At 43.2% G+C, this 115,343-nt stretch carries 102 protein-coding genes and 5 pseudogenes; 57 read left to right on the top strand and 50 right to left on the bottom strand.

The annotated features are described in order from the left end of the window. The first annotated feature begins 169 nt into the window (after positions 1-169). The gene (locus OCV36_RS09655; RefSeq protein WP_135455028.1) at positions 170-1,660 is read left to right on the top strand and encodes a SulP family inorganic anion transporter; all 1,491 of its coding nucleotides are present in this window, start codon (positions 170-172) and stop codon (positions 1,658-1,660) included. A 138-nt stretch (positions 1,661-1,798) separates the two neighbouring features. Here OCV36_RS09655 and OCV36_RS09650 read toward each other — a convergent pair whose 3' ends face one another. Further along, entirely contained in the window at positions 1,799-3,433 is a 1,635-nt protein-coding gene (locus OCV36_RS09650; protein ID WP_135455026.1) for a methyl-accepting chemotaxis protein, read from the bottom strand. A gap of 353 nt (positions 3,434-3,786) precedes the next feature. Between OCV36_RS09650 and queD the strand changes: the two genes are divergently transcribed. The 3 genes from queD to OCV36_RS09635 all read left to right on the top strand — a co-directional run bounded on the left by queD (position 3,787) and on the right by OCV36_RS09635 (position 6,064). After that, entirely contained in the window at positions 3,787-4,149 is a 363-nt protein-coding gene (gene queD / locus OCV36_RS09645; RefSeq protein WP_017074600.1) for a 6-carboxytetrahydropterin synthase QueD, read from the top strand. 493 nt (positions 4,150-4,642) lie between these two features. Continuing rightward, a complete protein-coding gene (locus OCV36_RS09640) occupies positions 4,643-4,840 on the top strand; it encodes a hypothetical protein (protein WP_133151727.1) in 198 nt (65 codons plus the stop codon). A gap of 81 nt (positions 4,841-4,921) precedes the next feature. Next, a complete protein-coding gene (locus tag OCV36_RS09635; RefSeq protein ID WP_029224994.1) occupies positions 4,922-6,064 on the top strand; it encodes an amino acid permease in 1,143 nt (380 codons plus the stop codon). Positions 6,065-6,251: 187 nt separating this feature from the next. On the opposite strand, the gene OCV36_RS09630 is transcribed toward OCV36_RS09635, so the two are convergent. From OCV36_RS09630 to OCV36_RS09620, 3 genes are all read right to left on the bottom strand, one after another. Continuing rightward, entirely contained in the window at positions 6,252-7,613 is a 1,362-nt protein-coding gene (locus OCV36_RS09630) for an L-serine ammonia-lyase (protein WP_004734717.1), read from the bottom strand. 120 nt (positions 7,614-7,733) lie between these two features. After that, positions 7,734-8,987: an aromatic amino acid transport family protein gene (locus tag OCV36_RS09625; protein WP_017074598.1), complete on the bottom strand. Its 1,254-nt coding sequence runs from the start codon at positions 8,985-8,987 to the stop codon at positions 7,734-7,736. A 309-nt stretch (positions 8,988-9,296) separates the two neighbouring features. Beyond that, positions 9,297-9,896, bottom strand: coding sequence for a CoA pyrophosphatase (locus tag OCV36_RS09620; RefSeq protein WP_135455024.1), 600 nt, complete (start codon positions 9,894-9,896; stop codon positions 9,297-9,299). A gap of 464 nt (positions 9,897-10,360) precedes the next feature. Between OCV36_RS09620 and OCV36_RS09615 the strand changes: the two genes are divergently transcribed. Both OCV36_RS09615 and OCV36_RS09610 read left to right on the top strand, forming a co-directional pair. Further along, positions 10,361-10,903: a heme NO-binding domain-containing protein gene (locus OCV36_RS09615; RefSeq protein ID WP_102553157.1), complete on the top strand. Its 543-nt coding sequence runs from the start codon at positions 10,361-10,363 to the stop codon at positions 10,901-10,903. Position 10,904: 1 nt separating this feature from the next. Continuing rightward, positions 10,905-12,623, top strand: a complete 1,719-nt coding sequence (locus OCV36_RS09610) for an ATP-binding protein (RefSeq protein ID WP_135455023.1) — start codon at positions 10,905-10,907, stop codon at positions 12,621-12,623. 217 nt (positions 12,624-12,840) lie between these two features. Here OCV36_RS09610 and pabB read toward each other — a convergent pair whose 3' ends face one another. Continuing rightward, positions 12,841-14,220: an aminodeoxychorismate synthase component I gene (gene pabB, locus OCV36_RS09605; protein ID WP_135455091.1), complete on the bottom strand. Its 1,380-nt coding sequence runs from the start codon at positions 14,218-14,220 to the stop codon at positions 12,841-12,843. 254 nt (positions 14,221-14,474) lie between these two features. Here pabB and OCV36_RS09600 point away from each other — a divergent pair, with 254 nt between their 5' ends. The 8 genes from OCV36_RS09600 (at position 14,475) to OCV36_RS09565 (ending at position 22,522) form a co-directional block, all read left to right on the top strand. Beyond that, entirely contained in the window at positions 14,475-15,992 is a 1,518-nt protein-coding gene (locus tag OCV36_RS09600; protein ID WP_135455021.1) for a fumarate hydratase, read from the top strand. A gap of 163 nt (positions 15,993-16,155) precedes the next feature. Beyond that, positions 16,156-16,341, top strand: a complete 186-nt coding sequence (locus OCV36_RS09595) for a hypothetical protein (protein ID WP_004734731.1) — start codon at positions 16,156-16,158, stop codon at positions 16,339-16,341. A 210-nt stretch (positions 16,342-16,551) separates the two neighbouring features. Continuing rightward, positions 16,552-17,925: a YcjX family GTP-binding protein gene (locus OCV36_RS09590; protein ID WP_135455019.1), complete on the top strand. Its 1,374-nt coding sequence runs from the start codon at positions 16,552-16,554 to the stop codon at positions 17,923-17,925. A gap of 14 nt (positions 17,926-17,939) precedes the next feature. Beyond that, positions 17,940-19,034 carry a YcjF family protein gene (locus OCV36_RS09585; RefSeq protein WP_135455017.1) on the top strand — a complete coding sequence of 365 codons (1,095 nt, stop codon included), beginning with the start codon at positions 17,940-17,942 and terminating at the stop codon, positions 19,032-19,034. A gap of 206 nt (positions 19,035-19,240) precedes the next feature. Further along, complete coding sequence (tyrR, locus tag OCV36_RS09580; protein ID WP_102553162.1) at positions 19,241-20,785, top strand: transcriptional regulator TyrR; 1,545 nt, start codon at positions 19,241-19,243, stop codon at positions 20,783-20,785. A gap of 26 nt (positions 20,786-20,811) precedes the next feature. Further along, positions 20,812-21,399: a ribosomal protein S5-alanine N-acetyltransferase gene (gene rimJ, locus OCV36_RS09575; RefSeq protein WP_135455015.1), complete on the top strand. Its 588-nt coding sequence runs from the start codon at positions 20,812-20,814 to the stop codon at positions 21,397-21,399. A 166-nt stretch (positions 21,400-21,565) separates the two neighbouring features. Beyond that, on the top strand, positions 21,566-22,039 hold the full coding sequence (locus tag OCV36_RS09570) for a DUF2947 domain-containing protein (RefSeq protein WP_004734736.1): 474 nt from the start codon (positions 21,566-21,568) through the stop codon (positions 22,037-22,039). Between the two features lie 267 nt (positions 22,040-22,306). Next, a complete protein-coding gene (locus tag OCV36_RS09565; protein ID WP_017074587.1) occupies positions 22,307-22,522 on the top strand; it encodes a hypothetical protein in 216 nt (71 codons plus the stop codon). Positions 22,523-22,727: 205 nt separating this feature from the next. On the opposite strand, the gene OCV36_RS09560 is transcribed toward OCV36_RS09565, so the two are convergent. The 3 genes from OCV36_RS09560 to OCV36_RS09550 all read right to left on the bottom strand — a co-directional run bounded on the left by OCV36_RS09560 (position 22,728) and on the right by OCV36_RS09550 (position 28,416). Beyond that, positions 22,728-25,580, bottom strand: coding sequence for an Hsp70 family protein (locus tag OCV36_RS09560; protein ID WP_135455013.1), 2,853 nt, complete (start codon positions 25,578-25,580; stop codon positions 22,728-22,730). 230 nt (positions 25,581-25,810) lie between these two features. Next, the gene (locus tag OCV36_RS09555) at positions 25,811-27,784 is read right to left on the bottom strand and encodes an Hsp70 family protein (protein WP_135455011.1); all 1,974 of its coding nucleotides are present in this window, start codon (positions 27,782-27,784) and stop codon (positions 25,811-25,813) included. Beyond that, positions 27,784-28,416, bottom strand: coding sequence for a DUF2760 domain-containing protein (locus OCV36_RS09550; RefSeq protein ID WP_017074584.1), 633 nt, complete (start codon positions 28,414-28,416; stop codon positions 27,784-27,786). The genes OCV36_RS09555 and OCV36_RS09550 overlap by 1 nt, the downstream gene beginning before the upstream one ends. 350 nt (positions 28,417-28,766) lie before the next feature. On the opposite strand from OCV36_RS09550, the gene OCV36_RS09545 reads away from it, so the two are divergent. Continuing rightward, positions 28,767-30,305 carry a sensor domain-containing diguanylate cyclase gene (locus OCV36_RS09545; protein ID WP_135455009.1) on the top strand — a complete coding sequence of 513 codons (1,539 nt, stop codon included), beginning with the start codon at positions 28,767-28,769 and terminating at the stop codon, positions 30,303-30,305. An 87-nt stretch (positions 30,306-30,392) separates the two neighbouring features. Beyond that, positions 30,393-30,923: a 3'-5' exonuclease gene (locus OCV36_RS09540; protein ID WP_017074582.1), complete on the top strand. Its 531-nt coding sequence runs from the start codon at positions 30,393-30,395 to the stop codon at positions 30,921-30,923. Between the two features lie 231 nt (positions 30,924-31,154). Here the strand turns inward: OCV36_RS09540 and OCV36_RS09535 are convergent, their stop codons facing one another. After that, positions 31,155-31,496, bottom strand: coding sequence for a cytochrome b/b6 domain-containing protein (locus OCV36_RS09535; RefSeq protein WP_245300903.1), 342 nt, complete (start codon positions 31,494-31,496; stop codon positions 31,155-31,157). Positions 31,497-31,880: 384 nt separating this feature from the next. On the opposite strand from OCV36_RS09535, the gene OCV36_RS09530 reads away from it, so the two are divergent. The 4 genes from OCV36_RS09530 to OCV36_RS09515 all read left to right on the top strand — a co-directional run bounded on the left by OCV36_RS09530 (position 31,881) and on the right by OCV36_RS09515 (position 34,299). Beyond that, on the top strand, positions 31,881-32,237 hold the full coding sequence (locus OCV36_RS09530) for an antibiotic biosynthesis monooxygenase family protein (RefSeq protein ID WP_029224991.1): 357 nt from the start codon (positions 31,881-31,883) through the stop codon (positions 32,235-32,237). 16 nt (positions 32,238-32,253) lie between these two features. Beyond that, positions 32,254-32,934 (top strand): hypothetical protein, encoded by a 681-nt coding sequence (locus OCV36_RS09525; RefSeq protein ID WP_135455008.1) that lies wholly within the window; start codon positions 32,254-32,256, stop codon positions 32,932-32,934. 65 nt (positions 32,935-32,999) lie between these two features. Further along, positions 33,000-33,872, top strand: coding sequence for a winged helix-turn-helix domain-containing protein (locus tag OCV36_RS09520; protein WP_135455006.1), 873 nt, complete (start codon positions 33,000-33,002; stop codon positions 33,870-33,872). Next, positions 33,862-34,299 (top strand): hypothetical protein, encoded by a 438-nt coding sequence (locus tag OCV36_RS09515; protein WP_017074577.1) that lies wholly within the window; start codon positions 33,862-33,864, stop codon positions 34,297-34,299. Before OCV36_RS09520 ends, OCV36_RS09515 begins: the two co-directional genes overlap by 11 nt. 143 nt (positions 34,300-34,442) lie before the next feature. Here the strand turns inward: OCV36_RS09515 and OCV36_RS09510 are convergent, their stop codons facing one another. The 3 genes from OCV36_RS09510 to OCV36_RS09500 form a co-directional block, all read right to left on the bottom strand. Beyond that, on the bottom strand, positions 34,443-34,892 hold the full coding sequence (locus tag OCV36_RS09510; RefSeq protein ID WP_017074576.1) for a tellurite resistance TerB family protein: 450 nt from the start codon (positions 34,890-34,892) through the stop codon (positions 34,443-34,445). A gap of 113 nt (positions 34,893-35,005) precedes the next feature. Continuing rightward, positions 35,006-36,994, bottom strand: a complete 1,989-nt coding sequence (locus OCV36_RS09505; RefSeq protein ID WP_135455004.1) for an alkaline phosphatase D family protein — start codon at positions 36,992-36,994, stop codon at positions 35,006-35,008. A 22-nt stretch (positions 36,995-37,016) separates the two neighbouring features. Next, positions 37,017-37,520, bottom strand: coding sequence for a VC1380 family protein (locus OCV36_RS09500; protein ID WP_135455001.1), 504 nt, complete (start codon positions 37,518-37,520; stop codon positions 37,017-37,019). Positions 37,521-37,655: 135 nt separating this feature from the next. Here OCV36_RS09500 and OCV36_RS09495 point away from each other — a divergent pair, with 135 nt between their 5' ends. From OCV36_RS09495 to OCV36_RS09485, 3 genes are all read left to right on the top strand, one after another. Further along, a complete protein-coding gene (locus OCV36_RS09495) occupies positions 37,656-38,972 on the top strand; it encodes a MipA/OmpV family protein (RefSeq protein ID WP_135454999.1) in 1,317 nt (438 codons plus the stop codon). 198 nt (positions 38,973-39,170) lie between these two features. Then, positions 39,171-43,283, top strand: a complete 4,113-nt coding sequence (gene hrpA, locus OCV36_RS09490) for an ATP-dependent RNA helicase HrpA (RefSeq protein ID WP_135454997.1) — start codon at positions 39,171-39,173, stop codon at positions 43,281-43,283. Positions 43,284-43,425: 142 nt separating this feature from the next. Further along, positions 43,426-43,920 (top strand): outer membrane beta-barrel protein, encoded by a 495-nt coding sequence (locus OCV36_RS09485; RefSeq protein ID WP_017088180.1) that lies wholly within the window; start codon positions 43,426-43,428, stop codon positions 43,918-43,920. Positions 43,921-44,071: 151 nt separating this feature from the next. On the opposite strand, the gene OCV36_RS09480 is transcribed toward OCV36_RS09485, so the two are convergent. Together OCV36_RS09480 and OCV36_RS09475 are read right to left on the bottom strand one after the other, a co-directional pair. After that, a complete protein-coding gene (locus OCV36_RS09480) occupies positions 44,072-44,857 on the bottom strand; it encodes a hypothetical protein (RefSeq protein ID WP_135454995.1) in 786 nt (261 codons plus the stop codon). Continuing rightward, positions 44,778-45,557 (bottom strand): hypothetical protein, encoded by a 780-nt coding sequence (locus OCV36_RS09475; RefSeq protein ID WP_135454993.1) that lies wholly within the window; start codon positions 45,555-45,557, stop codon positions 44,778-44,780. Before OCV36_RS09475 ends, OCV36_RS09480 begins: the two co-directional genes overlap by 80 nt. A 551-nt stretch (positions 45,558-46,108) precedes the next feature. On the opposite strand from OCV36_RS09475, the gene OCV36_RS09470 reads away from it, so the two are divergent. The 7 genes from OCV36_RS09470 to pheT all read left to right on the top strand — a co-directional run bounded on the left by OCV36_RS09470 (position 46,109) and on the right by pheT (position 56,645). Beyond that, positions 46,109-46,894, top strand: coding sequence for a TetR/AcrR family transcriptional regulator (locus tag OCV36_RS09470; RefSeq protein WP_017074568.1), 786 nt, complete (start codon positions 46,109-46,111; stop codon positions 46,892-46,894). Positions 46,895-47,014: 120 nt separating this feature from the next. Then, on the top strand, positions 47,015-49,513 hold the full coding sequence (locus OCV36_RS09465) for an efflux RND transporter permease subunit (RefSeq protein WP_135454992.1): 2,499 nt from the start codon (positions 47,015-47,017) through the stop codon (positions 49,511-49,513). A gap of 44 nt (positions 49,514-49,557) precedes the next feature. Then, on the top strand, positions 49,558-50,379 hold the full coding sequence (locus OCV36_RS09460; RefSeq protein WP_135454989.1) for an outer membrane lipoprotein-sorting protein: 822 nt from the start codon (positions 49,558-49,560) through the stop codon (positions 50,377-50,379). Positions 50,380-50,388: 9 nt separating this feature from the next. After that, entirely contained in the window at positions 50,389-51,621 is a 1,233-nt protein-coding gene (locus OCV36_RS09455; protein ID WP_135454988.1) for a hypothetical protein, read from the top strand. Between the two features lie 237 nt (positions 51,622-51,858). Next, on the top strand, positions 51,859-52,968 hold the full coding sequence (locus tag OCV36_RS09450) for a GGDEF domain-containing protein (RefSeq protein WP_135454986.1): 1,110 nt from the start codon (positions 51,859-51,861) through the stop codon (positions 52,966-52,968). Between the two features lie 287 nt (positions 52,969-53,255). Beyond that, entirely contained in the window at positions 53,256-54,239 is a 984-nt protein-coding gene (pheS, locus tag OCV36_RS09445) for a phenylalanine--tRNA ligase subunit alpha (protein WP_004734764.1), read from the top strand. An 18-nt stretch (positions 54,240-54,257) separates the two neighbouring features. Then, positions 54,258-56,645, top strand: coding sequence for a phenylalanine--tRNA ligase subunit beta (pheT, locus tag OCV36_RS09440; protein ID WP_135454984.1), 2,388 nt, complete (start codon positions 54,258-54,260; stop codon positions 56,643-56,645). A 157-nt stretch (positions 56,646-56,802) separates the two neighbouring features. On the opposite strand, the gene OCV36_RS09435 is transcribed toward pheT, so the two are convergent. The 3 genes from OCV36_RS09435 to OCV36_RS09425 all read right to left on the bottom strand — a co-directional run bounded on the left by OCV36_RS09435 (position 56,803) and on the right by OCV36_RS09425 (position 59,100). Next, positions 56,803-57,093 carry a hypothetical protein gene (locus OCV36_RS09435; RefSeq protein ID WP_135454982.1) on the bottom strand — a complete coding sequence of 97 codons (291 nt, stop codon included), beginning with the start codon at positions 57,091-57,093 and terminating at the stop codon, positions 56,803-56,805. A gap of 104 nt (positions 57,094-57,197) precedes the next feature. After that, positions 57,198-57,563 carry a hypothetical protein gene (locus OCV36_RS09430; RefSeq protein WP_135454981.1) on the bottom strand — a complete coding sequence of 122 codons (366 nt, stop codon included), beginning with the start codon at positions 57,561-57,563 and terminating at the stop codon, positions 57,198-57,200. Between the two features lie 124 nt (positions 57,564-57,687). Continuing rightward, positions 57,688-59,100 carry a PHP domain-containing protein gene (locus OCV36_RS09425; protein WP_210114706.1) on the bottom strand — a complete coding sequence of 471 codons (1,413 nt, stop codon included), beginning with the start codon at positions 59,098-59,100 and terminating at the stop codon, positions 57,688-57,690. 364 nt (positions 59,101-59,464) lie between these two features. On the opposite strand from OCV36_RS09425, the gene OCV36_RS09420 reads away from it, so the two are divergent. The 5 genes from OCV36_RS09420 (at position 59,465) to leuA (ending at position 65,737) form a co-directional block, all read left to right on the top strand. After that, the gene (locus OCV36_RS09420; protein WP_245300902.1) at positions 59,465-59,707 is read left to right on the top strand and encodes a hypothetical protein; all 243 of its coding nucleotides are present in this window, start codon (positions 59,465-59,467) and stop codon (positions 59,705-59,707) included. 409 nt (positions 59,708-60,116) lie between these two features. Beyond that, a complete protein-coding gene (locus OCV36_RS09415) occupies positions 60,117-60,926 on the top strand; it encodes a DUF2167 domain-containing protein (RefSeq protein ID WP_102257508.1) in 810 nt (269 codons plus the stop codon). 430 nt (positions 60,927-61,356) lie between these two features. Beyond that, on the top strand, positions 61,357-61,845 hold the full coding sequence (locus tag OCV36_RS09410; RefSeq protein WP_135454979.1) for a DUF1993 family protein: 489 nt from the start codon (positions 61,357-61,359) through the stop codon (positions 61,843-61,845). Between the two features lie 445 nt (positions 61,846-62,290). Continuing rightward, a complete protein-coding gene (locus OCV36_RS09405; protein ID WP_081324381.1) occupies positions 62,291-63,808 on the top strand; it encodes an ISNCY family transposase in 1,518 nt (505 codons plus the stop codon). Between the two features lie 246 nt (positions 63,809-64,054). Continuing rightward, complete coding sequence (gene leuA, locus OCV36_RS09400) at positions 64,055-65,737, top strand: 2-isopropylmalate synthase (RefSeq protein ID WP_135454977.1); 1,683 nt, start codon at positions 64,055-64,057, stop codon at positions 65,735-65,737. Here leuA and OCV36_RS09395 read toward each other — a convergent pair. Then, positions 65,734-66,510: an AraC family transcriptional regulator gene (locus OCV36_RS09395; protein WP_135454974.1), complete on the bottom strand. Its 777-nt coding sequence runs from the start codon at positions 66,508-66,510 to the stop codon at positions 65,734-65,736. The two genes, leuA and OCV36_RS09395, sit on opposite strands and share 4 nt — an antisense overlap. Before the next feature lie 356 nt (positions 66,511-66,866). Then, positions 66,867-67,679 carry an AraC family transcriptional regulator gene (locus OCV36_RS09390; RefSeq protein WP_135454972.1) on the bottom strand — a complete coding sequence of 271 codons (813 nt, stop codon included), beginning with the start codon at positions 67,677-67,679 and terminating at the stop codon, positions 66,867-66,869. Between the two features lie 104 nt (positions 67,680-67,783). On the opposite strand from OCV36_RS09390, the gene OCV36_RS09385 reads away from it, so the two are divergent. Both OCV36_RS09385 and OCV36_RS09380 read left to right on the top strand, forming a co-directional pair. Further along, a complete protein-coding gene (locus tag OCV36_RS09385) occupies positions 67,784-68,590 on the top strand; it encodes a sulfite exporter TauE/SafE family protein (protein WP_135454970.1) in 807 nt (268 codons plus the stop codon). A 253-nt stretch (positions 68,591-68,843) separates the two neighbouring features. Then, positions 68,844-69,716 (top strand): alpha/beta fold hydrolase, encoded by an 873-nt coding sequence (locus OCV36_RS09380; RefSeq protein ID WP_135454968.1) that lies wholly within the window; start codon positions 68,844-68,846, stop codon positions 69,714-69,716. Positions 69,717-69,836: 120 nt separating this feature from the next. On the opposite strand, the gene OCV36_RS09375 is transcribed toward OCV36_RS09380, so the two are convergent. Continuing rightward, positions 69,837-69,959, bottom strand: coding sequence for a hypothetical protein (locus tag OCV36_RS09375; RefSeq protein ID WP_258183960.1), 123 nt, complete (start codon positions 69,957-69,959; stop codon positions 69,837-69,839). A gap of 59 nt (positions 69,960-70,018) precedes the next feature. Next, positions 70,019-70,276 (bottom strand): hypothetical protein, encoded by a 258-nt coding sequence (locus OCV36_RS09370; protein ID WP_017085640.1) that lies wholly within the window; start codon positions 70,274-70,276, stop codon positions 70,019-70,021. A 70-nt stretch (positions 70,277-70,346) separates the two neighbouring features. On the opposite strand from OCV36_RS09370, the pseudogene OCV36_RS09365 reads away from it, so the two are divergent. The 5 genes and pseudogenes from OCV36_RS09365 to OCV36_RS09345 form a co-directional block, all read left to right on the top strand. Further along, positions 70,347-70,484, top strand: a pseudogene (locus OCV36_RS09365) (alpha/beta fold hydrolase); the annotation flags it as partial. Between the two features lie 521 nt (positions 70,485-71,005). Then, positions 71,006-71,149, top strand: coding sequence for a hypothetical protein (locus OCV36_RS09360; protein ID WP_157938716.1), 144 nt, complete (start codon positions 71,006-71,008; stop codon positions 71,147-71,149). A 75-nt stretch (positions 71,150-71,224) separates the two neighbouring features. Continuing rightward, on the top strand, positions 71,225-71,956 hold the full coding sequence (locus OCV36_RS09355) for a GTPase (RefSeq protein ID WP_102456809.1): 732 nt from the start codon (positions 71,225-71,227) through the stop codon (positions 71,954-71,956). A 45-nt stretch (positions 71,957-72,001) separates the two neighbouring features. Continuing rightward, the gene (locus tag OCV36_RS09350; RefSeq protein ID WP_135454966.1) at positions 72,002-73,144 is read left to right on the top strand and encodes an MFS transporter; all 1,143 of its coding nucleotides are present in this window, start codon (positions 72,002-72,004) and stop codon (positions 73,142-73,144) included. Positions 73,145-73,154: 10 nt separating this feature from the next. Next, a pseudogene (locus OCV36_RS09345) lies at positions 73,155-73,262 on the top strand (alpha/beta fold hydrolase); the annotation flags it as partial. 195 nt (positions 73,263-73,457) lie between these two features. On the opposite strand, the gene OCV36_RS09340 reads toward OCV36_RS09345, so the two are convergent. Both OCV36_RS09340 and OCV36_RS09335 read right to left on the bottom strand, forming a co-directional pair. Continuing rightward, positions 73,458-74,549: an MBL fold metallo-hydrolase gene (locus OCV36_RS09340; RefSeq protein ID WP_135454964.1), complete on the bottom strand. Its 1,092-nt coding sequence runs from the start codon at positions 74,547-74,549 to the stop codon at positions 73,458-73,460. Between the two features lie 699 nt (positions 74,550-75,248). Beyond that, positions 75,249-76,757 carry a DUF3360 domain-containing protein gene (locus OCV36_RS09335; RefSeq protein WP_004734780.1) on the bottom strand — a complete coding sequence of 503 codons (1,509 nt, stop codon included), beginning with the start codon at positions 76,755-76,757 and terminating at the stop codon, positions 75,249-75,251. 508 nt (positions 76,758-77,265) lie between these two features. Between OCV36_RS09335 and OCV36_RS09330 the strand changes: the two genes are divergently transcribed. The 3 genes from OCV36_RS09330 to OCV36_RS09320 all read left to right on the top strand — a co-directional run bounded on the left by OCV36_RS09330 (position 77,266) and on the right by OCV36_RS09320 (position 79,007). Next, complete coding sequence (locus OCV36_RS09330) at positions 77,266-77,604, top strand: hypothetical protein (RefSeq protein ID WP_004734781.1); 339 nt, start codon at positions 77,266-77,268, stop codon at positions 77,602-77,604. A gap of 83 nt (positions 77,605-77,687) precedes the next feature. After that, positions 77,688-78,560: a patatin-like phospholipase family protein gene (locus tag OCV36_RS09325; RefSeq protein ID WP_135454962.1), complete on the top strand. Its 873-nt coding sequence runs from the start codon at positions 77,688-77,690 to the stop codon at positions 78,558-78,560. Positions 78,561-78,635: 75 nt separating this feature from the next. Further along, entirely contained in the window at positions 78,636-79,007 is a 372-nt protein-coding gene (locus OCV36_RS09320; protein ID WP_135454961.1) for a hypothetical protein, read from the top strand. A gap of 116 nt (positions 79,008-79,123) precedes the next feature. On the opposite strand, the gene folM is transcribed toward OCV36_RS09320, so the two are convergent. The 11 genes and pseudogenes from folM to OCV36_RS09265 form a co-directional block, all read right to left on the bottom strand. Next, on the bottom strand, positions 79,124-79,840 hold the full coding sequence (gene folM, locus OCV36_RS09315) for a dihydromonapterin reductase (protein WP_135454959.1): 717 nt from the start codon (positions 79,838-79,840) through the stop codon (positions 79,124-79,126). Next, the gene (folE, locus tag OCV36_RS09310) at positions 79,837-80,475 is read right to left on the bottom strand and encodes a GTP cyclohydrolase I FolE (RefSeq protein ID WP_004734785.1); all 639 of its coding nucleotides are present in this window, start codon (positions 80,473-80,475) and stop codon (positions 79,837-79,839) included. The genes folM and folE overlap by 4 nt, the downstream gene beginning before the upstream one ends. A 17-nt stretch (positions 80,476-80,492) precedes the next feature. Continuing rightward, entirely contained in the window at positions 80,493-80,864 is a 372-nt protein-coding gene (gene folX, locus OCV36_RS09305) for a dihydroneopterin triphosphate 2'-epimerase (RefSeq protein ID WP_004734786.1), read from the bottom strand. A gap of 157 nt (positions 80,865-81,021) precedes the next feature. Further along, positions 81,022-81,519, bottom strand: a complete 498-nt coding sequence (gene folK / locus OCV36_RS09300) for a 2-amino-4-hydroxy-6-hydroxymethyldihydropteridine diphosphokinase (protein WP_135454957.1) — start codon at positions 81,517-81,519, stop codon at positions 81,022-81,024. Between the two features lie 438 nt (positions 81,520-81,957). After that, on the bottom strand, positions 81,958-83,577 hold the full coding sequence (locus OCV36_RS09295) for an endonuclease (protein WP_135454955.1): 1,620 nt from the start codon (positions 83,575-83,577) through the stop codon (positions 81,958-81,960). Positions 83,578-84,009: 432 nt separating this feature from the next. Then, positions 84,010-84,102 (bottom strand): annotated as a pseudogene (locus tag OCV36_RS09290) (Lrp/AsnC family transcriptional regulator); the annotation flags it as partial. Between the two features lie 77 nt (positions 84,103-84,179). Beyond that, positions 84,180-84,860 carry a haloacid dehalogenase type II gene (locus tag OCV36_RS09285; RefSeq protein WP_135454953.1) on the bottom strand — a complete coding sequence of 227 codons (681 nt, stop codon included), beginning with the start codon at positions 84,858-84,860 and terminating at the stop codon, positions 84,180-84,182. Positions 84,861-85,057: 197 nt separating this feature from the next. Next, entirely contained in the window at positions 85,058-85,861 is an 804-nt protein-coding gene (locus tag OCV36_RS09280; protein WP_135454952.1) for a MetQ/NlpA family ABC transporter substrate-binding protein, read from the bottom strand. 307 nt (positions 85,862-86,168) lie between these two features. Beyond that, the gene (locus tag OCV36_RS09275; RefSeq protein ID WP_135454950.1) at positions 86,169-87,077 is read right to left on the bottom strand and encodes a dienelactone hydrolase family protein; all 909 of its coding nucleotides are present in this window, start codon (positions 87,075-87,077) and stop codon (positions 86,169-86,171) included. Between the two features lie 321 nt (positions 87,078-87,398). After that, complete coding sequence (locus OCV36_RS09270; protein WP_108149955.1) at positions 87,399-88,541, bottom strand: GGDEF domain-containing protein; 1,143 nt, start codon at positions 88,539-88,541, stop codon at positions 87,399-87,401. A 212-nt stretch (positions 88,542-88,753) separates the two neighbouring features. Beyond that, complete coding sequence (locus tag OCV36_RS09265) at positions 88,754-89,209, bottom strand: Lrp/AsnC family transcriptional regulator (protein ID WP_017091230.1); 456 nt, start codon at positions 89,207-89,209, stop codon at positions 88,754-88,756. A 142-nt stretch (positions 89,210-89,351) separates the two neighbouring features. Here OCV36_RS09265 and OCV36_RS09260 point away from each other — a divergent pair, with 142 nt between their 5' ends. Further along, complete coding sequence (locus tag OCV36_RS09260; protein ID WP_135454948.1) at positions 89,352-91,163, top strand: PLP-dependent transferase; 1,812 nt, start codon at positions 89,352-89,354, stop codon at positions 91,161-91,163. 470 nt (positions 91,164-91,633) lie between these two features. Continuing rightward, a complete protein-coding gene (locus OCV36_RS09255) occupies positions 91,634-91,996 on the top strand; it encodes a NirD/YgiW/YdeI family stress tolerance protein (RefSeq protein WP_017075181.1) in 363 nt (120 codons plus the stop codon). A 429-nt stretch (positions 91,997-92,425) separates the two neighbouring features. Here the strand turns inward: OCV36_RS09255 and OCV36_RS09250 are convergent, their stop codons facing one another. From OCV36_RS09250 to accD, 3 genes are all read right to left on the bottom strand, one after another. After that, positions 92,426-92,668 carry a hypothetical protein gene (locus OCV36_RS09250; protein ID WP_017075180.1) on the bottom strand — a complete coding sequence of 81 codons (243 nt, stop codon included), beginning with the start codon at positions 92,666-92,668 and terminating at the stop codon, positions 92,426-92,428. Between the two features lie 237 nt (positions 92,669-92,905). Then, positions 92,906-94,000 (bottom strand): methyl-accepting chemotaxis protein, encoded by a 1,095-nt coding sequence (locus tag OCV36_RS09245; RefSeq protein WP_135454946.1) that lies wholly within the window; start codon positions 93,998-94,000, stop codon positions 92,906-92,908. Positions 94,001-94,611: 611 nt separating this feature from the next. Then, a complete protein-coding gene (gene accD, locus OCV36_RS09240; RefSeq protein ID WP_135454944.1) occupies positions 94,612-95,484 on the bottom strand; it encodes an acetyl-CoA carboxylase, carboxyltransferase subunit beta in 873 nt (290 codons plus the stop codon). Positions 95,485-95,606: 122 nt separating this feature from the next. Between accD and OCV36_RS09235 the strand changes: the two genes are divergently transcribed. From OCV36_RS09235 to OCV36_RS09225, 3 genes are all read left to right on the top strand, one after another. Next, on the top strand, positions 95,607-96,503 hold the full coding sequence (locus OCV36_RS09235) for a LysR family transcriptional regulator (RefSeq protein WP_210114707.1): 897 nt from the start codon (positions 95,607-95,609) through the stop codon (positions 96,501-96,503). A 273-nt stretch (positions 96,504-96,776) separates the two neighbouring features. Continuing rightward, on the top strand, positions 96,777-97,826 hold the full coding sequence (locus tag OCV36_RS09230; RefSeq protein ID WP_135454940.1) for an HlyD family secretion protein: 1,050 nt from the start codon (positions 96,777-96,779) through the stop codon (positions 97,824-97,826). A gap of 12 nt (positions 97,827-97,838) precedes the next feature. Beyond that, a complete protein-coding gene (locus tag OCV36_RS09225) occupies positions 97,839-98,861 on the top strand; it encodes a DUF2955 domain-containing protein (RefSeq protein ID WP_135454937.1) in 1,023 nt (340 codons plus the stop codon). A gap of 134 nt (positions 98,862-98,995) precedes the next feature. On the opposite strand, the gene OCV36_RS09220 is transcribed toward OCV36_RS09225, so the two are convergent. The 6 genes from OCV36_RS09220 to OCV36_RS09195 all read right to left on the bottom strand — a co-directional run bounded on the left by OCV36_RS09220 (position 98,996) and on the right by OCV36_RS09195 (position 105,338). Beyond that, positions 98,996-101,056, bottom strand: a complete 2,061-nt coding sequence (locus OCV36_RS09220) for an FUSC family protein (RefSeq protein WP_135454935.1) — start codon at positions 101,054-101,056, stop codon at positions 98,996-98,998. Between the two features lie 102 nt (positions 101,057-101,158). Further along, positions 101,159-101,788, bottom strand: a complete 630-nt coding sequence (locus OCV36_RS09215) for a glutathione S-transferase family protein (RefSeq protein ID WP_135454933.1) — start codon at positions 101,786-101,788, stop codon at positions 101,159-101,161. Positions 101,789-101,802: 14 nt separating this feature from the next. Beyond that, positions 101,803-103,005: a YbfB/YjiJ family MFS transporter gene (locus tag OCV36_RS09210; protein ID WP_135454931.1), complete on the bottom strand. Its 1,203-nt coding sequence runs from the start codon at positions 103,003-103,005 to the stop codon at positions 101,803-101,805. Positions 103,006-103,171: 166 nt separating this feature from the next. Beyond that, positions 103,172-103,897 carry a metallophosphoesterase family protein gene (locus tag OCV36_RS09205; RefSeq protein WP_135454930.1) on the bottom strand — a complete coding sequence of 242 codons (726 nt, stop codon included), beginning with the start codon at positions 103,895-103,897 and terminating at the stop codon, positions 103,172-103,174. Positions 103,898-103,976: 79 nt separating this feature from the next. Beyond that, the gene (locus OCV36_RS09200; protein WP_065605588.1) at positions 103,977-104,480 is read right to left on the bottom strand and encodes a YcxB family protein; all 504 of its coding nucleotides are present in this window, start codon (positions 104,478-104,480) and stop codon (positions 103,977-103,979) included. A 210-nt stretch (positions 104,481-104,690) separates the two neighbouring features. Beyond that, positions 104,691-105,338 carry a class I SAM-dependent methyltransferase gene (locus tag OCV36_RS09195; protein ID WP_135454928.1) on the bottom strand — a complete coding sequence of 216 codons (648 nt, stop codon included), beginning with the start codon at positions 105,336-105,338 and terminating at the stop codon, positions 104,691-104,693. A gap of 140 nt (positions 105,339-105,478) precedes the next feature. On the opposite strand from OCV36_RS09195, the gene OCV36_RS09190 reads away from it, so the two are divergent. Then, positions 105,479-106,372 carry a LysR family transcriptional regulator gene (locus tag OCV36_RS09190; RefSeq protein ID WP_135454926.1) on the top strand — a complete coding sequence of 298 codons (894 nt, stop codon included), beginning with the start codon at positions 105,479-105,481 and terminating at the stop codon, positions 106,370-106,372. A gap of 768 nt (positions 106,373-107,140) precedes the next feature. On the opposite strand, the gene OCV36_RS09185 is transcribed toward OCV36_RS09190, so the two are convergent. Both OCV36_RS09185 and OCV36_RS09180 read right to left on the bottom strand, forming a co-directional pair. Further along, a complete protein-coding gene (locus OCV36_RS09185; RefSeq protein WP_135454924.1) occupies positions 107,141-108,376 on the bottom strand; it encodes a membrane dipeptidase in 1,236 nt (411 codons plus the stop codon). Positions 108,377-108,540: 164 nt separating this feature from the next. Beyond that, a complete protein-coding gene (locus OCV36_RS09180) occupies positions 108,541-109,338 on the bottom strand; it encodes a DMT family transporter (RefSeq protein WP_245300900.1) in 798 nt (265 codons plus the stop codon). Between the two features lie 269 nt (positions 109,339-109,607). Between OCV36_RS09180 and OCV36_RS09175 the strand changes: the two genes are divergently transcribed. After that, positions 109,608-110,084: a NifB/NifX family molybdenum-iron cluster-binding protein gene (locus tag OCV36_RS09175; protein WP_135454920.1), complete on the top strand. Its 477-nt coding sequence runs from the start codon at positions 109,608-109,610 to the stop codon at positions 110,082-110,084. Further along, a complete protein-coding gene (gene nqrM / locus OCV36_RS09170) occupies positions 110,081-110,278 on the top strand; it encodes a (Na+)-NQR maturation NqrM (protein WP_102552949.1) in 198 nt (65 codons plus the stop codon). The genes OCV36_RS09175 and nqrM overlap by 4 nt, the downstream gene beginning before the upstream one ends. Positions 110,279-110,321: 43 nt before the next feature. Here the strand turns inward: nqrM and OCV36_RS09165 are convergent, their stop codons facing one another. After that, positions 110,322-110,600, bottom strand: a complete 279-nt coding sequence (locus OCV36_RS09165; protein ID WP_017096978.1) for a DUF134 domain-containing protein — start codon at positions 110,598-110,600, stop codon at positions 110,322-110,324. 36 nt (positions 110,601-110,636) lie between these two features. Between OCV36_RS09165 and OCV36_RS09160 the strand changes: the two genes are divergently transcribed. Together OCV36_RS09160 and OCV36_RS09155 are read left to right on the top strand one after the other, a co-directional pair. Further along, the gene (locus OCV36_RS09160; protein WP_135454918.1) at positions 110,637-111,056 is read left to right on the top strand and encodes a PaaI family thioesterase; all 420 of its coding nucleotides are present in this window, start codon (positions 110,637-110,639) and stop codon (positions 111,054-111,056) included. Between the two features lie 211 nt (positions 111,057-111,267). Beyond that, positions 111,268-112,335, top strand: coding sequence for a substrate-binding periplasmic protein (locus OCV36_RS09155; protein WP_135454916.1), 1,068 nt, complete (start codon positions 111,268-111,270; stop codon positions 112,333-112,335). A 43-nt stretch (positions 112,336-112,378) separates the two neighbouring features. Here the strand turns inward: OCV36_RS09155 and OCV36_RS09150 are convergent, their stop codons facing one another. Continuing rightward, complete coding sequence (locus OCV36_RS09150) at positions 112,379-112,579, bottom strand: hypothetical protein (RefSeq protein ID WP_017075162.1); 201 nt, start codon at positions 112,577-112,579, stop codon at positions 112,379-112,381. A gap of 371 nt (positions 112,580-112,950) precedes the next feature. Between OCV36_RS09150 and OCV36_RS09145 the strand changes: the two are divergent. Beyond that, positions 112,951-113,103: pseudogene (locus OCV36_RS09145) on the top strand (nicotinamide riboside transporter PnuC); the annotation flags it as partial. Next, positions 113,096-113,332 (top strand): annotated as a pseudogene (locus OCV36_RS09140) (Crp/Fnr family transcriptional regulator); the annotation flags it as partial. The pseudogenes OCV36_RS09145 and OCV36_RS09140, both read left to right, overlap by 8 nt. Before the next feature lie 125 nt (positions 113,333-113,457). On the opposite strand, the gene OCV36_RS09135 reads toward OCV36_RS09140, so the two are convergent. The 3 genes from OCV36_RS09135 to OCV36_RS09125 all read right to left on the bottom strand — a co-directional run bounded on the left by OCV36_RS09135 (position 113,458) and on the right by OCV36_RS09125 (position 115,184). After that, entirely contained in the window at positions 113,458-114,372 is a 915-nt protein-coding gene (locus tag OCV36_RS09135) for a VirK/YbjX family protein (protein ID WP_135454914.1), read from the bottom strand. Between the two features lie 349 nt (positions 114,373-114,721). After that, the gene (locus OCV36_RS09130; protein WP_017075157.1) at positions 114,722-114,868 is read right to left on the bottom strand and encodes a hypothetical protein; all 147 of its coding nucleotides are present in this window, start codon (positions 114,866-114,868) and stop codon (positions 114,722-114,724) included. 40 nt (positions 114,869-114,908) lie between these two features. Further along, positions 114,909-115,184 (bottom strand): HU family DNA-binding protein, encoded by a 276-nt coding sequence (locus OCV36_RS09125; protein ID WP_004734824.1) that lies wholly within the window; start codon positions 115,182-115,184, stop codon positions 114,909-114,911. Positions 115,185-115,343 lie beyond the last annotated feature (159 nt).

Here is a 115,343-nt window from a genome sequence, read left to right as displayed (position 1 = left end):
ACCAATCACAAACCAGAGGAGTTTAATATTCACGTGTTAATTACGCCGCCTTAGCCCCTGCATTCTCTCTACACCCGCACTTTTCGAGCGCTCGCTCATTCAAGAAAAACAGTCGATCAAATTATGTCTCAACAAGGCAGGGATGACTGTATAAGTAAAAGAGAATTACATGCTTAATTATTTAAAAAAACACTGGTTATCAAATGTTAAAGGAGATTCATTATCTGGGATTGTCGTTGCACTTGCATTGATCCCTGAAGCTATCGCATTTTCAATTATCGCAGGCGTAGATCCTAAAGTAGGGTTATACGCATCTTTCTGTATTTGTGTCGTCACTGCTTTGGTTGGAAGTCGTCCGGGAATGATCTCCGGAGCAACGGGCGCAATGGCGCTGTTAATGGTTACTTTAGTTAAAGACCACGGGCTAGAATATCTACTCGCCGCTTCATTCCTTGCTGGCGTGATTCAAATTGCCGCGGGTTATCTCAAGCTGGGTAACTTAATGAACTTTGTTTCAAAATCAGTCATAACGGGTTTTGTTAACGCACTCGCGATTCTTATCTTCATGGCGCAACTCCCCGAACTCATCAATGTGCCATCAAGCGTTTACCTGTTAGTCGCTCTTGGTTTAGCCATTATTTATCTGCTTCCTTATTTCCCTAAATTAGGCAGTGCGATACCGTCTCCATTGATTGCCATCGTAGTACTTACTATCGTCAGTCTGCTCTTTGGTTTGGATGTCAGAACAATTGGCGATATGGGTAAGCTTCCTGATTCACTGCCTGTGTTCTTAATTCCTAATATTCCATTCACGTTTGATACGTTGGCGACCATACTTCCTTATTCTATTGCTCTGTCCCTCGTAGGCTTATTAGAGTCCTTAATGACAGCGACGATCGTCGATGATCTGACTGATACAGAAAGTAATAAGAACAATGAATGTAAAGGGCAGGGCGTAGCGAACATCGTGGCCTCTTTATTTGGTGGCATGGCGGGATGTGCGATGATCGGCCAGTCTATAATCAATATAAAATCTGGCGGTTTGACGAGGTTATCAAGCTTAATTGCAGGTGTTGTCTTGTTGTTGATGGTGGTGTTTGTTTCTGATTGGTTGAAGCTGATACCGATGGCCGCTTTAGTGTCTGTGATGATCATGGTTTCAATCGGCACGTTTTCATGGCGTTCTGTTGTTGAGCTTAAAGACCACACACTCCCAACTAACGTAACCATGCTAGCAACCGTGGCGGTGGTGGTGTTTACTCACAATCTCGCAATAGGTGTTGCGGTTGGCGTGGTGCTATCGGCTCTGTTTTATGCGCATGCTAGCAAGTCGATGGTCTTTATATCCGATGAGGTCGTGACCAACGAACTGCACACCACTCATCGAGTAAAAGGCCATGTCTTTTTTGCTTCTTCGGATGCCTTTGTCGATCTATTTGATTATGACAACGCCACGTCTTTAGTGACCATCGATATATCGGATGCGTCGTTCCTAGATAACACGTCGGTTGAGGCGCTTGATAAGGTCGTATTTAAGTTCCGTAAAAAAGGCGCTTATGTAGAGGTCGCAGGAATGGATACCGTGAGTGCGAATCTGATATTCAAACACGCGATGTACCACAAGCATAAAGATTTAACCGCGGTTTCCATTACGCATTAATCATGGTTTAAGGTACTTTGAAAGCCTGAAAGCCTGAAAGCCTGAAAGCCTGAAAGCCGGAACTAGACATTGTTATGAAGATAAAGCGCTCATCTTTGAGCGCTTTTTTATTGATGTCGGTAGGAGAGTTTTACCGACTTATGACTGACCTTTATCGTTGGTATTAGAGCTCGATAAGGTGAATTGGTTGATAAGAGATTCAAGGTGATCAGACAGCTCTTCTAAATCATTACTGATTCCACGAGTCTCAGCCGCAGACTGCGATGTGTTGTCTGCGTGATAAGTGATGGTTTCAACCTTTTGTTGAACATCCTGAGTCGCGTGTGTGGTGGATTGTGTTTGCTGCTGAATATTCTGTGCGTGAGCCAAGACTTGTTTCATCTCTTCGACCACACCATTCATTTCAATTGAAAGTGCGTCGATATCAGTTGAGCTTTGATGGGCTTGTTCGCAAACGCGATCGGCAGAAGTCAGCGACTCTTCGCTGCCTTGTTGAAATTGATGAATGATTGACTCAATGCTGCCTGTTGCTTCTGCGGTTCGCGATGCAAGATGGCGAACTTCATCTGCAACTACCGCAAAGCCCCGACCTTGTTCTCCCGCACGAGCCGCTTCAATCGCCGCATTTAAGGCTAGAAGATTGGTTTGGTCGGCAATGCCACGAATCACACTCAATATTGAAGAGACCTCTCCGGTTTGCTCATTGAGTGTCAGTATCTTGTGTTTCACTTCTTCTATGCTACTGACTAGGTTCTTTATCTCACTACTTGCATCATGTGCTTGGTTGGCACTTTTACAGGCCACATCAGCGGTATGATTGATGAGCTCTGAAGCGGTTAAAGTGGCTTGTTCTACATTGACTTGCTGCGCCTGTATCCCTTCGATATTGTTTTGTACTTCAGCTGTTTCGTTTTGTTGATCGCTGGCGGCTTGCTCGGTAATTTGTGCAACACTGGTCAGTTGGTTGGCTGAAGCATTCAGTTTGTGCGAGGTGTCTTGTACCCTCTCTAAGCTGTTGGAAACAGTGCCCATGAACGAGTTGATGGAGTTAGCAAGCGTACCAATTTCATCTTTGCTTTGCTCTGGAAGCCGAGTGGATAGGTTTTTATCACTGCTGACTTGGGTCATAAAGCGAGAGGTTTGTTGAAGCGGGCGAACGATTATCTTACGAATCAATCCCATAGTAAGAACGAATCCGGCAAAGGAGATCACCGCCATGATACCGATCGCAGCCATGGTTTGAGTGTTAATCAATGAATTTACATGGTTTAGGTTGTATTCAAGACGTATTGCGCCCAGTACTTCACCCTCAGGTGCCATGTGGCAAGCGACGCAATTCGTACCACGATAGTTCTCGCTCGATTTCATTGGCAGAGCAATAACCAAGCCTTTTCCCCAATCAGCAGAAAAGGGTTCGATAACGGTTTCACCCGCTAGCGCTCGTTTATCAATATCATCAACAGGCGTTTGGTTGTCATTACCAGGCCCGTATAACTTACTCACCGCATCAGCGCGCAATACACGAACATTTTCAATACCTTCTTGAGCTAACGCTTTCTGACGAAGTGTCTCTTTTTGTGCCATGGTGCCCGTAAGCATCATCATATTAAGGCTATCGAAATAGTTACTCGCTTTATCGTGCAATTGTTCACTGAGTACAGAGTTAACTAACTCTTTCTGTTGCGAATATTGAAAATACGTCGATATGGCAAGCAAGAATGTAAACACGATGGCTAAAGCCACCAGGATTTTGAACGTGATTGTTGAGCGCATAGGGGGTTATTTTTTTTATTTATAATGACGCGCATACTTTACGTGTCAGAAATCCTACTACCTATGGGGTATAACAAATAGTGTGACCATGCTCCGGTTGTGGTTATGTTTCTGTGATGTAGCAAGTTTGTGTTGTTTTTTTGGCGCGTAAGTGTCAGTAATTTATCATTAAATAGCGATAAGTATGATCTTGTTTCCGTGTTTGCAATCTTTAAATGTTAATTTTATTAATACCTGTAGCTGGTGAGGTTTGGTCTTATAAAATCAGTTTGAAGGCTTACTATTGATAGAACTTGTGAAGTGACAGGGTTTTACGTAAAATTGCGTGTCATTTTTTTAGCCTGAGAAACACAATGAGATCTGAGTTATACAAAGAGTTTATGTTTGAAGCAGCCCACCATCTTCCACACGTGCCAGAAGGGCATAAGTGCGGTCGTTTGCATGGACACTCTTTTCTTGTTCGTTTGTACGTAGAAGGCGAAGTTGATCCACATACAGGCTGGGTAATCGACTTTTCTGAAATTAAAGAAGTCTTCAAGCCAATCTACGACCGTCTTGATCACTACTACTTGAACGACATTGAAGGTTTAGAAAACCCAACGAGTGAAGTATTAGCTAAATGGATCTGGAACGAGCTAAAACCAAACTTGCCGCTTCTAAGCAAAGTTGAAATTAAAGAAACATGCACTGCCGGTTGTATCTACCGCGGTGAATAAGGTTTCGAGACTGTAATTTCAAAGCTATATTTTTAAAGTAATTGCCTTCAATACGATAGTATTCAATATCGCTTTTGAGGTTATAGTCTTCAAAGTTTCAAAGTTTCAAAGTTTCAAAGTTTCAAAGTTTCAAAGTTTCAAAGTTTCAAAGTTTCAAAGTTTCAAAGTTTCAAAGTTACGAAAGGCGCTCACAAGAGCGCCTTTTTTGTGCCTGTCTTATTATTTGGGTTATTCTGCGTACAAGCATTGTTGTTAATGGGTTTGGTGTATTTCTGAGGCTAACTTATTACTAATAATGATTGTTGCTTTATACGGTTTAGTGGTTTATTTATGCTCAAATGGCTATTTTGTTCAATTTAATAGCAAAAATTGTGGTTATAGCGTTGTGTTTCGAGACCCATTCTATAAGATGAAAAGACCTCTATGAGAGAGGTAGGGCAGCAACGGATACGCTGCTTTAAATACTATGGAATGTGACTTACTGGACACATACATGAAATTCAAGATTACATCACCGATCATCGAACCTACGGAAGGTTCTCCACATCAGTTAACGCAAACTCATGATTCTCGTTTTACCTCTTTTAAGACAAGCTCCCCTTTGAACGCCCTGTTCGACAACGTCTCTGCACGCTTCTTTATCGCTTATCGCTCCTATTGTTATTCGTTTTATAACTTTATTTCTATCTGAACTCCTTTGTCATCCCATCGATGAACGAAGACTCACATCTATAAAAACTAAACAAATAAGTTAAAGACAATGAATATTAAAATGATAGGGAGCTCCCTAATTATCGCTGGTACCGCTCTCGGTGCTGGTATGCTTGCGATCCCAATGGTATTGGCTCAATTCGGATTGCTTTACGGCACGCTGCTGATGGTATTGATCTGTTTCGGTACCACTTACGCAGCATTATTACTTCTAGAAGCGACCATCAAAGCTGGTGGCGGTTTAGGATTGAACTCTATTGCTCGAAAAACGCTGGGTAAACAAGGTCAACTGCTTACCAATGGGTTGCTTTATGCGCTACTGATTTGCTTGCTAATGGCATACATCTTGGGTGCTGGCGACTTGTTAAGTAAGTTGCTGTCTAACTTTGGTGTTGAGATAAGTGCGACAACGGGTCAAATTGCATTTACGCTTATTGCCGGAGCCGTGGTGGCGAGTGGAACTGGTGTGATTGATAAGCTGAACCGTGCATTGTTCTTTGTGATGTTAGTCAGTCTGTTTGTCACCATGACGTTCTTGGCGCCAAGTATGACTCATGAGAACTTGATGCAGGTGACAAGCCATGATCATGTTGACCTCATCAAAACCAGCGCGATTCTCTTTACCAGTTTTGGCTTTATGGTTGTGATTCCAACCTTGGTTTCTTACAACCACGAAGCGACAGACAAGCAACTGCGCAATATGGTGATCGTAGGCTCTCTGATTCCATTAGTGTGTTACCTGTGTTGGTTGTTTGCGGTAGTGGGTAACCTGAGTGAAGAGCAATTCAGAAGCTTTAACAATGTGTCTGACTTGATGGCTGCGTTTGAAGCTCAATCTCCTTGGGTGGGTAACGTTCTTTCTACTTTCACAGGTTTGGCGTTGTTGACCTCTTTCTTTGGTGTGGCAATGGCGTTGTTCAACCAGAACAAAGACATGTTCAACCAAAACACCGCGGTAACGTATTGTATTAGCTTCATCTTACCGTTGGCGGGTTCATTACTTGCAGCAGACAAGTTCTTACAAGTATTGAACTACGCGGGCATCATCTTGGTGTTCTTGGCCGTGTTTGTTCCTTTAGTTATGGTTCACAAGCAGCGTTTCATGAAAGTTGCTGATGATAGATACCGCGCAGAAGGTGGCAACGTAATGATGGTTTTCTCATTGCTATTTGGTTGCTTCTTGCTTATCTCACAAGTGATCTAACAAAACAATTTGGTCGGTTGAATAAATCAGTTACCAAATTTCAGCTACAAAAGCTTTAGATACAAAAAAAGGAACGCATTGGCGTTCCTTTTTATTATCTGCTCGTTATCAAGCAGACTGAGTTAAGCGTTGGCTTGTTAACTAATGTTGACCAACAAGTTAATGCTGACTAGCAAACTAATGCTAACTAACAAACAACCTTAACAGCCAAACCACCTTGAGAAGTCTCACGGTATTTAGCGTTCATGTCTTTGCCTGTTTCTAGCATAGTTTCGATAACTTTATCTAGAGATACAGTAGGAGCAGAAGAACGACGAAGTGCCATACGAGTCGAGTTGATTGCTTTAACTGCAGCAATACCGTTACGCTCGATACATGGTACTTGTACTTGGCCAGCAACAGGGTCACATGTAAGACCTAGGTTGTGTTCCATGCCGATTTCTGCAGCCATACATACTTGCTCTGGACTACCACCCATAAGCTCAGCAAGACCAGCAGCAGCCATAGAGCATGCCACGCCAACTTCGCCCTGACAGCCAACTTCAGCACCAGAGATAGAAGCGTTACGCTTGTAAAGACCACCGATCGCACCAGAAGCTGCGAAGTAACGGATGTAATCTTTCTCTGTCACCGTTTGGATGAACTTGTCGTAGTACGCCAATACAGCAGGGATGATGCCACATGCGCCGTTAGTTGGTGCAGTAACAACACGGCCACCGGCAGCATTTTCTTCGTTTACTGCGAATGCAAACATGTTCACCCAATCAACAACCGTCATTGGATCATTGGTTGTTTTTTCTGAAGTAATCAGAAGTTGGCGAAGTGAAGCTGCACGGCGAGGTACACGCAATGGACCCGGCAGGATACCTTCAGTATTCATACCGCGATCCATACACTCACGCATCGTTTTCCAGATGTTTGCGAAGTAAGTACGAGACTCTTCGTCTGAGTGGAAAGCCGCTTGGTTTTTCATAACCAGTGTACTGATAGAAAGACCACTTTCTTTACATTGATTAACCAGCTCTTCAGCTGTTGTGAATTCGTAAGGTGCTTTAATCGGGTTTTCTTCTTCTTTGCCGAAGCTCTCTTCGTCAACGATGAAACCGCCACCAATAGAGTAGTACGTTTTTGAGTAAGCTACTTCGTCATCAACCCAAGCATGAATGCTCATGCCGTTCTCGTGTAGAGAAAGGTTGGTTTTATGGAAATTCATTCCGCCATCTTTAGGGAACGAAACAGTATGACAGTGCATACCAACAGGTAGACGTTCAGTTTCTTCTACTCGTGCAATAAAGCCCGCGATAGAGTCAATATCTACTTTCTCAGGGGTGTTGCCAGCAAGACCCATGATGATAGCGATATCGGTGTGGTGACCTTTCCCTGTCAGTGATAGTGATCCATATACGTCCACGGTGATTTTAGTGATGTCGCGCAATTTTCCCATTGAACGTAGGTCATCAATAAATTCTTTACCCGCTTTCATTGGTCCAACTGTGTGTGAGCTCGATGGACCAACACCGATTTTATAGATATCAAATACACTAATCATAGCGATTACCTCAAAAAGAGAGCCTCCCAAGGGGAGTAGGGAGGCTCATTTATTATCATTATATTTTTTGTCTAATCTCGCGATATAAGATGGATGCCATCTTATAAAAAAGGCTTGAGATTAAAGAGCGCCGTAGATTACAGAACTAATAGCCGCTAGACCACATAAAGCTGTAAAGATTTGCACAGGTGCTGAAGTTTTGTACTTAGCCATTGCTGGTACTTTCTGCATCGCGAATACAGGCATTAGGAACAGGATAGCTGCAATCATTGGAGCACCCATTGTTTCAATCATACCTAGGATGCTTGGGTTAACTACCGCAACAATCCAAGTTGTAACAACGATGAACGCTAGAGATGCTTTCTCAATCGTGCTGATTGAAGAACCAGAGCGAGATTTGATTAGACCAACAAGACCTTCATGAGCACCTAGGAAGTGACCGAAGTAGCTAGAAGTGATTGCTGCGAACGCGACTAGAGGACCCATGTAAGAGATAAGTGGAGACTCATGAACGTTAGCTAGGTAAGAAAGAACCGAGATGTTTTGTGATTGTGCTGTTGCTAGTTGCTCTGGAGATAGAGAAAGCACTACAGAGAATACGAAGAACATTACAAAACCCATCAGCATCATTGCTGCGCCGCCAGTGATCGCGTCAGTTTTCTTAACTGCGTCGTCACCGTATACACGACGTTGCTCTTTAGAGAACTGTGAAATGATTGGGCTGTGGTTGAAAGAGAACACGATGATTGGAATCGCAAGCCAGATAATAGAAGGCATTGCTGACCATTCTGGGCTTGTTTCCATCATTGAAGTGTTCCAATCAGGAACTAGGTAGAAAGATAACGCTAGTAGTACTAATACTAGTGGGTAAACCATTGCTGAAGTTGCTTTAAGCATCAGCTCTTTACCGAATACAACACCTGCTGTCATAGCAAGGATAAGTGCACCAGAAAGAAGAGGACGTGGAATAGATTCCATACCCATTTGGTTTACTAGGAAAGAATCAACCGTGTTGGTGATACCAACGCCGTAGATAAGAACGATTGGGTAGATAGCGAAAAAGTATGCAAAAGTAATAAGGTTTGCGCCAGTCTTACCGAAGTGTTCTTCAACTGTATCCGTAATATCAGCTTCTGGGTTCTTAGAAGATAAAACGAAACGAGCTAGAGATTTGTGTGCGAACCAAGTCATTGGTGCCGCGATTAGAGCAAGGATAACTAGTGGCCAAAAACCACCCGCACCTGCTTTGATTGGAAGGAATAGTACGCCAGCACCAACTGCTGTACCGAATAGTGATAAACACCAGGTAAAATCTTTGTAGTTAAACTTGCTTGAATCTTTAACGGCATTTGCCGAAGAAGTTGTTGTGTTCATGTTAAATTACTCATTTTTTGGGAACAGGAAATAAGTTGGGGCTAATTCTGCATAATTTTAGTCTGCAAAAAATAGATCTAAATCATGTATTGAAACGGCGTGTCACATGATATGCGAAAAACGGATTTTTGATCACGAAAATGGTGTGCTACAGGTGATTTATGTTCATGCTTGGCATTAGTTTTTTTAATGTCAGAGGTGGGGTTGTTTGGATTTATACCAGGGAAACGTTTGCGTAAAATTGCACTAATAAATCTGTTCCATAGAAAGGCTGGATTTTGTTAACAGAGTTTAAACAAAACGTAGTTTCTATGTGATTTGTTGCACTACATGCTGCTGCAATGATTGGATGATTTGTGCTGTGACGCCCCAAATTAGGTGCTCTTCGAAGGGCATGGCGAAAACACGATGTTTGATTTGCTTAAAATTCACCATGTGGCTGTGTAACTTAGCTTGGTCTAAAACATAGGTGGCAGGAACCTCAAAAATAGAGGCAACTTCGTTCTCATCAATAACAGCTTTGTAATCAGGATCGACCATTGCAACAATCGGTGTAACCGAAAATTTACTAATGGTACTCAATACTGGTAATTGCCCAACAATTTTAACCTGATCCGATCGAATTCCTACCTCTTCATGAAGTTCTCTCAGTGCCGTAAATTGCATAGATGGGTCGGAGAGTTCGTGTTTTCCTCCAGGGAAGCTGATCTGGCCCGGGTGGTGCTTAAGATGTGCTGCTCTTTTAGTAAAAATGACATGTAAACCGTCTTCTCTTTCAACTAAACCAACTACGACTGCCGCTTTCCGAAGTTGATCCCCAGTTATATGAGAAACACGTTCAACGGACTCTGGGTGGTAGCCAACGGTTGGGTTAAGTTGGAACTGTTGAAGGAAGCGATCTTTATTCATGTCATGCCAATATATTGATTATTATCATTTTAAGTATAGGCACAACATTGAGTCGAAAGCCAATCTCACTGTTTTGCTCGCTGTGCGGTTCGTTTGGCTTATGTCCATTTGTTATTTAGCAGCTCCTTGCTCCCCTCTTTGTTGGCTAAATACCCGGTAGCATAGTGATAGGGTCACTTTAAGTAGGAAGGTCTAAACCAAGCGGAGAAATTGTATGAAAGAAAACAAGCAAGGTAAAAACAGGGAAGTGATATATAAGACAGACAAGTGATACATAAGATAGACAAGCTATATAAGCTTTATCTTAAATTCTCAGGTTTTTGCTATATTCAATAAGTGCATACGAGTCAGTAAGCGTTACTCATGTCATAAAATTGAGTGACGGGTGGTTATTTTGTTCTTAAGAATTTGATAACACTCACTTAGTGGCTCATTCTAAAAAGAAATAGAACAAAAGGTATGAGATGAAAGGAATCATATTCACCGAATTTTTAGAGCTTGTTGAAGATAAGTTTGGTTTAGAGCTTTTGGAAGAAGTTTTAGAAATGTCAGAAGACGAAGGGATCTACACATCAGTCGGAAGTTACGACCATAAAGATCTCGTGAAGCTCATTATTAACCTGAGTAAGAAAACCGATATCGATGCAGGGAGTTTGCAACGCGTATTTGGGCAGTCAGTGTTTAAGAACCTGTTAGCCTCTTTACCGAACAAAGCGAGCCTTGCCCATAGCAACACCACTTTTCAATTTATTCAACACGTAGAGCGCTATATTCACGTAGAAGTGAAGAAGCTCTACCCTGATGCTGAGCCACCTGAGTTTAGCTTTATTACCACGACTGAAGCGCAACTCATCTTTGATTACAAGAGTGCGAGATGCATGTCACATGTTTGCTTAGGGCTAATAGAAGGGTGCGCTGACTACCATAACGAAACCATAATGGTAGAAATGACACCTCAGAATGATGACCAAAGTGTGGTTAGGTTTAATTTAAAAGTCGAAAAGTAATATGGATCTGGCATCTGCCCTAGAGAAAAAGCTTAAACGTCAAATAGCGGCACGCAAAGCGGCTGAAGCATTGTTGGAACAAAAGAGCCTCGAATTGTTTGAGGCCAACCAACAGCTTGAGCTTGCGCTGCGTCAGTTAGAAAAGCGTTCGAACGCGAATATCCGCCGCATTGAGTTTCAAGAACAAATCGACAACCTGTTGATCAATTTTGGGCGCGCGTTTCTTAGGAATGATCTCGATGACATCATGTTGTCTGAACTAACGGCTAACGTGACCAACAGTTATTTGATTGAAGCCAGTCGCCTGATACTGCCGCCTAAACTCATCCCTCAGCTTCTAGCATACGACTACGGCGACGAAACGGTCGGCGAGTTAGATCAAGATATTCAAGAACCTCAATGGCAAGGTGAATTACTGACAGTGCCGCTCGAAGTCGAGAAGGTGATTGTTGGTGCGCTGATCGTTAAGGTTAGGTTACTGGACCAAGACTATGAGTTTATCGAGAGCCAACTCTTGCTGGTAACAGATCTGATATGCAGTGCGTTAACTCATCAGCTCGCCATCAATCGAAATATTGAATCACGCAAACGAGCAGAAGAGTCCGAAAGAGCAACACGCGATTTCGTTGCGATGATTAACCACGAATTAAGAACCCCACTCAACGGCTTGTTGGGTAGTGCTGAATTGATCAGTGATACCGAATTAACCGGCTCTCAACGTGAAATAGTCAATAACCTAAGCCAATCTGGTGAGTTTCTAAGAACCATCATTAATGACTTACTGGACTACAGTAAGATTAATGCGGGTATGTTGGAGCTTATTCCGAAGAAGTTTGCGCTGAATGATTTGAGAAACACGATTCAGAGTATCTTTACCAACCGTGCGATTGAGAAGCAGCTTGAATTTAATATCACTGTTGCCTCAAACGTACCGACTCATTTCAATGGGGATTTAGAGCGTATCACTCAGCTATTTGTGAACCTAATTGGCAATGCGATTAAATTCACAGAAGACGGGCATGTAAATGTTGATATTGAATGGGGCAACAACCAATTCGCTTTCTCTGTTGAAGATACAGGGGTTGGCATAGCCGAGTCGGCACATAAAACCTTGTTTGAACCTTTTACTCAGGCTGATAGTTCGAGCAGCCGAAATTATGAGGGTACCGGGTTAGGTTTAGCGATTTGTCGCAAGCTAGTTGCTCTGATGAATGGTGAGATTAGTGTGTCGAGTGTGGTCGGAGTCGGAACAACTTTTACTATTTCTGTACCTCTACAAGTTATCGAAGTATCGCTTGAAGACGAACGAGTGGCCAAAAATGTCGAATCAAATGTTGAGTTGTCTTTATTAAAAGTGCTGGTGGTCGATGACATCAAGATGAATCAGATCATCATCCAACAAATGTTACGCAAATACGAAATTGACCCTGCCATAGCCAGCAATGGCGTAGAAGGTTTCGAGTTAGCGAGCAATAACGAATACGATATTGTGTTCATGGATTGCAGAATGCCGGTCATGGACGGCTTTGAAGCGACGCAGAAGCTACGAGAGAAAGGCTATAGCAAGTCGATTGTGGCACTAACAGCGGGTACAACGTTAGAAGAGCGTGAGCGCTGTATCCAATGTGGTATGGATGACATTCTTAGTAAGCCATACACAGCGAATGATCTGAAAGAAATGCTCCATAAATGGGGTATTGTGCCGGCGAATGTTGCTTAGTGCTTAGTGCTTAGTGCTTAGTGCTTATTTGTTATCAGCTATCAGCTATCAGCTATTAGTTCCTGTTGGCTATTAGGTCTCATTCGTTCGGTAGTCGTGTTTGGCGTTTATTTGAATCAAATATTAAAAAGCCGAAGTTATCATATCGATGACTTCGGCTTTTTTTTGCTTTTCGCTAGCTGATTAGCTGATTAACTGACGAATAAATGACGTATGTTTAGCAGTCTTCAAGCACAGGCAGAATGCGACTCAGCTTATCGAGCGTCTCTTGGTATTCAGAGGCACAGTCACTATCGAACACCACACCACCGCCAGCCCACGCATAGAGCGTGTTGTTTTCAGCAACTAACGTACGAATGGTAATGCTGGTATCCATTCTGCCATTTCGACTGATGTAGCCAATGCTGCCGCAATAAGCGGAGCGTCGATGGGGTTCTAACTCTTCAATGATCTGCATTGCTCGCACTTTTGGTGCGCCAGTAATCGAACCGCCGGGGAAACAAGCTCTCAATAAGTCAGTTGCTGAATATTGAGAATCTAGATCGGCTCTGATTGTACTTACTAAGTGATGCACAGCAGGGAAGCTTTCGATATCAAACAGTTTAGGGACGTGAACCGTACCAGGTTTCGCCACGCGACCAATATCATTACGCAGTAGGTCAACGATCATTAGGTTTTCGGCCTGATCCTTCTCTGCATTCATCAAGTCTTGAGCATGGGCATCATCAATTTCACGATCATCAGAACGAGGACGCGTGCCTTTGATTGGCTTGGTTTCTATGGTGCCACTATTGAGCTCTAAGAATCGTTCTGGCGAGACACTTAAGATTGCTGAGTGTTCAAGACGAATAAAGCCGGAAAACGGTGCCGAATTGTATTGCTCTAACTTTTCATAAGCGAGCCATTCGCTGCCTTGGTAATCGGCACGAAAACGCTGAGCAAGGTTTATCTGATAACAATCACCCGATAATAAGTACTCTTGAACACTATCGAACTTGTTCGCATAGCTATCTTGACTCATGTTGGATTGCCATGGCGTCGTTAATCCAAAGGCAGGTTGGATTACTGCATTGTGCTTTGACTGCGAGGTTAACCAATCGAGATGTGAATCAATATTTTGGCCGACAATACATGCCGTCTTCACTTTGTGATCAACGACAATGGCCCATTCATATAAGCCAACCGCCATGTCAGGAGCTTCAATATCACGCTGCGCTAGAGAAGGTAATGTCTCAACACGTCGACCTAAATCGTAGCTGAAATAACCCAACGCACCGCCGACGAATGGTAATTCGCTGTGTTCCGTTGTCGTTGGTAATAATTGCTGTTGATATTGGTCGAGTAGTTCGAAAGGATCCGACGTTGAAACCTCGCACTCTTCATTAACATTAACGGTCGTTTCTGCGCCGATAGTTTCGAAGGTGGCGATGGGTTGAGCAACTAAAATGTCGTATCGACTATCAACGTGGCTTTCTGAAGCAGAGCGTAATAGCATTGCCCACGGCATACTTTCAATATGAGAAAACAGCTGTTTAGCTAAAGTTGATTGATATTGAAGCGGCTTGATTTGGATAGAGCGAAATTCGTTGTTATTCATTTGTTTAATTTGTGACAAAGAGTTCGTTCACTGCATGGCGTGTGAGAGGAAGCAAGAGTATCATAAATTGAAAATAAAATGGGTTCTTGATTAGAACGGTGCAAACCAAATGGTTTAGTTTAAAGCTATGCAAGCGATTGCTAAAGCAACTAAATACAGCTCAACATAATAAAAAGCTAAACCAACTAATCCGGTTAGACAAAAACAGTCACACCAAGAACCCACATGGAACCAGAACAATAAAGAGGCATGCAATGACGGTTATTCGTAAGCAAGATGTGATCAGCAGTGTCGCTGACGCACTTCAGTACATTTCTTATTATCACCCTTTAGACTTTGTCCAAGCCCTAGAAAAAGCGTACGAAAAAGAAGAGAGCCAAGCAGCAAAAGATGCGATTGCTCAAATTCTTATCAACTCGCGTATGTCTGCGGAAGGTCATCGTCCAATTTGTCAGGATACGGGTATTGTTACTTGTTTCGTGAACATCGGTATGGATGTTAGGTGGGAAACGGATCAGACAGTACAACAGATGGTTGATGAAGGCGTTCGTCAAGCTTACAACAATCCAGATAACCCATTGCGTGCATCTGTCCTAATGGACCCTGCAGGTAAGCGTATTAATACAAAAGACAACACACCAGCGGTTGTTCACATTAATATGGTTCCAGGCAATAAAGTTGAAATTCAAATCGCGGCTAAAGGCGGCGGTTCTGAGAACAAAACCAAGATGGTCATGCTAAACCCTTCTGATGACATTGCAGAGTGGGTAGAGAAAACGCTGCCGACGATGGGTGCTGGTTGGTGTCCACCGGGCATGCTAGGTATAGGCATTGGCGGTACGGCTGAAAAAGCAGCGGTACTAGCGAAAGAATCTCTGATGGAACACATCGACATCCAAGACCTTATCGACAAAGGTCCAGAGAATGCTGAAGAAGAGCTTCGTCTTGATATCTTCAACCGTGTAAACAAGCTTGGTATTGGTGCACAAGGTCTTGGCGGTTTAACCACTGTGGTTGACGTTAAAATCAAAACAGCGCCAACGCATGCTGCGTCTAAGCCAGTATGTTTGATCCCGAATTGTGCGGCAACACGTCACGTACACTTCACATTAGACGGCAGCGGCCCAGCAGAGCTAACACCACCTAAGTTAGAAGAGTGGCCAGACATCACTTGGGAAGCGGGCGCAAATACACGCCGTGTTAACCTTGATGAAATAACCAAAGAAGACGTACAAGAGTGGAGGACAGGCGAAACAGTTCTTCTATCAGGCAAGATCTTAACCGGTCGTGATGCAGCGCATAAGCGTATTCAAGGCATGCTTGAAAGTGGTGAAGGCCTACCAGAAGGCGTTGACCTGAAAGGTAAGTTCATTTACTACGTAGGCCCTGTTGATGCGGTACGCGATGAAGCGGTAGGTCCTGCTGGCCCGACAACGTCGACTCGTATGGATAAGTTCACCGACATGATGCTAGAAGAAACCGGCATTATGGGCATGATTGGTAAAGCAGAGCGTGGCCCTGCAACGGTTGAATCAATCAAACAACATAAATCGGTTTATCTGATGGCGGTTGGCGGTGCAGCTTATTTAGTCGCTAAAGCAATTAAAAAAGCACGCGTGGTTGCGTTTGAAGATCTAGGTATGGAAGCGATTTACGAATTTGAAGTTGAAGACATGCCTGTAACGGTCGCGGTTGATTCAAATGGCGTGAACGCGCACCAGATCGGCCCTGACACGTGGAAAGTGAAAATTGCTGAAGCTGAAAAAGCATAATTTACCGAAGTCAAAAGTCGTAACAGGCGCTAGCTTCAGCGTTTGAATTGCAATTCTTGACAGAAAGTTGAAGACAAAAGTGCAGCATTATTTGCACTTTTGTCTTATTATCAATGATATAGTGATAAACACATCGTTTGATATAAGAACATAGGAGAGAGGAATGCCTCGTTTTATTCAGATCCTACAGATTATCTTGGCAGTGGTGATTGGTGCTTTTGTTGGTTACGACCTGATCTTGAAAGGGATCAGTATCTTTGATAATAAATACGTGACAATTACTTGTGCGCTTTGGCTAATTGCAGAGATTGCACTGTTTGTTATCTACAAGTTGATTGAAGACGATTAAACGTCGGATATCGCAGAAAAATTCTAAAGCCCCTGATTATGAATGTAGTCAGGGGCTTTTATTCATCTAGCATTAAGAATGTGTATTGCATACTCACTACTATTAGAAAAAGAAAAAGAAAAAGCATACATACTATCCCAACAGCGAAAGTACATAGGCTGCCTCTCTATTATCATAATCAGCTAGCCTAACTATCACGGAGTCGTTCAAATGAAACACCTAACTCAAGAAATGAGTGACTTTATAAGCAGAGGAACGGATTCTCATATTCGAGTAGCGGTCACGGGGCTTTCTCGTGCGGGTAAGACAGCATTCATTACTTCGTTGGTTAATCAGCTTCTTCATACGTCTACCCACAAAAATCTGCCTCTACTTGCATCAGCGAGAGACGGAAGAATTATTGGCGCTAAGCGCATTCCTCAACACAACATGATGATCCCACGTTTTTCTTATGATGAAGCGATGGAGTCACTCAATACGGAGCCACCAGAATGGCCAGTGCCGACACGAGATGTCAGTGAGATTCGCCTTGCCATCAAATATAAGCCTGCCAAAGGCGCGAAGAAACTGCTGAGTAAAAACAGTACGCTCTTCCTCGATATTGTCGATTACCCGGGAGAGTGGCTACTTGATTTACCCTTGTTGGATATGGACTTCGATACGTGGAGTCAGTCTCAATTCGCAGCGTTGAAAGGCGACAGGGAAACCTATTCACAAGACTGGAACGCAATCCGCGGTGACATCGATTTATTAGCAGATGCTGACGAAAAGAAACTGGTCGCGATTGCTGATAGCTACACTCAGTATCTTCATACTTGTAAGAATAACGGACTGCATTGGGTACAACCCGGTAGGTTCGTGTTACCTGGAGAACTTGAAGGTGCGCCTGTACTGCAATTCTTCCCGTGCAAAGCACCTGAAGATAAGTTTTCAAAAACCAGTAACTACGCAGTATTGAAAGCGCGTTATGAAGAGTACCAACAGAAAGTAGTCAAAGCGTTCTATAAGAATCACTTTGCTACGTTTGATAGACAAATTGTTCTGGTTGATTGCTTACAACCGCTCAATGCTGGTTATGACTCTTTCATGGACATGCGCGGTGCGCTAGAGCAGTTATTGAAGAGTTTTAAGTACGGGCGAAGTAATATGCTAAGACGCTTGTTTGCTCCAAAGATAGACAAGATATTGTTTGCAGCCACCAAGGCTGACCACGTGACACCGGATCAACATCCGAACTTGGTATCGCTATTGCAACAGATGGTGCATCCGGCTTGGCAACAGGCGGCGTTTGAACATATCGACATGAGTTGCATGAGTATCGCGTCGATTCAAGCGACAAGTGCCGGTTATATTTCTTCAGGTTCATCCCAAGTGCCTGCATTGCAAGGAACGACATTAGATAACGTTCCTCAAACTATGTATCCGGGTGAGGTACCACGTAAGTTACCGAACAAACAGTATTGGGAAACAAACCAGTTTGATTTCACCAGTTTTCGACCAATGGAGCAACACTCCGACGAGCCTTGTCAGCATCTGAGAGTCGACAAGGTTTTAGAGTATCTCATTGGCGACAAGTTGAAGTAATTGAGGCAATCAAAATGAGTGAATTAAAAACAAAACAGGTCTTTGATGAACCATTGAAGACCTCATTCGATGAACATGACCGTGGTTTTCATGGACAAGATAAGGTTTTTGGGAAACAAGGCATCGATGAAGCGAACCCAGACTTAGGCGCTCAACAACTGTTCACGGAACAAGAGAAATTTGTACCCGTCGCGCCACAAGTGGAAGCCGACCTTGATGGTGACGCTGAACAGCAACTGGAACAAGTGATTCGACCGAGCAAAAAGAAGAAGTGGTTTGGAACTGGCTTGTTAGTCGCTTTCTCTGGTTTAGTTGGTTGGCAAGCAATTGACTCTGTCATTACCGCGATTCAAACAGCAGACTGGCTCGCGTTAGGTTGGGCGGGCTTTATCGCAGCTATTGCTTCATTGGGTTTAGGCGCAATAGGTAAAGAGCTATGGAAGCTGCGTTCACTGAAAGACCATTTCAGTGTGCAAGAGCAGAGTGAAGAGCTGTTACAAAGCCAGAGTGTCGGTAAAGGCAAAGTGTTCTGTGAAAACATTGCCAAGCAGGGCGGTATAGTTGCTGAGTCTCCTTCGTACGATAAGTGGCGGAACAGTATTAACCCGGCGCACAGCGATGCTGAAGTGTTGGATATGTATGATGCGTTGGTCGTGAGTCAGCAAGATAAAGTCGCCACTCAAATCGTTACCAAGTTCTCTACGGAATCAGCAGCACTGGTTGCTGTGAGCCCACTCGCGGCGGCGGATATGTTGCTGGTGGCGTGGCGTAATTTCACCATGATAGACAAGCTTGCTGACGTTTATGGCATTGAGCTAGGTTACTGGTCGCGCATTAAGTTATTCAAGTTGGTGTTAATCAACATGGCTGCTGCGGGTGCCAGCGAACTGGCGATAGACGCGAGTATGGACCTAGTATCGATGGACTTAGCGGGTAAAGTCTCTGCAAGAGCAGGGCAAGGTTTAGGTGTTGGTATTTTAACCGCTCGACTGGGTTTAAAAGCCATGACTTTGCTTCGTCCTATGCCTTGGCACAGTGAGCGAAAAATAAAATTATCTGACCTTCGTAAAGCCGTCCTTTCTGAAATAAAGCGCATTACTTTGAAATAAGAGCGCACTGGTTTGAAGTAAAAGCGTATCGCTATGAAATACAGAGTCCGAAATTTGTTCATCTGTAATGGTCAACAAATTCCAGACACTGGCTTAAGTCGTTTGGTGAAGAAGAGTAAACATATGTTTACTCTTCTTCTTGACTGAACTCAGAGCTTAATTCAAACTACTGTCAACTTATCCTGACACCTATAATAGGACTATTTGTGCGTCTTGAAGTATTGTGTGAAGACAGACTCGGCTTAACGCGTGAGTTGCTCGATATCTTGGCCTCAAAAAGCATTGATTTAAGAGGAATCGAAATTGATGTTAAAGGAATTATTTACCTAAATTGCCCTGATATTAATTTTGATGCTTTTAGTGAACTTATGGCTGAAATTCGCCGAATTTCAGGTGTGAAGGATGTACGTAAAATCCAATTTATGCCAAGTGAAAGGCATAACACTGAGCTGATTGCACTGCTCGCGAACCTGCCTGATCCAATGATTGCGATTGACCTTAAAGGCTCAGTCGACATGGCTAACCACGCTGCACTGAACCTATTCGGCAAGCAAGAAGACGAAGTCATCGGTGAGCCGCTGTCGACATTTGTTCCTAGTTTCAATTTTGCTCGCTGGATCGAGGGCGATGTAACGCGCCATCGTGAAGTTGTGGTGTTGGAAGGTCTAGACTTCTCTATCGAGATATTGCCTATTTATCTTGGTGGTGAAGTTAACGAAGCGGTACTGGCTAGCGCCGTAATGACGATTCGTTCTTGTAACCAAGAGATGAATCCACCAGACGCGATTCCTGAACAGAACAACCTAGGCTTTGAGCATTTTGTGGGTGTTTCTAACCGCCACAAAGCCTTGATCAGCCAAGCTAAGAAGTTGGCTATGTTGGATCAGCCTTTGCTGATTGAAGGGGATACGGGTACGGGTAAAGAGATGCTGGCAAAATCGTGTCATAACCGTTCAAATCGCTCTTCTTGCCCATTCTTGATTTTAAGCTGTGCATCAATGCCTGACGACGTGGCAGAAACCGAATTGTTTGGTCATGCTCCGGGTTCATTTAATCATGAACAAGGTCATAAAGGCATCTTCGAGCAAGCGAATGGCGGTACGGTATTTCTAGATGAAATTGGCGAAATGAGCCCGCATCTACAAATCAAATTATTACGTTTCCTACAAGATGGTTCATTCCGCCGTGTTGGTGAAGAAGAAGAGATGCATGCAGATGTTCGAATTATCGCGTCTACACGTCATCGCCTGTCTGAATTAGCGGATTCGGGTTCATTCCGTGAAGATCTGTTCTATCGCTTGAATGTATTAACTTTGTCTATTCCTGCTTTGCGTGAACGTTCGAATGATGTAGCTCCGTTATTGGAACTGTTTGTTGCTAAGTACGCACAGCAGCTAGGTATGTTAAAGCCAAAGTTAACTCAAGAGTTGATTGACCAATTAGGTAATTACCAATGGCCGGGTAATATTCGCCAATTGGACAACATGGTTCTACGTGCACTAACAGAGTTAGACTCTGACACGCTAACGGTTGAGCAATTCCACTTGCCTCAGCTTGAAACCATGACGGCTGGAATGGCGAACCTGAGCTTAGACGGTTCATTGGATGAGATCATGAAAGACTATGAATCTCAGATCCTTGAAAAGCTCTATCAGTCATTCCCATCGAGCCGTAAGTTAGCAAAACGTTTGAATGTCTCTCATACCTCAATTGCGAATAAGCTTCGTGATTATGGGATCAGAAAAAACTGAACAAGTTAATGGAATAAGAAAAGCGAATGGAAGACTTAAGTACACCAGAACGTGTTTATAAACGCGATGGAAATCTTATTCTACGCACAGCGAAAATCGACGACGCGAGCATGATCAGTGAGTACTTTCAGACGAACAAAGAATACCTAAAGCCTTGGGAACCGGTTCGTGAAGCGGTTTTCTTTGAAAGGGCTGGATGGGCGCAACGATTGATTAAGTTGAATGAGCTTCATAAAATGGGACTAGGCTATTATTGCTTGCTTGTTAATGATGACACCAACGAAATGTTGGGCACCATTTCATTCAGTAATCTATCTCGATTCCCTTTCTATGCGTGTAACGTCGGCTATTCGCTTGCTGAAAAAGCCCAAGGCCACGGCTACATGCGTAGAGGCTTGAGTATGGCAAAAGACTACATGTTCGATGTACAAAACATGCATCGTTTAATGGCAGGCTATATGCCTCGCAATGAACGAAGTGCTGGCGTGCTCGAACATCTCGGTTTTGTACGAGAAGGTTTTGCTAAAGAATACTTACAGATTAACGGTAAATGGGAAGATCATATACTGACGGCTTTAGTGAACCCGAACTGGGAAGACAAGCGCGCTCTTTAGACGCCAATCTTTGCTACGGGGAAAAGTATTGAAACGCCAGTAGCTTTTAAACGTAAACAGCATTTTAGACACAGTGAATACCAAGCGATCTCTAATCGCCGCGGTGTCAAGAAGAACATATAGGCATGGTAATCCAGTAGCCTGAGAAGATATTTGAGGAATTTTGATGTCGTATACAACTTTGGACGAATACCAAAGAAAATGGATTTTCACTCACCAGTCGATGCCGCTACCAGCTGAGGACTTGGAAAAGATTAAGCCAATGACACAGGCAAGAGCGTCTCAGTTTTGGAAAGAGAACGTGAGCCCTCAAAGCCCAGATGCAGAAAGGCTAAGTTCGCAAGACTGGCCAAGCAAAGCATCGAACTGGAATGAAGAGATCAGCTGGATGGCAAATTGGGAAGCGGATGAGCCTGAAATGCCAGAAGAGATTCTAAACTTCATTGATTGGCAAGATGACGTAACTGTTTATTTTTGTTATGAAAAATACAATGTTTTAGAAACAAAATGGTCAGTTTTCAAGAAACACTGGAAGAACTTTTTGTTCTACGATGATGGCCCTATTCTACTAGGTCGCCGCCGTTCAGAAGCACTTTGGTTTGCTACAAATGGTACCGTTAAAATTGGTAACCGTGCTTAGGTTCGGTGTGATTTAATCGAGCGAGTGTTGGCGATCCGATCAACAGATAGACAAACAAAAAGCGAGCATTGAGCTCGCTTTTTTATGCCCGATGATCTTCGATGATCAATGGTGAATTTTGGCTATTTTAGCCTTAACGTTTAAGTGATATGCATTGGGTTGTAGCAGAGTGTTTTATGAAATTGAGATCGCTATCTCATTGGCTTAGTTGAAGTTTTAATGTAATGAGCTATCTTTATAGTACTGCCTTAGTGGAGGTGAAGTATTATGATTTGGGATACTCTCGAACGTGTAAATAAACTTCGCAAGGAAGCAATGGAGGATCCAGAGTTTTTGGATTCGGCAAAAATGCATGAGGAATGGCTTTTAAGCGAAACTCATAACCATTCAACGAAAGGAATCAAAGAGAAGAAACCGAAAAAGTTAGCAGATATTTATGAAAACACGGATTTTCCTATTAACCCAACTGGAACGAAACATTAATAATGATTAACAGCAATACGGCTAAGGCTCTTAACCAGCAAGCCTCTAATCGACTAGATGTTGGTCAACGAAACACTAACCAACCAGACACTTGCAAACAGGCCTTTAGCCACCAATAAAAAAGCCACTTTCAACGAATCGAAAGTGGCTTTTCTTTTTTAATTGATCGCAGAAGCTAATCGGCTTCCAAAGGTTATGTTAAAGATCAACTATTGATCAGGCTCAATCCGCTTGGTAATGCATCACCAAACACGCGCTTGGACTCACTCTCTGAAAGCTCGGTCACTTCGCTTACTAGCATCAACCAAGAATCAGGTACCTTGCTTTGTTTTAGCTTCTCAATCACCTGATTGCGATAGTCGTCAGAGATATCGAACTGACGGTCGCCCGTTTTACGGCAAATCATCACAGCGGCAAAGGCAATCATCTGTTCTTTCTGCCAGTTCTGCTCAAGCAGTTTCGGTAGCCACTGTTCAGCTTGCTCTCTAGGAATTACGCTGTGTTGGCTGCCATACAAAGGCGTTCTTGAAGCTAATCGACCTAGAGCCCACCAGTGTGCTTGCTCAAACTGATTATGGTTAATCGCCTTGCTCAAGAACCAACTAGCCAGCAGTACCTTGTCTTCCACTTCAAGTTGCTCAAGTGATGCTGCCAATCTCACCATGGCTTCATAACCATTGTCTTGTGCATCTTTAGCTGTCTTAGGGTTCTTCATTGCGCCTGGGTGAAGGTACTTAGCAATGTCTGCTAAGATAGTTTCTTGCTGATCTTGCTTTAACCCGCCAGCGACACGACGCCAAAATACCCACCAATCGGTCCAACCTTGATGGTTTTCGAATTGGATGCTTTGTTGGTAAAGTCCCCAAATTTGTTCTATACGCCATGAGTCAGTTGGATCACCAAAGCCTGGACGTAGCGAGTAACCAGCTAAACGAAGCCAGTTCTTCTCATGTGCTTCAGAGCGGCGGCGGCGTTTACGACCTAATGAGAAGGTATCAAACAAGTGACGAAGAGTCGTAAAGTCCCACTCGTCGCGTTTACCGAGTCGTTTTTCAAGATCTTTAGACAGAGTGTTGATCTCTTTAGATTCAGCACTTTTCTTGTTGCCGCTGTATAGGCGAGAAATTAATTCCTTACACTCGTCCAATCTTGGATGCAGCTTAGAGGTATCAGATTCATCACCTTGTTTGTTTCTTACTTCGAACTCAAGTAACCAACGTTTTGAGTCATCTTCGGTACTCACGCATTCCATTTTCAGCGTGCCGACTTCGGTTAACTGACAAGCGAGCAATACTTCAACGCGCTCTTTTTGGTTGGCTTGAAGTTCGGCGTTGCCAGACCCTTCCAACGTAGAAATATAAGGTGGAAGAGGGGAGAACAAGTCTGCATCGACATTGACCATCACACCATTTTGAATAGCGGTGTCATGAGCGATTTGATCGTGCGTTGAAGTCAATAGATTGAAACGTACCGGTTCACCCAAAGTTAGTGAGAAACGACGGCTGTTCAAGCGTATCTCTTGACCTTCTTCGGTCCCCTTAGCAAGCAAGCAAAGTGCCTTACCCATCTTGTTCTTTTCTTGTAGATGTAAGAAGTAAGAACGAGCAGCACCGCCACCGATTTTTAGTTGTGCACCACGGCGTGCTTTACCAAAGGCAACCGCGCCAAGGGCAACAGACCAATCTGGATGAGGGTTATCAAGCACTGTGATTGGAGAACCATTCCAGTTGCCCAGTAGCTGAGTAATTCGCTCTGTTACCAGTTCACTATTGAACACACCACCATTGAGTAACACACCAACAGGGATAGCAGGCTTGGAGTCATCGAATTCGATAGAGTTTGAATTTTCCAGTGCGGCTTTAGATACTTGCTGATGTGTCGCTAGGAATTCGGCAACGTGCTTACTTACCGCAGGATCTGCTGCGTAGGGTAGGCCGAACTCAACCACCGCGCTACGTCGTTTGTCGGGTACTTCCGTAAACTCAGAAAGTGGGAAGAAACCTTCCAGTGCAATCTGATGAACTTCTTGTTTCGTTAAACCAATACTCTTGGTACCGCCAAGTAGCTTTGAACCGCTGCCCAGCATGGTGATCTTCACATCGTCTGGCGCGTTAGCAGAAAGCAGGCTCTCTTTTGCGGCGCGAGTTTGTTGAATCAGTTTGGTTAGGCTAGAAGCATTCAGCTTTTTGTTTTGATTGAAGCGTTGCTCTGCAAGGTGAGCAAGCGCTAAATCGAGGTTATCACCACCTAGCATTAAGTGTTCGCCGACGCCGATACGGTCGAGTGCTAGCTCGTTTTTACCGTCGTTGTTCGAATCGTTATTTGCGTTGAATTTCGCTTCAATTAAGCTTAAGTCGGTGGTGCCTCCACCTACATCACAGACTAAGATCAACGGGATCTGTTTAAGTTCTGCAGCTGCCGTTTGTTGGTGGCGAGCATACCAGTCGTAACAGACAGCTTGCGGCTCTTCGAGTAAGAGAATCTTACCTAGGCCTGCGAGTTCTGCCGCTTCGAGTGTCAGCTTACGTGCGGTCTCATCGAATGAAGCGGGAACGGTTACTACAACGTCTTGGTCTTCAAGCTTGTTGCTAGGGTTACGGTAGTTCCATGCTTGGCGGATGTGGTTCAGGTAGCTGGCGCTTGCGACAACAGGGGATACCTTATCGACGTCAGCCGCACCTGCCCAAGGCAGAATGTCGGAGTTACGATCAACGGCTTGGTGTGATAGCCAACTCTTGGCACTGGATACCTGACGGCCTTCAACTTTTGCGCCCAGTTCGCGCGCCCATTCACCTACGATGACGTTTTGAATATCGCCTGCAACTAAGCTTGGCTCCCACGGCATGGTGAGGTCAGAAGGGGAGATTTGACCTTGTGCTGGGTGGTAACGAAAGGATGGGAGTAGGGGCTTGCGAACCACTTCACCGGGGCCGATGAGTTGATCAATATCGAAAAGAGAAACGGGAGCATGTTGTAGGTCGTCGTTGATTTCACAGTAGGCAACCACAGTGTTGGTTGTGCCTAAGTCAATGCCGACTAAAAAACGAGGAGATGCCATACAAAACCTTATTCTGCCAAAGTGATGACCAGTTTGTTGATAGTCTTGGTCTTATTATTGTTGTTCATAACAACGAAATTCCCTAGAAGATGTATGACTGAGGCGGGAATAGGTGCTCACTGTCATTGAATTGATATTCCCTGTTAAGCTTGTCGTTTGAATTCTTTTAGTACAGGGCTAGGGAATCGCATTGATAAAGTAACGGCACCCGTTAAGGTGCCGTTGATTGATTATGCTTCTTGGTTTGAATTGTTGCTGTCAGAGTTTGCGTCTTCACGAACGTCGAACTCAACGTGCCATTTCTGACCGTTATCAGCAGCAATTGCTTCTAAGTAAAGCGTGCCGAGTTCAGTAACACGAGAGGCTAGGGTTACGGGAACCACTTCACCTTCACGGCGACCTTCAGAAACCGGCAGTGTCACTTGAATCTCTGGAAGTTCATCAAGATCTTCGGGAGCCCAATGATCAAGGTGCGTACCCGCTACGTCTTCACGACGAGTCGTAGAACCGAAGAATTGGAAGTGTACTGGCTGGCCAATCACCAAACCAAATTCTTGGCTAGGAACTTGAACGCTTGAACCTTCTTCCATACCAAACGGAGCAACACACAGTGCTTCCATTGGAGGAGCCATCCCCGGGATAGCTGGCATCGCGCTTTCAATTCCTACGTAGTAAGAAGAAGCGATACCACCGCGGATACGAACGCCTTGACCACGACGAACTGCGCCGTAGTAAGAAGCGCCACTTGCAACTGCTAAGTCTAGATCCAATCCAGTAAGTTGTTTAGCAAACTCAGCGTCAGCATTGATCAACCATTCGTTGATCGTGTCTGAAAGGCGTTCTGACAGTAGGTTCGATTTTAGAACACCACCGTTGAACAGAACCGCTGTTGGCTTGATGAAGTCTGCCGCTGGCGCTTCAGCGCCTGGCATACCGGGCATGTTTGCAAACGGGTTGAAATCTTGCTGAGCGGTTTCACTATTTCCAGAAAGCGCGTTCGCTTGCTTAGAAAGGAATGCAGCAATGTGACGAGTAATACCTGCATCTTGTGCGTAAGGCAGGCCCATTTGAGTCAGTGCACCACGTGTTTTTTGTACAGGGTGTTCAGTCACTTCTACTTTAGGAAAGAAGCCATCAACTAATGTCTGTTGCACTTCTTGCTGAGTCAGTTCTGTTTTCAGGGTTGCGCCAAGCAGCTTAGAACCTCGGCTTGGAACAACGATTGGCACAGATTGAAGTTCACCATCGTTTAACAGTGCTTCTTTCGCATCACGACAAGCGTGAGTCATGGCTTGAACCTGCCAAGGAGCCAGTTCTTTGCCTTCTTGAGCCAGTTTCATTTTCAGACGATACGCTAGAGCTAAGTCCATGTTGTCGCCGCCAAGTAGGATATGTTCACCTACTGCGATACGGTTCAGACTTAGATTGCCATCATCTTGTGTTACTTCAACTAAAGAAAGGTCAGTTGTACCACCACCGATATCGACAACAAGCACAATGTCACCAACGTCTACTTCATCACGCCATGTGTCGTTGCTGTTATCAATCCAACTATAAAGTGCGGCTTGTGGTTCTTCTAGAAGAGTCAGGTGAGTGAAGCCCACATTACGTGCAGCTTCTGCCGTTAGGTCACGAGCGGCAGGATCAAACGAAGCAGGGACGGTGATCGTTACATCTTGGTCTGCCAGTTTGTGTTCTGGATTCGCGTGATTCCAAGCATCTTTAAGGTGCTCAAGGTACAACTCAGTTGTTTTAAGCGGAGATACTTTTTCAATTTCTTCAGGGCTACCTGCAGGAAGAAATGCGTCGCGACGGTTTACACCACTGTGGCATAACCAAGATTTCGCGCTAGCGACTAAGCGAATAGGGGTCTTCGAACCAAGGTTACGAGCGATAGCACCAACCAGTGCTTTTGGCTCAGATGACCAAGGTAGAACGCGAGAACCTGAGTTCATTTCGTGTTCGTGCGGTTGGTATAGAAACGAGCCTAGTTGGCTGCGAGTTTCTACCGTACCAGGAGCCGTAAGTTGAGGGATTTGCATCACCTCAACGCGAGCGTCTTCATTGCTTGTGTCGATGTAAGACAAAACGCAGTGTGTTGTACCTAAATCGATACCAACACTGAACTTAGGCGTCTGATGTTGCTCTTGAGAAGATAGCTCTTGTGAATGCTCTTGCGATGAAGAATGGTTTTGGTGTTCCATTATAGCTCCACCTCTGCCGGTGCAATGACAGATGCATCGTAGTTTTGAGCAAGCTTAGGCAGGTTCATGTCAGTTGCTTTCCAGCCTTTATGAACCAGTGTGCCGTTGAACGGAGCATTACCAGTTACGTTGCCTGTTAGACGAATCTCTTGAGGGTTAAAGCCTTCAACTACCGTAATACGAGTCTCTTCGTCTTCATTACGGATGTGCGCAAGTGTTACGTAGTCTGCTAATACTTTTTGGCCGCCAGTGTGAATAACACGTGCCGCCGCGCCAACTTCTTCGTCAGAGAACGAAGTTAAGTCTTCTTTTAGGAAATCGATAAGGCGAGCTTCTTGTTGCATGATTGAAAGCAGTTGCATTGCAGAATCTGTTGGTGCTGTTGCGAGTTTAGATTCAACTTCAACCACTCTTTCGATGACTCTTTCAACTTCAACCACTTTTTCAACTTCGACAATCTTTTCTACAGGCTTTTCTACTTCAACGATCTTTTCTACTGGTTTTTCTACGACTTTCTCAACGACTTTGGTTTTACGAGAAACGGCAATGAGCAGTAGTAAAACGCTTGATGCAGTTAGGCCTGCGTGAAGCATATCAAACGTCTGTGGGATTAGGTTCAAATCAACGATCATAGTGATTTTCTCTTTAAATTGATTTAACGGTATATTCATTGGTTAAGTTGAATATACGGGTTGGAAAGAAAACTCTGTAGCACTCAGGCAAAACGGTTTCTTTCAAGCTATAAATATGGGTGGATACTAGCATATTCAAGGCTTAAGGGCTGTATTTAATGTTTTTAATCAAGTGGGTTTTTGGCGTGTTAGAGTGAAAATTAGTCGAGATTTGTTCGAATAATAGCCTTTGATGTGAGAGGGAGGTAAACATTGCCCATTTTGTGTCAGATTTAGGACTAAACATGAATGGAGCATGATTCCTTAACGTTATATACTTATGACTTTATATAATCCAACATGAGATATGTATGCCGCATACCATCGACCCGCTAACAGGGTTGAAGAGAAGAACTCTGCCATTAGTTGCTTTTTTGGTCACCTTTCTGATCACCGTGCTGTGTTTTGTGTTGGTGGCTCTCAATCAAAATCGTGCGTTGAGCATGAACTTGGACAACTTTGCTAAGAGTCAAACTTTAAGCCTAAAAGCATTTATCGATAATGATGTCGCTTACATCGGTTCTGGTGCCAATTTTTTCTATGCGAATGATCCTGAAGACTGGGATAGGTTTGACCGTTTTGCACAGCAAACCATTAACGTTTCAAAGAGTTTGATTGGCCTGCAATGGATGCAAAAAGTATCGATAGACGAAATCGCCGAACATACGGCACAGATGAAACAGAAATACCCATTTTACAAGCTGTACACCATTCCGAAGCATCAACCAAAAACCTTTGGTTACATCTTAGATGGTGAACCTGCCTTTATCGCTACCGATATCTACCCGAATACCGCACCCAACAACAAAGTTCTGGGCTTTTACTCTTCTCGTGAGCGATTTAAGCTCGTCTTAGACAATATTAAGCAGACGCGCAAAGCGAATATTTCAGACAAAGTCCGCTTGATACAAGATGGCTTAGACCAAGACACTAAAAAGAGTGGCATGCTGGTGTATCACCCTGTATTTGAAGGTGAAAGTAACAATTTACTAGGTGTGGTGATTGGTGTGGTTCGTACAACTTATTACTTTGAGAATCTGCTGGCGTCGACTGCGGGTGATATGGACGTGTATGTGCGAGTTACCGATACTGGTTTTGAAGCAGAAGATTCTCCTATTTTGTTTGAAACCGACGGCTTTGAGGGTGTATCAGGACACCATATAACTAAAACCATTAGCCTGACTAATCGCGATTGGAAAATCGACTACAAGATAAACTCATGCATCTCTTTTTATGGTCGATTAGTGTTAGCCGGAATTGCTTTAGTTGGTACCACTATCTCTTTGTTGCTTGCCTACATTGTAAATCTTCAAATCCGTGAAAAACAACGTTTGTACCAAATGCTTGATAAGAGGACGGAAGAGCTACGCTTCTTAGCCAATCATGACAGTTTGACCGAGGTTTATAACCGACGTGCATTTAATAAGAAATTAGACAAAGCGATAGATCGCGAACAACCATTTAGCCTTATTGGGTTTGATGTCGATAAGTTCAAAGGCATCAACGACCAATTTGGCCACCCAGCAGGCGATGCGTTACTTATTCACGTTATCAAACTTATCTCTGTTAGCTTGAAGGAAGGGGATGACTTGTTCCGCTTGGGCGGTGATGAGTTCTGCATAATTTCGAGCATCTCAGATCATGAAGCGTTGGATCGTTATTTGAAATGCATTCTAAATACCGTTAGCGACTCTCACTGTGAACATCAAGGCCGCCAATTAAACTGCACGTTAAGTATTGGTGCCTCTATTCGTAGCAATGAAAGCACAGAAGAAATCCTGCAACGAACTGACAGCATGTTGTATCAAAGTAAGTCAAATGGTCGAAATAGAGTCACAATTGCAGGCTAAATGAGCACTTGATACAACTAGGGTCGAGTTCTGGACTGGGCTCATGTACAATTTCACGAAATTTTTGACGAGAGAATTAGGCGACGTATGAATCACAATCGAGTGGTGTGTTTCGATTTGGAAATGTGCTGTTGGAGCGAAGACGGTGTGGGAACAACAGGTGAGATCATTGAAATTGGTCTTGCTGAGATTGATCTAGCGTCTGGAACTATCGTGAAGCGAGCACAATATTACGTTAAGCCAGAGAAGGACGAAGTCTCTCTATTCTGTGCCGAGCTAACGGGCATTACTCCTCGTAAAATCGAAAAACAGGGGCGTCCATTAGAATCTGTGATCAAGTCGATGATGAAAAACTTCGGTGGTCCTAAAAAAATCTATGCAGCGTGGGGACGTGATGACTTAATCTTACATAACGAATGTAAAGAAAAAGGCATCGAGCCACTGTTTAACGAGTTCCTGAATATCGCTACGCTTTATCGGGTTCAAAATAGATTGAAAGATAAACGTATCGGTCATCGTGCAGCTCAAGAAGCGAAAAATATCGAGTGGGAAGGTCGTCAGCATTCTGGTTATGTGGATGCTTATAACCTCGCGAAACTAACATTGACGATGCTTTAGTCTTTAAAAGCGATTGGTCTCTTAAAAGAACAACAGACAGCAAAAAGCCACCTTCTGAGTTCCTATATGATCTGAGTTTCTATATGAAAAACTAGGTGGCTTTTTTGTATTCAAGGAAAGGTGAAAAATGAATCAAACTTCTGGTTCTAGTTATTCAATCTAATTTGTTATTCAGCCTGTTTCTTTATTTAACTTAGTGCCTTATTAAACTTAGTGCCTTATCCAACCTAACTATTTGCCAAGCATGTTTTTTAACTTATCACCCTTATCTAAAAAGTGATGCTTCATTGCGCCTAAAACATGTAACGTTACCAACGACATGAAAACCTTAATTGCAGTAGCATGAATAAAAAACAATAGGCTAACCATTTCTCTTTTTGTGGCCCCTTCACTAAATACCCATACATAAACACTGAATACCAGTGTATCAATCAATGCGATACTTAAACCGGATAGTGCAATAAAAACCAATGTTAATACTTGAATAAATTGCACCAACTTAGGGATAGTAACTCCACATTGGCCTCTTTTAGGTTTAGTCATCATTACTGAAAGTAAGTATGGTTGTCCCAATTAAAACAAAAACTCCAAAAACCTGATGGACGAATATTGTTGGATATTTATCAGGAAAGGGAAGTAGGCGACTCGATATCAAACCGAGAGTCAATGTAACCATGACGGTGATTAATATTCCCCAATGCAGTGAATCCACTCTCTTTACTTCATTGTTGTCTACAATGTTTCTCATTATTTCTTGATTCATGCGGTATTCCATTATTGATTTTTAATGTTCCATTATATTTGTCTGTCATGTGTTATGAATATGTGTACCTCATGTTTAATATTAATAATAACGCATCGATTTAATTAATATTAAATCATCACTCCGACTATTGATGACAGTAGTATCTCTGATAGCGTTATCGAATCTAACCCACGGAGAGGTATATGAAGAGCATGAAGAGTTTGATCAAAAGAGCTATAACCTTGAGTTTGTTGAGTGTGAGTCCATTAGTATTCGCACAACCTGTTGTGCTTATTAACACCTTCTCAGTTGATGCGAATAAAGAAGTTGAAACCTTAGCCTATTGGGAGAGTGCTAGGGATTTACTCACTCAGCAACCCGGGTATATCTCGACAACACTACACCGAGCAATCAGTACAGATGCGACCTACCTGTATGTGAACGTAGCAAACTGGGAAAGCCAGAAGCATTTCCTTGACGCTATTTCGGTCATGGGAAAAGAACTGCCTGCCATCGAGATCGAGGGAGTCAGCGCCGATCCTAACCTTTACGAAGTCATCCGCAATTAATTGAGAGCCTGTTCAAATGAAATATGTACCACGATTGTTTTTAGTTCTTTTTAGCTTTTTGTTTTCCGTCAGCAGTTACTCCGCCGCTTATGGGGTGTCTGTTGCTTGGAAAACTCAAGATGCGCAAGCTGTATTCAATGCAATGCCGAATCAGAAAAAGGCGTTTGCTAATTTGATTGATGCAGGGTTAATTCACGATATGTTTGTTTCTGAAAGCTTCATTGGCGACCAATCATTCCCTATTATTAAATTTGTTATGGAAGCCGATAGTGAAGAGGAAGTAAGACGTGTTATTGGTAATCTTCCTCTGCAATTTAAAGAGTTAGCTGAAATTACAGAAATAAGAGATATTGGAAGTAAGTGGTTAGATACTGAAGTCGCGTTTACTAATTACGCGATTGAATTGTCTTGGAAAGAGCCTGAAGATCAATTAATTGCAGACAAGGTCATTAGTGTCGACTTGCAAAAAGTGGTTGATTGGAGTGCTCAAGGTGTGATTACTTCTGCGTATTTAAAAAATAAAGCGCTTGCTGAGTCAAAGCCGAATCAAACGGCAATGATTCGTCCTGTATACTCTATCGCTGTATTAGCTCGAGACAAACAGCATGCGCTTGATATCGCGAATGAACTCAATGCGGTTAAATTAGGGTTTGCCAGTGTAAACATCAGCGAGTTAGGCTTTAAATTAGCACTGTAACTTTGATATAAACCAAATAACCATGTTATTCTAAGGTGAGTTAATTAACAGTGTTCACTCACCTTATGAATAATAATAAAATACAAGAATACAACTTGGTTATTGAACTTGATAACCGGCAATTGCTTAACCTTTCTCTAAATAAGTTTGTGACCTTATCGCCATCGGAATGTTTAATTCTAAAACACTTGATGGGTAATTGTTCACAAACCATAGGGCGAGAGTTTCTTCTAACGCATTGCTGGCCGGGTAGAGTAGTAACAAGCAGCTCTCTTAATGTCGCAATTAAAAACGTTCGTACCGCGCTTAAGGAAGTCGGATCTGACTGCAAGGTTATTACTGTCCAGAAAGAAGGATACTGTTTTGTCGCGCCAGAGAAAGACGTGGTTCAACCCGCGATAGAATCCGAACCCGTCGAGGTTACTGAAATATCGTCTCCCAAGCGTCGGTCATTGTTCCCTTTAGTTCAGTTTAAAGCTCAATTAGTGCCGCTCGGCGCTGGTATTGGTGTGAGCGTTTTGTTGGTTGTGGTGCTGTCCTACTTTGGCTTGTTTATGGAGAGAACATCTATTAATGGCATTGATGTATACCACGACAGCGTTGAGTTTGATTCAATGCTGATGGAAGACCTTGCATCGCTTTCTGAGCCCGGAGTTGAGGCAATATACCTTCATCGTACAGGTGTCGACTGTGGCAGTGTACAAGTAGTGGTGCTGAACCAGACTGGCTGGCAAGACGTCAGTTCGGGTTTTGAGTCACAGCGTTGTGTCGAAGGCTTACAAGACTTACGAGCGACAGAAGATTTACAAAGGACAAAAGAGCTACACAGGACAGAAGAGCTACACAGGACAGAAGAATTACAAGGAAGCGAAGAGCTACAAGGCTCAGAAAAGAAACAAGGACTAGAAAATACAGAAGGAACTGTCGATGAAGCGTAAGTTTTGGCTACCCATCTTAGTTACTTTGTCCGTTATCTTAATGTATGGCGTAATGTCTGGAATAATGACCAGAGGGGCTTATCAATTTAAAGGCAGTTATGACAACGTTGGCTCAGAGATGCTGACACTTGAGCTAAAGAATGGCCGGTCAAAAATGCGTTATGTTGGTTATGATATAGATGGTCGAGTAGTACAAACCAAGCAGTTTTTTGGTGTGTTTTTACGCTGGGGTAATCATTACTATTTCTATCAGCTGGAACAAGACCAAGCCCACGGACAACAAACCTTCAATGTTAAAAATCTTTTTATTCAGCACCACAACAATAAGCGCAGTGTGATGGTTTCTGATCAGCGCGGTGCTTACGTGACTAAAGACGGGAAAATATTGGAACTAAAAGGCATTCTCTATGGCCGATCTTTGCGCTAATTCATGTCCCATTTTTCAAGTAAGCTCATAGAATTTTCAAGTAAGCTCATAGATAGCAGCTTAGCTTAAATCAATTTTATCCGTTTTCATCCAATCCAACAGCGACGGTTTTTTGAGCCGTCGCTATTGATTCAATTCAGAGCCTAATCTTCGCCCAGAACGCTTAATTTACTTTTGATGAAATCTTTATGGTCAACGTAAAGTAATTCTGCGGTTTTACGGATCACTGAATCTTCAAGTGGGTCAATCTCTCCATCTGCGTGCGCCACTTCCCACATTGCCTTTATTAGGTCTATGCGAACAGGCTGCGAAAGCTCTCGCAGTTGAGAAGTGAAGTCGTATAAAGAAACAGATTGTTCAACTTGAGGCTCAGCTTGTACCAATAAGGCTTTAGATTCTTCTTCGGTGATGTTCAATAAACGTTGAAGTAAGTGGATCTTGGCTTCTTGCTCTGATTCGTTAATCGCGTGGTCTGCACCTGCGACTTCACATAACAAGCTGGCGATAGCCAAGTTAGGAGAGGCGGTGGGCGTTTTACCCAAATCAGAGCCTTCAACTAATTGTTTAAATAACGAGGTTAGTGAGTTAAACATAAGAGCATTCCAGTTATGGTGAATATTATTACTATTGGGTCTACAGAGTGTGATCGCAAGCGTCTTTACTCAAAACTGACATTACGGATAAGTGAGCGATAAGGAACACTTGTTTAATCCGGTTCAGGGAAACGTGTCACTTTTCCATCACCACTTAGCGTTGTAATCGCTTGCGGCTTACCTTCGTTATCTAACCTTAACTCACCAATCGCACTTCGGTTCGAAAGGCGATAGAAAGTTTGGTTATCAGGGCTACGCTTCTCTATTTTTAAACGTTTACGCTTCGTGAAATAGTTGAGTACTGAGCGTGGGCTGTACAACAGGCGATCCGACACGTCACAGAATTTAAGCAGCGAAGCAGGGAACTGATTTTTAATGCCACTACATGTGATTTGATAGATGTTCGGGCTATTTCTGCGATACCTAAGCTTAATGTCGTAAGCAAAAGAGTAGTGAACGTCACCAGAAAGCACCACAAAGTTCGTTGGTGTTTTGGTGTGAGTAAAGATACTAATCAAGGTATTGGCGCTGCCCGGATGCGCCATCCAGTTTTCAGCGTCAATCACCAATGGCTTACCGATTGTGGTCGCCATTTTTTGCAATGTTTCAATAAACTTCACGCCAAACATCGGTGCAGCAGAAACGATCACTACTTTTTCTTGATGCAGCAATTGATGCTGAAACTCAATCAAGGCTTCCCAATCCATCAAACCAGAAGGCTTATTCATACGAGACTCTGAGCGCCAGCGACGCGTTCGAGTATCCAATACAATGACTTTTGGTGAGGTATCTATCGTGTAATGCCATTCTTCAAAGCGACTCAGCATTTCAATGAAGGCTTGATGCTTGTCTGGCTCGATGTTGCCAATAGAGTGAGTAGTATTGTTATCATCGGCTTCATCATGCGTTTGTTTAGTAATGCGCGGTTGAACAACAAAAAGCTGTCTCGCTTGCTCAATGAACTCATGGTTGAAGCTTTCCGGTTTGTTACCCCAGCCCTGGCACATCCAGTACGCAGCGAGGCCATTACCAATCACTTGAGTGGCGAACTGGTTTTGGTCGACAGCATGCTCCCAACCCACGGTAAGGTTCCAATCATCAGTGACATCATGATCATCGAAGATCATGTAAGTCGGAATATGAGCAAACAGACGCTGCACTTGAGGTAAGCCTGCGACGAAGTCATCAATGATAACGCTCTCATCTCTCCACTGTTGTTGCTCGGCAGGAGTTAATTGACGATCGGCCTGTTTGAAATCATTTTCTATTAATCGTTCACGGTTGATGCACTGCCACAAAGTCGGAGACCAAACCAGCAAGTACATTGCGATGAATTCAGACAAAGTGACCAAGTGATTCTCACTATCGGTCGAACTGAAGATAGGAATCCCACGCTTTGGAAATAATTTATCGAGTAGTGAATCGGAAGTGTTGTGGTGAGGCAGCAGATGATGACGTCGATACAGGTGATATTCACTCGTAAATAACGCTTCACTACTGTCGATTGTGCTTACCTGTGAATCCGTCGGCAAGCGTTCGCCAACAAGACCAAGAAGTTGAATCACTTGTTGAATCGCGTCTAACGTCGGGCCTGCTACGTGATCAGCATAGATTTGATCGCCACTCATCATCAGCATATCTGGTCGTTCAAGCACCGTTTGTTGTGCGATTTTGTTATCTGCAGCGACTAGGCTGTCTTTGCTTGGGTGATGAGGGTTTCGACAAGAGCCATGCAAGATGTAGTCTGCCGCCGTCGAGATTTTAAATTCGACGCGAGACTTACCGTTGTAAACAAGGTAAGGAGCCTGTGTTACCAGCGAACCTGACTCTGTTTGAATGTCGTATTCAAGGGGCGTATTGGTTGGGAACTCACCTTGCAAATGAATCAAGGTTACCCAAGCATGTGTTCCGACTTGAATCGACTCTTGCTCTTCAAGTGGCGACGTATAGAAAGGCGTGTCTTGCCCCGTATTGAATAGTTCGGCTGTACCGATAAGTCGCGAGCTGGTCACTATCCAAAGTACCACCTCAGTAGCGGTGGTTTTTCTTAAAATCGGACCTGCAAGCAAAAAGGGAAGTGGTGATGTCGTCGAGCGTTTCAATGCGGTTCCTAAATCGGTGGAGTTAGTCGTCGAGTTTGGTTATTTCGAGTTCTTTTGTTTCGATCTCGGTGTTTTCAAGCTCTTTGGTTGCGAGTTCAGTGCTTTCGAGATTGGCTATTTCGAATTCGACGGCTTCAAGCTCTGGCATTTCAGCTTCTGCTGTTTCCTGCTCTGCCATCTCAGTTTCAGTTGTTTCAAGTATTTCGATAACTTCTGAGCTAGAAAGTTCATGGCCCATCAGAAATATCGCTAATAAGGCGTCGGCTTTAGTTTTGGTATCGGAAGGATCGTCTAATACTTGTTCTAGCTTTTCTCGAATCATGGCAATCTCGTGCTCAACAAAGCCACGGCCTTCTTCGTCCCCTTGGTTTTCTTCCGGGGCATTATCAAATTCGAGAAACAGCATGTCGCTATTTAGTCTGGTGTTAACCAAACGCTCAGGCAGCCACTCTTCTCCCATGACAATATCTGGATCGGAATCTTGGGGTAAGTGGTCTATAATGTTTTGTAATTCTGAGACTTTCACAATACTTTCATTTAACCGAGAATATTCTTCATTGTAACGGTCAATGTCGATCAAACCTAAAACTAGTTGGCTGGCATGGCCAATAAATGTCTATTCAGTAACACAAAAATTATTACAAAGAGTAATTACACAAGAATGAAGCACAAATTTTCACCGAAGCTCATTTCGTATGGAGCCGTTTTATTAAGTAACGCTTTTTTAGGTAATAGCGTGGTTTGGGCTGCTGAAGAGCAAGAGTGGGGCATTGCTGCAATGTTCCGCACCGCGAGTATTCCTTACGACACGTCTGGTGGTGATCAATCGGTCAACTCATTTGTCCCGATGCTGTTTTTTAAAAACGACTATGTATTTATCGATGGTACTGAAATGGGGGCTTACCTCTATCAAACTGACGATGAAAAGTGGTCATTGAATGCGATATCGCGTATGCGCTTTATTGATATACCAGCTTCTGAACAAAATGCCATTGAGGGTGATACTGCAGATTTTGGTGCGCAAGTCAGTTACCAGTGGGATGAGCTGTGGAAGCTCGAAACCGAGTTTATGAGCGACAGTGAGTACAATTTCCATGGAAATCTACGTGCTAAAGCAAAATATGAAACGGGCGATTGGGAGTTCACTCCGAGTGCGACACTTCGTTACAAAAGCGCGGACTTCAATAGTGAGTACTATTCTTCGGCAGGCGAGTCGATTGGTGCGGGTGTAGACCTTAATGTTGGTGTTGAAGCGCGTTACCACGTGGTTTCAAACTTGTATTTATTGGGTTCAACCAGTGTCACTCGATTAGACGACAACGCCTACGATTCGTCGATAGTAGAAGACCGCTATCAAGGCGAACTTTACCTTGGCTTTGGTTTCTTTAACGACAAAGAGAAAGCACCGAAACCTAAGTTGAGCAATGCGCCGTATTTACGTGTTGCACACGGCTGGGCTACGCCATCCAATATTGGCGACATCATGAAGTTCAATAGAGAGAAAGACGAATACAACAATCAGTTGACCTCGTTCTTCTATGGACACCCGTTAACCGATGAGATCTTCGGCTTCCCATTGGACATCTATTTGACTCCAGGTATCGCGCACCACTGGAGTTCAGACGTTCAATCAAGCAGCACTGAATACATCATCGCAATCAAAGCGTACTACACCTTTGATTGGCCAACTCAGTGGCGTGTTGGTGTGGCAGAAGGTATGTCTTACATCGATTCGATTACCTATATCGAAGGCTCTGAGATGGACCGCAAAGGTTACACAGCAAGCCATCTGTTGAACTACTTAGACTTCTCATTCGACGTGAACGTCGGCGACTTGATTGGCAAGAACGACTTAAACAATTTATGGTTCGGTTATTCATTGCATCACCGTTCTGCGATCTTTGAAAATGCCTCTCAGTTTGGGCGTATCAAAGGCGGCAGTAACTACAACACGGTTTACTTCCAGTACGAGTTCTAAGCGTAGTTTGTAACGGTGGCTTTTAGCCGTAGTTTACAAGGAACGACTTACACTTGACCTTGCTTTCATAGCTTCTGCTAGCGTTAGCTTAAATAATCAGCCTGATAGCGAAAGGTTTTCCCTTTGTTGTCAGGCTTTTTTGTTTGAGACTTGTGATATAATCGCGCGAGTTTAATAAGTACAAGAATAGGACACGCTTTGACTTCGTCTCCGGAAAAAGCAGACAACAACAAGAATGCAGCACAGCCGAGTTCTCCAAAGAACGAAGCGAAATCGAACAAACCTGCATCGAACCGACCTGCTAAGCAACTAAAAGCTAAACAGCCAAAAGCTAATCAACTAAAAGCTAAACAACCAAAAGCTACACCTGCTGATCATTCAGCGGCCCATACTAAAACATCTCAGAATAGCCCAGCCTCTCTTCGTAAAGCGCTCAACGAATGTATGATGCGCGATCGCTTCCGTTTGAGTAAGCGAATTGCTGGTGCTAGCCGTATTAAAAACGAACAATCCAAGAACGTAGTCTTTGATGAGATTGCGTTAGACATTGCCAAGTCAATGATGACGGCAACTCAGCGTGCCTCGCATAAACCAACCATCGAATACCCAGAGATTCTTCCTGTTAGCCAAAAGCGCGATGACATTGCGAAAGCCATTGCTGAAAACCAAGTGGTTATCGTGGCGGGTGAAACCGGTTCGGGTAAAACCACTCAGTTACCTAAGATTTGTTCTGAGCTTGGCCGCGGCCGCATGGGATTAATTGGCCACACTCAGCCTCGTCGTCTTGCGGCACGTTCAGTTGCAAACCGCATCGCGGAAGAGATGGAAACACAGCTGGGTGATTTTGTTGGTTATAAGGTTCGTTTTAACGACCAAATTTCAGATAACACACAAATCAAATTGATGACCGACGGTATTCTACTGGCGGAAATTCAGCACGACCGTTTCTTAAGCCAATACGACACCATCATCATCGATGAAGCGCACGAACGTAGCTTGAACATCGATTTCATCATGGGTTACTTGAGAGAGCTTCTACCAAAGCGTCCTGATCTTAAAGTTATCATTACATCGGCGACCATCGATCCAGAGCGCTTTTCTAAGCACTTCAACAATGCCCCAATTATTGAAGTATCTGGCCGTACATACCCTGTAGACACCCGTTACCGCCCGTTAGGTGGTGATGAAAGTGATTCAGACCGCGATCAAATCGAAGGCATTTTTGAAGCGGTAGATGAGCTGTGTGATGAAGGTCTTGGCGATATTTTGATCTTCATGAACGGTGAGCGCGAAATTCGTGACACTGCCGATTCTTTAAGTAAGCGAAACCTGCGTGATACCGAAATCGTGCCGCTGTACGCCCGTCTATCGTCAGGTGAGCAGAACCGTATCTTCCAGTCTCATACTGGACGACGCATTGTTCTCGCGACCAACGTGGCAGAAACCTCGTTAACCGTACCGGGCATCAAGTATGTTATCGACCCAGGTACAGCGCGTATTAGCCGTTATAGCTATCGTACTAAAGTACAGCGCCTACCGATTGAGCCAGTATCTCAAGCGAGTGCTAACCAACGTAAAGGTCGTTGTGGTCGTGTTGCTGAGGGTATCTGTATTCGTCTGTACTCTGAGGAAGATTTCGAATCACGCCCAGAGTTTACCGACCCAGAGATTCTTCGTACTAACCTAGCGTCCGTTATCCTTCAGATGACGGCTCTCGGTCTAGGCGATATTCAAGCATTCCCATTTGTTGAAGCACCCGATAAGCGTAATATTCAAGATGGTGTAAGGCTACTTGAAGAGCTCGGTGCGATCGCAACAACAGAACCGTCTGCGAACAAAAACAAGAATCAAGGCGACGACAAGAAGAAGCTAACGCCGATTGGCCGCAAGCTGGCTAAGTTGCCGATTGATCCTCGTTTGGCGCGTATGGTGATTGAAGCACCAAGCAACCGATGCCTTCATGAAGTGATGGTTATTGCTTCTGCATTGTCGATTCAAGATCCGCGTGAGCGTCCATCAGACAAGCAACAATCTTCTGACGAGAAGCACAAACGCTTCTTTGATAAAGAATCAGATTTCATCACATTTGTGAACTTGTGGGATTACATCAAGCAGCAACAAAAAGAGCTGTCGAGTAATCAATTCCGCAAACAGTGTAAGCAAGATTACCTAAACTATTTACGCATTCGTGAATGGCAAGATGTGTACTTCCAAATTCACCAAGCGATGCGTGAACTGGACACCAAGCTGAATAGTGAACCGGGCGGTTACGATGGCATTCACATGTCTCTGCTATCGGGCCTGCTTTCTCATATCGGTATGAAAGACCAAGAGAAGAATGAATATCAAGGTGCTCGTAACGCGCGTTTCCATATCTTCCCTGCGTCTGGCTTATTTAAGAAACAGCCTAAGTGGATCATGTCTGCTGAGCTGGTGGAAACCTCAAAACTTTGGGGTCGTGTTATCGCGAAGATTCAGCCTGAATGGATTGAACCACTAGCAAAACACCTGATTAAGCGCAGCTACAGCGAACCACATTGGTCGAAGAAGCAAGCGGCAGTAATGGCTCACGAGAAAGTGATGCTCTACGGAATCCCAATCATCCCGAAACGTTTGGTGAACTACGGAGCGATTGATGCCACCGTCAGCCGTGAGTTGTTTGTACGCAGTGCATTAGTCGAAGGTGAGTGGGAAACCAAGCACGCCTTCTTCAAGCAGAACCGCAAGCTACTGCAAGAAGTGGAAGAGCTAGAGCATAAATCGCGTCGTCGTGACATCTTGATCGACGATGATGAGCTGTTCGATTTCTATGACCAACGTGTTGGTGAAGAGGCTGTTTCAGGCCGTCACTTTGATTCATGGTGGAAGCAAACCAGCCAAAAAACACCTGAGTTGCTGAACTTTGAAAAGTCGATGCTGTTCCGAGGCGATGCAAGCCACGTTACTGATTTGGATTACCCGAATTTCTGGCACCAAAATGGCATCAAGCTGAAGTTGAGCTACCAATTTGAGCCGGGCGATGACAACGATGGTGTAACGGTACATATCCCGCTGCCTATCTTGAACCAGATCGACCAAAACGGCTTCGATTGGCAGATCCCAGGCCTACGTCAGGAATTGGTGATCAGCTTAATTAAGTCGCTACCAAAAACGCTACGCCGTAACTTTGTACCTGCGCCAAACTACGCCGATGCGTTCTTGGCTCGTGTTACACCGTTAGAAGCTCCGTTGTTGGATTCTCTTGAGAAAGAGCTGCGCCGCATGACGGGTGTAGAAGTGGTACGTGATGACTGGAAGTTAGACCAGATCCCTGAGCACTTAAAGGTAACATTCCGCGCCGTAGATCATCGCAAGCGTAAGCTGAAAGAACAGAAAGACTTGCATGAGTTGAAAGAAAGCCTAAAAGACAAGGTTCAAGAAACGCTTTCTAAAGTGGCAGACGATGACATCGAACAGCAGAACCTGCACACGTGGAGCTTTGGTGAGCTACCAAAAGTTTACCAACAGAAACGCGGCGGCTACGATGTTAAAGCCTTCCCTGCGCTGGTGGATTCTAAAGACAGCGTAGAGATTAAGCTGTTCGAAACTGAGCAAGAACAGATCTCTGCAATGAAATCGGGCCAGCGTCGTTTAATCCTGTTGAACGTGCCATCGCCGATCAAATATTTGCACTCTAACTTGCCGAACAAATCTAAGCTTGGCTTGTATTTCAACCCATACGGACAGGTGCTCGATCTTATCGATGACTGTATCGCTTGTGGTATTGATAAGCTGATTGAAGAGAAGGGCGGTTTGGTTTGGGAGCCAGAGCAGTTTGAAGCACTGAAAGAACACGTACGTGCAGAACTGGGTGACAGCGTGGTTGAGATTGCTCAACAGGTTGAAACTATCCTAACGACGGCATTCAGCATTAGTAAGAAGCTGAAAGGACGTGTTGATCTTTCAATGGCATTCGCACTTTCTGACATAAAAGCTCAGGTAGAAGGTTTGATTTTTAAGGGGTTTGCCACAGAATGCGGGTGGAAACGTCTGCCGGATATTCTACGCTATATGAGAGCCATTGAGCGTCGCATGGAAAAACTGCCGATTGACCCTAACAAAGATCGCTTGCATATGATCAAAGTTGAGTCAGTAATGAATGATTACAAAGAGCTGCTGAATAAAATCCCAAAAGGGATCGCGGTTCCAGAAAATGTAAAAGAGGTGCGTTGGATGATAGAAGAGCTTCGTGTAAGCTTCTTCGCACAGCAGCTCGGTACGCCTTACCCTGTATCAGATAAGCGTGTTAAAAACGCTATTGATGCTTGTTAAAGGAATAAAGCTAGACGCAATGGCAAGGTTTGGGTATAAATCTTGCTTATTGCTATACTAATTAAATAGTTACTACAAAAAGGGCAACTTGGTGGCAATTTATTACCACGCAAGGCCTGCCACTAGGACGAAAAGGTCGAATATGAAAAAAACGTTATTGGCACTAGCACTGCTAGGTGCATCTTCAACAGCAATGGCTGATTCTTGGTTGTACGGCGGCGTAATGGGTGGTCAAAACTCATTTGCTGGTGAAGATGAAACGGCGATGGGTATCCACGTGGGTACTGGTATCCTTCCATTAATTGGTGTTGAAGCGGGTTACTGGGATCTTGGTTCTTTCGACAACGTTAGCTACGGTAACCGCGCTAAACAAGGTGTTGACGTAAGCACAGCTTACCTAGCGATCAAACCAAGCATCGATTTCGGTCCTCTACACGTATACGCGAAAGGTGGTCTTCACTCATACGAAGTGAAAGGCGATAACTTTAAGCAAGACGATGTAGACGTAATGTTTGCAGTTGGCGCTGAGTACTTTATTTTTGGTCCACTATCTGTTGGCGCTAGCTACCAAAACTTCAAAATGAAAGATGACGACTCTGGCGTTTTCTCTCTAAACGCAACTATCCACCTACTGTAATTAATCAGTAAGGCGATCGTAAATAACGGTCGGATAGTCGTTAAAGAGTTCGTAAGAATTCAATAAAAAATGCCAGCTTGATAGCTGGCATTTTTGTATCTGTAGAATAGTAATGTCGTTGACTTAAGCGGTATAAGTTAAGCGAGCAGCGCTATTTCTTACTGTTTAGAATCTTCTGAATTCTTGGGTTAACCGCTTTGCCGTGTTGGCTTTCGTACTCTTCGCGTTTCAAGTCGTTCAAGTTCTTCACTGAGTTAGCGGCAAGAAGGAACTGCGGCAATTCTGTTTCCAGCATACCTTTCTCATCTAAACGCTTTGCTTCCAAGTAGTATTTCTTAAACAGGCCATCGAGCTTGTTTTCCGCAGTGCGCTTTAAGTCATACAGCTTGTTTTGAATTAACCATTTCTCAATCTTGTTCGCAGCACTACGCGACAACACTCGAATACGGCTATCCAGCAACTCTTCTTCAGTCAAAGAATCTTTCAGGATCCAAAGCTCACCCATTTGCGGCGGCCAGCTGTTACCAAGCTGAATACGTTCGTGGCAGTGCATTAACACGCGGTTTAGGCCGTCTGAGTCAACAGAGTGGGCAAACTCAAGAAACTTACCGCTTGGTTCACTACCGTATTGGTATTCCCACTGAGTTTCGTACACGCTCAAGAAAGAACCAAACACATGGATACACCAATCGGTTAGCTCTAACTCTGCTGGATCTTGATCAACAACAGGCACTTGTTGAGACGCACCAGAGCTCGCAGCGTTTGGTGTCGCTACGTTCACTTCTGTACTTTGTGCTTCAATCACTTCAGGTGCGTTAGGCTGTACTGTAGCGTCAGGAACAACAGGTTGAGCTGGCTCAGAAGGTTGGCTTTTTGCCTTTTTGAATGAGCTGCTGCCTGAAGCGTTCAGATGGGCTAAGCTTTTGTCTATACCCATTTCCTTGAGCTTGTCCTGCATTTCCTGAATATTGAGCGGTCTTCTGCTGTTGTTGTCTTTCATTTTGCTTCTCGTTAACTAACCAATACTGCAACTTAGATTCGATGCGTGATATTGGCATTAGTTCATTGGCTTTGGCTTTATACCAGAGGACAAATTTTTTCCATATTAAATTATGGTCACCAGCAAGGCCGGAGAATTTAAAAGCACGTTCAGCCCATGTTGGAATGATCTCTTCATCAAGATCATGGGTTGAAACGGTATTGCTGGTCATTGAGCCTCGGCTTTGTGGGCGAGGGGCATACTGCGTATGTTGCATCGGTGCCGGCGCTGGCTGAAACTTTGGTGCAGGTGCAGGTGCAGGTGCAGGTGCAGTAGAGTAAACCGGTATGCTATTGGTCGGTTGAGCTTCAACTTGAACTGCAGCTTGCTCTCTTTCAATGAGCATTTTGAAAACGTGTATTTCTTTTTTGCCTCGATAATCTACTTTTACTTTATCGAGAAAACCTTGGTCGACTAAGCACTTAAGGCAGTCGGCTAAACCGAACGTCGAGAGAGCACAAAGCTGACCTGCCGCTTGCAGGCACACATTGGTGTAACCGAATTCATCAGCACCATCTGCAAGCATCAATAAAACCAGCTTTTCCGCTGGGCTAGAAGTATTCACTTGCCAAGCTAAATAAGAATATTTGGCGCTCAATATCGTGTTCTCAAAAAAGGTAAGTCGTTGTCACTATTGTAAGTCACCCCTTACCGAATTTATAGCAACTTAACAGAAAACGACATTAGTAAGCCAAATATTGACCATAAGGAGAGGTCTGCCCCAAAAAGTAAGCCTACACTCATTCATTTTAGGTCAGAAGGTGGCTAAAGATGGGGTTTACGGTCGTATTTTTCGTGTCTGATTCTGCACCAAGGCTTAAAATAATGTGGTCTATTAACGTTCAGAATGAGCTTCTAACTTTTGTGTTGTCTTCATGAAAGTGCCAACCTTCTTTCTAGTGACTACTGATAATTTACTTATCTATGTATTGACATATTTGCCCATCCATTCACAAATAATATTAAATTTATAAAACACCTTGATATGATCAATATTTGCGCTATTATGACGATAAGTCAGAAATGACGAAGCGTCATAAAATGGTTAACCACATGAATTTACTATTCGTGTTAATATATTAGACAGGAGCGTTTTAAATGCTGATTAAGCTTAGGTAATAGCTAAGCTCAAATACGGACTGAAAAATTATGTTTGGCTTTGGTTGTAAAGGCGATAAACAAAGTATCTTTGGTTGCAAGGCGGTGCTGTCTAAGAAGCAGCAATCCATAGCCGACCGAGAAGTAGAATTGATGTTGTTAGCAAAAGATCTGGTTCGAGAACAAGGGTTCGGAAACCTGACGATGGATAGGCTAACGGCGGCAAGCTCTTATTCTAAAGGTACGATATACAATCACTTTTGCAGTAAAGAAGACGTGGTTTTAGCGTTATGTATTCATTCTCTAAAGTCTGAGGCACTGTTGTTTGCTCGTTCTGGAGAGTTTGAAGGCAACTCACGCGAAAAGATTGTCGCATTGCACGTTGCGTACCGAGTTTATGCTCGTATGGAACCGGTATTATCAACTTGCGCGATTATGGCGAAAAGCCCATGGGTACTAGAGAAAGCCTCCAGTGCACGCGTGGCCGAGATGAATCAATTAGAAGAAATCGTTATCGAACAAGCGGATCTGCTCGTCAATCAAGCAGTAGAAGCCGGTGACCTAAAGTTCTCTTCTGGCGTGGGTTCAGATGCCATCGTATTCGCCAACTGGTCAATCGCATTTGGTTCAAATGCTTTGTCTCAGAATGCTTCAAACAGTCATTGTATCAAGCGGTTACAAGATCCGTATTCAGTATTACATAACGCGAACATGATTTTAGACGGTCTCAACTGGCAGCCCCTTTCGAGTGATTGGGATTACCGTAAAACCTGGCGCCGTGTAGAACAAGAACTGTTCAGTGAAGAAGTCGCTTACTTAGAGTCAGTAGGTCGATAAGCTTCAACTAAACCCACCTATGTGGGTTTATTAATAACCATTGGTGACGATTCGTCATAAACTTAAGTTTGCCTAGTGTTGTTTTGGTTTTCTAGAGTGTATGACTAAGAATTGTGTCTTTTGTCAGCTTCGGCTGGCTTTTTAAGACACAACTATGACGAATCGTCACAAATGGAGACTGTGATGGAACATGACAGCCAGAAGCCCGCTCTCGATCACCAAAATCGAGATAACCGTAATGTCGATAGCGTAAACGGGGATCTAAATAACAGTTGGCACTCAATACCGACCAAGCGTTCGTTTATCGTTCTGCTGGTGGTTTTTTCAATCATCATGCTCTCTGCATTAGGGGCGAAGAACCTCTACTTTAGAGGGGATTACAACATATTTTTCGAAGGCACCAACAAACAGTTGATGGCGTTCGATGAAATTCAAACTACCTTTGCGAAAACCGACAACCTTGCGATTGTTGTCGCACCTGAAGGCGGCAATGTCTTCACCCCAGAAACCCTCACCTTAATTCAAAACCTCACGGTCGATGCGTGGCAGATCCCGTACTCAAGCCGTGTCGATTCGCTTGCCAATTATCAGCATACCGAAGCCGTTGAAGACGACTTGTTAGTGGAAGACTTGCTGTACGAAGAATACGAGCACACGCCAGAGCGGATCGCCAAAGTAAAACAGATCGCGCTCAACGAACCACTGCTTAAGAATGCATTGGTATCGGCCTCCGGCGATGTGACCATTGTTAACGTGACGGTGCAATTGCCCGAAGTGGACAAAACGGCGGAAGTGCAAGAAGTCATTGCGGCCATCAACTCTATGATTGACCGCTACGAAGCACAATATCCCAACGTCGAATTCCATAAGGCGGGCATCATTGCCATGAACAACGCCTTTATGACCTCGGCTCAAGAAGACAGCTCAACACTGGTGCCGTTAATGCTGTTAGTGGTGTTGGTGTTCCTAACCTTTATGCTGCGCTCGTTCTTTAGCGTGCTTGCTACCTTAGTTGTGATTATCTCTTCGATTGTCGCGACCATGGGTTTGTCTGGCTGGGCAGGGATGTTCCTCAGCACCGCAACGGTTAACGTGCCAACCTTAGTGTTAACCCTTGCTGTTGCCGATTGTGTTCACGTGATTGTGACCATGAAACAAGCGATGCAACGGGGTATGGAGAAAGCCCAAGCCATTCAATACAGCATCAAGCTTAATGCCATGCCGATCTTGATTACTTCAGTAACCACAGCGATTGGTTTCTTGATGATGAACATGTCGGATTCTCCCGTATTGCGCGACTTCGGTAACTTGTCGGCATTGGGCGTGATCATCGCGTGTTTCCTATCTGTGACTATGCTGCCTGCGCTGTTAAAGCTATTGCCAGTAAAGACTTTACCAGCCAATGAAGCAGCGGAAAGCAAAGTCACTTTCATGGATAAGTTGGGCGACTTTGTGGTGACCAACCGCAAAGCACTGCTGCCGATTTCTACCTTAGTGATTGTTGGCGCTGCCGCGTTAATTCCATTGAACAGAGTAAATGATGAATCGGTGAAGTATTTCGATACCTCAAGCGAGTTCAGACAAGCGGCAGACTTCATGGAACAGACTGTAAGTGGCATGACGACCATCAGTATTGCGGTGAAAACCAACGAATCTCAAGCGATTGCTGATCCTGTTTTCCTGCAAGCGATTGGTGACTTTACCGATTGGCTACGCGTACAACCAGAAACCGATCATGTGGCCACGCTTTCTGATGTTTACATGCGTTTGAATAAGAACATGCATGGCGATGACGATAGCTATTATCAACTGCCGCTTAACCGTGAACTTGCCGCGCAATATCTGCTGCTTTATGAGATGTCTCTCCCGTACGGCTTGGACTTGAACGACCAAATCAACGTCGATAAATCATCGATCAAAATGGTGCTGACGGTAGACAACCTAGGCAGCGTGGAATTGGTGGAACTCGAAGAGCGTATTTACTCATGGTTTGCAGCCAATGCGCCTCAATATGAAGTGGTCGCATCCAGTCCATCTCTGATGTTTGCTCACATTGGTGAAACCAACATGGCGAGCATGCTATCAACTCTGCCTATCACCTTAGTACTTATCTCTGGCTTGATGATCTTTGCATTGCGCTCGGTTCGCTTGGGCATTATCAGCCTAGTACCAAACATTGCCCCGGCGATTATTGGCTTTGGTTTGTGGGCGCTTATCTCCGGTGAAATCAACCTTGGTCTGTCCGTCGTGGTCACCCTTACTTTGGGTATCGTGGTCGATGATGCAGTGCACTTCTTAAGTAAATATCAACGTGCACGATTAGAAGGTAAATCAGCGGAAGAAGCGGTTCGGTACGCCTTCCACACCGTCGGTCGCGCACTCTGGATCACCACGGTCGTACTTGTGGCGGGTTTCTCTGTGCTGGCGATGTCGAGCTTCAGACTCAACTCCGATATGGGCTTACTCAGCGCGATTGTGATTTTCATAGCGCTGGTGGTCGACTTCATTTTGCTGCCTAGCTTGCTGATGATCTTCGACAAACAGACTCACTATTCAAACACGCCTCATACCAAATCGCAGCCTAGCTCGACTGGCGAACTTACTACATCGACCAAATAAGGAATCGTCAGCCTGCTGCGGTGGGCTGACTCAAGGAGAAATTTATGAAAAGCGTTAAACAATCATTCGTTACCACATTACTTTCCGTCAGCTCATTAACCGTCGGCACGTTAACAATCGGCGCATTCGCGGCTTTCCCAGTGTTAGCAGACCCTGCGAAAGGCTTAGAAATTGCCGAGCAACGAAAAGCCGTCGATATGGGGTGGGGCGATTCAGTTGCGACCATGGAAATGCTACTTCGCAACAAACAAGGCGAAAGCAGCTCGCGTCTAATGCGATTGAAGTCATTAGAAGTAGATGATGATGGTGACAAAGGGCTGACCATCTTTGATGAGCCTCGCGACGTAAAAGGCACGGCTTTCTTAAACCATTCGCACATCTCTAAATCGGATGACCAATGGCTGTACTTGCCTGCGTTGAAACGTGTAAAACGCATCTCTTCGCGTAACAAATCGGGCCCGTTTATGGGCAGTGAATTTGCTTACGAAGACTTGAGCTCGTTCGAGCTAGGAAAGTACACCTTCAACTACATTGAAGACGCCAAAATCCAAGGCGTGGATACCTTTGTCTTAGAGCAAGTTCCGACCGACAAAAACTCTGGCTACACCATGCAGAAAGTATGGTTAGACCAACAATATTACCGCCCCGTTCAGGTGGAATTTTACGACCGTAAAGGCGCATTGCTAAAAACCCTGTCGTTCGAAGACTACAAACAATACCTAAACCAATACTGGCGCGCACACACCATGTCGATGCAAAACCACCAAACAGGCAAGAGTACGGTATTAACCACGACAGATTTAGCGTTCCAGACCGGTCTTAAGGACAAGGATTTTCAAAAAAACACACTTAAACGTGCAAAGTAAGGCAAGAATATGAAAAGGATTGTGTTAACAGGAACGCAGTTATCCTTAACCTTGGCGGCGACCGTTGGGCTAATGCAGGTGTCGTTGCCATGTGTGGCGGCAGGTTTTAGCTCTGAGTTCGTAGAACAGGTCACCCCACAGCTAGCAGGGCAGGTTAACCTTGAACACAGGCAGTTCTTCAGTGACGGCTTACAAGGGCAGGATAAAGGGCAAAGCTCACTGGTGTTGCAACCGGAGTTTTACTGGGAGCAACAAGAGGGCAATGGCAGCTTTACCTTCACGCCGTTTTATCGCCTAGACAGCGAAGACGATGAGCGAACTCATGGCGATGTTCGTGAAGCTCTATATCTCAATTATTGGGACGATTACGAACTGCGCGCAGGTGTTGGCAAGGTATTCTGGGGTGTGACTGAATCAGCGCATTTAGTGGACGTAGTAAACCAAACCGATGCGATTGAATCGGTCGATGGCGAATCGAAATTGGGTCAGCCTATGGTGCACTTTACGTCCATCAAAGACTGGGGAACCATCGATGCTATGTTACTGCCGTATTTTCGTGAACGTACCTTTGCAGGGGAAGACGGTCGGTTAAGAACGCCCGTACCCGTTTCAGACGATGCGCTTTACGAATCATCGAGAGAAGAAAAGCACGTTGATGTAGCACTGCGTTATAGCCAAATGTACGGCGATTGGGATGTCGGTTTAAGCTACTTAGGCGGCACCAATCGCGACCCTTATTACCGTGTAGAAGGCAATGAACTCAAGCCGTATTACGCGCAAATGCAGCACTTCGGGCTCGATGTGCAAGGCATTATGGGCGACTGGTTATGGAAGCTTGAAAGCATTTATCGTGACAGCTACGACAACCACACAGGTGTCGCGACAGGCTTTGAATACACATGGGTTGGCGCGCTAGAGTCGTATTGGGATATTGGCTTTATTGCTGAATACCTGTACGACAGCCGAGGCAACAATGCCCAAAGTGTCGGTCAAAACGATGTGTTTCTTGGAGCGCGCTTCGCCTTGAACGATGAAGACGGGACCGAGGTGTTAACGGGCATCACTCAAGACTTAGATAACAGCGATGTCTACAGTGCAAAGCTCGAAGCATCTAGCCGTATTAACAACAACCTCAAGTGGCGATTAAACGCGTGGTTGTTTGAGAACGAAACCCCAGAAGACTTGTTGTTCTTCGCGCGGAAGGATGATTTTGTTGAACTGGCGTTGGAATATTATTTTTAGTCTTTACAAAAAGTTAGGTATTTCCAACAAGTTAATGTTGGTTTCGTGAGGCGTTCTTGTTAAAGGGAACGTCTCAAATTTAAGATGAGCCATATTTAGAATGTTCAAAGTCGTATTTTTATAAAATGGATCAAACAATCGAATAGTCCCACAGGTAAAATGGTTATATTTTTCGAGCATCTATAACCTCCGAATATGCATGCGAAATGTGCTGGTGGTATCGGCCCTAAGGGATATATGAATTCATTCAATTGGGATAATAACTTTGAAACAGGCATTGGTGTCGTAGACGAACAACATCAATACCTTGTTGGTTTTATCAACCACTACGGAAACCTGTTGTCAGAGAATACTATCTCTATAGACGACATGAGCGTCGCTTTACTCGATCTCACACGCTATGCCGAATTTCATTTTAAAGAAGAAGAATCTTTAATGAGAGATTGCGGTGTATACGATTTACACATTGAAGAACACATCAAAGTTCATCGCATGTTTATGCGAGATATCTACAGCATGCAAGCATTCATCTTGGAAGAAGATCAGTCGTCAGCACGGCAGTTACTTGATTTCCTCATCCATTGGCTTGCATACCACATCCTCGGTATCGACCAAAACATGGCTCGACAAGTGGCCGCGATAGAAAAGGGAGCAACACCTCAACAAGCGTTTGAAGCAGAAAAAAAGCAGAAAGACTCTTCAACCATCCCTTTACTCGCGGCTCTTAACGGCTTATTTGAACAAGTCTCTGAGCGCAACAAACAGTTGTTACGCTTCAACCAGTTACTCGAAGAAAAAGTCGAGGAACGTACGGCAGAGTTAAAACAAGCGAACAAGAAACTTGAAGAACTGTCGTTAACAGATTCACTCACTAAATTACCCAACCGTCGCAGTGCTTTTAAACAGTTAGCGGTACATTGGCAAGACTCCAAAGAACTTGGCATGCCTTTAGTGTGCATTATGATTGATGCCGACCACTTCAAGCGCATTAACGACACTAGTGGCCACGATGCAGGTGACTTGGTGTTACAAACCCTCGCGCGTGAACTGAAAAATGCGTTTCGCAATGACGATATTGTGTGTCGATTAGGGGGCGATGAGTTCTTGGTTATTTGCCCAGATACTGATCTTAAAGGCGGTATGCACATTGCGGAAACGACTCGACAGAAAGTGTCTGAATTAGAGGTTGAAACCAGTAATCAAGTTTGGATTGGCAGTATTAGTGTCGGTGTAGCTGAAATAACCCAAGAATTCGGGTCCATGAATGAGTTGGTTAAAGCCGCCGATGAGTCCGTTTATTTAGCGAAAAACGCAGGCAAAAATAGCGTTTGTTCGATTCAGATTTAGAGCTCGGTTCACTCGAGATCGAGAGTACCGTTCACTTCAGATCTAGAACACCGCTCGCTTTAGTCTTTGAGCGCGACTCACTTTAAAATAAACAAGTGGAACCGGTATTTGTTCCACTTCTTCCTATTCCTCATTAATATCCTGTTAAATTTGCCGTGTTTTTAGTCAATAACTTGCTCTTTTAGCGATTCAATTTGGCATTGGTAGCGTGTTTGATTACTATGTGTAGCTATCTAAAAAAACTAATCATCCGATACGGACACTACCAACTGGTAGATGAGGAAATGATGCAACATCTAGAAGAGATCATTGCTAATGCAACGACTGCTATTGATACAGCAGATTCGTTAGTCGCACTTGATGAAGTGCGAGTTCAGTATTTAGGTAAGAAGGGTGAATTAACTCTTCAACTACAAAGCCTAGGTAAACTTCCACCTGAAGAGCGTCGCACTGCTGGTCAAGAGATCAACAAAGCGAAAGGTGCTGTTCAACAAGCGATCGCAGCTCGCAAAGACGCACTACAACGTGCAGAGCTTGAAGCGAAACTAGCTGAAGAAACTATCGATGTGAGCCTACCAGGTCGTCGCATTGAGAACGGTGGTCTTCACCCAGTTACACGCACAGTTGAGCGTATCGAACAGTTCTTTGGTGAGCTTGGCTTTAGCACTGAGTCTGGCCCTGAGATTGAAGATGCATTCCACAACTTTGATGCACTAAACATCGCAGACGATCACCCAGCTCGTACTGATCACGATACTTTCTTCTTCAACCCTGATCTAATGCTACGTACGCACACTTCTGGTGTTCAAATCCGTACGATGGAAAACGGCAAACCGCCTTTCCGCTTCATTGCTCCGGGTCGTGTTTACCGTAACGACTACGATCAAACTCACACGCCAATGTTCCACCAAGTGGAAGGTATGTTAGTTGATGAGAACGTAAACTTCGCACAACTTAAAGGCATTCTTAACGATTTCCTTTGTAACTTCTTTGAAGAAGAAGTTGAAGTGCGTTTCCGTCCTTCATTCTTCCCGTTCACAGAACCTTCAGCTGAAGTTGACGTGAAACGTAAAGATGGCAAATGGCTAGAAGTTCTAGGCTGTGGCATGGTTCACCCTAACGTACTTCGCTCTGTTGGCATCGACCCTGAGAAATACTCTGGTTTTGCATTCGGTATGGGTGTAGAGCGTCTAACGATGCTTCGTTACGGCGTAAATGACCTTCGTGCGTTCTTCGAGAACGACCTTCGTTTCCTTAAACAATTCAAGTAATCCGGGGCAGTCAAAACTATGAAATTCAGTGAATCTTGGCTACGCGAGTGGGTTAAACCTGCAATTAACAGCGAAGAGCTAGCTCACCAAATCACTATGGCTGGTTTGGAAGTTGACGATGTAGAACCTGTTGCGGGTGTTTTCACCGGCGTTAAAGTAGGTAAAGTGGTCGAGTGCGGTCAGCACCCTGACGCAGACAAACTACAAGTTACAAAGATCGACATTGGTGAAGAAGAACTTTTAGACATCGTATGTGGTGCATCTAACTGTCGTCTTGGCCTAACTGTAGCAGTAGCAACAGTTGGCGCAGTACTTCCTGGTGACTTCAAAATCAAGAAAGCAAAACTACGTGGCGTTCCATCGCACGGCATGCTTTGTTCTTTCTCTGAGCTAGGTATCGACGTAGAGTCTGACGGCATCCTTGAGCTGCCAGAAGGCACAACGCTAGGTATGGACGTACGTGAGCTTCTAGAGCTTAACGACGTAACTATCGACGTAGACCTAACAGCAAACCGCGCAGACTGCTTCAGCATCCGTGGCCTTGCTCGTGAAGTTGGCGTACTAAACCGCGCAGACGTTACAGAGCCAACAGTTGAAGCTGTTGCAACAAGCATTGAAGACACAGTATCTGTTGAAATCAAAGCAACGGATGCTTGTCCACGTTACCTTGGCCGTGTAGTTAAGAACGTAAACGTGAAAGCGGAATCTCCAATCTGGATGCAAGAAAAACTGCGCCGTTGTGGTATCCGTTCAATCGACCCAGTTGTAGACATCACAAACTACGTGATGCTAGAGCAAGGCCAACCAATGCACGCATTTGATCTTGCTAAGATCGAAGGCGGTATCGTGGTTCGTCTAGCAGAGCAGGGCGAAAAGCTAACACTTCTAGATGGCAACGAAGCTGAACTAAACAGCAACACACTTGTTATCGCTGACCAAAACAAAGCACTAGCAATCGCTGGTATCTTTGGCGGTCAAGATTCAGGTGTTACGACTGAAACAACAGACGTACTTCTTGAAGCTGCATTCTTCGCACCGGATCACATCCGCGGTCGCGCTCGTGCTTACGGTCTTCACACTGATTCTTCTCTACGTTTCGAACGTGGTGTTGATTCAACACTTCAAGCAGCAGCAATGGAGCGTGCAACACAGCTTCTAGTTGAAATCTGTGGTGGTGAAGTTGCGCCAGTAAACGGCAGCGAATCTGAAGCTGATCTTCCTAAAGCAAACGTAGTTGCTCTACGTCGCGCTAAGCTAGACAGCCTACTAGGTCACGAAATTCCATCTACAGACGTAGTGGAAATTCTTACTCGCCTAGGTTGTGAAGTAGAGACTACAGACGAAGGCTGGACGGCAACGTCTCCATCTTGGCGTTTCGATATCGCAATCGAGCAAGACCTAATTGAAGAAGTAGGTCGTATCTACGGTTACGATAACATTCCAAACCAAGCGCCTAAAGCGGCACTTAAAATGAATGACCACAAAGAAGCTAACCAACCGCTTAAGCGCGTTCGTGACCTTCTTGTAGACCGTGGCTACCACGAAGCAATCACATACAGCTTCGTAGAACCAGAACAGCAAAAACTTGTTGTACCTGGTGTTGAGCCGCTAATCCTGCCATTCCCAATCTCTGCGGACATGTCAGCAATGCGTCTTGGCCTAATCCAAGGTCTTCTAAACACAGTTGTTCACAACCAGAAGCGTCAACAGTCTCGCGTTCGTCTATTCGAATCTGGCCTACGTTTCATCCCTGAAGCAACTGCTGAAAACGGCATGCGCCAAGAAATGATGCTTGCGGGCGTTATCTCTGGTACTCGTGGCGAAGAGCACTGGGACATTGCAACTAACACTGTAGATTTCTTCGATCTTAAAGGTGACCTAGAAGCCGTTCTTGAGCTTTCTGCAAACGAAATCGCATACAGCTTCAAAGCAGCGAAGCACCCAGCACTTCACCCAGGTCAAACTGCGGCTATCGTAGTAGACGGCAAAGAAGTGGGTATCATTGGTACTGTTCACCCAGAACTAGAGCGTAAGTTTGGTCTTAACGGCCGCACTATCGTATTCGAAATCGAATGGGCAGCTATCAACACTCGCGTGCTTCCAGAAGCAGTAGCCGTATCTAAGTTCCCTGCAAACCGTCGTGATATCGCGGTTGTTGTTGACGAAGCCGTTGCTTCTGGCGACATCGTAGAAGCGTGTATCGCTGCTGGTGGCGAATTCCTAACAGGCGCTAAACTGTTCGACGTATACGTTGGTCAAGGCGTTGAAGAAGGTAAGAAGAGCCTAGCAATCGCACTTAGCCTACAGTCAGTAGAGCGCACACTTGAAGATGCAGACATCGCTGGTTCAGTAGATGCTATCGTAGCTTCAATCTCAGAGAAATTCGGCGCAGCACTTCGCGACTAATCTCTTCTGATAGATAGAAAAATCAAAGGCCTCGCATTGCGAGGCCTTTTTGTTTGGTTGGATCAGTAATCGGATGCTAACTTAGAATTGGACAGGATCGTTTTAGTAATTTTGTCAAATTAGTAACATTTTCCCGTACTTTTTGAAAAATATTAAATCATTTGTACTTTTCTAATGCTTCTTTATATAAAGTACTTACTTGATCTTTAAACCCAGCCTTATCATCAATAAACTCTTTGAATTTGTTATATATGTTGCTATATATAATCTTATGCGCTGGGTTTTTAATGGTTGACTCATCATATTCGTCTAGCACAACGTTATTATCTATACATAGATTTAGTAAATTTGAAATATCATCTTTGTTAATTAAATCAATAATCTTCCAATCAGAATCGATTGATATGAACATTGGAATACCATTAGTTTCAACTTTTAATATTTTCATAATCTAAATTTCGCTTTTCATATGGCTTTACGCCAGCTTCTAAAGAATTAATCTGAACAGTGTAATTTTCAATTCCCTTACCACACTTTGTGTACAAGAATTTATCAGTAGGCAGTAGGTCGACCAAAATAAACATCATACACTAACTTGTCATCAACAAAGCTCTTCATGGCATACAGTATTTGATTTGGAATAATTGAACTTCCAACTGTACTGTTATGTGTTACTAATACAACAGGCATTTGCTTGGACAAATCTTTAATAATTGAATTAACACTTTCATATAAAAACGTATTATCAAATGAAGATTCTGGTTCATCAATTAACAGAACATCATAATATTTAGCATCATGAAGTTTTTTTAAGAGTCGATATTCAGAACGTTCTCCGCCAGAAACACTATCACCATATTTGTTAAGTATTCTATACGTAACATTTGAGAATAATTTGTAAATATCAGCACTTTCCACACCCGCATCCTTGAGTTTGCTCATGTAGGATATTGGATCTTCGTAATTATAAAACGATGGCGCAAGACGTAATCTTTTCCTAATTACTTTTTGAAGCTCAGAGACCGAGTTGAATTTATTTCTTTCAGCAACGACCTGATAACCATATAGTTCTTTTCTGTCTATACGTTTTCACTAAATCAACTAACGTTCTAAATTTATTTAACTTTACTCTATTAAGTGATATTTCTTTTAAATCAATTTCTTCCACTAGGCTCAAAGATGTCTTTAAACTCAATTCTGATTTTATTTTAGAGACTATTTCATTTGTAGTTTGTTTGATTCTTTTGTCTAACTCTTCCTGTCTGAATTTATGAATTAAATCAGAATGTAAAGAAACTAAGTTTTCTCTGTCAACATTATTTGTAATTACTTCTCTATATTCTTCGTTGTCTATTAACATCTCTGTAGAGTGAATTAGATCTTTAAGTACTTTAGTGTCCTTTAATTTAAATAGTGTATCAGAAAATAAGGCAGCTTTAGAGTAAGTATCTTTTCTCATTTGATTGTTAGCATTTTCCAACAACGAGCTAACATACTTTTCAATTTGATGGTCTTCACTTCTAAAATCCACCTCTTGAATGTCATCTACAACAGATTTAAATAAGCTTAAGTATTTTTCAGTAACATCGCTCTTATTTTTACTAACATGCTCGTCAAAGTCTTTTTTATCTCGTTCCTCATCACTTTCTAATAATTCAAACTGTTTAATATACTTAACTTCATCTTCACCAGAGTTTTCATTTATCAAGTTTAAAGTGTGAGATTTACCTGATGATCGCTTACCAAAAATAACATTTAAACCTGTAGAAAGTTTAACTCCAGAGTTCATGACTTCGAAAAAGTCGTTGCCTTCTTCTCTTGTTAAACTTACATGCTCTTTTTGCTTGAGTCCCAAGCTAATACTTCTGAAACTACAATCACTTATATTCAAAAATGTTTGTTTAGAAGGGAATGAAGTTACACCTGAAGCTATTCTGAGATCACTAAAGAGAACAGGGACAAGAGATTCTTCCTCTCTATAGGTTTGTATGAATTTTTTGGCACTCTGGACTTCACCTGCTGTGATGTATTGCTTCAAGTCATCAATCACAGTGGCATGAATTTTGGGCGTTTTATCATAATGTGGAATCAGAATGTACTGGTCTAAATCGACAAAAATCTGTTTAAACTGCTCCAATGTCACACTAGGGTGAGGGTATGTTATTAAGTTGGTTAACTTCTGACACTTTATTGAGAATTCGTCTAAATATATTGGATTAGATATTACCAATATATGACCACACCCTAAATCAACTTCAACACCTGGCAATACATCAATGTTCAATTCATTAGTTATTTTCTTGAATTGGTTTAGATCAAAAACGTTGTGATTTGTAATAGCAATACAGTCCAACTCAGCAATTTCAACATACTTCTTTAGCGTTTCTAGAGAGTACTCGAAAGGAGCATCCGATTGAGTTGGAACCGTGTGCATGTGAAGATCGATTTTTTTCATTATTCACTCAGCAAAGGGATTACAGTTAGAGCGTCATTTAAGAGCTTCTACATAACATGTGCATATTATCAATAATTTAATCAACTTGCATACCATCAAGTTGCACTATGAGACCTCCCACAACCATTTGACTAGGCTTTGTAGATTATTAGATCCACCAAGAGCTATTCTGGTAAACCTATTGGCTCTGACGTCGTTAGTGACTCAGGTTTGGGTAGAAACGAGCTAGTTAACACAGTATTGCTACGCTCTTAAATATCAATTCTATAACACTTGACCCGTCTACAACTTCACACTTTATAGTGGCTATATTGATTAAGAGGGGGGCGTTCTGTGTTCCCTCTAAAGTAAGTAGATAGATACTATGAAACGTTTAATTCTAAACATCACACTCTTGGTATTCATGATGCTTGGTAGCATGAATGCCACGGCTCATGACTCAACGGTTAAGTACGGTATTGCGATATCTCACGATGGTGAGCAAATTGCGTATGGCAAAAGTGGGAGCGGGGATACAGCGCAGCACTTCGCGGCTTTTTTGTTAGATCAGGAAACGGATACTAACTCGGTATTGGACAAAGACGTGTCAATGACTCTCCCAATTTAGCCGCGCCTGAATAACTTTTAGTATCTCAAAATGCGGAAAGGCACTGTTGCTACAGGTGGCGATTTTGATAAGAACTAGGCAGTTTCTTCTATCTTCAGTTCATTGTGTCGGGTTCACTTGATGCAATTTTATTTGCCGAACATTCAACTCCCCCTGAATCGCTTATGCCCCTTAGTCTCTGATGTGAATACTTAACAGCAAGTTCAAGTATTAGTTTTAAAATACTTCCAGTTATTGCTCAAGGTAGATAAATACTGTACTAAATCTTTCTGGCGCTATGTCGGCATAGCCTACCAATTATATGCAATTGACATATATATCAATATCTTACATTTAGATCTTTATCAACATAACTAAAGTATTTAGCTGGTAAATTGCACAAAAATAATATGCATTTAAGTGAAAAAAAATGAAATACATGGCCATTGGATTAGTGCTAATCGCAAGCTCGGTATTTGCCAATCCACTCGATAACCTTAACTGGGAATATGAAGGTATATATGACGTACCAAATCAAGACGCAACGATCCTAGTTATGACTGAGCAGTCTTTGGTTAGAGGTGATGACGCAGCAATTTTAGAAGAAGAAATTAATGGAGTTCCTAGCTCTCCAAATGCAGTTCTTTTAAACCAAGATTTAAGCAGGTTTATTATAACAGAAAGCAGACCTGGCTTTATAAAAATGGATGATTGGGAAGAAAGTATTGATAGCAATGATTTACTTCAAGAGCTTATCGATAGTACAGAGGATGATAATAAGCATAGGAAAGGCGCGCTTCTCTTTATTGATGGATGGGCAGAGAAACCAACATTAAACAAGAAAGAAGCAACGATGTATTATGCTATAAGGGCGCACAGTAGTGAGAATGAGAAAATAGTTAATGCAAGAGCATTGAAATTATCTAGAGAAGGTTATAGTCAAATCACTTGGGTAGGATCTCAAGAGCAATTTATATCAGCGGAAGATAACTTAGCGCCGACTCTAGAACAGCTAAAGTATGAAAAAGGCCATACCTATAAAGACTTTGTTCCAGAGACTGATACGGTTGCAGCTTTTGGAGCTGGTGCTTTGATGTACAAATTGATCACAGGAAAGGTTGCAGGTAAAGGTGGATTAGCTATTGGAGCTCTCTTACTCGCCTTCGGGAAAAAGCTATGGTTTCTTATATTCTTGCCTGTGGTTTGGTTAAAAAACAAACTATTCAAAAAAGACAAATAGCAGTGAGGTTAATTACTGGGGCTACTGTACTATTTAGTCCAGATATCCTCGCAGTCATCAATAAGTGCACGCAATTTGGCCAGTTGCGAGATATTACTGCCAACGAGAAACACAATGATGCATACGAAAATTACAAGCTGAGAACATCGTCTGCGCACACTTTTGGGAGATTCCTTTCACTACGCTGTTAGTCGCAACCATGAGAAAAAGTACTGTAATTTCAGTGTCACGATTTGTCACTGAGTCATTACGTTAGTATTTAAAGGGGCACTTTCGTGCTAGAAAGTGCCACAGATAAAAATTAAGCCTATGAAGCTTCTGGACACAAATCATTTAGCGATGAAAGACGGAATCTACCCTTCGGATAACTTCTGGTATATTAAAACACAGCGACCACCGTTAATTTACGATGCTTTTCATTTGAGGATTTATGGCTGAAACAAAAAAAATGCTAACACACTATCTAAAACAGTTAAAAATCATTGTGTCCAAAGTACCACCCACTATTTATCATTACTCTCTATCAGATGGCATGTTCTCACTAGAAATGCATGCAAAAATCGCATCTAACTTTGCTTTGCGGGGATATTGTCCATTATTAAATGTTGAGACGGTTTCTTTCTATAAAGACGAGGACGGAGAAAAAGCCATTTTAAATCAGATAGATGAAGCGGTGATCTATCTAGAAAATGCTCCTGATATTAATGAATATGATGATAGTAAAGTTATCACCGATAAAGCTGGTTTTGCTGAGGTAAAGTTATGTCAGTCTGAGTTCATCAATATGTATATTGTGCCTAACTTGTTGTTCCACATGAGTATGGTTTACGCAATAGCGAAAGCTAATGGTGCAGAGTTGGGTAAAGGTGATTTCGATGGTTTACATGTTTATCCCAAGGATTTTAGCTTTATTAAATAAGCCTTACCTCAACCAAGAGCTAAGGTATTCAAGATTCGTCTAAGTTGATTAGGTGCCAAATCCCCCTATTTTACTGACTTTGTCTGGTTTACCATTGAACTCTTCATAGCTACGTATCACATAGATATGCAAATATGAAATCAAGCGGGAATTGTTAAGTGATGGAAGGAAATGGGAGAAAGTGCGCATAGCTCTTTCGGTACCAGACATGAGGAAAAGTACTGCGATTTCAGTGGCACGATCTACCACTGAGTAATTGCTTTAACACCGAATGGGGCAAAAGTTTTTTATAAAAAACTATTAGACAATGTGATCACCAAGCGATTCTGTCGTATCGTAACTACCAAGCGACTTTGTCATTCGCTTAATTACCGAGGGAAATTGACGGTCTCTATTTTTACGTAATCCTTTGACTAGTGCTACGAATTAGTCAGGGGTGTATAGGATGATCGTTATGGATACTCAATCTCAGCTTACCGTGGATATCATCGCAAAAGTTGCTCTCGGTAAAATCTCAATTACTAATGCCTCTAAGCTCCTCAATAAGTCTCGCAGAACCATCGAACGTTATCTCAGGCGATATCGCTCTGATGGTATCCGATTTGTGGTTCATGGCAACACAGGAAGGGCACCCGCTAATAAAACCCCCATTACCTTAAAGCAACAAGTTCAAGCTCTTATAAAGACCAAGTATTACGACTTTAACATGCTTCATCTCGCCGATATGTTAGAGGTATTTGAAGGTATCAAAGTAAAACGGGAGACGCTTCGTACCTGGGCACATGAAATCCATCATGTAAAACGAGCCAAACATCGACGTTCTAAGGTAAGAAGACGACGTGAGCGTATGGAAGCCGAAGGCTTAATGCTGCAAATGGACGGCAGTCCGCATCTTTGGTTCGGTGATAAAAAATCCTGTCTTATCGCCATGATTGATGATGCAACCAGTGAGGTTCATGCGGAGTTTTTTCCTTCAGAAACCACCGAAGGATGCCTCAAAGTAATGAAAACTTATATCAAGAAAAAAGGGCTTTTTAAGACTCTGTATGTCGATAGAGCTGGCATCTTCGGTGGACCAAAACGTTGCCACTTCTCCCAGATGCAACGAGCCTGTGAAGAGCTGGGTATAGAAATTATTTTTGCCAATTCGCCTCAAGGCAAGGGTCGCATCGAACGTGCCTTTGATACGTTCCAAGATCGTCTAGTCCCTGAGTTAAGACTGGCTGGGGTTACTGATATGATCAGTGCAAATAACTACCTACAAAATACCTTCATCCCTGAGTATTGGGCAACGACCCTCACAGTCAACGCCAAATTAATGCGCTCTGAGCATACACCCGTTCCGAAGTACCTCAACATTGACGCGATATGTATTCAAAAAGAATATCGAAAAATCCGTCGAGATCATACCTTCAGTTACGCCAACGCAATGTATCAAATCACCTCCCCATTACGGCACTCTATCGTGAGTCAACAAGTCGAGTTACGTAAGCAACTTGATGGTGGTTTTACGGCTTACTTTGCCGACCGAGAGTTATCGATTAAAGAGCTTACTGAGCCTAGCTCTAGGAAAGAATACGGAGAAGAGGTTCAGAAAAAGATCGAGGCTATAGAGCTTGCCAATGAGTTAGGGAATGTTAGAGAAGCGGCCCGACAAAGCGGTTGTTCTGTCAAAAGCATTCACAACAACCGTCAATTACTTGAAGCCCATGGCCCACTTGCTTTGAAACGTCTGTATGGTCAATCACACAACAATAATCGCATCGATGAAAAGACTCGAAATATCGTCATCTCATTAACACTCAAATCGCCTCACCTAACCTCTATTAGGATAAGTGGTGAGATGAGAAAGCGTTTTAACATCTCGATTAGTCACTCAACAGTAAGGAACATCTGGCTTGAAGAAAAGCTGAATACAAGAGAGTTACGGGAGGCACGTGCCGAGGAATCAATTATCGAATAGAAACTAATCTGCAATAGTGGACTACTATGAATAAAGCAGCGACAGAATCCTTCGGTATTTAGACCGTCAACCTCCCTCGGTAATCACAAAAAACTATTAGACAATAAGCTGGTAAGTATCTTTTCTCATATTGGTTTTGTACCTTCTCTGTCCAAAACACGACGATTTTCGTCAACTTCTATTCAGATATCATTCACAAAGTCTTCTAGCATGAACTTTTCTCATCAAAGAAAGGACAAATTAACAATGTTAGAAATGCCATCAGAAAAATACCGAGCAGCTCCTGTTATCGACTTTCTACAGAGAACCTGGCCATCAAAGATATTAGACAAAGCCCCTCGCTGGCTCTCAACCGATTTACGAGATGGTAATCAGTCTTTATCTAACCCAATGAATATTGATAAAAAACTGAAGCTCTTTAACCACTTAATTGAATGTGGATTCAAGGAGATTGAGGTAGCATTTCCATCAGCATCGCAAACGGATTTTGACTTTGTTCGATGTCTGATCGAGAACGAGTTAATTCCAGGTGATGTCACTGTTCAGGTGATTACGCAATCCAGATCGGACTTAATTGAGCGAACTATTGATTCTCTAACAGGGGCGTCTAAGGCCATAGTCCATTTGTACAATGCTACAGCTCCGTCTTTTAGAGATATTGTTTTTTCTCAGGATAAAAAGTCTACTCTAGAACTTGCTGTCAATGGGGCTAAACAGATTAAAGCCTTGTGTGAAAAACGTCCTGAAACTTTATGGACTCTTGAATATTCGCCAGAGACATTCAATTTTACGGAACCCGAGTTTGCGCTTGAAATCTGTGAAGCAGTAGCGTCCGTGTGGCGACCAAGTAAGACATGCCAGCTTATCATTAACCTGCCAACAACGGTTGAACGCAACACTCCTAACGTTTTTGCAGACCAGATAGAACACTTCATAAATTCATTTAGTTCATTAGAGCACATCACCATCAGTGTTCACCCTCATAACGATCGAGGCACAGGTGTGGCTAGTGCTGAACTCGCCATGCTAGCAGGAGCAGCTCGGGTCGAAGGTTGTTTATTCGGGAACGGTGAACGTACAGGCAATGTTGACTTGGTCACACTCGCACTAAACCTTTATTCACAAGGCATTGATCCTAAATTGCGCTTTTCTGACATTCGGCATATGGTTGAACTCGTCGAGCAGTGTAACGAAATCCCTGTCCACCCTCGTCATCCATATGCTGGAAGGCTCGTTTTTACCGCCTTTTCGGGATCTCATCAAGATGCCATTAAAAAAGGATTTTCTTCGCATAGCTCTAAATTGAAGAGCTTCTGGAATATCCCTTACTTACCGATAGACCCTATGGATTTGGGGTGTAACTATGAAGAAGTGATTCGTGTAAATAATCAGTCAGGTAAGAGTGGTGCTGCATGGTTACTCCAAGAAAACTACGGGTTGTTACTGCCTAAAATGCTCCAAGCCGATTTGAGTAAGAAAGTGAAAAGTCATACCGATAGATCGGGATGTGAAATTAATCTTTCGGAACTTTGGCAACTATTCAGACAGTCTTATGGTCTAGTGAATAACCCGACCATAAGTTTGCAGAGCTATCACAGCCAAACAACAGAGCTTGGCCCAAAAATTCAAGCCAAAATTCATCACAACAATAAAATGATAAGATGTGTTGGTTCTGGGAATGGTCTAATGTCTGCGTTGCTGAAAGGGTTAATGGAACAATATGGTTTGAAGGTGAATATCGTTGACTATCACGAGCATACACTCGGCTCACGAACCCAAAGCAAAGCGGCCTGTTATGTGCAGCTTCAGTCGACGATTTCTAATGTGAGCTTTTTTGGTGTCGCAATTGAAGAAGATGCAACAAAAGCTTCTCTACAAGCACTGTTGAATGCCTACTCTAATTTACTACAGACTAACTTAGCGCTTTAATCGTGTTCTAATGGATTAACCATCGGACAATATTCCCTCGGAGACAGCCCTGTTCGACTTTTAAACATCGCGCTAAATGCACTAGGGCTGTCATATCCAATCGCCAATGCAGTATCTAACACACTACACCCGCCGGCTAAAAGTTCAGACGCATGTAGTAATCGCTTCTGACGTAGCCATTCTGTGAACGTAAGACCTAGCTCTTGCTGAAACCGTCGAGAAACAGTTCTTTCACTTTGGCCCAAATACTTGGCAGCGTCTGAAGCTGTCCATGGGTGTGACAGACGCTCAGATACGTTTTTACAGAGCATGATCAATGCATCTGTTCTTGGATTAGGGAGGTAAAAACCAATAGGGCTTAGCAAACGTAACTCATCAAGTATCAGTTCAAATATTCGCTCTTCTCGTGTTCCAGCTATCCGAATATCAGGTAGAGATACGGCCTCAACAATTAAACTGGTCAGCAACGACGAAACTTTCGATAGCACACAGGTATAGGGAAGGTCAGCCCTGGCCATAGGAGCAACAAAAAGCGTACGAACTCGAACGTCCCCCGTGATTCTAAGGCTGTGTGAGATACCAGCAGGTACCCATAGCCCCTGATTCGTTGTCACAACCCATGACTCTGATTGTGTATCCACTCGAATAACACCGTTTAAAGCATGTAAAAACTGAGCGCACTGATGAGTATGAGTAGGCTCTACATCCCCATGAGAATAATTGTGTGCATATGCCAGTATAGGAGGGGCCAACGTTTCGTCACAAAACTTCATAAATACTCGAGTAAATCCTTATACCTAATGAAAAAATAATGTAACGAATTTATCCAGAATTCTCCAGAAGAAAGATAAGCTCTGTTTCCCTAATGGATAGTTTAGCCAGTAGACATATACCTACACTTATAGCACTCAGATACAGCTAAACATTAGGTTAATTTGGGCAAACGTCGATACTTAGTAATTTCGTGAGTGAAGGTTTTGAATTGAAATGGGGCAAAGATGATTCAGCAAAGACCTTGCTGAATCGAAGGTGGACATAAACGAGCTAGAGCCCAAGGTCTAACTTGCCTGTATCGGATTAGTAAATGTATGCAAAAAAGATAGAGCTAACCCAGATAGGCTATTGGCAACTATATGCCACGATTCGAAAAGTAACGCATGGGTGACTCACCATAGACCCGACGGAACATAGCGATAAAGTTACTGGGCGTTGAATAACCTAAAGCAAATGCTACGTCTCCAACTGATTCTCCGCGTGCCATCATTTCTAATGAATGTATCAGCAGTATCTGTTGCCGCCATTCACTAAAACTCATGTTCAATTCACTTCGAATCAACCTTCTTAACGTTCGAGATGAGATGGCCCCCATACTTGCCCAATGTTCAACTGAGTTTTTGCTGTTTGGATGAGTGAAAATCGCTTGAGTTACCTTTTGTAGTCTTGGGTCTTTGGGCAATGGGATATAAAGTGATTCATGAGGGCTGTTACCGATTTCATCAGAAATAACAGAAAGGATATGTAAACACTGTACAGGTAGCTCCTCTGTTTTGTTCCAGGTGGATGCCCTAATCGATAAAACTTTCAATACATCGCTCATTTCAATCACGCAAGGTCTCATTGGAAACTGCTCACAGATCTCTGGAGTAAACAATAATGATCGACCTTTCAGGGAACCACAAAAATAAACACTGTGCATCGCACCTGGAGGTATCCAACCCGCGCGGTGAGGCGGAAGTATCCAAGTTCCTTCATCAGTTTTAACCTGTATTAACCCTTCATCTATACACAGTAACTGGCCTCGATGGTGGCTGTGCCAAGTATGCGGCCGTTGATCCAAATGATTAAAGTCACTCCGTTCATGCTGCCATTCCTTGGCGACGAGAACAGCACCATTTTTCCATTCACTGTAATCACAGTTTGTCGTTTTCTCTACGTAGTTCAATATTGGCCACTATTCACTATTTTATGTCCTTTTAACGTTACCATGGAAAATTAGCGTTCTGGTAACATTTTCATAACGAATGTTTTATCGAAGGCAGATCTATTATGAACGAACCTATTTTTATCTTTTATTACATTACAGCGGGCTTAGGGATTGGCTTTCTCGCAGGACTCGTTGGAGTAGGAGGGGGAGGAATGGCAGTTCCTATTTTTGCGTTTCTGTTTTCAATACAAGGAATAGCTGATCAAGAAGTGGTCCACTTAGCATTAGGGACGTCGATGGCTTCGATGATTATTACCACATTAGGTAGCATGCGAGCTCACTACAAAAAAAAGAATGTTGACTCGATCATGGTCATAAAAATGTTGTGCGGGGTTATAGTCGGGACATTTTGCGCTACATTCGTAGCATCGTATCTACAGGGTGTTTATCTGGCAGGATTTTTCAGCGTATTTATGTTGTATGTTGCTTACAAGATGTTTCTAAAAACAGAGCATGAGTACAATCAATATCCACATGGAGCTATCGGTAATATCACTGTTGGTTCAGTAATTGGTTCTGTTTCTGCACTTGTCTCTATAAGTGGCGCGGGCTTAATCATCCCTTATCTTGTCCAACAAAATTTTGAGGTTAAACGTGCTATTGGCACATCTGCTGCGATAGGTTTCCCTATCGCGTTGTCTGGAAGCCTCGGATATATGTTAAATGGTTGGGAGAATACAGATTGGAGCAACTTAATTTTAGGATACATATATCTTCCTGCAATGATTAGCTTTTCCATTAGCAGTTACTTAACTACTAGCCTTGGTGTTCGTTGCGCTGACTATTTTCCAAGTAAAATACTCAAGAAGATCGTTGGCATTCTGTGTCTTGTTCTAAGTTTCAGAATGTTGATACAAGCACTGAATTAGGGCAAATATAGTCATCAGTAGGTCTTGTATTGTAATGTGGGGGCAACCTTGCCTTTGCTCATAACTGATTATCCGTATTGTGTTTAGAGGCGTAACGCATTTTGGGGCAGAAATGAGTTGGTTAAGTTACCAAGCACGGATAGGTGTTTATCTAAATCACCCTTGACCCGTCTAAAGCTTCACACTTTATAGTGACTATATTGATTGAGAGGGGCGCTTTTTGTGTACCCTTTAAAGTAAGTAGAGAGACACTATGAAACGTTTAATTCTAAACATCACACTCTTGGTAGTCATGACGCTTGGTAGCATGAGTGCCATGGCTCACGATTCTATGGTTAAGTACGGTATTGCGATATCTCACGATGGTGAGAAAATTGCGTATGGCAAAAGTGGTAGTGGGGAGACGGCACTAATCTTCATTCACGGCTGGAGTTTAGACAGCAGGCTGTGGCAAAACCAAGTGAGTGAGTTTTCAGAGAAGTATCAAGTGATCACCATGGACTTGGCAGGACACGGTAACTCATCATTCAACCGCGAAGAGTACACCATGGTTGCATTCGCTGAAGACATCAAAGCCGTCATCGAGAAAGAACAACTCGAATCCGTCATCTTAGTTGGTCATTCGATGGCAGGTGGTGTTATTGCAGAAGCGGTTAAACTGATGCCGAAAAGAGTGAAGGGCATTATTGGTGTCGATACATCGCAAAATGTTTCACTCGCGGTTTCACAAAGCGATCTAGATGCAATGACCAAACCGTTTGAAGTAGACTTCCAAGCGGGCATTACTATGTTCGTTAAAGACTCGCTACCAAAAGACGTAGACGCAGATTTACTTAACTGGGTAACGCAAGACATGACATCAGCACCGCCAGCTATCGCGATAAACCAGTTCCGCCATTATCTAGGCCAATATGTAACAGGCGAAGCACACCACGTGTATGAGAGCGTGAACGTGCCAGTAATCTTGGTTAACGCTCGCCTATGGCCAACGGATTCAGAAGCGAACAAGAAACATATCAAGGATTACAGCATTTACTACATTGAAGACTCAGGCCATTTCCCAATGCTTGATCAACCACAGCAGTTCAACGCAACATTGATGAAAGCGGTTAAGTCAGTGAAGTAGGGCGCTGTAGTTGATAAAGGATAGTTGTACCCGTTAGATAGATAAAACTAAGGCCTCGCGTTTACGGGGCCTTAGTTTTTTAAGTCAAATCGATGGAATCTGTCGCTCTGATAGAGTCCATTATTTTTTGTCTTGAGATTCTTTATATTTTTTTGCAATCCACTCATGCAAATGAAGCCCCGTTTGACGCTTTAGGAATACACTGATACCAGCCAAAATTAACAGTCCAATTATTGTGCCCATAATCATCTCCACGCTTTGTCATTTTTAAATTCATTTTAATCAATATGTTAGTGTTTTGATTAATCCATTGATTTCATCATTTTATCTATATTAAGCCCACCAAGATCCTCGAGGTTATTCTTAATCTCTTCATCGATTGATAGCTGGCGTTCCACTTTCTTTATTTCCTTCTCAAGAAACTTTTCAACTTCTTGAGATACGTTGAACATTAAGCCTTGTTCACGCGCTGCTTTTCTCGCTCGTTTAAGACGAACATCTAAGTCTGATGAGATTTTGATGTTCAGTGATACTTTGGATTGTTTTTTCTGCAATGACATATCGATTCTCAAGTTTGCCTAAAAAATACCATAAACTTTTCTACCTTTTTAGCAAGAAATTCCGAGATTGACAGATTTAGGAGCGAACAAGAAACACATCAAGGACTACAGCATTTACTACATTGAAGACTCAGGTCTCTTCCCAATGCTTGAGCAATCACAGCAATTCAACACAACGTTGATGAAAGCGGTGCAGTCAGTGAAGTAGGGCGGTTGCACGTGAGAATAGGCTGATAATCCCCTCCTAACCTCCCCTTGGTTTACATCTCCAATCTCTTGTTGGTAACGGGGAAAGGGGAGGAACTGAATACCGATCGTGACAAGTACAGTTATATGTTCAGCGCCAAAGAATGTTCTCCCCCTCGAACGTTAATCTAATGAGCTCGGTGAACTGCATTTGAGGGGGAGCTAGAGGGGGGAGGATTTGGTTTACTAGAATCGTTCCACGGGATTTCATTAACAGCGATAAGTCCGCGGCTTCGTTTTACTTGTTATTCAATCCAACTGGTACAGACCTGATTTGTACATCATCGTCAGCGACAAATAATAATCTCCAATGAATTTCTCAAAGAAGTAAAAGCTCTCTGAATACTTACTAATCCCAAAAAATAACATTCTAAAAATGATCGTGTAACAATTTGTTAACGAGCTGTATTGTCTCAGTGTTCTTTATCTTTGTTGCATATCGTTACCAAGCCCAGAACATTCCATTATTTTGAGGATCTGAATATGAACGGAAAACTAAGAACGGCTTTATCGTTAAAACTTAAGAAGCAAGATATCTCTAACCAACCTCCAAGACTGGTGCGATCAAATGCTGCCTTTGAACCGAATCCAGCCCCGTCAGAACACCACAAGAAAGAGTCTCGCTAACTAGCTTGCTCCCTCTCGATAAGGCACTCGAGAGAGTGCTTTATTGAAGATGTATGCTGAGGAAAGGAATGGTTTATGAATAATATACAAAACAGTCTCTATGGTTTATTCGATACTCAAGGTGTGAGTCTTTCAAAAGAGTACAAGGATTGCATCGAGAAATATTTAGTATCTGATTTGTCTTTCACTTCTGAGATGATGAATGGTTTGGCTCGAACTATTTTTCAAAATAAAAAGATGATGGCTTACTACCTTTTGCACAATGCAATCGATGAGGCTAAAGGTGCGGCAAGGTTACGAATGATCGCAGAGCGGTATGCAGATGATGAATTAAGGCCGCTTATGTTGCGTCACTATAACGATGAAATGAATCATTCTACGTTGTTTGCCAGCCTTATCCCTTTTACTGGGTACGAGACAGAAACGCATGAACATGAAGTTCAATATGAGTTAGATAAAGTCATGAACTTTGACGATGAGCTCAAGACATTCCTCTTTAGGGTTCATTCTATTGAAATACGTTCGTGGCGTTTACTGTTACTGCATTTGGCGATCATCGATGAGTCTGACGATGATTACATGAAACAAATGCGTCCAACGATTCAAAAAATCTTAGAAGATGAAATGCAGCATGTGTGTTACACCGGGAAATATGTCAGTCGTTGGCTACATGCTGAGCCACACTTAAGCAAAGTTTTTGTTGAGTGCATTACCCACACGAATAAAGAAACATGGGAAGACCTCTCTTCGATGGCTTTATTCATGCGCGATCATATTCAAGATTTTCTTTTAGAATCGGCGGCTTAAATGACTCTCTGGCTTAGGGTTTTAACATCGCGGAGCTCATTCGCGATGTTGGTTATCATCGCTATCTCGTCAGTGATAGCGAATACTGGATGGCGAGTCGTGATGAATAACTTCGCTGTCGACACTATTGGTATGACCGGGGCTGATGTGGGTGTATTGCAGAGTGTTAGGGAAATCCCAGGCTTGCTCTCATTTACTGTTTTGTTTCTGTTGTTCATCGCTTCAGAACAAAGAGTCGCGGTATTGTCGGTTGCAACATTAGGGCTAGGTGTTGCCGTGACTGGGTATTTGCCTTCGATTTATGGCTTCTATTTCAGCACAACGATCATGTCTATTGGCTTTCATTATTTAGAAGCGGTGAACAAATCACTCTCAACACAGTTGTTAGCGACCGAGAACTTTAGTGAATCAATGGGAAAAATTCGCTCTGCTGCCTCGTTTTTCTCGATGGTGACTTTTCTGTGCATTATGGTCGTGAGCTATCTTTTTGACGTTTCAGATAAGGTCATTTTCTTTACTTGTGGAGCAATATGTTTCTGGCTAGCGGTTTACTTAGTCACATTTAAAAATACTCAAACAAAGGTTAAACAACACACTAAACTCATTGTCCGACGTGAATACACGACCTATTACATTCTTACCTTTTTGAGTGGGGCAAGAAGACAGATCTTTGTGGCCTTTGCTGGCTTACTGATGGTGACCAAATTTCAATATACGATTGCGATGATGGCCGCTTTATTTATGGTATCCAGCTTAGCCGCGACGCTTGCTCTACCTTATGTTGGGAAATTTATCGATCGAGTAGGAGAGAGGCTAGCTTTGATCATTGAGTATGCCGCGTTAGTGTTGGTATTCCTATCTTACGCATTTGTGGATGATCATTATGCGGCTGCGGGGTTGTATGTTATCGACAGTATCATTTTTAGTTTTGCCATAGCTTTAAACACCTACTTTAAAAAGACAATTAGGGAAGATGAAGTGGCTTCAACGGCGAGTTTGTCATTCACTATCAACCATATTGCAGCGGTGTTCCTACCCTTTTTGTTGGGAATCATCTGGATGTCTGGTTATCAATGGGTGTTTGTTACAGGATCAATTATTGCTTTGATTAGCCTCTTGGTATCGTTGACTATGGGCACGCAGCTTCATCAGCGGATTAATGGATTCGATAAGCTACAGAAACAATAGTGACACTCATCGAAACTACAGTATTTACTACGTTGAAGACTCAGGCAACTTCCCAATGCTAGAGCAATCAGAACAGTTCAACACAACGTTGATGAAAGCGTTTAAGTCAGTGAAGTAGGGCGTTGTAGTTGTTAAAGGATAGTTGTAATGGTTCGAATAACAATCCCCTACTGATCTCCCCTTGATTGACATCTCTAATCTCTTGTTGGTAATGAGAAAGGGGAGGAATTGAACAAAATTAGTTTGTGAAATTCCTAATTTAGTAAATGACGGATTATCTTTGGTAGGGCAATGTAGTTAGTTAGTTAGTTAGTTAGTTAGTTGGTGCGATCCCTCTTGTTTCACCAATTTTCATTGTCCATAGATTTTTGTCAGAAAATCCACTATCTCTTCCCGCCTTCTTAAAACGTATCGGAGGTTCAAATGCTGGCTCATCCGATAAACCGCTAATGGTTCCCCAGTGAGAAGCAATCAATGTTTTTGCGCGAACATCTATGCCGATAGAGACAGCCTCTTCAGGTGTGGCATGCGACATCCACAATAGTTCCCTAGGCTCATATGCTCCAATAGGCAAAATAGCAAAATCAAAGGAGCCATATTTCTCACCGACATTATTGAATATGGTTTCTGAGTAACCTGTATCGCCAACAAAAAGGAGACGATTTTGTAAACTTTCAATAACCCAAGAGGCCCATAACGTTTCATTATGATCAGATGTACTTCTTGCTGAATCATGAACAGAAGGCTCCGCTGTTATCTCTATCCCTGAAACTGAAACTGAAACTGACACTGACTTTCCCCAATCTAACTCAGTAACCTTGTTATAACCTCGTTCGGTAAAAAAAGACTTAAGTCCTAAAGGAACAACGACATGAATATTGTTTTTGTTTTCTAACTTCCTAACTGTTTGATCATCCAAGTGGTCATAATGATTATGTGAAACGATCACTATATCAATAGGAGGCAATTTATTTATAGGTATGGGTAAATCAACAAACCTTTTTGGTCCGGCCCATGAGACGGGGCTGGCGAATTTTGACAAAAAAGGGTCAGTCAGGATCGTCACTCCAGAGGTCGTAATCAAAAAACTTGCATGCCCTAACCAAGTAACACTATCGCTTTCAATAGAGTTTAAAAGTTGAAGAGACTCCTTCTCTGTTAGCTGATGTCCATCGGGGATATCAGGGACAAACACCGAGTCCCATGCTCTTTGCATATAAAACAAGCCCCCTTTAGGTGCGGCAGTTTCTACAAATGGGTGGTTCTGATAACCGTTACTTGTATGATGGTTTGGCTCATCCACCAATGAAGGTTTTTGGGAGGATTCAGGCGAGAGTGAAGAACATGCAGATAAAGTAACTAAGACTAAAATGGCACTAATGAAAATTTTCGTATCGTTCATCATTGACTCTCTAAAACTCTTTATATGGTGACTCGATAATGTGCCAGTTTAAAATAAACTTAGCTATAACCACACTAAGTTAACCAACTGTTTGTTAACAGCGAGCGTATTATTAGCGGCTTGTGTACTGTTAATGACGAGCGTATAGCTCAAAACCGATTCTATCAACTTCAAGCCCGCAAAACCCCAAAGTGAATGCCTTTACGTAAGGTCTCTACAGCCTTTTATTAAGTATCAATATTTCAATGAATTACCATACCTCGATGGTTTTGCACGTTATCTCATTTGTCATAGCCAAGTTCATAGTGCTCGTGAGTGATCCGCACCAATAGTCTTGGCCACTGACTTAACGGAGTTGGGCTACCCAGAATCCAGTCTGGCTGGAGAAGATGATATTAGAAAAGATTGGTTAATCTGAGTCGACGTGTTTATTGACAAGGCTAGCAATTAGACTACGCTTTAATAACTGATGGAACATCGTCAGTGGAAAATGAACAAGTTTCAACGTAAACCGTAACACTGTAAAAGAAAGAAAAGATATGTACATTGTAGAAAAATAGAAAAGCCACTTTTTACATTAAGTGGCTTTTTTTTGTCCAAAAAGACTATCAACGATAGCTTCAATTTTTAGTGCAGATAACGAATCCAGTTTGAAAGTTAACAACAGAAAGAAGCAACCACTCAATTATTCTAATCTAGAGCTTAACGAAAACTTGGGATAATCGCCGGTATGCCCGGTAGAAGGCCAACCAACGCCATCACACCACTTAGCACAATGAACATAGTGCCAGGCAACACCCAACGGCTCATTTTACTCAGTTCACTACTGCGTTCTTTACAACCGACTAAGCCTAAATTATCCAACAGCATGGTGAGAGCCCAGCCAAATGCAGGGTTAACGAGCGCTGAAGAGAACACAACAATCGCGGCCGATTGGGTGGTTTTCCCTTCACGCGTCATTTCCATGCCAGCTTCTAGCAATGGAACAAATACCCCAACAATCAGCGCCACACACAGTACAGGTTGCCAGATAGCTAAATCCATCGGGTAACCCCAAACTGCGGCGATGATACAGAACAGAGCTGTGAGCAAAGCGCCCGCAGGAATAGGGCGTTTAGCAATCGCCGCCGGTACGATGTAAGTACCCCATGAGGACGTAAAGTTAGTACCGCCAAGTAGAGAACCGAACGTTTGACGAATTGAAGCCGTGGTCATGGTGTCGTCGATGTTCATATGTACTTTTTCGGTACGCTCTGGGTAGCTGATCTTTTGGAATACTTGATGCCCTAAGAAATCTGGAGACCACATAGCGACAGCCAAAATTGCAAACGGCAATACCACCATGAAGTGCTCAATCGTTGGTAGGCCTAACATCCAACCTGTATCTTCTCCCCACCAATACATAGGGTTCATGTTAGGTAAGCCTGGCTCAGTGTGGAAAGCGAATGGGGCACCCATGGCAAATGCAATCGTACCGCCTAGCAAGCAGCTAAGAGGTACAGCTAGCCAACGCTTACGGAAATGTTCCAATAATGCGTACAAAATAATGGTGCAAAAGATCACGACAAAAGCAATGTGGCTCATGCCGATTCCCTCAGCCCAAGCGAACAGCTTTTTCACTTGAGAAGCGGTTCCAACAAAGCCAAGGTAGAGCAACAAGCCGCCACACACACCTTTACTGGTGAGGTTAGCCAACATGCTGCCACCTTTACTGATGGCTAAGATGAGGCCAAAAGCGCCAATCAATAACCCAAACGCCATAGGGTGTCCGCCTGCTGCAACCACAATTGGAATTAACGGGATGAGTGGACCGTGTGTACCTGCGAGGTTCGCGGTCGGCAACAGGAAGCCAGAGAAAATAATAATGAAAACAGAGGCGATGAGGAGTTCATAACGAACGTTTTCTAGAATGAAGTCTTCATTTAATCCGAGAGCCCCAGCAAAGGTGGCTGCAATAGCGCCCACCATAACCACTTTACCAATGGTCGCCGCCATCGCTGGGATGGTATCTTCTATCTCAAATCGATAATCTTTAAACGGCAAATTTGGACGCCAGCGCTTAGGCGACATGATTTGCAATTCGTGTTCTAGATACTGTTCTCGGGAATCAAATTCCGATCTTGGTTTATGTTGTTGTTCATAGGTGAGTTCATCCTCATTGGCTTGAGGCTTCTCTGTTTGTATATGTGCGGACTCTAAAGTAGTGCTCATTTTGATTCCTTTCGTTCACACTCTGAGGTGTGTTATTCCAACAAACGTTGTTGACTCACGGCATGAAGTGTAAACAATGCGTCAACTTATAATTAAAAATTCATTAACATTTAGTTGTTAGTACCTTATACCAAACCAAAAAAAACAAATAGACTCAGTCGGTTAGACATTAGTCGTAGAGTCGGACGACGAGTATTAGACCCTGTAGATAGTATGTGTCTGTTTATTGGTAGGCTCTTAATGTCAGGAATAACAAAGTCACTTTCAACAACAAATGGTTCGACTCTAAAGGCCCAGAAAAAAGTCCAACAACTTACGTTTGGTTGCATGCTTGGTTGCGTTCTGGTGTGATTTGATCGTGATATCTGGTCCAGTTTTATGTTGGATATATTGGGTAATAAGCAGGGGTAGGGATTGCCTCTAGTAGCTCAATTTCTCCTACGTTTGGCCCCTGATAGTGTTAGAATCTCCGCATCAGAATTATCGAGAAACTAGGTATTTATAAACAATGTTTATCCATCACGTAAACGGCATCGACTGGCTGGTGATTACAGCTTTTGAAGAACTGAAACCGATGTTTATCGAAGATGCTGGTCCCATCCCAGCTTACTTCTCTACCACCAGTGAATTGAGCCTGATTGATCAAGCCAAGCGTAGCTATGGATTTTTGCCTAAACTCCGCGGTGTGATCACTGATACTGGCACGTATCAAAGTGAAAATCTTGAAGAAGATTTGAACCCACAGCTAGCGTGTATAGTAGAAGGGCGTGGTCGGGTGTTTATCTATCACGGCGACTATGTGGCTTTTGTGGATGACGAGCAAACCTTCATTACCCGTATGGACTGATAGTGACTCAGTGAGTTGAGATCTGCTAATTGGTAAATCGGCGAGTTAGCTCCCCTAGAATTAAAAACTAAAGGATTAATACGATGGCAAAAACGGTCTCATTGGTACTTGGCAGTGGTGGCGCAAGAGGCTTGGTTCACGTTGGAATCATCCGTTGGTTAATCGAGCATGGCTATCAGATAAAATCCATCTCTGGCTGTTCAATTGGCGCACTTATCGGTGGTGTCTATGCGGCGGGCAAGTTGGATGAATTTGAAGAGTGGGTCACCAGTATCGACCAATCGGATATGGCGATGATGTTGGACTTTTCATGGCAATCGAGCGGTATCTTCAAAGGGGACAAGATCATCGACACACTGCGTGGACTGATCGGCGAGATTTCAATTGAAGATCTGCCTATCCCTTATACCGCAGTTGCTGCTAACGTCGACGATGAAAAAGAGGTTTGGTTGCAATCCGGTTCTCTGTTTGATGCCATTCGCGCCTCCATCTCTTTGCCACTGTTCTTCACACCTCATGTCATCAATGGTGAAGTGCTGATTGATGGCGGAGTGCTCAATCCCGTACCGATTGCGCCTACCTTTAGTGATAAGACAGACTTTACTCTGGCTGTGAACTTAGGTGGTGAACCTGAGATGCTTCAGCAGGAAGTGATACCGGTTTCCCTACCTACAAAAGAGAGCAATCTGCATGAGAGGGTGGTTCATTTTATCGATAATCTAGGTAGCAGTGTAAAAAGTAAAATGAGCTTCAATTTTGCTGCCTACGACATTGCCAACCAAGCGTTTGATGCGATGCAATCGACCATTGCTCGCCAAAAACTGGCCGCTTACCCCGCCGATATTACGCTTGAGCTCCCACGTAATGCCTGTGGCACTTTAGAGTTTGATCGCTCACAAGAGATGATAGACAGAGGCTACCATTTGGCACAAGCTAAACTGGGTAACCGCCTTTAACGGGTAGGTCGCTAACTTTAATGTGTCGGTCGCTGATTTTATGTGTAGACCATAGGCTTAACGAAGAGGGGATATATGCAAACTGAACTCAAAGAACTTGCTCTCAAAGAACTTGAACTCCACGAGCTTATGGCAAACAAAGATGTCGTCGTAATCACCAGTTTAGAAGAGCCTGCTGTATCTTGGCTGATAGATTGCTATCAAGAGAATACTGATATCGACATTATGGAGAACGCGCGCCAATTAGATAGCGAAGCGGTTTTAGCGCAATGTCGAAACAGCCTGAGTGAAAGTAAAAAGGTGATACTTACCGCGCAGTTTCGTAGCCAACTGCCTATCATCAATATCGCTTCACTGTGTAATGAGAAGCGCAAATCGTTGATCAATATTGAGTTATCCGGCTGGGACGAAGAAAAACGCCTTCCTCACTCTTTTAGCAGTTTCTAGGTCATAGTAGCTTCTGGCTTCTGGCTTATAGCTTCTAACTTCTAGCGGTTTATTGGTAACAGCAGTCGCTAGTCTTTAGCGTTTCTATGTTGACGTAAGCCCACAAGATATGGACTTCACTTCAAATGCCTACCGCCATCAAGGTGTAAGGTTCTTCCTGTCATGTAGTGACTGGCCAAAACATATTTGATGCCATTTATTATTTCCTCAAAGCCCGCTTCTGTGGGGATCAGAGCTTTCTGCAGCGCTTTGGTTTTGTATGTGTCATCGTCATGTTCATTGAACTTAATCATTGCTGGAGAGAGGGTATTTACTTTCACCTTGGGAGCCAGCATTGCTGAAAACGACAACGTTAGGTTGTTGAGCGCAGCTTTGCTAGCCGCGTAAGCGATGTGTTTTTTACTGCCTTTTTCCGCAACGTAATCACTGATGTGGATGATGTCTGACGTTTTATCGCCAGACATCAGTTGGTCTTTGAGTGTTAAATTGAACAAATAAGGCACGGTCGCGTGAATCGTCATCATCTGATGCATGATTTGTGAGGCATTTTCACTGGGGTTTTTCTTGTTCTCCGGCTTCCAGTCGGAAGCGTTATGTATGATGGCTCGAAGTGTCTTATATTCTTGACCCACGTAATGAAGAAAGCCCTCTAAGCTGCTTTGTTGATAAAAATCTACCTGCTGCAAGTCGGCTCCACTGTCGCGCAGTAATTGCAGTTGAGGGTAGTCGCTTCGGTAAGTGCCAACCACTTTGTATCCATCCACTAAAAGTTGCTGCGCCAGTGCGAAGCCTAGTCGCTTTCCCACGCCAGTTATTAGTATCGTTTCACTCATCGTAAAAACTCAGCTCTGGTTTGAGGGTTAGTTTTGAAAATACCACCGAGAGCGGTCGTTGAGGTTTCAGAGTTTGCATCCATGACACCTCTGGATTTAACGCAATAGTGAGTGGCTTTAATTGTCACGGCCACATTTTCTGTTTCGACTAGAGTCTGTATCGCGACCAGGATTTGCTGAGTAAGGCGTTCTTGCACTTGAGGGCGCTGAGCAAAGAATCGAACGATACGGTTGATTTTAGACAGCCCAAGAATCTTGTTTTCAGGGATATAGGCCACTTCTGCTAAACCATCGATGGTAATGAAGTGATGTTCGCACGTCGACGTTAAATCTATGTTCGATACCTTCACCATTTCATCAACCGACATTTTGTTTTCTATAACGCTGATTTTTGGGAAGTTATCGTAATCGAGCCCTGAAAAGATCTCGTGAACGTACATTTTTGCAATGCGATGAGGTGTTTCAGCAAGGCTGTCATCTGTTAAATCCAGTCCAAGCGTACTGACCACTTCCGTCAAAAGTCCTTTGATGCGGTTGTACTTCTGGTTGGGATTCATTTCGCTCGGTGTCATTGGGGTTTCAAGTCCTTTTGCGAGCAAAGCTTCTCTTACTTTTTCGGCTTCTGTATTCAGCATGACTCTCTCCTTATGAGTTAATTTTCGAGCTCTGCTTCATAGCTAAGCGTGAGTGAAACGGAGTCGGCAAAACGTAGGGCATGAGGCTTATCAATTCTCACTTGAGCGTATCGTACCCATGGATGATCGATACAAATGCCGAGTACGTCGCTGGTTAACTTTTCTAAAAGCAGAAATCTTCCGGATTCGACATGTTGAATGATCTTCTTGCAGATGTTTTTGTAGTTGAGTGCGTTCTCCACATCATCTGAGAGGCAAAGGTTGTTAGCGGGGTAGTGGATCTCTGCATTGATAACGATGTCTTGCTGCTTAGACTTTTCTTCTTCGTTGAAGCCGATGAAAGTTCTTAGTCTGAGATTTGTAATGGTGATAATGGCGTTGTGATTCATAACAGTGTCCAATCCTTAGAGGGTAAAGTCAGGTACGTGCTTGTTTTAAGAAAAGATCAGTAAAGCTCACGCGATTAAGAGTTCAGTTGTTCCTTTCGCAGCTGTTCCTTTCGCAATTGTTCCTGTTGCAGCCGTTCTTTTTTCAGTCATGTAAACGCTAGGTGAAACTGATATCGAAAGGGATGGGTTCGGTTTTCTGATTTAACTTATCGAAGTTTTCCCAGAGCTGCTGATATGAGATGTCTAGAGTGGGGTGACGTTCTTGCGCAGCAATATCGACTAACGGCCTAAGCACAAATGCATACTCGGTGATTTCGCCTCTAGGCAGCTCTACGCCATCGATAACGCCCACTTGATTACCATAAAGAAGGATGTCGATATCCATCGTCCGTGAAGCATAGGCTTTGGTCTGACGCTTGCGATCGTTCTCTGATTCGATTTGATGTAGAACCTTGACCAGCTCTACGACAGGAAGGGTACATTCGAACCCAACGACTAGGTTAAGGAAATTATCCCCTTTAAAACCGACAGGCTCGCAATCGTAGAATTTAGAAATGTGTAGGGGCGCAAAGCGGTCATGCAATGCTTTGAGAGATTCTGTGACGTGATGTTCGCGGTTAATATTGCTTCCGATGCTGACATAGACGGTGGCCATAGTCTTTCCCTCCTTTTAAACAGCCTATACGTCCGACTTGCTATGAAGATCAGCTATGCATCCTTTTAATGGCAGGAAGACAAAAGAAAAATACGGTTCTGTTACAAGTTTTGCCCGTTTTGAGCCCGACAAAAGGGCACCTGTGAGCTAGAAAGTGCCACGAGTAAAAACTCAGCCGATGAAGGTATTGGACAAAAATGTGTGAGGGAAAAATTGAATATGATCGATCATGAATAACTATAGGTATGGAAAGTCGCTTAACGTAGCGTCCAGTATTGATGGTGCCGATCACTGACAAGTATACGGACCTTCATGACAATATGCTTTTTCACATATTTTAAGTCATGCTCTCTAATGCCTATCAATAAAAAAGCCCAAACAAAGGATTGGGCTCAATTCAATAATCATTAAACCATTGTCATGGTGGTTATATTCCGATTAATTTCCCCAGATTTGGCTTGCAAACTCTGGATGGTCAATAAACGGATTACGATTCCCTTGGAAATCATGTACCGCCTTGTTTCGGTCGATTTCTTTTTGGCTTACTGGATCTTCAGAATGCCAACGCTTTAGCATGGTAAGTAGCCAAGGTTCAAAAACGGTTGTATTGGTTCCATCCAGAACGGCGTCAGAGCTTGTAGAGTTCCCTTCCCAATTAGCGATTTCATTTTCATAGCGTGTTGCCATGTAGAAATATGCTCTTGCGAAATCACCTTTAAACTCATCAATTGGCTCAAACACCGTACCTGCATAACCAAGAGAGTTCGCTGCACTGCCTAATTTAGAACCATTGCTTGATGTGTATGTTGCACTACGTACCTCACCAAATGGCCAATTACTACGTTTCGAGTTAACGTAGCCGTCAGTGGCAAATAAATGGTGACCGTCAGAGTTCATTGGCTCGACTTTTCCACCAAACCAGCTTTTCGGGAATGAGTGCTCACGGTTGTAGCAATCACCTTCTTTGCTGTATTGACCACATTGATCGGCCACCTTAGTAAATTGGATTGAATCTGAGCCTGAAGGTTTCTCCGAATACATATCGAGAATCGACCCATCAGTGTCATAGTATGCGTCTAGGTCAGCCTCAGACACTAACGTCCAAATAGCGGTGTAACCCTGACTACTATGATTATCAATAATTTGATACAAGGCCGTTTTTAACGCAAAGCCCACTTTGCCTTCAGCGTCTTTGTAATACTCACCTAACACTGGTGGTTCAGTTGGTGGTGTAGTCGTTGAGCCACCAATCGTAAACTCTGTACTCTGACTTGCTTGGAAATCACCACCAGATGCCACAACGGTTCCGTTTACCGACAAACTGTATGAACCACTCCCCACACTGCAGCACATTCCATCTCCATAAGAGTCTGAGACTTCTAGGGTGTAGCTACCATCTGCTAAACACATTTCCACTTCATTGTTGGTGTTACTTTGATAGTCTGAACCAGAATAAAGAGTTTGAGAAACTGAGTTTTTGAGAGACCAACTGGTTTCAGAGCCATAGTTATCCGTCACTAGCGTGAGTGCGGCACTTGTGTCATTGCAGCTTTGTGTTGGTGGAGCCTCCGTAGGCTGAAAGTTATCTAAATACACCACTTCCGAACCATCAAAACCTGCATCATCATAAAATCGTATGCCCACAACGATATCTTTAGTGCTCGTAGCGCTGTACGAGTGAGTCAATGCTTGCCACTGATTTGTTAAACCATTATTCGAGTAGCCTAAATAGCCATCAACAAAAAGGCGAGCTTTCACGTTACCTTCAGTGTGATAAATATCGACAGAGAAATCATAAGTTTTCCCTTGTTCAACACTTATCGTTTGAAGAAAATCGGTATTACTTTGAGTACTTGTATTCACTGTGACTTGTGCAGAGAGACTGCCGTTATTTACAGGGTCGGTAGAGAGTGAAAGTGCAATGCCGGAGTCAATCACACTCCATCCAGATGGTGCGTTTCCTTCCCAGTTTTCGAAACTTCCATTTTGCATTTGCGCATGCGCACTCGCTGAACAAAGTAATGCAACGCCACTTAGTGTTATTATTCTATTTATCATATAACCTTCTGTTTAATCGGATAAAAATTAACTAAGCTTAGAAAGTAATCAAAAGATGAATGGAGATAAACATCACATTTATAAATGTAAGCAACATTACTTTTATTAATATATGTGATGTAAAGCAATGTGATATCGACCTGTCTAATGCTTTCACACGCTAGATTATTGAAAAAAGGTTCATCTCGACTTTCAGGGGAAAGCTGCGATGAACCCAAAATAAGCACTTATCCACAAGTCCTGCCTATAGTAAATGTAACCTCTACTAAAGTTCGATCCAGCCCTTACCTAACCAACTGAAAATTATGCGCACAATTCAGTTTGGTTCTAATTTTTAGTTGAAGACCGTGCAAGCACATATTGCTTTCGATTCAAGGCATGAGGAAGATCAGCTTCTAGCGCCCCATAAACCCAAACAACAGCGTCACACATTTATCTCACGGGAAGCTTGGTCTTAGTTTTTATCAGACCGAAGGCTAAGCTGAATTCAATAGAGGCAATATTGGGCAGGCGAGTTAATTGCTCTGTAGATAGAATTAAGGCCTCGCGTGTGCGAGGCCTTTTTGTTTGTACCGAGCGGGAGTAGAAAAGTCTCTTGAGGTTTAGTTTTCTAAATTGTGCTTAATTATCTGTTCCACCACACCATCCATCGTCTTTGAGCTAATCTCCGGCTTCAAATACAAGGAATGATACTCAACGCCTGTACGGTCTATATAGGCTGCTTGTAAGCCAGCGGATAGCGCACCATGAGTGTCCCAATCATGAGTAGCGACAAGACGAAGGTTTTCGACAGACTCTTGTAAGGTTTCGGCTGCAAATTTATACACGTCTGAATTTGGTTTGAAACTGCCTGTTTCTTCAACAGAAATGATTGTGTCGAAATAGTCTTTTAAGCCCGAGTTCTTGATTTGAGAAGCGATGAGGTCGAGGGATGAGTTGGAAAAAGCGACTGTTTTAAAACCGTTGTTACGCAATTTAAGTAAAGATGCTTTGATATCAGTGTGCGCTGGTAGATTGGCAAAAGAAGTTAACAAGGCATCTTTGCTTTCCGCCGTTAAATCACACTTGTACCGCTGTGCAATAGCGTCGAGCGCTGCATTCGCTAATTCAGAAAAAGTAGACTGTACGTTTGTTGCGATGCAAACCGTTGAAGAGTGCAAAAGCTTTGAGAACCAAAGCGATAGTGCATCCTCGCTGCCAAATACTGCTTTAAATTTAGGCTGTAATGACCCCAAATTTAAAACCGTTTCGTTTATATCAAACAGTATCACTTCTTTTTTCATGCGAAGAACCCAGATTTAATTGAATTTCATGCTTACATAATCCGCTCTGACGATACGGTTTACAACCTCGATTTAAGTAACTTGAGCTTTGCTCTCTAATTTGAAAAGGGGCTGGAATGCGTGAGCGACAACCCTTCAACTCAAATCTGGCGTTGCTTCATAGGTATTAGGCAACGCCAAATCTGAAATGATTTAGCTTATTTAGCGGCTTCGATGGTGCCTTTGAAAGTGCTGTCTAAAAAGTCACTAATCTCTTGTGAGTGGTAAATTGAGATGATCTTTTTATACGTTTCATTATTTTTGTCTTCTTCTCGCGCCGCTACAACCATCACGGCTAAAGGTGCGTCTTTTTTCTCTAAGTAAATGCCTTGTTTCTTAGGATCGAGTCCAGCCGACATTACATAGTTCATGGTGATTGCTGCTGCATCTACATCGTCAAGAGAGCGGGGTAGCTGAGCGGCATCCACTTCAACAAATCGAATGTTCTTCGGGTTGCTAACAATATCGTTTAAAGATGCGTTGAAACCAGCGTTGTCTTTTAATGAAATCAGCCCGGCATCTTCAAGTAGTAACAGTCCACGCCCGCCATTCGTTGGGTCGTTTGGAATCGCGATTCGTGCGTTGTCGGGGATAGAGTCAAGCGAAGTGTACTTGTTAGAGTAAACGCCCATACGCATTAAAATTGAACGTCCGATAGAAACTAACTTGCTATCGTGATTGTCGTTAAAGTTGTCGAGAAATGGCTGATGTTGGTAGCTATTCAGTTGGATGCTTCCATCATCTAATGCTGCGTTAGGGGTGATGTAGTCTGAGAATTCAACTAGCTCAATGTTAATCCCTTGCTTTGCTGCTTCTTTGGCGACTGCCTGTACAACTTGTGCATGTGGGCCAACTGTCGCCCCAATCTTGATTACAGCCTCGTCTTTTTTTCCACATCCTGTTACACCGAATACGAAAGCTAATGCCAACAGGGATGCTGTGATTTTTTTGTAGCTGTTCATGATAACTCCATTTAATTGATCAAAAAGACATTTGGGCGTCTGGATGTCTATATTATCTATTTATAAGATCGGGTCAATAGGTTTGTTAGAAGCAAAGTTAGATTGATATTAATAGGTTAGATTGATATTAAGAGTCAGGTTTAATTCATATCAGAATGTCGACGACCCCAAACCTATCTGTAGGGCAAGCCAATGTAGCGTTGAGAAAACAAAGGCCTCGCACGTATGAGGCCTTTTGGGTTTCGTTGAATAAGGTATAGGGCAGTAACTTGGAACTTAAAGAAAACGGGTTCGGTAATCTTTCCTATTAAGAGAGCTTTTGATTAAAGAACTCAAGCGTACGTGTCCATGCTAACTCCGCTTCTTCTTCAGCATATCGACCTGTTGAATCGTTATGGAAGCCATGATTCACACCGTCATAGATGTAAGCGGTGTAGTCTGCTCCGTTCTCTTTGAGTTCGGTTTCATAGTCTGGCCAAGTCGCGTTCACACGTTTATCGATTCCAGCGAATTGGATGAGCAATGGCCCTTTAACATTCTTTCTTAAATCAGGTGCGGCAGGAGTGCCATAAAAGGGAACGCCCGCATCCAGCTGTTCTGGCATTACCGCCGCCAACATATTCACGATATAGCCACCGAAACAAAATCCTACAGCGCCTAGCTTGCCGTTACTTTTTTCATGAGATTTCAAAAAGTTTGCAGCGGCGATAAAGTCTTCTTCGATTTTCTCTCGTGATAGCGACTTTTGCATTGCTCGGCCTTCATCATCATTTCCTGGATACCCACCAAGCGAATAGAGTGCATCAGGTGCAAACGCAATAAACCCCGCGGCCGCGAGTCGTCTTGCCACATCCTTTACGTATGGATTTAAGCCTCTATTTTCATGAATGACCAAGACAACAGGCGCATTACCCTCTAACTCTTTTGGTACCACCAAGTAGCCATAGCCTTCTCCGTGTCCTTTAGGCGAAGGAAACTTCTCGTAGGTTGCTTTGATGGAAGGATCATTGAAAGAGACTTGCTCTGCCTGCGCATAATTAGGGATCAGTGCTGAAGTTAATGTTGTCATGGTTAAGCCAAGTACAGCTAGCCCGGATAGACGAGCCATAAACTCTCTGCGATCAATCAGACCGTGCGCATATTCGTCGTACCAATCAAATGCTTCTTGAGGGATAGAGCGAGCTGGATCTGATTGAGATTCGGTATTTTGATTCATAACTTTTCCTTGTTGTGAGTTGTTTGACCAATCAACTATAGTGGAAATTTCAACACATTTGAACGATCGCTCAATATCTTTTAAGCTATTTGTTATATCAAAGTACAAAAATTAGATGACAGTCAGATAAAACGATCACTTCGGAATCGATTCCCATGTCTAGGTTTGTTTTACGGAGCGATTCAACACAAGGTTGATGTAAGTGATTAAGTCAGTGAAGTAGGGCGGTTTTGATTATTGGCTTTGAGGAAGTTCTAGCTTTAAATTGGGCAAAGCTTGTTTGTTTTTTTCTTAATATGAATATTTAACTACCACATTTTGTTAACGCTCAACAATGCAATCGCGCCCTTGAGATTTTGCGTCGTAGAGGGCGTTATCCGCTCTTTTAATTAATGAATTCCAGTCATCGTTTATGAGAGCTTGAGTCACTCCAATGCTGACAGTATACCTGCCAGATGAGAGCTCTTGATTGGAGTTGTGTTTTGCGTGGTTCCTTATTCTTTCAGCTATTTGCATTGCTTGAATTTTATTCGCTCTAGGTAACATGACAACAAACTCCTCTCCACCATAGCGAAAGCAGAAATCGCTTGTTCGGCATGTATCTTCAAGAATTTGACCAAAGTGCTTAATCACATCATCTCCCTTGTCATGACCATAGGTATCATTAATTTTTTTGAAATGATCTAGGTCGGCCATCAGTACAGAAATGTCACTCTCTCGGCCTGGTTGAACAAGCTTGGGTATCAGCTCTGCTAGGCCTCTACGGTTATAAAGGCCTGTTTGTTCATCAGTGATCGATGAGCGATAGGTTTGCTTTAATAAACGATCAGTTAAGATCCAAAACACTGAAAATGCGAGGCTAACAATTGTGATTGTCATGATAACGAAAGACAATTTATGAATATCTGATATCAGGTAATAGTTTGAATTCGTTCCTTTGGTATGAGCAAGTACGCCCCTCATTGCCATATAGAGAATGTTGATAAACAGGGTCAGGTTCAACAGGCACTTTGCTTCTCTGTTATCGTGTTTTTCCCCGGAATAGTTTGCACATAGGGCTAAGATACATATCGTCACAACGAGAATACTTCGAGCTTCGATCCTAGAAGTAACAGAAGGCGCAATTAGGGCGCTATAAAGAAAGAAGCTAATGCCAAGGGAGCTAATGATAATTGATATTACGAGAAAAGATCGACTTGCTCCTCGTAACACGGTTATGCCGACGAGTAACAAACCAAAAGCGGTTGCGTATGCACCATTGGAAAGAAAAACGATGGATTCTGAAGATTGAGTAACGCCGAATGAAAGTGGTGTAACACTGGCTCCTAACAGCAAAGCAGCATAAGCAATATAATTCACCCCTAACGTGGTTCCTGCGAGTATATATTTATGTGTTAACAGCATAGCACTCGCAACAGTGGCTGCTAACAAAGAGGTATATATAGCTAAGGTGTGTACATCCATGAAATCACCAACAACGTAAAAATGAACTCTCTCAATTCAGTATTACGCAATTTGTATTATTAATATTTAGTAGTTAATCATTATTAAACCATATGCTGATGCAGATCAATTTATGTTCAGGTGCGCGAGCTAGCACTAGGGCATTTCTGAACTAGAAAGTGTCACGTCAAAATTCAAGCCATCAAGATTCTGGACCCAATAGCGACACACATTTACCTCACTGGCAACTTGGTCTTGGTTTTCACCTGACCGAAAGCGAAGCTGGATTCAATAGAAGCAATATTGGGTAGGCGGGTTAATTGCTTACGGATAAACTGCTCGTAGCTTTTGAGCGACTCACTGACCACATGTAATAGGTAGTCGTGATTACCTGTCATTAAAAAGCACTCTAATACTTCATCAATCACTTCAATGTGCTGCTCAAAGTCTCGCATATTCTCTTCTGTTGGCTTTTCAAGTTTCACCAACACAAACACATTCACAGGTAGGCCGCATGCTTCTTGGTCGACACTGGCGTGATAGCCTCGAATAATCCCTTGTTTCTCCAATGACCGAACTCGACGCAAACAAGGAGAGGGCGATAGCGACACGCGATCGGCCAACTCTTGATTAGTGAGCCGTGCGTTGCTTTGCAATTCAGCCAGTATTTTCTTGTCGATCTCGTCCATTGGCATATTCCATCAATATTGAATTTAGTTTGGCAATATTATTGCTCAAAGTGTATGTCTTACTTCGCAAATAGCAATTTTTAACATCAGCACAAAACTAAAATTAAAGGAGGAACAACAAGCATGGAATGACTTAGGCACTATGAATACTTCAACTCAACTTAGCCCGCTGCGTAAAACGACCAAACACGAACAAGCAGAAGCTCTTGCCATTGAGCAGGCAAAGCATTTTGGTATCGACCCAAACAGTGATTACGGCGTCACGCTGATTGAACTGGCGACGACACTGTACCAAGCCAATACCAAGACTCACGATCTTTGGGCATTGACGGTTGATGGACTTTCAGAACTCGACAAGAGTGACCGAATCGCTTGGTTTAACGCCAAACGTTTCTTGTCATTCCAGATCGCTAAGATCCTCGACAACCTGCAAAACCCAATGCGTGCTACTTACCAATCTATTGCCACCAATAATGGCAATTTTGCGTCTAAAGGTGCGTATCCTATCTTCGATAATGTCGCTGCTATTTTCTCTGCCAGCCCCGTAATTACGCGCACTGCAACGTATTTGTTTGCGTGTACAGAATGGATTGAAGATGCGTTCAACGGTAAAGAGCCGCTGCACGATATTTACTCTCGACTGCTTAATCCAACATCGATTTCACTGGCTAATCACATGGTTGATATTGAGGCAGGTTCTAGAGCCAACGAGTACCTCGCATGGAACTTTAACTCGGGGATGGCGGCCATTGATGGGTTGTTGAGCCATTTACTTGGCCATGAAGACATAGTCTTGGCTTCACGTAATATCTATGGCGGTTCTTACCAGCTGTTGGAAGATTGGTTTGGCAAGCCTTCGAATCTGAATGTCGCGGTAGAGTGGGTGGATGGTTACTCCGGTGATGAGTTTGCGACGCGCCTTGATGAGGTTGCTCATAAATACGCAGATCGCCTCGCTGCGGGTAAAAAAATCTACGTTTACCTAGAGTCACCATGTAACCCACATGGATACGTGTTGGATGTTGCTAGCATCAGTAAAGCTGGTCACTCTCGCGGTTGGGATGTGATTGTTGACTCAACAGTGGGGACTCCATTGCTGCATCCAGTACTAAAACGCGACGATGTGGCGGAAAGACCCGATTATGTCATTCACTCTTACACCAAAGAACTGGCGGGTTCTGGCACCACAACCGCTGGAGTTGTGATTGGCCGCAACGAGACCATGTTTATTCCAAAAGGAGATCAGGTCACTTTTACCAAGTCCAACGGCGATGAGGTCACCATTCCATGGAACGAAACGCTGTTTTGGAATGTGTACTACATTAAAGGCGCATTCCTAGACGCAGATAAAGCGTTTGAAGTGCTTAATGGCATGAAAACGTATGAGATGCGAGTGGTGCAAAAAACGATTAATACACTGACTCTGGCGAAGATCTTTGATGCTCACCCAGACATCAATGTGTCGTGTCCAGCTTTGCCAGACAGCGATAACTATGAACACTGCCAGAACAACATGTACTTGGGGCTACCAGCGGCTCTTTTTACTATCGATATGGAAGGTAACGGTAATCGTGCGCCAATCAATCGTGATGGCTTTAAACAGTTCTTCGATATGCTTGAGCCCGCTATTGGCATGCAAGTGAGCCTAGGGCAAACCAACACGGTGGCACTGTGTCCGGCACTGACCACGCACTCTGAACTCAGCGATGAAGCGCTTAATGAAGCAGGCATCAAACCGACCACAATGCGCATCTCTATCGGCTTAGAAGATCCTCGAATGTTCATCGCTCATATTGTCGAGGCCGCTAAATTGTCGATTGACCGCAAACACGCAGACTTCTCATCGAGTTTCCCGAGTGGTGACAGTATCGATGAAATCTATATGCAAACCTATATGGATGTGCACCAGAGGTTTGTGAAGAGCTTGCCGAAGTTCAGTCAACTTAGTCAGTAAGTTGGGTCAGTAAGCTAAGCTGGCAATAAAGGTTAGCAAGAAAAGTCAGTGAAGTAGGGTAACTTTAACCGTTAGAGTGCAGTTATAATCACTAGATAGAAAAACTAAGGCCGCGCGCGAGGCTTTAGTTTTAGAAAGCTCTCACTGTGTAGCTTCATCGAGTGCTATTCAATTGGTGCTTGGAAAGCGACTCTGTTGATGACTTATTACTGGGCTAATACTGAATACCAAAGAGCAAGAGCTCTAGAAAATGAATGATTTTCGTAAAAAGTAAAATTATTCGATTAAGATAGCGTTTAAGATCACCATTAAGATCACCATTAAGATCATATGGTTATGGTTTTTTTGGGTATTATCATTCTACGTATTTTCAACATGAATGAATTATGAACGCTACTTTCATCCGCGATTAATACCACCTCCTGCATAGTACACCCATCAAAACAAACTATGATTCCTTAGAGGTTCTTATGAAAAACGTACTTATTGCTACTACACTGGTTCTGGCTTCAGGCTTAGCAACAGCAAACACTTTACCAGCAACGGGCGGATTTAATGGCCCGACGGCTAGCGCTCCTGTTACGGTTGCTCAAGTCCTAGAAGCAAGAGATGATACCCAAGTTCAGGTGACGGGTAACATTGTGCACTCTTTGGGAGATGACGAGTACAAGTTTACTGATGGCAAAAACACAATTGTGATCGAAGTAGAGGATGAAGCTTGGGCTGGTTTGACGATTGCTCCAAATGACAAGATAACGATTGTTGGCAACGTTGAAAAAGATAGTTGGGAAGAGGCAACAATTGAAGTTGATAGAATTGCGATTGGTAGCTAAATCGAGTGAATGCAGTAGTAACTGTAGCAATAACTTAAACCTCAAAGGAGCTCATTGTGGCTCCTTTAAAGTTTTAGAACTATGACAAATAGAGAACATGTATTTACTTTGTGTTATTGCTCATAACTCATAGCTAAGTGCCATACCCGTCCAACATTAATTCAGTAAACAGTCTCCGTCTCTAATAAAGCTAGATTCTTAGGTAATAGACTGAATTTCGGCTGTACCAACCCATTTTTGTGTTTGGGACCAAATATAGCGGTGACTCATTCTGGGGAAAACGGTGAGAACAGGAGCTAACTCACTGACGCAAAAAGTGTCTGCTCCATTGGTTGTCAGCATGAAATGGCTCATGTTGAGATTACTCGGCAGAGAGACTCAAAAAACTGTCGTTAGAGAACGTTGTAACTCTCTCTGCTCACTCGTTTACTATTTAGGCTGGTGGCCAGTCTTCTTCGCAAGTTCTTGCATAGCCTCGGCAAACGTTGTTGTCCCGCCTTTAGCTTTAACCTGTACCACCTTATACCCCAGATTTTCCAGCGCTTGGCGCTCTGTTAAAACAGCTTTATCATCTGGCTGACTGCCCTGTACTGGCTGATGAATGTAACACCCTTCGAGTTGACCATCTTCGACCAGTTGGTGGTGTTTTAGTGCATTGATATCAAAATTCATAGTAAGTCTTTTCGTTTAAAATGGAGAGTCTCTGTGGCAAGGCCGCGAGTATTTATAATTTGATTGTTTGTACAATACGGCATTTTAACCATAAGAATCTAGTGTAAATACAGTAATCCAAAGGAATGTAGCTAGGTACGGTTTACTTCTTCAACCTCTTATTGATAGTAGGAAAGAGGCAAAGATAAATTACGAAACACCTCGTTTCGTAATCCAGTGGAAAGCTGACGCCCAATGCTACTTTGTTTCAGTTTCTATGATTTCATTCATTAAACGATCGATTTGAAAGACAACTTGTATACTTGCGTCTTCCATCGCTTTAACTGATTTAATTGTCCCTTCAATGTTACCAGATGCTGCCTGATTCATTGCTTTACGACCGTTGTCATGCACCTCTTTATGAGGATCCTCAAGCAATTGATAACTTCTCAAGTGGTTGTAAGCTTTGCCATCACCGCGATAATACCACTGACCTAAACGACACTCTGAGTGAGTATTGATCGTTTCACTAAAGGCACCGCTTCGTAGTAAACGATAGGTGTTATTTTTCCAAATGGCGTGATCGAGCTTCACCGAATCTAAGAAAGCGCGAGTAGAAGCAATATGAATAACTTGCTTCATGTTTTCAGACTTCACAACGACTTCATTAACAATAGAACTAATTTGTGCAGAAGATGCTGAAACTTCTTCAGCACAAACTTGGTTTTCATCGATAGAGGTTTTAATCGCATTTACTTGAGTCAACACTTGTTTCACCAATGAATCAATTTTTTCACTGGCTTCGCTGGCTTTACCTGCAAGGGTTCTTACTTCATCGGCGACGACAGCAAACCCACGTCCTGCTTCACCTGCGCGTGCAGCCTCGATAGCAGCATTTAATGCCAATAAGTTGGTTTGGTCAGAAATTTCTTGAATGGTAGATACAAGGTTAGAAATAGCACCGGCAGTGTGATCCAATATATTCACAGATTCAATACTTTGAGATGCTTGAGTGCCGATATTAACCGCTCGGTTATCTAGACGTACTAATGCTTGATGCGTCTGCTTAAACATATCATCCAATTGCTGAAGTTCTAGGTTCTCATGAGCGATAGATTTAGCACTTTCAACCATCTCTTTTTGAATGGTTTTGAGCATATCTCCACCTTTCAAACAATTAGACATCATTTCATCACTGTGGTGCTGTTCTTGCTGTGCTGACTGAACAATATGTTGAGAATTTTGGAACTGACTTTCGAGGGCGTTTACATCAGCTTCATACTTCTTTTTTAGGTCGGCTAGTTCCTGCTTGAGTACTTCATTTTCTAATTTAATTCTTTTTATTCCAAACATAAAATACCTATATATAACTCAATGAGTTATTGGTTAAGCTAATAACTGGTGTGGATTGATAACGTATTGGGCTTCACGATAATTATTATCGACAGGATTGTAACAAAATATTATAGGCATGTTACCTTCATTGAGTATTTGGAGTAATTAAACATTTGAACTGATAAAATTGTTATTTAAATTCCTATGTTATAACTATGAACTACTTTGTCCTCGTACCTTGTTAAATAACTTTTATCGAGGATAAGGCAGCTCGAGTGAATTAGAATAAATGTGAGTTCACCGAAGTTGTACATGGAGTTAATTTTTCAGGCCTGACTCGTTTTTATATTCGGAGGAATTATTGGAAACCAGATATACAAGACGCTTCTTTCAGGCTTCATGGATTGAAAAAAGAGTTGAGCACAATATTTGAAAATGAACTTCTTTCGAAAGCGTAGGGCTAAAATTCTGGGTGGTTGGCACAAAATGGTACTCTTGTTGATCGTATGAAGGAAACTGAATACCGATCGTGATAAGTGCAAGGCAAGTGCAGCTTCAGTTCAGCGGTCCCTCTACAGTTAATCTAAAGAGACCGTTAAAGTTCATTTGAGGGGAGTTAGAGGGGGAGGTTAGTACCGTTGTTGAGCTTGAATACGTGTATTGGTCATCATTGCGATGAGACTTGCAATCCTTTTGCGCATCTCACGTCTATCAATAATCATGTCTAATGCGCCATGCTCTAATAGGAACTCGCTCTGCTGAAAATCTTCAGGTAACTTTTCTCGTACTGTTTGCTCAATTACACGACGTCCGGCAAAACCAATTCTCGCTTTGGGTTCACCGATATTGATATCACCTAACATCGCAATACTTGCCGATACACCGCCAAAAGTTTGATCGGTCAATACGGAGATATAAGGGAGCTTTGCATCTGATAGTCGCATTAAAGCAGCACTTGTTTTTGCCATTTGCATTAAAGCCATGAGCGATTCTTGCATGCGCGCTCCACCACAAGCCGAAAAGCATACTAATCCACAGTTAGCCACGATTGCTGCATCAACAGCGTCAACAAAGCGAGCGCCCACAACGGCCCCCATTGAGCCTGCCATAAAAGAAAATTCGAAAGCGCACGCTACAACAGGTAATCCTAAAAGCTCTCCCTTCAAGGCCACTAACGCATCCTTTTCTCCTGTGTTCTTTTGAGCAAGAGCCAGGCGTTCGGTGTAGCGTTTCTTATCCTTAAATTTTAGTAAGTCTTTCGGTTCATGTTCACTGCCAATCTCAGTTCGCTCGCCATTATCTAAAAAATTTTCTAAGCGACAGCGTGCGGACATCCTCATGTGGTGGTCGCATTTTGGACACACCTCCAGATTTTCTTTAAGGGCTATGCTGTACAGAATCTGGTCGCAAGAGGGGCATTTTGTCCATACTCCTTCAGGAATATTCGCTCTACGTGTACTGATTACCTTTTTGTTATCTAATAGCTTTTCTAACCAACTCATTGGAAACCTTATCCAGTTCACTTTTTAATGATGAGTATTGTATAAGCCTGTTTCTGGTAATAAAGTGTCTAATATGGGCTTTATGATCCAATCTGGTGGGATTATTGGAATGAGTGGGATTGATGGGAATGCTTGAGAAGATTGATCAACAATGGCTAAAAAGCTTTCATTGCGTTTATGAGAACAATAGCTTTAAAAGAGCCGCAGAGTTTCTGTGTTTACCGACATCAAACGTCAGTCGCCACATCGCTTTGTTGGAAGAGCAACTAGACGTTCGATTATTCGATAGAACGACTCGCCGAATTGCTTCGACAAAAGCAGGGGATCACCTATATCTGCGAACTCAGCCATTGTTGGACAAACTCAATGATGCGCTCGAGGAGGTAACACAGCACTCTCGTGAGGTGATGGGGCAGCTCAACGTACTCATGCCAGATTCACCGGAATTAGCCCAAGCCGTCGTTTCCTTTTGTGCCCTGCATCCTTCCATTTCATTATGTTGCGATACGAGCATCAGCCCTAAAGAGGATTTTGTGGATGGTTTTGACGTTATTCTAAGTTTTCACCGAGGAAAGCTAGAAGACAATAATTGGATCGCGAAAGAGATTAAACGCTGGCCTAGCGCTGTCGTGGCGTCCCCCAAACTCCTGCAAACAACCTCTAAACCTTTTCAGATTACGGATTTGAAACACGTCCCGTGCATTAACAGTTTTACTGCTTTAAATGGAACACCTTGGATATTCAAAAACGCGACAGGTGAGCTTTTAACTCAAAGGGTTCAATCTGCGTTTAAGGTAAACAGCGGGCAGATTGCGAAGGCTGGTGCATTGGCTGGATTGGGTTTCGCGATACTCCCTGTTGAATTATGTCGTTATGAGATAAAGACAGGTGCACTGGAGATTATAGAGCTTGAATATCAACCTGAAGACCTAGTCTTATACGCTTTTTATGCATCAAGAAAGCACATAGCGAAAAAGGTTCCGGCTTTCATTGAGCATTTACAGGAGCAAGGAAAGTAATTTGGGTTGGTGCGTGAGGTTCCACTGTCAATTTCCTCCTAGGATCCCCTTGATTCCGTCTTCTAACGTTTCAATACATCCCTATCTGAGCTATTCGCTCAACCATTGAGCGAAATCGGTACAAGTTATCAACCTTTCCAAATATGGAATTCACACTTCTTTTATTGGTCCTATTTTCCATTTGTGAATGGTTATAACCTAGTTTTCGTAGAAAAGAGAATCGAATAAGCCGTGAGCGCGGCGCTTCATAACGAATGAAAACTAGGCACAAGCATGAACGAAAATTTTTATAGATACGCTATTTACACTGTTTTTTCAGCGGCAGCATTGTTCTCCGCTTTTTTAGTCACCTCAGATAATGTTTCCCCTTTTACCACTCAAGCGACTTTGTATCGTAACGTAGCGACCATTGCGCCAGAAGTGTCCGGTGTGATTACCGATGTCATGGTTAGTAATGGCGAGTTGGTTGAAAAAGGTCAGCCATTATTTGCTATCGATACCAGCAGTTACCAATTGAAAGTGGCACAAGCGAAAGCCGAACTACATCAAGCCCGTGATTCTGATTCAGCGAAATGGCAGCAGTTAGCAGCAGCGAAACAAACACAAAGCCAACGAGGATTTGAATATCACAACGCGAAACAGAAACTCGCACGTAACCAAAAGCTACGTAACAAAGGGCTCGCGACTGAGCAAGATCTTGATGACGCAACCACCAATACACAAGTTGCGAGTAGTGCGGTTGAAGCTGCGAACGCAGAAGTGAAACGTATTGAGGTTGAGTTATCTACCCAAGACCGCACAGCGGCAATTGAATTAGCAGAAGCAAAACTTGCCAGTGCGGAACTGGATTTAGGCCACACTCAAGTCGTCGCGCAAACAGAAGGTGTCGTGACCAACTTACAATTGCAATCGGGCAGTTATATCACTCAAGGTACTTCATCATTGCTGCTGGTGGACGAAGCTCATGCGTGGATCAGTGCGGACTTCAATGAGAAAGGCATTGATAAGCTCACTAATGGCCGCGAAGTTTTAGTCTCTTTTGATGCGCTACCGGGCAAAGTCTTTACTGGTGAAGTGAGTAGCCAAGAGCGTGCGATTTACGACACCAATAATGCCAACGGCAAGCTCTCTAACGTGACCAATGATACGCGTTGGATCCGTGAGCAACAGAAAGTACGTACCCGCATTGCTGTTAACGAACTGGATCCTTCGATGATCTCAGGTTCACGAGCGAGTGTGATTGTTGAAAGCGGCAATCCAATAATGCACGTCATTGGCTCTGCTTGGATCCACTTGGTTTCAATATTTCGCTACATCTACTAGTAGGAGATGACTATGTGGACATTCGAAAACACCGCTCAGGGTCATTCTCAACGTAATGAAGCGCTGCGTGTCGCACTTACTGTGACGATTTGTATGGTGTTGGGAAAGCTACTAAACCTAAACTCTCCCGTTTATCTGGCATTGTATCCAACCATCATCATGACCAAGAACAAAGATTACTCTTGGCTTGGCTTGATCCGTACCTTGTCACCCACTTTATTGGCAGCAAGTACAGCGTTGGTGGTGACCGAGGTGTTTTCACAGCATCCGTTTGTGGTGTGGACAATTAGCCTGTTCTTCTTCGACTTTATGCGTCGTCGAGCCACTACGCCGGCGAAGAAAGGTCAAATGTTGATGCCAACCTTCAACTGGATTTTGATTGTGGTGTTTGCCCAGCACACCACCATGGATATGCCGATGCGTATTCATGAAATTTTGGTATCCATGTTGATTACCATGGTAGTAGCAAAAACCATGGTGGCTCTTCTCCCTGTTGAGCAAGAAAGAAAGCCTCCTGTATTTAAAGAACAGCCCGTCACATTTGAGAGCAGAGCAATTTCACTCGCGTTGATTGGTCTTGGTTTAGCATTCTTGATGATTGTCGACATCATCTCTGCAACGTTCTGCATGGTGCCAGTGATTACTGCCGCAACCCAAACCACACACAAAAGCTTTATCGACGTGGTTGACCGCCGTTTTCAAACTCAAGTAGGTGGCTGTGCATTAGCCGTGGTGTTCACCTTGTTGATGGCAGGGCATCAGTCTACATTCGGTTACTACACCATAGTGTTGGGCTTGCTTGCCTTTATGATCACCGCATCAATGACCAAAGCGAAAGGTCCAGCTAGAGACGTTCATGCCGATGCGTTATTAGCGACCATGCTGCCGATTCAGTTGTACATGACCAGTAGCAATTTGGGGTTGGAAAGTACCTTCCTACGCGCTTGGGAGCTGACTGTAACTTTGTTTGTGCTGTGGGCTTTGTGTCATTTTGTTCGTAAGCCTAATGGTGAAGAGCCGGTACTCGTTCGCTAATAATCAAATCCGGCCAACCGATTATGGTTTGATTTGATTGCACCTTTCATAAAATTAAAAAATGCTTTCACTCTGGCTGAATCTTCTAAATCTTTATGAGTCATCATCCATAGGTCTGTATTTTGGTGCCTAGCTTATTCGTTTTCAAACTTTCCGTTTTCAAGATTACGCCGAACTAAATCGTGCATTTGCTTAATTGTCATCAGCGCCAACCAGATGATTTCTTCTACTGAGCGTTGACCCGTTGTGGAAGTTGGGTGATCGGTATCGGTTTTATTGGTTAGTGCGGGCAGTTCATAGACGCGATTATCACGAATGGTATTGATTAACGCGTTCATCGCATCATGAATTAAGTGTTCGACTTGTTGAGAGCCTTGGTATTGCGTGCCTTTTCTGACTAACGGAATCAGCAAGCAGAGGTAATGGCTTAATAATCGATAATGACTCAGCATATCTTCATAATAGTGAGGATCGGCTCGAGTATGTTTTGGCTCTTGCTGCATCTCGTTGTAAATCAGCTCAAGGTCGCTTTCTGCCGTGAGCATCGCAGCACGTTGCTTGGTTAAGGCCATGTGGTCACGTTGTTCGGTGTCGATTTGCAATTGTTCATAGCAATACACAAACAAGCTTTTTGAGCGATTCAATGCTGTTAACGCTTGATTGTGGATCTCTTTACCTCGCCATTGCGGCCATAACAAACCATAACCGAGTAGCACAATGGCGCCACCGACGATGTTGTCGATCAAACGTGGTGCTGCGAAATTGAGCCCTTGGTGCGCCATGGTTTGATAAATCAAAATCAGTAGCGCGGTAATACAACCAATGGCTAGCGAGTAATTGCGCATGATATTAAGCATCGCGACGGGCAAGAGGATGACCATTAGCGTATACATCGCGGTCGTTGGTACGCCAATATGAATTAAGAAAGTCGCAAAGAGTACGCCAAGCGCCGTACCCAAACAACGTTGCCAAGTTTTACTGCGTGTTGCCAAGAAGCTTGGCTGAATCACCATTAACATCGAAATCAGAACCCAATCAGGGCGAATCAATTCAAAGTATTCCGCAATCCCAGCACCAAGTGCGAACATTAAACCGACACGAGTAACATGACGCCAAATCGGATTGCCTCGGTTTGGCAAACGAAAAGACAATTCGAACGGCTGCACTTCAAAAGAACGTTCATAAGCGGGTTCATTAAGCTCAATACGACGGGAAATGTGCTTTACTGCGTAGGCCCAATAACGAAAGCGGGGCTGGTCTTCAAGCTTTACCGATTCAATCAAGTCATTGGCTTCTTGCTCTAATGAGCTTAAGTGCTCCGTCTCTTGGTTCGTATTGTGCAAAAGCTGTTTGGTTTTGTGTCTTAGCCTTTGCTGACAATGTTGGCTCCAAACCAATAACAAGTCTCTCTTTGGCTTACTTGACTGAAATTGGCTTAATAGGTCTGGATTTGTTGTGTGGCTGCTGAGTATCACTTCAAACGTATCAAGAGCGAGGAACAAGGCTTGTCGGAGCGAGTCAGCATCTTCGTGCTTAGAGCGAAAGGATTCGGATTGAAGTGCCTGTTGGAACAACTCGATGATCTGATATTTTATGCGTCTTTTGGGCGCTTCATTTTCGCCTCCTAACAAGAAGGCTTGGCGATATTGGATGTAGTCTGCCAACGTTTCGTAAATCGCAGAAAGACACACGCGCAGCGCATAATGTTTCCACAGGGCAAACCAAAGCCAACTAAACAGTGCAAAAGTAAGGGGCCCAAGTACCAGCATTGGGTACAAGCTTAGCGTTGTGTTGGAATTATGGAGTGATAGGGTGACGACAGCAATTAGGAGGCTAGACATGCCAAGTCGCGCCCAAAATGGACCATTGACCGCAGCACTGGCAAGCAAGGCACCCATTGCGCCATAGGTTAACCATAAAGGCAGCCCGCTGATCAGCAGAGCGTAACTGGTGGCCAAAGTGATTCCCCAAGCGGTTGCGGTAATCGCAAAACGTGCCCACCGCCTAGGGCCTGCGGCATCAAGTCCACTAATTAAAGCCGCTGGCATGGTCATGAGAGCGGTCATGGCAATATTGATGTGATTCGACAGTAAACCTAAGCCGAGAAACAGCACAATGGCACTGGTGGCGCGAAGCCCTAGGTTAATAGAAGGGGAGTACCAGATTTTACGCAGAATGGCAGGAGAAAACGTCATAGACCCTCTTAACTTGCTGTGTCTCATTCAGTGTAACGTCAAACCTCTACATTGTGCTGGTTTCAATCACAGATTGATAAACTGAAGCGCTGAAAACCTCTTTTATAGGCATAGCTCGTGATAGCTTGGCTTATTGGAAAGTGAGTCTAGGTTTAACGTTGCCAGTGTGTCTTTGAACGGGGAGTTTTGTAATGCGGTAGAGAGGGTGTTTACTTCTCCTTCCGAGAGCAAACTCGCGTGTCTGAACAGAACGTAATCTAACGCAACGTGTAGGTACAACGTTGAGAAATCAGGTTGAAGTAAATCATGAGTGTTATTCAGTTGTTCGATAAGTGATTGAACGCTTCTTCGAATACCTTCCTTTCCTCTAACTGTCAGCACATTTTGTGCAGCGTCAAAACGGCTCAATGCAGCGCAGCGAAATGCCACTTCCATAAGAGTCTTGCTCGTCCCCAATAACGACATGCGTTTAGCATCATTAGCCTTGGTTAATATGAGTGTTTTAGTTGGGTAAGCCTGTAATAAGAACTCACAGATCATTGAGCTCTCGGTGAGTGCAATACCATCACGGGTTTCTAGTACCGGAATGGTACTAAATGGATTGATTGTGACTAATGCTTGGGGTGTCTGCCATGGATCGACCCATTCAAGTTCAAGTGGTGCATTACACAGGTAGGCAGTGGCCAACACCGCTCGTGAGAATGGTGAGGTATCATTTAAATACAGTTTCATGAGCGATTCCTTTGCTAAGAACTTGTTTGAGCAATGTTTAATGTTTTCTGCCCAGTTGATGTAAATACAATGCAGACAATCGATAGAATGAGTGAACTTGAGCTGATCATAAATAGGACGTTATAGCTGCTTAATTGTGGGGCGTAATGAGCCATCACAAAGCCAACCACGCCTTGCGAGATAGCAAAAGCCATTGTCATGGCTCCCCAAGATTTCGTATGAAGTTGCGTGCCAACGAGTTCTAAGGTGTAAGTTGATACGAGTGTGACGATACCTGGAGTGAACATACCTACGAGTAAGGACGAAACAAAAAGCGCAACGTCACTGGTGCTTAATAGGGGCAGTGCAACGCCAATTGCTTTGCAAAAAAACGCAGCTAATAACGCTTTTTTGAGCCCGATCTTATCACCTAATACACCGGTCACTATTGGCCCAATTGCGGCACCGATGCCAAATACGGCCCAATAAAAGCCGCCGCTTGCAAAACTCATCCCTAGCTCACGAACAATATAGTCGACCCAAAAAAGAGTATGAGGTAAGTAACCAATGGCGCTAAAGGTATAGGCTAAAAGTACAAGTCGAATACTGACACGTTTACGCTTAGATAAGTCTCTAAACGAAGCTGGGCTCATCGTACAATGACTCTGCTTAACCTCAATACTCCATGTGTTCCATGTAAGGACGGTCGCTAGAAAAGCGATGGCTCCCATAGCTAACCATGCGCTTTCCACACTTTGATAGATAAGCAGAGGTATGATCGTTCCTGAGATCATGGCACCAAGCCCGATCCCTGAGAATACGACGCCACTGACTCTTGCCTTCATCTCTTGCGGGTGAAGGCTCGCGATCAGGGGGGGTGCGAGCACCATAAGAATGGCTCCCGATATTCCTGCAATGGTTCTCAGTGTTAAAAACCATTCAAAAGGGGCAGACTTTAAGGCACAACCAAGATAACTAAAGCTGCTCAATAAAAGAGCGGCGCGTATGAGTGTGCCTGTTGAATAATATCGCTGTAAAAAGCTTGAAACAGGAGCCCCAAAGATATAACCAATCAGCGTTGCAGCCCCAAGCGTTGAGGCATCTTCACTTGAGAACCATCCGCTCTGTATGAGCACTGGCATCAAGGCTATGTAGGCAAATCGGCCAATACCATTGCCGACTAATGTTGCCGCAAGCCCTGCGAAGGTAGCGCGGTTTAAGAGTTTTATTTGCTGCATGTCGCGCCTGATGTTTGCGTTTGTAACATTACGCTAACATTTTAACCTGAGTGCCCTCAAATGAGTTTTTACTCTAATGTGTGGAGTTTGATGATGATTGATATTCTCTGTAAATGTCAGATTGGTCATTTACATTGGGGTTCATTCTTTTGAACTCAGTTCAATGTCAAAGATACACAGCTTGATAGTCGATTGAGTTAGTCGACAAACGAATTCGACTTATTCCAATCTTCTCGCTGCGATTGTATTTATTGATCGAGTGGTCAAAGCCGTAGGCTGTTGAAGGTGCCATGTATTGGGTTACGCCTTGTTGTGTCTCCGTTATCCCGTTATGGCCGTGGCCGCAAATAACCTCACGCACGTGATACTTGCTAAGCACGTTCATCACATCGGCCTCGTTTTCTAGACGGATGGCTTTCATCCACGGTGCACCGACTGGAATGACAGGGTGGTGAACAACCACGATAGGGTCATTGGCTTTTCTTAACTGTTGTTTTAGCTTTGTCATTCCACGGTTATCAATGCGCCCTGAACCGAGTGGGTGACGCGTATCCAACGGCTTGAAGCTAGAGTCCAGAAATACAAACTTTCGTTCATTGATCATTGCTTTATCTGTGACGAAAATCGTCGAACCTTTTAGCTCTGTGCGCATTAAGCAAGAGTCGTCATGGTTGCCCGCAATCGCGTAAATAGATTGTTCGTTAATGTGTTCTCTAATGAACCCTTCTAATCGAACGTAGTCTCCCGGTTTTGGGTTACAACAAATATCACCGGTCAGAAAAATGGTCTTGCATGCTGTGTCTTTGCTGACGTATTCCAGGGCTCTCCGCAGGTTCTCATAGCTGGATTCATCTGAAAGATGACAATCACTGATTTGGTAAATGGTGTTCATTGTTGTTGTCCGGTTGTGCCATACGCATTATCAAAGGTGATAGAAAAATGCCTGCCAAATTGGCAGGCATTTATTGATGCTAATTTGCTTTAGGTGCTTTAGAAGCTTCGTGTTGCTCAACCATAAACGCAATGGCTTCATCGCTTAAACAAGACTTACTGACATATTGGCGCTGTTTACCAATATGAAGGATAAAGCCTAAATCGGTCTGTTGCAGTTGGGATATGTCAGTCCAAGCGATAGTATTGGTGTTTTTAGCGTTTTTATAACTCACACCGTTAACGTCACCTTGAAAGACCACTTTGCTGCCAGCACCTGAGCTAATTTTTTGTCGCCATATCCACCAGGTTCTCTTGCAGTACACACTGAACGCTTCAATCACACTCAAAACAATAAAGAACCAGCCAACGTAACCGTTAGGTAGTAGTTCAAACTCTAATAAAACCACACCAAAAATAAGAAACAGTATTCCTTTTAAATAGGCTTTTGGAAATTGAGTTGGAAGGCTAGTTTGATCATAACACTCTGTGAAAAACGTCTTGTCGAGGATGTACTCTGTGGTGAAACCGGGATCTTTAGACATGTCTGGCTACTTTAATGTTTTCTGTGAATGAGATTTCTATAAAGGGGCTGCTGCGCTGCAATCTCGTAATTCCAGTATTGTATCGCTTGTCGGTACTTTTCTTTAACGGTTTTGATGCTCTTTTGTAAATCAATAATACCGACGGGGCGTATTCACTTTATAGCCGATGGGATTCTAACTCTGAATAATCAGTGTATTTCTTAGCTCTAATTAATGGCGGTTTGATTTTCTTGAGACAGCAAAGTAACTGGATGCCCCTTTGTATATCTCTTTGGCTTCCGTTATCTGGAAATCACCTTCTATTAATAAATTGTCTAAATCAAAGCTTTTGTATTGCTTGATCGTGATGGGGATGATTCCGATCTTCGAAAGTATTCTAACCAGATGAATCTGCATGCTAACCAATAAAGACTTTCTTCCCCCTAGACAAGGTGTGCTCGAAATCAATAGCCCATTAGGCTTTAGTAGCTCGTGTATCCGTTGAACGACATGATGGGGGTTATCAACAGTGTGTAACATGTTGAAAGCGAAGATCACATCAAATGACTCGTTTTCGTATTCGTTGTCAAAGATAGTAGCTTGGGAAAAATGGACATTTTCTATGTTGTTATTAGCGGCTTTATTTTTTGCTGCTTCGACCATCTCTGCTGATATATCAATGGCATGAATTTCCTTAACATGGCTCGCTAACTCGCATGATTTTGTGCCTGTTCCACATCCATAATCCAGTACCACATTGCTAACATTGAGGTGCTTTTTGGCATCTTCTCTTGTCATGTTATGTATGTATTCAAAGCGAGCCTCAGACTTGTCATAACCTTTTGACGCCTTATTCCAGAAGTTTTCAGTCTTGTTCATTACCTACCACCTTTCAGTTTTGTTAAACCATACATCTGTTGCCTGAGTTGGATCTTGATGAGTTGAAATTCACAAATTAACTACATTCTATCGATGCTATTATGGATTGATAGAGGCGAAAATGCATAAAAGGTATTCATATGCGAATAGATTGGAAGGCGGTAGATTTTGATTGGAATCATGCGAGAGCTTTTCTTGCAACAGCTGAGTTGGGTTCTTTGTCAGCGGCAGCGAAGGCTTTAAATAGCTCTCAGCCAACGTTGAGTCGGCAAGTCAATGCATTAGAGAAGCAACTTAAAGTTGCTCTATTTGAGCGTGTAGGTAAAGGGCTTGAGTTAACGCCAAGTGGTGTCGAATTGGCTGAGTGTGTAAAGAGTATGGGGAATGCTGCAGCCCATTTATCCCTAGCAGCTTCTGGGAAGTCAGAGTTATTAGAAGGTTCGGTTTGCATCAGTGCATCAGAGAGTATGGCGGTTTATGAGTTGCCTGCGATCATATCGAAGTTGAGGCGTGTTGAACCCAAAATTACGATTGAATTGGTCGCATCTAACGTGAGCAGTGATTTGAAACGCAGGGAGGCCGATATTGCTATCCGATCTTACAGGCCTGAGCAGTTAGACCTAATCGCTAAGAAGATCCGAAATGATCATTTCTACCTTTATGCGACAAGCTCCTATCTTGATTCAATCGATAATCCGCAAGCTTTGTCTGATTTTAATCACGCTGCTTTTATCGGCCCATCTGATTATCAAGACATTATTTCGATGTTAAATCGGCGCGGTTTAAGGCTTACCACTGAGAGCTTTCCAGTTACGACAAGCAATCACACAGTCTATTGGGAGTTAGTCAAACAAGGCGTTGGTATTGGTTTTTTTCAAGAAAGCTTGGTTCAACCTGCAGATGGTGTAGAGAAAGTGCTGCCGGAATTGGGGGCTGTCTCAACGGAGCTTTGGCTTGTGACTCATCGTGAACTTAGAACCAATCGGAGAATCCAATATGTCTTTAAATTTTTGAGTAAAGAATTATCAAAATAGTATTGATAAGAAGAAGTAAGGAGCTTAATTAACCTTGAAGCTCCTGTTGTTGAACCTCTATCATTGAAGCAACCATACAAGTTCACTAGCCCTCATAAAGCAACTAGGTGAGGAAGTGGAAGGCGTTCGTTAACCTGCTCTTCATTATGTTCTATTTGCCTTAACGCCTGTTATAAATTATCTAATTTAACTAAACACAGGGTAGCCATAAAATACGAATCAAACGGCTAGAGGGGATAGAAGATGATTGGATCAGTGCACAATGATGAGCTCGATAGATACATTGAAGAATTAGACTTAAACCTTACGAAGGATGAGGTTCGTGATCTTGGCTGGCAACAAAGCAGGGCAATGCCAGAAAATGAAAAGATTGCATTAGGGCGGGGTTCTTTTTTCTTTCTTCGGGTTATGTGCGTCTGCTTGTTTGGCTCTTCTGGTGTATATCTCTTGAAAATAAACAGAACAATGACGACGTACAATCAGCATGGAACGTTCAATTGGTTCGAAGTTGATGGTTCAACGTACATCCTGTTCAAGGTAGGCAGTCACAGCGTTCTATTAAACTAGCATTATGAAGATGTCACAAAACAAAAACGTGAAATATACAGGGTGTTAGACATCGCTCTCTGTTCTATTAATAGCAATGTCTAGTAGCCAGTAAGCGTATCTTGGGAAAGAGGAGAGATATAAGGATCTATTGGCTCAATGCGATAATCGTTTAGAGCCCAATGATGACAAAAAAGCCCACATTTCTGTGGGCAAAATAATTTAAGCTTTTGGTGTCCATGTTTGTTCGTAAACACGCATTAAGTTACCGCCGAATAGTTTAGCAAGATCTTCATTTGAGTAACCCATTTCCCATAAAGTATCGACAACACCTGCAATGTGTTTTGACAGCTCTGCACAGCCTGTCGCGCCTTTGTTGAATGCTTCCACCATGTAGCCGTTATCAGCGTACTTGTCAGCATTAGCAACGGCAAAAGGTACCACTTTCGCTGTTGTCATCATGTCATCAGTTGCGATGCCGACGTGGTCAATACCTGCTACTTTTACCGCACCATCAATCATCTCTGCAAATTGTTGTGGCGAGATGTCTTCAGGCCAAACGCCGTCCATCATGAATTCTGTCGCAGTAACTGCAACTACACCGCCCATTTCGGCAACAGTCTCCGCTTGCTGATCAGAAATTAATCGGTAGCACGCAGATAAACGGTAATCGGGGTGGTCCTTTTGTAGGTTTTTCTCTGCCATACGCTGCTTCGTTTCAGTCAGTGTTTCATGAGGCTTACAGCCGTAAGTTGATGCAACTGGCGAATGCGAATAGATAACCGGCACACCTTTATGGTGCTTCTGCATGTAGTCGGTAATATCTTCGGTTGTGTAGTGAGACGTATGAGAGAGATCAACCGTGATACCGTGTTTCACCATTTCATCGATCACTTCTTTACCAAACTCGGTTAGGCCTGATTTATCGCCGTTTATCATAGAGATAACACCAGAACCTGTAAGCTCTGTCTCGTTGTAGGTGAGTTGCATTGTTTTGATGCCGTGTTGAGCCATGACTGCAACATTTGAAGCATCACCTTCCAAAGGCATAGTTGTTTGGCTTGCCCACATTATCGCGTATTCACCGTTATCATGAGCTAGTTGGAAGTCTTCAACGCTCTCAACATAACGAATAGGTGTCTTCGCAGACGCTGATGCTTTTGTCCACTTCGCATGTTCAGATTTAAATGCCAACATATTTGGTGTGTGAGGTGCAGCAATCGTTACTGATGCACCTGTTATGCCACGCTCATGAGCAAGGTCGATATAGCGAGCAACATCAGAATCTTCAGTGAAGCCAACAGCGCTAGGAGAGGCATAAAAGTCTAACACAAGGGTTTCTTGTGCGAACTTCTGCGCTTCTGGTGAAGCAAATTCATGCCAATCTAATGTTTCAATAGATGCGCTTACACCAGTTGATAGTGATGCGATTATTGCGGCTAGGATTAATTTTTTCATGATGTAACCTCTACATTAGTTAGCGAGTTAAGTGCGCTGTTGATGTAGGAGATAATAAAGGAACCCAGCGTTGAAAATGTGCATTTCGCGACATGGCTGTGTTATTCTTGTTAATCGGATTACGGATAGATAAAACTATGGTTTTGCGATTGCGAGGTCTCTTGCTATTGATTGCGGCGATTGCTTTTATAGGTAACTAACAGGTTCCCGAACAGCATAACCACGCCACCAATGATGAGCGCGGGCGTTAATGGCTCGTCATACAGCAGAATGCCGACAACGGCGATAGCTGGTAGGCGGAAGAAATCGAGTATCATCACCAACGTGACTTCGGCGTTCTTCATGGCTTTGGTCAAACAATAGTGAGCGGAGAGTGCCGAAAGGGCGACGACCAATAACCAAACCGATTCTAACGCTGATGGCGTTTTGCATGTTTGCCAAGAGAGAACCAAGTCTATGGGCAGTTGAATTAAGCACATGTAGAACAGGATCGTCAGCGGAGCCTCTGTACTGGCTAACGATTTAGTCGAGGTATGCGCTACGGAGTAACAAAATGCAGCGCACAGCACGATAATCGCCCCAACACTTATGACGTCTTGTGTGGGTTGAACAATGATAACAACGCCCAACAACCCTAATGCGATAGCCGTCATTTTCTTTAGTGTGAGGCTTTCCCCCAGAAAGAGACTTGCCAATAGTGCCGTCCATAGTGGAACGGTGAACTCAAGCGCAAACACTTCCGACAAAGGAAGTAGCCCAATTCCAACAAACCAGCCAAATTGCCCACCAAAGTGAAAGACATTACGCAGGCTATGCAAGGGGAGTCGGTTCGTAGAAAACAGCTCCTTTTGCTTAGACGCGAAGATCAAAAATGACACGACGCATAAACCAATGACACTTCGAACAAGTAACACTTGATAAGTACTGATGTTGCCACTGAGCTCTCGCGCACCAACGGCCATCAAACTGAATGATATCAGTGTGCCAACCACCCAAAGAATTGTTGATGAGATAGTGATTTTCCTCGTGTGCGTGTCAGATTTTCATACTTAGTGATTGTTCAGAGTTTAACCGCTGTATTCAATTGATATCCGATGTTTTATTAGATTTTGCCTATTCATCGTTAGGATCTCTACAAACAGTAAATCTAATTTTTCACATTACAGTTATTGGCATATGCCAATAATGAGGAGTATGCTGAACGCCTGATCACCAATAACAGGGAGTTACCATGTTATACGCAGTACCTTGTCTTAATCTTCATGTCGGCAACCATTTTGCTCGTTCACCACAGATAGCGATTGTGGATGACCAACGACAAATAAAGCAGATGGTTCCTTTGGTTGAGTCCGACTCGTCTTGCAATAAAAAGAAGCAATGGATTTCAGTCCTCCGTTCTTACGACGTGCAGGCTGTCGTTGTCCGTCACATAGGAAAGAGGATGCTGGCGCACTTGTTCAATAACAATATTAGAGTGTTGGCAACAACAAGGAAGGTGGAAATCGGAGCTTTGGATTTTGATAATCTGCAAGAAGTGACCGATTTAGATTATGGTCGAGAGCCTCGCAACGTTTGTCACAGTAAAAAAGGACACAGTCAGAGAGGTTGCAATAATAAAGGATGCGGTGAGGAAGGGCGCAAGAAAGGCGCCGCGATTTTTACGTCACAACCGAATCAACTAGGCGTTATACGAGGGTGTCGTAAATGACATTCCTACTAACACTATTAGGCTTCATTGGAATCGTTACGTTGATGGCGATCGGTGTGATTTTCTCACGCCAACCAATTAAAGGCAGTTGTGGAGGGTTGGCGCAGATAGATATTGAGCGTGAATGTAATTGCAAAGACGTATGTGAAGGGCATAGCCGAAAGCTATATCAAATCTCTGAACCATCAAGTTAAGGCTCTTTAGGGGTCTCTCGACAAGCAACGTTAAAGCTTCGAACTATGAGCCTTGAATCACTAACGCGTGGCCGTTGACGATGCACTTGGCGACCTTGGTTCGTGCACGTTTAATGATGTTGCCGAACGTTTGGCGAGACACCTGCATTTGTTCAGCGGCTTCAAGTTGGCTCAGTCCTTCTTGATCAGCCAATCGCAGTGCTTCCAATTCTTCTAATAGCAATTCTTCTTTATGAAGCTCGTCCATAGGAACGCCATTAGGCTTAAAACAAGAGTAAGCCGCTCGGGTGCATAACTGGCGATGTTTTTTTGGTCGAGCCATATACAATCTCTAAGTATTAAAGGTTAAAAGGTAAGTATGAAGGTTTTCATTCCTCACAACCATCGGCGTTGCCAAGTGTGCAGCCAAGGCTTCTTTTCAGACAGCCTGATTTGTTTTGAAGCCGTTAGTGAGCACGAGGCTTTAGCTAAATATAAAACCAGGGCCAAGATTGTACCAACAGATAAAGCTGAGGGCTACGATGGCATCATGCAGGGTGGCATTGTCACCGCGTTACACGACAGCGCGATGCTGCATTGCTTGTTCCAAAATAACATCACTGCCATGACGGTCAGCTTAACGTCTCGTTTCCATCATCCAATTTCGATTGGTCAAGAACTGGAAGTTCGCGCACGATGGGTCAAAAGCAGACGAAATATCTATTTCTTAGAAAGCCAAATTACGCAGTGCGGAAAGTTGTGTTCATCGGCACAAAGCCAGTTCATGTCATCTCACTAGTTATCGATCCGAGATTTCCTATGCCGTTAGTTTGTTACGCCCATTCTTTTGCACAATAAATAGAGGTTTTCTATAGTTAAGGTAATAACTATTAAAGCTAGGGCAGTACTGAATTTATCATAAACTTTCTTCACTTCTGATCGCGCTGATGTGTGTCATTAGTCGAGCCTTCGTATTCAATTCATTGCTGTCTTCTTCCGGAGGGCTGCTGATGCACAAATTCTTCAAATTGACACTCCGATACAGTGTCACTTCAATCGTTTCTCTTTTTCTATTCTTCAGTGCTTTTGCTTCTTCTTCTCCCCTTAAAGTCGGTGTATACCCTTGTCCGCCTTTTGTAATTAGTTCTATGGAAGGTGAATGGAATGGCCTGAGTATCGAGCTTTGGGAGCAGATAGCGAAGGAAATGGAGGTTGAGTTTACGATAGAGACTCATCGCTTGGATGACTTACTCAATTCCATTGAAACAGAGCAAATCGACATCGGTGTATCCTGCATTTCAATCACTCCAGAACGTGAGTTGTTCGCTGACTTTTCCCACTCCTTTTACGAAACTCATCTCGCGATCGCCGTTAAGAAGCAAGGTTATCTTCACTCCCTACATTCCATATTCTTAAACCCCGCCTTATGGATAATCATTGGTGTCATCATCTTTATCTCCGGCTTAATAGGTGCGTTTTTTTACCTATTGGGACACGGAGAAAATGAAAAACTCTACTCGATGAAAAGCAGAACGGGTCGTTGGTTAGAAAGCTTCATACTGGGATTGCTGTTCATCACTCGAGGTCCATTCAATTACTTTGAGTTTAAGAGCTTAACTGGGCGAATTGCCACGGTGTTCATCGCCAGTATTACTGCCGTATTAGCCAGCAAGCTCACGCTTAGTCAAGGCTCTTCGCAGATTAAAGGCATCAATGATCTTGCGAACGTGGACGTTGGGGCAAAAGTCGCAACGACGTCTTCTTTAATACTCACCAGTTTTGGTATTCGACACAAGAGTTATATCGATATGCCAAGACTGTTAGCGGCTTTAGAGGAAGGCGAAGTGGAAGCGATTGTTGCGGATGATGTGGTTCTCAAATATATGATTGGTAATGGCAGAATAAGCGGGCAATTTGAAGATCTGGAAGTGTTGCCTTACCAATTAGAAAAGCAAAATTATGGCTTTATCATTACGGAAAACAACGCGTACGAAGAAGAGATAAACCGTGCATTATTGAAGATTCGTGAGTCGCGAAAGTGGCGTAAAATCTTGGTCGACTATTTTGCGGACCAATAATCAACAACAGCGGAATACTACAAAGCTTTCTGGGTTCTTACTGCTACATTTCTGAACTAGAGGCTTTGTTCTTTTTGAAATATTTAACTGCTGTCCAGACGGCATAAGCCGCAACACCAACAATCAATGCTGAGCGAATTAGGATAGGTGCATCGTGTTCCAGTTGACTAGCATGCGGAACAATACTGGCAAACAATCGACTGGTGAAAAACAGCCCCATTACTAACATAACAATCTTATTCATGTGACCTGCCATTCAATTAGATGCGTTACCAGAACAAGGGATCGGTTAATCACACTCTCGTGAGGTTAAAGTTTGTTCTGTTCGAAATTAAAGAATGCGCTTCTCAAACGCGCCCGTCAACGCGATATCCGCCTAAAACCAGTAAGCTAAAGTTTCGTTTTTGGAAGTGGTTCTTTTCATTAATGGAGATATACGCAAAGGATTGAATGTGTGAGGAACAGTTGAACTTATTACGATGAATTTCAATTTCGCCAATTATTATTCTGATTTATGATCGCATGCAATCTAGGGGGGACAAATGTCCTCCTATTTGTTTCTGAAGGCGCAATAAGATAAGTGCTACTAAAAAACAAATAATAAAGGACACTTTTATGGACCTATTCGCCCTACTTGATATCAATAATACCTTAGTCAACATCCCAATAGGGGATGGTTATGCCATGAGCTGGATTGAAGCTTTTGGCACTGTATTTGGCCTGTTGTGTATTTGGTTTGCAAGCCAAGAAAAAACCATTTCTACACTCAATTACCTACAACATTGCCTACGACTTATTGGTTCAAAGTCAGACAAATACCGTGTTAGGCGGTTTCGATAAAGTGAATCAAGAAGCGGAACGATTTGGTACATCGAGCAGGGTATACCGAAGAGCGGTTAAGGACTTACTCGCTAAAGGTTTTATCAAGAAAGGGCAACAAGGGTTGGAGATTATCGATCAGCAGGCACTTCAAGCGTTTATTGACTCGTACGAGTGAGAGTAAGCAGGTGATTCCGCTGAGTTCGGAGGGTGATTTGATCCCTAGTGATGAGGATAACAGGAAGACGTGATACTTAAAGGCCCGCGATTGCGAGGCCAAATGTTCTATTCAACAGAATTAAATCAGCTAACCTTTGCTAGTTGAATTGTTGGTACGTCAGAACCATGAGTGTGCTGACTCATTACGTTATGTAGATCTTGTTCATACTGATCTAACCAGGCATAACGTTCACGATATAATTTTCGTTTTTGGCGTTTAAGAGTCTCAAGGTCTTTCCTTGTAGGCTGGATCGGCAGCGTATAAAAACACTTATCGTGTTGTTGTCCGTCGTGCTCTTCCCATAAGCAATTGTATTTAAGGCTTATCGCTTTCCCTTTTTTACCGTAGCGTAATGAGTTCGAAACATGCCCAGATTCGTTGACCGCATAAATGTGATTGATACCTAAGCTGGTGGCCATTAATCGCAGCGTTTCTACCATGAATGATTTAGGTCTCAAACCATAGAATGCCTTTGTAAACGTGCGGCTAAATCCATTGTCATTTGCTCCACCTTGTACGCCACCAATGTAGATATCATTATTAAATACAGTGAATGATATGGTGTACATTTTGTTCAGCATAGAGTCAGTGAGGGAAAGGGTCAATTCGCCTTCTTTTCTGGCGTTTCTCTCAAAGCTCAAGTTCAGAAAATAGGCTTGTTCATCAATCTCTAGCTCTAAAAGGTTAAGTCTTTCGTTATATATTTGATGGCGAGCTGTTGTAGTGAACTTATCTTCGAACCAATCATAATGCTTTGATAATATGTCGATTTTCTCTTTCTTACTAAAGTCAGTACATAAATAAGGTGTGACAAACTTAGATAGGAAGTTCGGTTGTTTTTTAAATAAGAGCTTTCTTTCGATAGAGCTGAAGTTCTCATTCATTTTTCTAGTGTCTGAATAATAAAATAACGCTCGAACTGCAAACTTAACTATCGCCTTGTATTTGCCCTTATTTTTATGGACATTTGCGTCAATTCCCATACGAACTACATTCATAATCACCTCAACAAAGAAGCAGTGCCCGAACACATCAGCGTGCGAACCACTTCATTTACTCTCATAAACATCAATGCCGATGATGATAATGAAAAGTGCAATTTAGGTATGTATGGGTATGTATGACAATGTAATTGAGTCAGTTACTTAGCGTTCAGATAGTGTCCAGCTTTCCAATCATGTTGAACGCGGTTTAATCAATGTAGGGTTCTTAACCATGTGATTGTAGTGTCACAATTGTCTTGGGGGAGGAGCTCAAATCACGGATAGATGTGGGGAATCAGGGAGGGCTGGTTCTTAAACAAACAATGCCACTACAAGGCTGCAGTGGCATTAGAAGGAGAATAAACTATAACTCTAACAGTTTGGCCAATTCACGTTGTTCGAGAAGCTCTTCAATACGTTGACGAGTCTTCGGCGTTTCGGCTTGTACTTTGGTTGACTTGCCTGCTTTTTTACTGCGGCTAGCTTTAACTTTTTCTTTAGTTATAGACATCGTAATCTTCCTTGGATTCTGCTTTGAGTTGGTATTGACTCTAAGCGTTACATGACTCTTTTAATGCTTTACCTGCTTTAAATGCAGGCGTTTTTGATGCTGAAATTTGAATCTCTTCTCCTGTTCGTGGGTTACGACCAGTACGAGCAGCACGAGAATTAACTTTGAAGCTACCGAAACCAAGGATGGCAACATCATCACCCTTAGCCAATGTGTTTGAGATACCTTCAACAAGTGCGTTTAACGCTGAACCTGCTTGATCTTTTGATATGTCTGCTGAAGTTGCGATGTGTTCAACCAACTGAGATTTATTCATATTCTATATTCCTTATTGAGTACGGCTGGCGCTTATCTTTAAGGCCAAGCTTATTCTATCTTAGCAATAAGGGCTGAAATAGTGTTAACACCTAGGCAGGGTATTGTAAAGTAATCAACAAGATTGAGCGTTAAATCATCTTTCAGTATAACCGAATGC

It is taken from the genome of Vibrio echinoideorum, from assembly GCF_024347455.1.
Taxonomy (GTDB): domain Bacteria; phylum Pseudomonadota; class Gammaproteobacteria; order Enterobacterales; family Vibrionaceae; genus Vibrio; species Vibrio echinoideorum.
Note: the sequence above shows the minus strand (reverse complement) of the source record. Positions and strands in the feature narration are given on the sequence as shown.

Bases quoted from the DNA above. Each gene is read 5' to 3' on its own strand.
- OCV36_RS09560 (WP_135455013.1), bottom strand. From the start codon at position 25,580: ATGGCATCTCCTCGTTTTTTAGTCGGCATTGACTTAGGCACAACCAAC.
- OCV36_RS09510 (WP_017074576.1), bottom strand. From the start codon at position 34,892: ATGTTTAACTCACTAACCTCGTTATTTAAACAATTAGTTGAAGGCTCT.
- OCV36_RS09335 (WP_004734780.1), bottom strand. From the start codon at position 76,757: ATGAGCACTACTTTAGAGTCCGCACATATACAAACAGAGAAGCCTCAA.
- OCV36_RS09615 (WP_102553157.1), top strand. From the start codon at position 10,361: ATGAAAGGAATCATATTCACCGAATTTTTAGAGCTTGTTGAAGATAAG.
- OCV36_RS09210 (WP_135454931.1), bottom strand. From the start codon at position 103,005: ATGCAGCAAATAAAACTCTTAAACCGCGCTACCTTCGCAGGGCTTGCG.
- OCV36_RS09205 (WP_135454930.1), bottom strand. From the start codon at position 103,897: ATGAACACCATTTACCAAATCAGTGATTGTCATCTTTCAGATGAATCC.
- folK (WP_135454957.1), bottom strand. From the start codon at position 81,519: ATGGCCACCGTCTATGTCAGCATCGGAAGCAATATTAACCGCGAACAT.
- OCV36_RS09525 (WP_135455008.1), top strand. From the start codon at position 32,254: ATGAAATATGTACCACGATTGTTTTTAGTTCTTTTTAGCTTTTTGTTT.
- OCV36_RS09470 (WP_017074568.1), top strand. From the start codon at position 46,109: ATGTTTGGCTTTGGTTGTAAAGGCGATAAACAAAGTATCTTTGGTTGC.
- OCV36_RS09550 (WP_017074584.1), bottom strand. From the start codon at position 28,416: ATGATCGTTGATTTGAACCTAATCCCACAGACGTTTGATATGCTTCAC.
- folM (WP_135454959.1), bottom strand. From the start codon at position 79,840: ATGAGTGAAACGATACTAATAACTGGCGTGGGAAAGCGACTAGGCTTC.
- OCV36_RS09280 (WP_135454952.1), bottom strand. From the start codon at position 85,861: ATGAACAGCTACAAAAAAATCACAGCATCCCTGTTGGCATTAGCTTTC.
- OCV36_RS09220 (WP_135454935.1), bottom strand. From the start codon at position 101,056: ATGACGTTTTCTCCTGCCATTCTGCGTAAAATCTGGTACTCCCCTTCT.
- OCV36_RS09545 (WP_135455009.1), top strand. From the start codon at position 28,767: ATGCCGCATACCATCGACCCGCTAACAGGGTTGAAGAGAAGAACTCTG.
- OCV36_RS09380 (WP_135454968.1), top strand. From the start codon at position 68,844: ATGAAACGTTTAATTCTAAACATCACACTCTTGGTAGTCATGACGCTT.
- OCV36_RS09370 (WP_017085640.1), bottom strand. From the start codon at position 70,276: ATGTCATTGCAGAAAAAACAATCCAAAGTATCACTGAACATCAAAATC.
- OCV36_RS09650 (WP_135455026.1), bottom strand. From the start codon at position 3,433: ATGCGCTCAACAATCACGTTCAAAATCCTGGTGGCTTTAGCCATCGTG.
- OCV36_RS09355 (WP_102456809.1), top strand. From the start codon at position 71,225: ATGAATAATATACAAAACAGTCTCTATGGTTTATTCGATACTCAAGGT.
- OCV36_RS09225 (WP_135454937.1), top strand. From the start codon at position 97,839: ATGTGGACATTCGAAAACACCGCTCAGGGTCATTCTCAACGTAATGAA.
- OCV36_RS09640 (WP_133151727.1), top strand. From the start codon at position 4,643: ATGAAATTCAAGATTACATCACCGATCATCGAACCTACGGAAGGTTCT.
- OCV36_RS09165 (WP_017096978.1), bottom strand. From the start codon at position 110,600: ATGGCTCGACCAAAAAAACATCGCCAGTTATGCACCCGAGCGGCTTAC.
- OCV36_RS09195 (WP_135454928.1), bottom strand. From the start codon at position 105,338: ATGAACAAGACTGAAAACTTCTGGAATAAGGCGTCAAAAGGTTATGAC.
- OCV36_RS09330 (WP_004734781.1), top strand. From the start codon at position 77,266: ATGTTTATCCATCACGTAAACGGCATCGACTGGCTGGTGATTACAGCT.
- OCV36_RS09600 (WP_135455021.1), top strand. From the start codon at position 14,475: ATGACGGTTATTCGTAAGCAAGATGTGATCAGCAGTGTCGCTGACGCA.
- OCV36_RS09630 (WP_004734717.1), bottom strand. From the start codon at position 7,613: ATGATTAGTGTATTTGATATCTATAAAATCGGTGTTGGTCCATCGAGC.
- OCV36_RS09215 (WP_135454933.1), bottom strand. From the start codon at position 101,788: ATGAAACTGTATTTAAATGATACCTCACCATTCTCACGAGCGGTGTTG.
- OCV36_RS09425 (WP_210114706.1), bottom strand. From the start codon at position 59,100: ATGAAAAAAATCGATCTTCACATGCACACGGTTCCAACTCAATCGGAT.
- OCV36_RS09420 (WP_245300902.1), top strand. From the start codon at position 59,465: ATGAAACGTTTAATTCTAAACATCACACTCTTGGTATTCATGATGCTT.
- queD (WP_017074600.1), top strand. From the start codon at position 3,787: ATGAGATCTGAGTTATACAAAGAGTTTATGTTTGAAGCAGCCCACCAT.
- OCV36_RS09175 (WP_135454920.1), top strand. From the start codon at position 109,608: ATGTTATACGCAGTACCTTGTCTTAATCTTCATGTCGGCAACCATTTT.
- OCV36_RS09260 (WP_135454948.1), top strand. From the start codon at position 89,352: ATGAATACTTCAACTCAACTTAGCCCGCTGCGTAAAACGACCAAACAC.
- OCV36_RS09375 (WP_258183960.1), bottom strand. From the start codon at position 69,959: ATGGGCACAATAATTGGACTGTTAATTTTGGCTGGTATCAGTGTATTC.
- OCV36_RS09495 (WP_135454999.1), top strand. From the start codon at position 37,656: ATGAAGCACAAATTTTCACCGAAGCTCATTTCGTATGGAGCCGTTTTA.
- OCV36_RS09540 (WP_017074582.1), top strand. From the start codon at position 30,393: ATGAATCACAATCGAGTGGTGTGTTTCGATTTGGAAATGTGCTGTTGG.
- pabB (WP_135455091.1), bottom strand. From the start codon at position 14,220: ATGAATAACAACGAATTTCGCTCTATCCAAATCAAGCCGCTTCAATAT.
- OCV36_RS09255 (WP_017075181.1), top strand. From the start codon at position 91,634: ATGAAAAACGTACTTATTGCTACTACACTGGTTCTGGCTTCAGGCTTA.
- OCV36_RS09655 (WP_135455028.1), top strand. From the start codon at position 170: ATGCTTAATTATTTAAAAAAACACTGGTTATCAAATGTTAAAGGAGAT.
- OCV36_RS09480 (WP_135454995.1), bottom strand. From the start codon at position 44,857: ATGGGTATAGACAAAAGCTTAGCCCATCTGAACGCTTCAGGCAGCAGC.
- OCV36_RS09340 (WP_135454964.1), bottom strand. From the start codon at position 74,549: ATGATGAACGATACGAAAATTTTCATTAGTGCCATTTTAGTCTTAGTT.
- OCV36_RS09130 (WP_017075157.1), bottom strand. From the start codon at position 114,868: ATGTCTATAACTAAAGAAAAAGTTAAAGCTAGCCGCAGTAAAAAAGCA.
- folX (WP_004734786.1), bottom strand. From the start codon at position 80,864: ATGAATCACAACGCCATTATCACCATTACAAATCTCAGACTAAGAACT.
- OCV36_RS09635 (WP_029224994.1), top strand. From the start codon at position 4,922: ATGATAGGGAGCTCCCTAATTATCGCTGGTACCGCTCTCGGTGCTGGT.
- OCV36_RS09595 (WP_004734731.1), top strand. From the start codon at position 16,156: ATGCCTCGTTTTATTCAGATCCTACAGATTATCTTGGCAGTGGTGATT.
- OCV36_RS09485 (WP_017088180.1), top strand. From the start codon at position 43,426: ATGAAAAAAACGTTATTGGCACTAGCACTGCTAGGTGCATCTTCAACA.
- OCV36_RS09295 (WP_135454955.1), bottom strand. From the start codon at position 83,577: ATGATAAATAGAATAATAACACTAAGTGGCGTTGCATTACTTTGTTCA.
- OCV36_RS09405 (WP_081324381.1), top strand. From the start codon at position 62,291: ATGATCGTTATGGATACTCAATCTCAGCTTACCGTGGATATCATCGCA.
- OCV36_RS09565 (WP_017074587.1), top strand. From the start codon at position 22,307: ATGATTTGGGATACTCTCGAACGTGTAAATAAACTTCGCAAGGAAGCA.
- leuA (WP_135454977.1), top strand. From the start codon at position 64,055: ATGTTAGAAATGCCATCAGAAAAATACCGAGCAGCTCCTGTTATCGAC.
- OCV36_RS09200 (WP_065605588.1), bottom strand. From the start codon at position 104,480: ATGTCTAAAGATCCCGGTTTCACCACAGAGTACATCCTCGACAAGACG.
- OCV36_RS09350 (WP_135454966.1), top strand. From the start codon at position 72,002: ATGTTGGTTATCATCGCTATCTCGTCAGTGATAGCGAATACTGGATGG.
- OCV36_RS09125 (WP_004734824.1), bottom strand. From the start codon at position 115,184: ATGAATAAATCTCAGTTGGTTGAACACATCGCAACTTCAGCAGACATA.
- OCV36_RS09415 (WP_102257508.1), top strand. From the start codon at position 60,117: ATGAAATACATGGCCATTGGATTAGTGCTAATCGCAAGCTCGGTATTT.
- OCV36_RS09160 (WP_135454918.1), top strand. From the start codon at position 110,637: ATGAAGGTTTTCATTCCTCACAACCATCGGCGTTGCCAAGTGTGCAGC.
- OCV36_RS09585 (WP_135455017.1), top strand. From the start codon at position 17,940: ATGAGTGAATTAAAAACAAAACAGGTCTTTGATGAACCATTGAAGACC.
- OCV36_RS09250 (WP_017075180.1), bottom strand. From the start codon at position 92,668: ATGAATTTTGATATCAATGCACTAAAACACCACCAACTGGTCGAAGAT.
- pheS (WP_004734764.1), top strand. From the start codon at position 53,256: ATGCAACATCTAGAAGAGATCATTGCTAATGCAACGACTGCTATTGAT.
- OCV36_RS09395 (WP_135454974.1), bottom strand. From the start codon at position 66,510: ATGAAGTTTTGTGACGAAACGTTGGCCCCTCCTATACTGGCATATGCA.
- OCV36_RS09275 (WP_135454950.1), bottom strand. From the start codon at position 87,077: ATGAATCAAAATACCGAATCTCAATCAGATCCAGCTCGCTCTATCCCT.
- OCV36_RS09435 (WP_135454982.1), bottom strand. From the start codon at position 57,093: ATGAAAATATTAAAAGTTGAAACTAATGGTATTCCAATGTTCATATCA.
- OCV36_RS09135 (WP_135454914.1), bottom strand. From the start codon at position 114,372: ATGAATGTAGTTCGTATGGGAATTGACGCAAATGTCCATAAAAATAAG.
- OCV36_RS09625 (WP_017074598.1), bottom strand. From the start codon at position 8,987: ATGAACACAACAACTTCTTCGGCAAATGCCGTTAAAGATTCAAGCAAG.
- OCV36_RS09520 (WP_135455006.1), top strand. From the start codon at position 33,000: ATGAATAATAATAAAATACAAGAATACAACTTGGTTATTGAACTTGAT.
- folE (WP_004734785.1), bottom strand. From the start codon at position 80,475: ATGCTGAATACAGAAGCCGAAAAAGTAAGAGAAGCTTTGCTCGCAAAA.
- OCV36_RS09610 (WP_135455023.1), top strand. From the start codon at position 10,905: ATGGATCTGGCATCTGCCCTAGAGAAAAAGCTTAAACGTCAAATAGCG.
- OCV36_RS09460 (WP_135454989.1), top strand. From the start codon at position 49,558: ATGAAAAGCGTTAAACAATCATTCGTTACCACATTACTTTCCGTCAGC.
- OCV36_RS09410 (WP_135454979.1), top strand. From the start codon at position 61,357: ATGGCTGAAACAAAAAAAATGCTAACACACTATCTAAAACAGTTAAAA.
- OCV36_RS09530 (WP_029224991.1), top strand. From the start codon at position 31,881: ATGAAGAGTTTGATCAAAAGAGCTATAACCTTGAGTTTGTTGAGTGTG.
- OCV36_RS09385 (WP_135454970.1), top strand. From the start codon at position 67,784: ATGAACGAACCTATTTTTATCTTTTATTACATTACAGCGGGCTTAGGG.
- OCV36_RS09155 (WP_135454916.1), top strand. From the start codon at position 111,268: ATGCACAAATTCTTCAAATTGACACTCCGATACAGTGTCACTTCAATC.
- accD (WP_135454944.1), bottom strand. From the start codon at position 95,484: ATGAGTTGGTTAGAAAAGCTATTAGATAACAAAAAGGTAATCAGTACA.
- OCV36_RS09555 (WP_135455011.1), bottom strand. From the start codon at position 27,784: ATGGAACACCAAAACCATTCTTCATCGCAAGAGCATTCACAAGAGCTA.
- OCV36_RS09235 (WP_210114707.1), top strand. From the start codon at position 95,607: ATGGGAATGCTTGAGAAGATTGATCAACAATGGCTAAAAAGCTTTCAT.
- OCV36_RS09230 (WP_135454940.1), top strand. From the start codon at position 96,777: ATGAACGAAAATTTTTATAGATACGCTATTTACACTGTTTTTTCAGCG.
- pheT (WP_135454984.1), top strand. From the start codon at position 54,258: ATGAAATTCAGTGAATCTTGGCTACGCGAGTGGGTTAAACCTGCAATT.
- OCV36_RS09570 (WP_004734736.1), top strand. From the start codon at position 21,566: ATGTCGTATACAACTTTGGACGAATACCAAAGAAAATGGATTTTCACT.
- nqrM (WP_102552949.1), top strand. From the start codon at position 110,081: ATGACATTCCTACTAACACTATTAGGCTTCATTGGAATCGTTACGTTG.
- OCV36_RS09360 (WP_157938716.1), top strand. From the start codon at position 71,006: ATGAACGGAAAACTAAGAACGGCTTTATCGTTAAAACTTAAGAAGCAA.
- OCV36_RS09620 (WP_135455024.1), bottom strand. From the start codon at position 9,896: ATGAATAAAGATCGCTTCCTTCAACAGTTCCAACTTAACCCAACCGTT.
- OCV36_RS09285 (WP_135454953.1), bottom strand. From the start codon at position 84,860: ATGAAAAAAGAAGTGATACTGTTTGATATAAACGAAACGGTTTTAAAT.
- OCV36_RS09590 (WP_135455019.1), top strand. From the start codon at position 16,552: ATGAAACACCTAACTCAAGAAATGAGTGACTTTATAAGCAGAGGAACG.
- OCV36_RS09265 (WP_017091230.1), bottom strand. From the start codon at position 89,209: ATGGACGAGATCGACAAGAAAATACTGGCTGAATTGCAAAGCAACGCA.
- OCV36_RS09185 (WP_135454924.1), bottom strand. From the start codon at position 108,376: ATGAAAAAATTAATCCTAGCCGCAATAATCGCATCACTATCAACTGGT.
- OCV36_RS09270 (WP_108149955.1), bottom strand. From the start codon at position 88,541: ATGGATGTACACACCTTAGCTATATATACCTCTTTGTTAGCAGCCACT.
- OCV36_RS09190 (WP_135454926.1), top strand. From the start codon at position 105,479: ATGCGAATAGATTGGAAGGCGGTAGATTTTGATTGGAATCATGCGAGA.
- OCV36_RS09180 (WP_245300900.1), bottom strand. From the start codon at position 109,338: ATGGCCGTTGGTGCGCGAGAGCTCAGTGGCAACATCAGTACTTATCAA.
- OCV36_RS09325 (WP_135454962.1), top strand. From the start codon at position 77,688: ATGGCAAAAACGGTCTCATTGGTACTTGGCAGTGGTGGCGCAAGAGGC.
- OCV36_RS09320 (WP_135454961.1), top strand. From the start codon at position 78,636: ATGCAAACTGAACTCAAAGAACTTGCTCTCAAAGAACTTGAACTCCAC.
- OCV36_RS09455 (WP_135454988.1), top strand. From the start codon at position 50,389: ATGAAAAGGATTGTGTTAACAGGAACGCAGTTATCCTTAACCTTGGCG.
- rimJ (WP_135455015.1), top strand. From the start codon at position 20,812: ATGGAAGACTTAAGTACACCAGAACGTGTTTATAAACGCGATGGAAAT.
- OCV36_RS09245 (WP_135454946.1), bottom strand. From the start codon at position 94,000: ATGTTTGGAATAAAAAGAATTAAATTAGAAAATGAAGTACTCAAGCAG.
- OCV36_RS09450 (WP_135454986.1), top strand. From the start codon at position 51,859: ATGAATTCATTCAATTGGGATAATAACTTTGAAACAGGCATTGGTGTC.
- OCV36_RS09150 (WP_017075162.1), bottom strand. From the start codon at position 112,579: ATGAATAAGATTGTTATGTTAGTAATGGGGCTGTTTTTCACCAGTCGA.
- OCV36_RS09515 (WP_017074577.1), top strand. From the start codon at position 33,862: ATGAAGCGTAAGTTTTGGCTACCCATCTTAGTTACTTTGTCCGTTATC.